At 40.7% G+C, this 115,343-nt stretch carries 122 protein-coding genes, 1 pseudogene, 1 riboswitch and 1 other annotated feature (2 of these 125 running past the window's edge); of the genes and pseudogenes, 27 read left to right on the forward strand and 96 right to left on the reverse strand.

The genetic code is table 11. The features are described 5' to 3' along the window. From hisC to R8925_RS00675, 20 genes and pseudogenes are all read right to left on the reverse strand, one after another. On the reverse strand, positions 1 to 888 hold the 5' portion of the coding sequence (gene hisC, locus R8925_RS00580) for a histidinol-phosphate transaminase (RefSeq protein ID WP_430533997.1). Its footprint begins 198 nt before the window's first position; only the first 888 of its 1,086 coding nucleotides appear in the window; the start codon lies at positions 886 to 888; its stop codon lies beyond the left edge, outside the window. A 12-nt stretch (positions 889 to 900) separates the two neighbouring features. Next, positions 901 to 1,266: a chorismate mutase gene (gene aroH, locus R8925_RS00585; protein WP_430533998.1), complete on the reverse strand. Its 366-nt coding sequence runs from the start codon at positions 1,264 to 1,266 to the stop codon at positions 901 to 903. Beyond that, positions 1,263 to 2,354, reverse strand: coding sequence for a 3-dehydroquinate synthase (gene aroB, locus R8925_RS00590; RefSeq protein ID WP_430533999.1), 1,092 nt, complete (start codon positions 2,352 to 2,354; stop codon positions 1,263 to 1,265). The genes aroH and aroB overlap by 4 nt, the downstream gene beginning before the upstream one ends. 3 nt (positions 2,355 to 2,357) lie before the next feature. Then, complete coding sequence (gene aroC / locus R8925_RS00595; protein WP_430534000.1) at positions 2,358 to 3,524, reverse strand: chorismate synthase; 1,167 nt, start codon at positions 3,522 to 3,524, stop codon at positions 2,358 to 2,360. Positions 3,525 to 3,742: 218 nt separating this feature from the next. Next, a complete protein-coding gene (ndk, locus tag R8925_RS00600) occupies positions 3,743 to 4,186 on the reverse strand; it encodes a nucleoside-diphosphate kinase (protein ID WP_430534001.1) in 444 nt (147 codons plus the stop codon). 11 nt (positions 4,187 to 4,197) lie between these two features. Then, positions 4,198 to 5,163, reverse strand: a complete 966-nt coding sequence (hepT, locus tag R8925_RS00605) for a heptaprenyl diphosphate synthase component II (protein ID WP_430534002.1) — start codon at positions 5,161 to 5,163, stop codon at positions 4,198 to 4,200. 9 nt (positions 5,164 to 5,172) lie between these two features. After that, entirely contained in the window at positions 5,173 to 5,886 is a 714-nt protein-coding gene (locus R8925_RS00610) for a demethylmenaquinone methyltransferase (RefSeq protein WP_430534003.1), read from the reverse strand. 15 nt (positions 5,887 to 5,901) lie between these two features. After that, positions 5,902 to 6,666: a heptaprenyl diphosphate synthase component 1 gene (locus R8925_RS00615; protein WP_430534004.1), complete on the reverse strand. Its 765-nt coding sequence runs from the start codon at positions 6,664 to 6,666 to the stop codon at positions 5,902 to 5,904. A 91-nt stretch (positions 6,667 to 6,757) separates the two neighbouring features. Next, on the reverse strand, positions 6,758 to 7,324 hold the full coding sequence (gene folE / locus R8925_RS00620) for a GTP cyclohydrolase I FolE (RefSeq protein ID WP_430534005.1): 567 nt from the start codon (positions 7,322 to 7,324) through the stop codon (positions 6,758 to 6,760). 271 nt (positions 7,325 to 7,595) lie between these two features. Next, on the reverse strand, positions 7,596 to 7,871 hold the full coding sequence (locus R8925_RS00625) for an HU family DNA-binding protein (protein ID WP_003720260.1): 276 nt from the start codon (positions 7,869 to 7,871) through the stop codon (positions 7,596 to 7,598). Positions 7,872 to 8,277: 406 nt separating this feature from the next. Further along, a pseudogene (locus tag R8925_RS00630) lies at positions 8,278 to 9,265 on the reverse strand (tyrosine-protein phosphatase). A gap of 84 nt (positions 9,266 to 9,349) precedes the next feature. Then, on the reverse strand, positions 9,350 to 10,369 hold the full coding sequence (locus R8925_RS00635; protein WP_430534006.1) for an NAD(P)H-dependent glycerol-3-phosphate dehydrogenase: 1,020 nt from the start codon (positions 10,367 to 10,369) through the stop codon (positions 9,350 to 9,352). A 13-nt stretch (positions 10,370 to 10,382) separates the two neighbouring features. After that, positions 10,383 to 11,693 carry a ribosome biogenesis GTPase Der gene (gene der, locus R8925_RS00640; protein WP_430534007.1) on the reverse strand — a complete coding sequence of 437 codons (1,311 nt, stop codon included), beginning with the start codon at positions 11,691 to 11,693 and terminating at the stop codon, positions 10,383 to 10,385. Positions 11,694 to 12,023: 330 nt separating this feature from the next. Further along, positions 12,024 to 13,172 (reverse strand): 30S ribosomal protein S1, encoded by a 1,149-nt coding sequence (gene rpsA / locus R8925_RS00645; protein ID WP_430534008.1) that lies wholly within the window; start codon positions 13,170 to 13,172, stop codon positions 12,024 to 12,026. A gap of 276 nt (positions 13,173 to 13,448) precedes the next feature. Continuing rightward, entirely contained in the window at positions 13,449 to 14,123 is a 675-nt protein-coding gene (gene cmk, locus R8925_RS00650) for a (d)CMP kinase (RefSeq protein ID WP_430534009.1), read from the reverse strand. Between the two features lie 21 nt (positions 14,124 to 14,144). Further along, a complete protein-coding gene (locus R8925_RS00655; RefSeq protein ID WP_430534010.1) occupies positions 14,145 to 15,107 on the reverse strand; it encodes an asparaginase in 963 nt (320 codons plus the stop codon). An 81-nt stretch (positions 15,108 to 15,188) separates the two neighbouring features. Then, positions 15,189 to 15,968, reverse strand: a complete 780-nt coding sequence (locus tag R8925_RS00660) for a LysM peptidoglycan-binding domain-containing protein (protein WP_430534011.1) — start codon at positions 15,966 to 15,968, stop codon at positions 15,189 to 15,191. Then, positions 15,961 to 16,545, reverse strand: coding sequence for a CPBP family intramembrane glutamic endopeptidase (locus R8925_RS00665; RefSeq protein WP_430534012.1), 585 nt, complete (start codon positions 16,543 to 16,545; stop codon positions 15,961 to 15,963). The genes R8925_RS00660 and R8925_RS00665 overlap by 8 nt, the downstream gene beginning before the upstream one ends. A 9-nt stretch (positions 16,546 to 16,554) precedes the next feature. After that, positions 16,555 to 17,955: a RecQ family ATP-dependent DNA helicase gene (locus tag R8925_RS00670; protein ID WP_430534013.1), complete on the reverse strand. Its 1,401-nt coding sequence runs from the start codon at positions 17,953 to 17,955 to the stop codon at positions 16,555 to 16,557. Continuing rightward, a complete protein-coding gene (locus tag R8925_RS00675; protein WP_430534014.1) occupies positions 17,946 to 18,956 on the reverse strand; it encodes a YpbB family protein in 1,011 nt (336 codons plus the stop codon). Before R8925_RS00675 ends, R8925_RS00670 begins: the two co-directional genes overlap by 10 nt. A gap of 162 nt (positions 18,957 to 19,118) precedes the next feature. Here R8925_RS00675 and R8925_RS00680 point away from each other — a divergent pair, with 162 nt between their 5' ends. Next, positions 19,119 to 19,367 carry a ferredoxin gene (locus tag R8925_RS00680; RefSeq protein ID WP_430534015.1) on the forward strand — a complete coding sequence of 83 codons (249 nt, stop codon included), beginning with the start codon at positions 19,119 to 19,121 and terminating at the stop codon, positions 19,365 to 19,367. A gap of 17 nt (positions 19,368 to 19,384) precedes the next feature. Here R8925_RS00680 and R8925_RS00685 read toward each other — a convergent pair whose 3' ends face one another. The 14 genes from R8925_RS00685 to R8925_RS00750 all read right to left on the reverse strand — a co-directional run bounded on the left by R8925_RS00685 (position 19,385) and on the right by R8925_RS00750 (position 33,384). Next, the gene (locus R8925_RS00685; RefSeq protein WP_430534016.1) at positions 19,385 to 19,993 is read right to left on the reverse strand and encodes an ECF transporter S component; all 609 of its coding nucleotides are present in this window, start codon (positions 19,991 to 19,993) and stop codon (positions 19,385 to 19,387) included. A gap of 246 nt (positions 19,994 to 20,239) precedes the next feature. Next, a riboswitch (FMN riboswitch) is annotated at positions 20,240 to 20,366 on the reverse strand. Between the two features lie 66 nt (positions 20,367 to 20,432). Continuing rightward, positions 20,433 to 20,942, reverse strand: a complete 510-nt coding sequence (locus tag R8925_RS00690; RefSeq protein WP_376700386.1) for an acyl-CoA thioesterase — start codon at positions 20,940 to 20,942, stop codon at positions 20,433 to 20,435. Positions 20,943 to 20,969: 27 nt separating this feature from the next. Then, on the reverse strand, positions 20,970 to 22,748 hold the full coding sequence (locus tag R8925_RS00695; protein ID WP_430534017.1) for an ATP-binding protein: 1,779 nt from the start codon (positions 22,746 to 22,748) through the stop codon (positions 20,970 to 20,972). Positions 22,749 to 22,866: 118 nt separating this feature from the next. Continuing rightward, a complete protein-coding gene (locus tag R8925_RS00700; RefSeq protein ID WP_430534018.1) occupies positions 22,867 to 23,586 on the reverse strand; it encodes a response regulator transcription factor in 720 nt (239 codons plus the stop codon). Between the two features lie 359 nt (positions 23,587 to 23,945). Further along, positions 23,946 to 24,677: a pseudouridine synthase gene (locus R8925_RS00705; RefSeq protein ID WP_430534019.1), complete on the reverse strand. Its 732-nt coding sequence runs from the start codon at positions 24,675 to 24,677 to the stop codon at positions 23,946 to 23,948. 42 nt (positions 24,678 to 24,719) lie between these two features. Beyond that, on the reverse strand, positions 24,720 to 25,292 hold the full coding sequence (gene scpB / locus R8925_RS00710; protein WP_430534020.1) for an SMC-Scp complex subunit ScpB: 573 nt from the start codon (positions 25,290 to 25,292) through the stop codon (positions 24,720 to 24,722). Continuing rightward, the gene (locus R8925_RS00715) at positions 25,289 to 26,032 is read right to left on the reverse strand and encodes a segregation/condensation protein A (protein WP_430534021.1); all 744 of its coding nucleotides are present in this window, start codon (positions 26,030 to 26,032) and stop codon (positions 25,289 to 25,291) included. The genes scpB and R8925_RS00715 overlap by 4 nt, the downstream gene beginning before the upstream one ends. A gap of 12 nt (positions 26,033 to 26,044) precedes the next feature. Continuing rightward, positions 26,045 to 27,355, reverse strand: a complete 1,311-nt coding sequence (gene lysA, locus R8925_RS00720) for a diaminopimelate decarboxylase (protein WP_430534022.1) — start codon at positions 27,353 to 27,355, stop codon at positions 26,045 to 26,047. Positions 27,356 to 27,641: 286 nt separating this feature from the next. Next, entirely contained in the window at positions 27,642 to 28,460 is an 819-nt protein-coding gene (locus R8925_RS00725; protein WP_430534023.1) for a purine-nucleoside phosphorylase, read from the reverse strand. A gap of 29 nt (positions 28,461 to 28,489) precedes the next feature. Beyond that, positions 28,490 to 29,383, reverse strand: a complete 894-nt coding sequence (gene xerD / locus R8925_RS00730; protein WP_430534024.1) for a site-specific tyrosine recombinase XerD — start codon at positions 29,381 to 29,383, stop codon at positions 28,490 to 28,492. Between the two features lie 280 nt (positions 29,384 to 29,663). After that, a complete protein-coding gene (gene fur / locus R8925_RS00735; RefSeq protein ID WP_430534025.1) occupies positions 29,664 to 30,119 on the reverse strand; it encodes a ferric iron uptake transcriptional regulator in 456 nt (151 codons plus the stop codon). A gap of 211 nt (positions 30,120 to 30,330) precedes the next feature. Further along, entirely contained in the window at positions 30,331 to 31,356 is a 1,026-nt protein-coding gene (locus R8925_RS00740) for a FecCD family ABC transporter permease (RefSeq protein ID WP_430534026.1), read from the reverse strand. Beyond that, on the reverse strand, positions 31,353 to 32,378 hold the full coding sequence (locus R8925_RS00745; protein ID WP_430534027.1) for a FecCD family ABC transporter permease: 1,026 nt from the start codon (positions 32,376 to 32,378) through the stop codon (positions 31,353 to 31,355). The genes R8925_RS00740 and R8925_RS00745 overlap by 4 nt, the downstream gene beginning before the upstream one ends. Before the next feature lie 73 nt (positions 32,379 to 32,451). Further along, positions 32,452 to 33,384 carry an iron-hydroxamate ABC transporter substrate-binding protein gene (locus R8925_RS00750; RefSeq protein ID WP_430539389.1) on the reverse strand — a complete coding sequence of 311 codons (933 nt, stop codon included), beginning with the start codon at positions 33,382 to 33,384 and terminating at the stop codon, positions 32,452 to 32,454. 202 nt (positions 33,385 to 33,586) lie between these two features. Here R8925_RS00750 and R8925_RS00755 point away from each other — a divergent pair, with 202 nt between their 5' ends. Beyond that, positions 33,587 to 34,432, forward strand: coding sequence for an ABC transporter ATP-binding protein (locus R8925_RS00755; RefSeq protein ID WP_430534028.1), 846 nt, complete (start codon positions 33,587 to 33,589; stop codon positions 34,430 to 34,432). Beyond that, positions 34,413 to 35,414 carry an NAD(P)/FAD-dependent oxidoreductase gene (locus R8925_RS00760; protein WP_430534029.1) on the forward strand — a complete coding sequence of 334 codons (1,002 nt, stop codon included), beginning with the start codon at positions 34,413 to 34,415 and terminating at the stop codon, positions 35,412 to 35,414. The genes R8925_RS00755 and R8925_RS00760 overlap by 20 nt, the downstream gene beginning before the upstream one ends. Positions 35,415 to 35,472: 58 nt before the next feature. Here R8925_RS00760 and R8925_RS00765 read toward each other — a convergent pair whose 3' ends face one another. From R8925_RS00765 to R8925_RS00785, 5 genes are all read right to left on the reverse strand, one after another. Beyond that, positions 35,473 to 36,003 (reverse strand): homing endonuclease associated repeat-containing protein, encoded by a 531-nt coding sequence (locus R8925_RS00765; RefSeq protein ID WP_430534030.1) that lies wholly within the window; start codon positions 36,001 to 36,003, stop codon positions 35,473 to 35,475. 142 nt (positions 36,004 to 36,145) lie between these two features. Further along, positions 36,146 to 36,751 (reverse strand): TetR/AcrR family transcriptional regulator, encoded by a 606-nt coding sequence (locus tag R8925_RS00770; RefSeq protein ID WP_430534031.1) that lies wholly within the window; start codon positions 36,749 to 36,751, stop codon positions 36,146 to 36,148. Next, positions 36,751 to 37,566, reverse strand: a complete 816-nt coding sequence (locus R8925_RS00775; protein ID WP_430534032.1) for an ABC transporter permease — start codon at positions 37,564 to 37,566, stop codon at positions 36,751 to 36,753. The genes R8925_RS00770 and R8925_RS00775 overlap by 1 nt, the downstream gene beginning before the upstream one ends. Further along, on the reverse strand, positions 37,563 to 38,453 hold the full coding sequence (locus R8925_RS00780; RefSeq protein WP_430534033.1) for an ABC transporter ATP-binding protein: 891 nt from the start codon (positions 38,451 to 38,453) through the stop codon (positions 37,563 to 37,565). The genes R8925_RS00775 and R8925_RS00780 overlap by 4 nt, the downstream gene beginning before the upstream one ends. A 315-nt stretch (positions 38,454 to 38,768) precedes the next feature. Further along, positions 38,769 to 39,317 carry an NUDIX hydrolase gene (locus tag R8925_RS00785; RefSeq protein WP_430534034.1) on the reverse strand — a complete coding sequence of 183 codons (549 nt, stop codon included), beginning with the start codon at positions 39,315 to 39,317 and terminating at the stop codon, positions 38,769 to 38,771. Positions 39,318 to 39,506: 189 nt separating this feature from the next. On the opposite strand from R8925_RS00785, the gene R8925_RS00790 reads away from it, so the two are divergent. Continuing rightward, positions 39,507 to 40,151 (forward strand): 5-bromo-4-chloroindolyl phosphate hydrolysis family protein, encoded by a 645-nt coding sequence (locus R8925_RS00790; protein WP_430534035.1) that lies wholly within the window; start codon positions 39,507 to 39,509, stop codon positions 40,149 to 40,151. Next, positions 40,148 to 41,380 (forward strand): toxic anion resistance protein, encoded by a 1,233-nt coding sequence (locus tag R8925_RS00795; protein ID WP_430534036.1) that lies wholly within the window; start codon positions 40,148 to 40,150, stop codon positions 41,378 to 41,380. The genes R8925_RS00790 and R8925_RS00795 overlap by 4 nt, the downstream gene beginning before the upstream one ends. 63 nt (positions 41,381 to 41,443) lie before the next feature. On the opposite strand, the gene R8925_RS00800 is transcribed toward R8925_RS00795, so the two are convergent. The 4 genes from R8925_RS00800 to rnz all read right to left on the reverse strand — a co-directional run bounded on the left by R8925_RS00800 (position 41,444) and on the right by rnz (position 44,973). Next, on the reverse strand, positions 41,444 to 41,980 hold the full coding sequence (locus R8925_RS00800) for a GNAT family N-acetyltransferase (RefSeq protein WP_430534037.1): 537 nt from the start codon (positions 41,978 to 41,980) through the stop codon (positions 41,444 to 41,446). A 73-nt stretch (positions 41,981 to 42,053) separates the two neighbouring features. After that, positions 42,054 to 43,124, reverse strand: coding sequence for a DNA polymerase IV (gene dinB / locus R8925_RS00805; protein WP_430534038.1), 1,071 nt, complete (start codon positions 43,122 to 43,124; stop codon positions 42,054 to 42,056). A 129-nt stretch (positions 43,125 to 43,253) separates the two neighbouring features. Continuing rightward, complete coding sequence (locus R8925_RS00810) at positions 43,254 to 44,042, reverse strand: SDR family NAD(P)-dependent oxidoreductase (RefSeq protein ID WP_430534039.1); 789 nt, start codon at positions 44,040 to 44,042, stop codon at positions 43,254 to 43,256. A 16-nt stretch (positions 44,043 to 44,058) separates the two neighbouring features. Then, entirely contained in the window at positions 44,059 to 44,973 is a 915-nt protein-coding gene (rnz, locus tag R8925_RS00815) for a ribonuclease Z (protein WP_430534040.1), read from the reverse strand. A 325-nt stretch (positions 44,974 to 45,298) separates the two neighbouring features. Between rnz and zwf the strand changes: the two genes are divergently transcribed. From zwf to R8925_RS00830, 3 genes are all read left to right on the forward strand, one after another. Then, positions 45,299 to 46,768 carry a glucose-6-phosphate dehydrogenase gene (zwf, locus tag R8925_RS00820; RefSeq protein ID WP_430534041.1) on the forward strand — a complete coding sequence of 490 codons (1,470 nt, stop codon included), beginning with the start codon at positions 45,299 to 45,301 and terminating at the stop codon, positions 46,766 to 46,768. A 515-nt stretch (positions 46,769 to 47,283) separates the two neighbouring features. Further along, complete coding sequence (locus R8925_RS00825; RefSeq protein WP_430534042.1) at positions 47,284 to 47,721, forward strand: YueI family protein; 438 nt, start codon at positions 47,284 to 47,286, stop codon at positions 47,719 to 47,721. A gap of 14 nt (positions 47,722 to 47,735) precedes the next feature. Further along, entirely contained in the window at positions 47,736 to 47,876 is a 141-nt protein-coding gene (locus R8925_RS00830) for a hypothetical protein (protein WP_166666074.1), read from the forward strand. A gap of 19 nt (positions 47,877 to 47,895) precedes the next feature. On the opposite strand, the gene R8925_RS00835 is transcribed toward R8925_RS00830, so the two are convergent. Next, entirely contained in the window at positions 47,896 to 48,345 is a 450-nt protein-coding gene (locus R8925_RS00835; protein WP_430534043.1) for a DUF6884 domain-containing protein, read from the reverse strand. Next, complete coding sequence (locus R8925_RS00840) at positions 48,342 to 48,875, reverse strand: GNAT family N-acetyltransferase (protein ID WP_430534044.1); 534 nt, start codon at positions 48,873 to 48,875, stop codon at positions 48,342 to 48,344. Before R8925_RS00840 ends, R8925_RS00835 begins: the two co-directional genes overlap by 4 nt. A gap of 642 nt (positions 48,876 to 49,517) precedes the next feature. On the opposite strand from R8925_RS00840, the gene ilvD reads away from it, so the two are divergent. From ilvD to ilvA, 9 genes are all read left to right on the forward strand, one after another. Continuing rightward, entirely contained in the window at positions 49,518 to 51,209 is a 1,692-nt protein-coding gene (gene ilvD, locus R8925_RS00845; RefSeq protein ID WP_430534045.1) for a dihydroxy-acid dehydratase, read from the forward strand. An 18-nt stretch (positions 51,210 to 51,227) separates the two neighbouring features. Continuing rightward, complete coding sequence (gene ilvB / locus R8925_RS00850) at positions 51,228 to 52,931, forward strand: biosynthetic-type acetolactate synthase large subunit (protein WP_430534046.1); 1,704 nt, start codon at positions 51,228 to 51,230, stop codon at positions 52,929 to 52,931. Then, positions 52,932 to 53,414 carry an acetolactate synthase small subunit gene (ilvN, locus tag R8925_RS00855; RefSeq protein WP_430534047.1) on the forward strand — a complete coding sequence of 161 codons (483 nt, stop codon included), beginning with the start codon at positions 52,932 to 52,934 and terminating at the stop codon, positions 53,412 to 53,414. Positions 53,415 to 53,480: 66 nt separating this feature from the next. After that, the gene (gene ilvC / locus R8925_RS00860; RefSeq protein ID WP_036072341.1) at positions 53,481 to 54,476 is read left to right on the forward strand and encodes a ketol-acid reductoisomerase; all 996 of its coding nucleotides are present in this window, start codon (positions 53,481 to 53,483) and stop codon (positions 54,474 to 54,476) included. 178 nt (positions 54,477 to 54,654) lie between these two features. Next, on the forward strand, positions 54,655 to 56,196 hold the full coding sequence (locus tag R8925_RS00865; RefSeq protein ID WP_430534048.1) for a 2-isopropylmalate synthase: 1,542 nt from the start codon (positions 54,655 to 54,657) through the stop codon (positions 56,194 to 56,196). Next, on the forward strand, positions 56,193 to 57,245 hold the full coding sequence (gene leuB / locus R8925_RS00870) for a 3-isopropylmalate dehydrogenase (RefSeq protein WP_430534049.1): 1,053 nt from the start codon (positions 56,193 to 56,195) through the stop codon (positions 57,243 to 57,245). Before R8925_RS00865 ends, leuB begins: the two co-directional genes overlap by 4 nt. 2 nt (positions 57,246 to 57,247) lie before the next feature. After that, positions 57,248 to 58,645, forward strand: coding sequence for a 3-isopropylmalate dehydratase large subunit (gene leuC / locus R8925_RS00875; protein ID WP_430534050.1), 1,398 nt, complete (start codon positions 57,248 to 57,250; stop codon positions 58,643 to 58,645). Beyond that, complete coding sequence (gene leuD, locus R8925_RS00880) at positions 58,623 to 59,204, forward strand: 3-isopropylmalate dehydratase small subunit (RefSeq protein ID WP_430534051.1); 582 nt, start codon at positions 58,623 to 58,625, stop codon at positions 59,202 to 59,204. The genes leuC and leuD overlap by 23 nt, the downstream gene beginning before the upstream one ends. Positions 59,205 to 59,225: 21 nt before the next feature. Next, the gene (gene ilvA / locus R8925_RS00885) at positions 59,226 to 60,494 is read left to right on the forward strand and encodes a threonine ammonia-lyase IlvA (RefSeq protein ID WP_430534052.1); all 1,269 of its coding nucleotides are present in this window, start codon (positions 59,226 to 59,228) and stop codon (positions 60,492 to 60,494) included. A gap of 135 nt (positions 60,495 to 60,629) precedes the next feature. On the opposite strand, the gene cspD is transcribed toward ilvA, so the two are convergent. The 20 genes from cspD to mraZ all read right to left on the reverse strand — a co-directional run bounded on the left by cspD (position 60,630) and on the right by mraZ (position 82,131). Continuing rightward, positions 60,630 to 60,830 carry a cold-shock protein CspD gene (cspD, locus tag R8925_RS00890; protein ID WP_036062500.1) on the reverse strand — a complete coding sequence of 67 codons (201 nt, stop codon included), beginning with the start codon at positions 60,828 to 60,830 and terminating at the stop codon, positions 60,630 to 60,632. A gap of 405 nt (positions 60,831 to 61,235) precedes the next feature. Next, positions 61,236 to 61,928: a phosphatase PAP2 family protein gene (locus R8925_RS00895; protein WP_430534053.1), complete on the reverse strand. Its 693-nt coding sequence runs from the start codon at positions 61,926 to 61,928 to the stop codon at positions 61,236 to 61,238. Positions 61,929 to 61,944: 16 nt separating this feature from the next. Beyond that, positions 61,945 to 62,934 (reverse strand): diaminopimelate epimerase, encoded by a 990-nt coding sequence (dapF, locus tag R8925_RS00900; RefSeq protein ID WP_430534054.1) that lies wholly within the window; start codon positions 62,932 to 62,934, stop codon positions 61,945 to 61,947. Positions 62,935 to 63,010: 76 nt separating this feature from the next. Then, the gene (gene ileS, locus R8925_RS00905; protein ID WP_430534055.1) at positions 63,011 to 65,770 is read right to left on the reverse strand and encodes an isoleucine--tRNA ligase; all 2,760 of its coding nucleotides are present in this window, start codon (positions 65,768 to 65,770) and stop codon (positions 63,011 to 63,013) included. A gap of 88 nt (positions 65,771 to 65,858) precedes the next feature. After that, positions 65,859 to 66,101 (reverse strand) — a binding site (T-box leader). Then, a complete protein-coding gene (locus tag R8925_RS00910; RefSeq protein WP_430534056.1) occupies positions 66,089 to 66,625 on the reverse strand; it encodes a DivIVA domain-containing protein in 537 nt (178 codons plus the stop codon). It overlaps the preceding feature by 13 nt. 146 nt (positions 66,626 to 66,771) lie before the next feature. Continuing rightward, the gene (locus tag R8925_RS00915) at positions 66,772 to 67,548 is read right to left on the reverse strand and encodes a YlmH family RNA-binding protein (protein WP_430534057.1); all 777 of its coding nucleotides are present in this window, start codon (positions 67,546 to 67,548) and stop codon (positions 66,772 to 66,774) included. Between the two features lie 175 nt (positions 67,549 to 67,723). Then, complete coding sequence (locus R8925_RS00920; protein ID WP_133619700.1) at positions 67,724 to 68,011, reverse strand: YggT family protein; 288 nt, start codon at positions 68,009 to 68,011, stop codon at positions 67,724 to 67,726. Between the two features lie 14 nt (positions 68,012 to 68,025). Next, positions 68,026 to 68,517, reverse strand: coding sequence for a cell division protein SepF (locus R8925_RS00925; RefSeq protein ID WP_430534058.1), 492 nt, complete (start codon positions 68,515 to 68,517; stop codon positions 68,026 to 68,028). 19 nt (positions 68,518 to 68,536) lie between these two features. Then, positions 68,537 to 69,214, reverse strand: coding sequence for a YggS family pyridoxal phosphate-dependent enzyme (locus R8925_RS00930; protein ID WP_430534059.1), 678 nt, complete (start codon positions 69,212 to 69,214; stop codon positions 68,537 to 68,539). 24 nt (positions 69,215 to 69,238) lie between these two features. Then, the gene (ftsZ, locus tag R8925_RS00935) at positions 69,239 to 70,405 is read right to left on the reverse strand and encodes a cell division protein FtsZ (RefSeq protein WP_430534060.1); all 1,167 of its coding nucleotides are present in this window, start codon (positions 70,403 to 70,405) and stop codon (positions 69,239 to 69,241) included. Positions 70,406 to 70,450: 45 nt separating this feature from the next. After that, entirely contained in the window at positions 70,451 to 71,725 is a 1,275-nt protein-coding gene (gene ftsA, locus R8925_RS00940) for a cell division protein FtsA (RefSeq protein ID WP_430534061.1), read from the reverse strand. 335 nt (positions 71,726 to 72,060) lie between these two features. Beyond that, the gene (locus R8925_RS00945; protein WP_430534062.1) at positions 72,061 to 72,849 is read right to left on the reverse strand and encodes a cell division protein FtsQ/DivIB; all 789 of its coding nucleotides are present in this window, start codon (positions 72,847 to 72,849) and stop codon (positions 72,061 to 72,063) included. Positions 72,850 to 72,872: 23 nt separating this feature from the next. Continuing rightward, positions 72,873 to 73,967, reverse strand: a complete 1,095-nt coding sequence (murG, locus tag R8925_RS00950; protein WP_430534063.1) for an undecaprenyldiphospho-muramoylpentapeptide beta-N-acetylglucosaminyltransferase — start codon at positions 73,965 to 73,967, stop codon at positions 72,873 to 72,875. Beyond that, positions 73,964 to 75,331, reverse strand: coding sequence for a UDP-N-acetylmuramoyl-L-alanine--D-glutamate ligase (gene murD, locus R8925_RS00955; RefSeq protein WP_430534064.1), 1,368 nt, complete (start codon positions 75,329 to 75,331; stop codon positions 73,964 to 73,966). The genes murG and murD overlap by 4 nt, the downstream gene beginning before the upstream one ends. Before the next feature lie 34 nt (positions 75,332 to 75,365). Next, entirely contained in the window at positions 75,366 to 76,343 is a 978-nt protein-coding gene (gene mraY, locus R8925_RS00960; RefSeq protein ID WP_430534065.1) for a phospho-N-acetylmuramoyl-pentapeptide-transferase, read from the reverse strand. A 46-nt stretch (positions 76,344 to 76,389) separates the two neighbouring features. Next, positions 76,390 to 77,877 carry a UDP-N-acetylmuramoyl-L-alanyl-D-glutamate--2,6-diaminopimelate ligase gene (locus R8925_RS00965; protein ID WP_430534066.1) on the reverse strand — a complete coding sequence of 496 codons (1,488 nt, stop codon included), beginning with the start codon at positions 77,875 to 77,877 and terminating at the stop codon, positions 76,390 to 76,392. Positions 77,878 to 78,109: 232 nt separating this feature from the next. Beyond that, positions 78,110 to 80,356, reverse strand: coding sequence for a penicillin-binding protein (locus R8925_RS00970; RefSeq protein WP_430534067.1), 2,247 nt, complete (start codon positions 80,354 to 80,356; stop codon positions 78,110 to 78,112). Next, positions 80,353 to 80,724, reverse strand: a complete 372-nt coding sequence (gene ftsL / locus R8925_RS00975) for a cell division protein FtsL (protein ID WP_430534068.1) — start codon at positions 80,722 to 80,724, stop codon at positions 80,353 to 80,355. The genes R8925_RS00970 and ftsL overlap by 4 nt, the downstream gene beginning before the upstream one ends. 20 nt (positions 80,725 to 80,744) lie before the next feature. After that, positions 80,745 to 81,680 carry a 16S rRNA (cytosine(1402)-N(4))-methyltransferase RsmH gene (rsmH, locus tag R8925_RS00980; RefSeq protein ID WP_430534069.1) on the reverse strand — a complete coding sequence of 312 codons (936 nt, stop codon included), beginning with the start codon at positions 81,678 to 81,680 and terminating at the stop codon, positions 80,745 to 80,747. A 19-nt stretch (positions 81,681 to 81,699) separates the two neighbouring features. Then, positions 81,700 to 82,131, reverse strand: coding sequence for a division/cell wall cluster transcriptional repressor MraZ (gene mraZ / locus R8925_RS00985; RefSeq protein ID WP_430534070.1), 432 nt, complete (start codon positions 82,129 to 82,131; stop codon positions 81,700 to 81,702). 268 nt (positions 82,132 to 82,399) lie between these two features. On the opposite strand from mraZ, the gene R8925_RS00990 reads away from it, so the two are divergent. After that, the gene (locus R8925_RS00990) at positions 82,400 to 83,119 is read left to right on the forward strand and encodes an ankyrin repeat domain-containing protein (RefSeq protein ID WP_430534071.1); all 720 of its coding nucleotides are present in this window, start codon (positions 82,400 to 82,402) and stop codon (positions 83,117 to 83,119) included. A 55-nt stretch (positions 83,120 to 83,174) separates the two neighbouring features. Here the strand turns inward: R8925_RS00990 and R8925_RS00995 are convergent, their stop codons facing one another. Further along, positions 83,175 to 84,422, reverse strand: a complete 1,248-nt coding sequence (locus tag R8925_RS00995; RefSeq protein WP_430534072.1) for an MDR family MFS transporter — start codon at positions 84,420 to 84,422, stop codon at positions 83,175 to 83,177. A 98-nt stretch (positions 84,423 to 84,520) separates the two neighbouring features. Here R8925_RS00995 and R8925_RS01000 point away from each other — a divergent pair, with 98 nt between their 5' ends. Beyond that, the gene (locus tag R8925_RS01000) at positions 84,521 to 86,251 is read left to right on the forward strand and encodes an ABC transporter substrate-binding protein (protein ID WP_430534073.1); all 1,731 of its coding nucleotides are present in this window, start codon (positions 84,521 to 84,523) and stop codon (positions 86,249 to 86,251) included. On the opposite strand, the gene R8925_RS01005 is transcribed toward R8925_RS01000, so the two are convergent. From R8925_RS01005 to R8925_RS01020, 4 genes are all read right to left on the reverse strand, one after another. Then, entirely contained in the window at positions 86,248 to 86,631 is a 384-nt protein-coding gene (locus tag R8925_RS01005) for a DUF3397 domain-containing protein (RefSeq protein ID WP_430534074.1), read from the reverse strand. The two genes, R8925_RS01000 and R8925_RS01005, sit on opposite strands and share 4 nt — an antisense overlap. Continuing rightward, positions 86,628 to 87,515 (reverse strand): 2-dehydropantoate 2-reductase, encoded by an 888-nt coding sequence (locus R8925_RS01010; RefSeq protein WP_430534075.1) that lies wholly within the window; start codon positions 87,513 to 87,515, stop codon positions 86,628 to 86,630. Before R8925_RS01010 ends, R8925_RS01005 begins: the two co-directional genes overlap by 4 nt. 515 nt (positions 87,516 to 88,030) lie before the next feature. Further along, positions 88,031 to 88,207 carry a 50S ribosomal protein L32 gene (gene rpmF / locus R8925_RS01015; RefSeq protein ID WP_133619708.1) on the reverse strand — a complete coding sequence of 59 codons (177 nt, stop codon included), beginning with the start codon at positions 88,205 to 88,207 and terminating at the stop codon, positions 88,031 to 88,033. 96 nt (positions 88,208 to 88,303) lie between these two features. Further along, on the reverse strand, positions 88,304 to 88,831 hold the full coding sequence (locus R8925_RS01020) for a YceD family protein (RefSeq protein ID WP_430534076.1): 528 nt from the start codon (positions 88,829 to 88,831) through the stop codon (positions 88,304 to 88,306). Positions 88,832 to 89,060: 229 nt separating this feature from the next. On the opposite strand from R8925_RS01020, the gene R8925_RS01025 reads away from it, so the two are divergent. Continuing rightward, on the forward strand, positions 89,061 to 90,239 hold the full coding sequence (locus tag R8925_RS01025) for a nucleotidyltransferase (protein ID WP_430534077.1): 1,179 nt from the start codon (positions 89,061 to 89,063) through the stop codon (positions 90,237 to 90,239). 17 nt (positions 90,240 to 90,256) lie between these two features. On the opposite strand, the gene R8925_RS01030 is transcribed toward R8925_RS01025, so the two are convergent. The 7 genes from R8925_RS01030 to cyoE all read right to left on the reverse strand — a co-directional run bounded on the left by R8925_RS01030 (position 90,257) and on the right by cyoE (position 95,396). Continuing rightward, positions 90,257 to 91,306, reverse strand: a complete 1,050-nt coding sequence (locus R8925_RS01030) for a SepM family pheromone-processing serine protease (RefSeq protein ID WP_430534141.1) — start codon at positions 91,304 to 91,306, stop codon at positions 90,257 to 90,259. After that, positions 91,302 to 91,802, reverse strand: coding sequence for a pantetheine-phosphate adenylyltransferase (gene coaD, locus R8925_RS01035; RefSeq protein WP_430534078.1), 501 nt, complete (start codon positions 91,800 to 91,802; stop codon positions 91,302 to 91,304). Before coaD ends, R8925_RS01030 begins: the two co-directional genes overlap by 5 nt. Next, positions 91,795 to 92,367: a 16S rRNA (guanine(966)-N(2))-methyltransferase RsmD gene (gene rsmD / locus R8925_RS01040; RefSeq protein ID WP_430534079.1), complete on the reverse strand. Its 573-nt coding sequence runs from the start codon at positions 92,365 to 92,367 to the stop codon at positions 91,795 to 91,797. Before rsmD ends, coaD begins: the two co-directional genes overlap by 8 nt. 131 nt (positions 92,368 to 92,498) lie before the next feature. Beyond that, positions 92,499 to 92,780, reverse strand: coding sequence for a DUF2129 domain-containing protein (locus R8925_RS01045; protein ID WP_430534080.1), 282 nt, complete (start codon positions 92,778 to 92,780; stop codon positions 92,499 to 92,501). Between the two features lie 15 nt (positions 92,781 to 92,795). Then, on the reverse strand, positions 92,796 to 93,245 hold the full coding sequence (locus R8925_RS01050) for a YlbF/YmcA family competence regulator (protein WP_430534081.1): 450 nt from the start codon (positions 93,243 to 93,245) through the stop codon (positions 92,796 to 92,798). Positions 93,246 to 93,313: 68 nt separating this feature from the next. Then, entirely contained in the window at positions 93,314 to 94,366 is a 1,053-nt protein-coding gene (locus R8925_RS01055; protein ID WP_430534082.1) for a CAP domain-containing protein, read from the reverse strand. A gap of 121 nt (positions 94,367 to 94,487) precedes the next feature. Then, complete coding sequence (gene cyoE, locus R8925_RS01060; protein ID WP_430534083.1) at positions 94,488 to 95,396, reverse strand: heme o synthase; 909 nt, start codon at positions 95,394 to 95,396, stop codon at positions 94,488 to 94,490. Between the two features lie 322 nt (positions 95,397 to 95,718). Here cyoE and R8925_RS01065 point away from each other — a divergent pair, with 322 nt between their 5' ends. Both R8925_RS01065 and R8925_RS01070 read left to right on the forward strand, forming a co-directional pair. Continuing rightward, positions 95,719 to 96,636: a COX15/CtaA family protein gene (locus R8925_RS01065; RefSeq protein WP_430534084.1), complete on the forward strand. Its 918-nt coding sequence runs from the start codon at positions 95,719 to 95,721 to the stop codon at positions 96,634 to 96,636. A 344-nt stretch (positions 96,637 to 96,980) separates the two neighbouring features. Next, positions 96,981 to 97,703, forward strand: coding sequence for a potassium channel family protein (locus tag R8925_RS01070; protein ID WP_430534085.1), 723 nt, complete (start codon positions 96,981 to 96,983; stop codon positions 97,701 to 97,703). 46 nt (positions 97,704 to 97,749) lie between these two features. Here the strand turns inward: R8925_RS01070 and R8925_RS01075 are convergent, their stop codons facing one another. The 16 genes from R8925_RS01075 to R8925_RS01150 all read right to left on the reverse strand — a co-directional run bounded on the left by R8925_RS01075 (position 97,750) and on the right by R8925_RS01150 (position 109,957). Next, complete coding sequence (locus R8925_RS01075; protein ID WP_430534086.1) at positions 97,750 to 98,163, reverse strand: VOC family protein; 414 nt, start codon at positions 98,161 to 98,163, stop codon at positions 97,750 to 97,752. Between the two features lie 82 nt (positions 98,164 to 98,245). Continuing rightward, complete coding sequence (locus R8925_RS01080; protein WP_430534087.1) at positions 98,246 to 98,908, reverse strand: MOSC domain-containing protein; 663 nt, start codon at positions 98,906 to 98,908, stop codon at positions 98,246 to 98,248. A gap of 69 nt (positions 98,909 to 98,977) precedes the next feature. Then, positions 98,978 to 99,301, reverse strand: coding sequence for a magnetosome magnetite crystal formation protein family (locus tag R8925_RS01085; RefSeq protein WP_430534088.1), 324 nt, complete (start codon positions 99,299 to 99,301; stop codon positions 98,978 to 98,980). Between the two features lie 18 nt (positions 99,302 to 99,319). Next, positions 99,320 to 99,934 (reverse strand): YcnI family copper-binding membrane protein, encoded by a 615-nt coding sequence (locus R8925_RS01090; protein ID WP_430534089.1) that lies wholly within the window; start codon positions 99,932 to 99,934, stop codon positions 99,320 to 99,322. A gap of 17 nt (positions 99,935 to 99,951) precedes the next feature. Further along, positions 99,952 to 101,550 carry a copper resistance CopC/CopD family protein gene (locus tag R8925_RS01095; RefSeq protein ID WP_430534090.1) on the reverse strand — a complete coding sequence of 533 codons (1,599 nt, stop codon included), beginning with the start codon at positions 101,548 to 101,550 and terminating at the stop codon, positions 99,952 to 99,954. A 175-nt stretch (positions 101,551 to 101,725) separates the two neighbouring features. After that, a complete protein-coding gene (locus tag R8925_RS01100; RefSeq protein ID WP_430534091.1) occupies positions 101,726 to 102,391 on the reverse strand; it encodes a WxL domain-containing protein in 666 nt (221 codons plus the stop codon). Positions 102,392 to 102,394: 3 nt separating this feature from the next. Then, complete coding sequence (locus R8925_RS01105; protein WP_430534092.1) at positions 102,395 to 102,703, reverse strand: LPXTG cell wall anchor domain-containing protein; 309 nt, start codon at positions 102,701 to 102,703, stop codon at positions 102,395 to 102,397. Continuing rightward, positions 102,700 to 102,894: a hypothetical protein gene (locus tag R8925_RS01110; protein WP_430534093.1), complete on the reverse strand. Its 195-nt coding sequence runs from the start codon at positions 102,892 to 102,894 to the stop codon at positions 102,700 to 102,702. Before R8925_RS01110 ends, R8925_RS01105 begins: the two co-directional genes overlap by 4 nt. 8 nt (positions 102,895 to 102,902) lie before the next feature. Further along, positions 102,903 to 103,115, reverse strand: coding sequence for a hypothetical protein (locus tag R8925_RS01115; RefSeq protein ID WP_430534094.1), 213 nt, complete (start codon positions 103,113 to 103,115; stop codon positions 102,903 to 102,905). Beyond that, entirely contained in the window at positions 103,105 to 104,139 is a 1,035-nt protein-coding gene (locus R8925_RS01120; protein WP_430534095.1) for a WxLIP family cell surface protein, read from the reverse strand. Before R8925_RS01120 ends, R8925_RS01115 begins: the two co-directional genes overlap by 11 nt. Before the next feature lie 18 nt (positions 104,140 to 104,157). Further along, a complete protein-coding gene (locus tag R8925_RS01125; protein WP_430534096.1) occupies positions 104,158 to 105,699 on the reverse strand; it encodes an AcpB/EbpR/MafR family transcriptional regulator in 1,542 nt (513 codons plus the stop codon). Between the two features lie 199 nt (positions 105,700 to 105,898). Further along, entirely contained in the window at positions 105,899 to 106,621 is a 723-nt protein-coding gene (locus R8925_RS01130) for a GntR family transcriptional regulator (protein WP_430534097.1), read from the reverse strand. 95 nt (positions 106,622 to 106,716) lie between these two features. Further along, the gene (locus tag R8925_RS01135; RefSeq protein ID WP_430534098.1) at positions 106,717 to 107,421 is read right to left on the reverse strand and encodes a glucosamine-6-phosphate deaminase; all 705 of its coding nucleotides are present in this window, start codon (positions 107,419 to 107,421) and stop codon (positions 106,717 to 106,719) included. 16 nt (positions 107,422 to 107,437) lie between these two features. Next, complete coding sequence (gene nagA, locus R8925_RS01140) at positions 107,438 to 108,574, reverse strand: N-acetylglucosamine-6-phosphate deacetylase (RefSeq protein ID WP_430534099.1); 1,137 nt, start codon at positions 108,572 to 108,574, stop codon at positions 107,438 to 107,440. Positions 108,575 to 108,779: 205 nt separating this feature from the next. Next, complete coding sequence (locus tag R8925_RS01145) at positions 108,780 to 109,628, reverse strand: PspA/IM30 family protein (RefSeq protein ID WP_430539387.1); 849 nt, start codon at positions 109,626 to 109,628, stop codon at positions 108,780 to 108,782. 29 nt (positions 109,629 to 109,657) lie between these two features. After that, a complete protein-coding gene (locus tag R8925_RS01150; RefSeq protein ID WP_430534100.1) occupies positions 109,658 to 109,957 on the reverse strand; it encodes a lmo0954 family membrane protein in 300 nt (99 codons plus the stop codon). Positions 109,958 to 110,381: 424 nt separating this feature from the next. On the opposite strand from R8925_RS01150, the gene R8925_RS01155 reads away from it, so the two are divergent. Beyond that, positions 110,382 to 110,627, forward strand: a complete 246-nt coding sequence (locus tag R8925_RS01155; RefSeq protein ID WP_430534101.1) for a DUF3116 family protein — start codon at positions 110,382 to 110,384, stop codon at positions 110,625 to 110,627. A 63-nt stretch (positions 110,628 to 110,690) separates the two neighbouring features. Here the strand turns inward: R8925_RS01155 and R8925_RS01160 are convergent, their stop codons facing one another. Then, complete coding sequence (locus R8925_RS01160) at positions 110,691 to 110,897, reverse strand: hypothetical protein (protein ID WP_430534102.1); 207 nt, start codon at positions 110,895 to 110,897, stop codon at positions 110,691 to 110,693. A gap of 97 nt (positions 110,898 to 110,994) precedes the next feature. After that, entirely contained in the window at positions 110,995 to 111,453 is a 459-nt protein-coding gene (locus R8925_RS01165) for a DUF4064 domain-containing protein (protein ID WP_430534103.1), read from the reverse strand. 165 nt (positions 111,454 to 111,618) lie between these two features. On the opposite strand from R8925_RS01165, the gene R8925_RS01170 reads away from it, so the two are divergent. Together R8925_RS01170 and R8925_RS01175 are read left to right on the forward strand one after the other, a co-directional pair. Next, positions 111,619 to 112,455 carry an alpha/beta hydrolase gene (locus R8925_RS01170; RefSeq protein WP_430534104.1) on the forward strand — a complete coding sequence of 279 codons (837 nt, stop codon included), beginning with the start codon at positions 111,619 to 111,621 and terminating at the stop codon, positions 112,453 to 112,455. Next, positions 112,452 to 113,333 (forward strand): alpha/beta hydrolase, encoded by an 882-nt coding sequence (locus R8925_RS01175; protein WP_430534105.1) that lies wholly within the window; start codon positions 112,452 to 112,454, stop codon positions 113,331 to 113,333. Before R8925_RS01170 ends, R8925_RS01175 begins: the two co-directional genes overlap by 4 nt. A gap of 41 nt (positions 113,334 to 113,374) precedes the next feature. Here the strand turns inward: R8925_RS01175 and R8925_RS01180 are convergent, their stop codons facing one another. After that, complete coding sequence (locus R8925_RS01180; protein ID WP_430534106.1) at positions 113,375 to 114,427, reverse strand: AI-2E family transporter; 1,053 nt, start codon at positions 114,425 to 114,427, stop codon at positions 113,375 to 113,377. Positions 114,428 to 114,608: 181 nt separating this feature from the next. Between R8925_RS01180 and R8925_RS01185 the strand changes: the two genes are divergently transcribed. Together R8925_RS01185 and R8925_RS01190 are read left to right on the forward strand one after the other, a co-directional pair. Continuing rightward, positions 114,609 to 115,289: a FadR/GntR family transcriptional regulator gene (locus tag R8925_RS01185; protein ID WP_430534107.1), complete on the forward strand. Its 681-nt coding sequence runs from the start codon at positions 114,609 to 114,611 to the stop codon at positions 115,287 to 115,289. Further along, a protein-coding gene (locus R8925_RS01190) for a CynX/NimT family MFS transporter (protein WP_430534108.1) crosses the window boundary here: on the forward strand, positions 115,279 to 115,343 show its beginning. It continues 1,153 nt past the right edge of the window; 65 of the gene's 1,218 nt are visible here — the first part of the coding sequence; it begins with the start codon at positions 115,279 to 115,281; its stop codon lies beyond the right edge, outside the window. Before R8925_RS01185 ends, R8925_RS01190 begins: the two co-directional genes overlap by 11 nt.

Here is a 115,343-nt window from a genome sequence, read left to right on the forward strand (position 1 = left end):
AAAAACCATTTCATTTTGTGCTGCAAAAAGCTCATATTGTTTGCGACCGGCCGCATTTTTCGCACGACATTGCGCAATAAAATCTTGGTCCGTCAACGCGATTTGAGCTAATTTTTGCCCCATTGTTGTAGTATTAAATGGTGGCCTCACAATATTAATTTGCCCAATAATCTTGGCATTTGCAATCCCGTAGCCAACACGAGAGCTAGCTAAACCGTAAATTTTACTAAACGTTCGCGTAATAATAAGATTCGAAAATTCATAAATCAGAGCCGTATGTGTTTCTGGTTGTGGCTCTACGTACTCTATATACGCCTCATCAAGCACAACTAAAACATCCTTTGGCACTTGGCGTAAAAAGTGAATAATCTCATCCAGCGCTATGTAATTGCCTGTCGGATTATTCGGATTACAAAGCCAAACAATGCTCGTTGTCTCATCAATCGCTGCAAGCATTTCCGGCAAGTTATGGTCGCCATTTTTCGTTAGCGCGATTTCACGAACTTCCGCTCCCTCGATACACGCATTTTGACGATATTGCGGAAATGTTGGTGTTGCCATGACTGTACTCGTATTAGGAGATAATAACGTTCGTGATAAAAGTGCAATTAATTCATCAACGCCGCTTGTGAAAACAAGTTCTTCTTCTTTTACCCCATGATATATAGCAAGCTGCGTCCGTAAGTCGGATGCCCAACCATCCGGATAGATTTCAACGTTCACATCCACATTTTTCAAATAATCCGTAACTTTTTCAGAAACGCCATGCGGATTTTCATTTGAAGACAATTTCGTAATTTCCGTCAAACCAAGCTCAGCCATCACTTGTTCTTCACGCTTTCCTGGTTTGTAAGAGTGCAAGCCATTTAACGTCGTTTTCCATTTCATTCCGATTTCCTCCTACTGCGCCAAATCTGGCCGTAAAACCTTCGCGCCTTCTAGATATACGTGCACCATATCTTTTTGTGCAACTTCACCAACCTCTGCATTAACCATCAAACGGATGCACATCGCTAGCGCCCCTTTTACCGGAATTTCCATCACACCCATCACAGGCACAAACTGAAAGCCAGCCAACTCACGAATCGGTTTTGCGGGGAACGCCGCATTTAAATCGCTCGTTACAGATGTCAAAACAGATGAAATCACATCTGGTTTCAAATTATTCTCTGTCACGATAGCTTGGAATAATGCAACCGTCGCCTCATAAATAGCTTCCGGCGTATTCTCCACCACCGTAGTTGCCCCTCTAATACCTCTGATCATTCCTGTTCCTCCTGACCCACACGTCTGAATGTTTCTTCAATCACAGCATCCGATACTTTTTGAATTTTCGGCATGCCAATTTCCTCAAGCAATATCATTGTTATCTCATTGAATGTCGTTTTCTTATCATGTTTCATATTTTCTAACAATACGGCAAAATCAAGATCAGCAGGCATCCGCACATCATACCCCAGTCCCGTAAGCCATGTAAGTAATGACTCTTTATCAAAAGAAAGACCAAGTACCTGCTCACTCATCTCCAGCGCATAAACCATTCCGAACATAATTGATTCTCCGTGAAGCCATTTGCCAAATTCACCGTAAGCCTCAATTGCATGCCCCATCGTATGACCAAAGTTCAAATACGCGCGAATCCCTTGCTCCGTCTCATCCTGTGACACAATTTCGGCCTTAATCTCGATGCCTCGTGCCAAATATTTCGTCAAATCCACAGCATACAGATCAGTTGATGTTTTGTATGTTACCATCAATTCCGCCAACAACGCCGGATCTTGAATCAACGCATGCTTCACCAATTCCGCAAAGCCAGATCGCATCTCCCGTTCCGAAAGCGTCTCGAGTAAAGATGTATCATAAATCACTGCCTCTGGTTGATAAAAATTCCCAACCATATTCTTACCTAGCGGATGATTAATCGCTACTTTTCCACCTACTGCACTATCATGCGCCAAAACTGTCGTCGGAATTTGATAAAATGCAATGCCCCGCATATAAGTTGCTGCAACAAATCCACCTAAATCACCAATCACGCCACCGCCAAAAGCAAGTAAGACTGATTTGCGATCTAATCCGATTTCAATCGCCTTTGTCATTGCATCCTCGTACACAGCAAACGTCTTCGCTCGCTCACCAGCAGGCGTCACATAATAAGTAACTTTTTCAAGCGGAGCGAGCAAGTCGTTTATTTTTGCCATATGAGCTTCGGCAACGTTCGCATCCGTCATCACAAATACGTGCGAAAAACGGCTCAGTTCGGTAACCAAGTTCTCTGCCTGCTCACGTAGCGCATTCTGACTAATATAGACCGAGTACACCTTATCCTTTGTCGTCACCCTGATTTCTGCCATTTTTTAAAACTCCCTTGTCATCGCGCGGTGCTCTTCCACATGCGCCCGTAGTACATCAAAACGATCACTATCAAATTTCTCCAAAATCGCTTGTGCTACTTCCCATGCCACAACAGCTTCCGCGACAACGCTAGCTGCAGGAACCGCACAACTATCCGAACGCTCCACACTTGCGTTAAATACTTCTTTCGAATCAATGTCCACACTTTGTAGTGGTTTGTAAAGCGTTGGAATTGGCTTCATGACACCGCGAACTACAATCGGCATACCATTCGTCATCCCGCCTTCAAAACCGCCAAGATTATTCGTGCGTCTCGTATAACCATCTTCCTCAGACCATAAAATCTCATCCATGACCTCGCTTCCTGGTTTACGCGCAGCTTCAAAGCCAACACCAAATTCTGCGCCTTTAAACGCATTAATACTCACGATAGCCTGTGCGATTTTCGCGTCCAATTTATGATCCCATTGCACATAACTACCAAGTCCAGCAGGAACCCCGCCAACGACAACTTCCACAATGCCACCAATCGTATCGCCATTTTTCTTCGCTTCATCGATTTTTTGCTTCATTTCTTCCTCTTTCGCCGTATCTAAACAACGCACAGAAGAAGCCTCTGAAATCTCTTGAATCTCCTTAATCGAATAATCACGCGTCAACTCAGCACGCACTCCACCGATTTCTAGCACATGCCCAGCCACTTCAATACCTAGCTCACGCAATAATTTCCGCGCAATCGCGCCTGCTGCAACACGTACCGTTGTCTCACGTGCCGAAGATCGCTCTAACACATTGCGCATATCTCGATGACCATACTTCATTCCACCAACCAAATCCGCATGTCCTGGACGTGGTCGAGAAACTTTACGTGACGCTTCTCTTTCCGCTGGTACCGGTTCAATACTCATCACAGTTTCCCATTTTTTCCAATCTTTATTCTCTACAAAAATGGCGACAGGAGATCCTAACGTTTTTCCATGACGAACGCCTGCTGAAATTTGCGCACGATCCGTCTCAATTCGCATCCGCGCCCCACGTCCATGCCCACCTTGACGTCTAGTTAAGTCCTTATTAATATCTTCTGCCAAAAGAGGCATACCTGCTGGCAACCCCTCAATAATCGTTGTAAGACCAGGTCCGTGCGATTCACCCGCTGTTAAATATCTCATTTTCTCTACTTCCTCTCTATTTTATATTCCTTTATTTCAAAAATAAGCAATTATTATTTTAGCGCTTTAAAGTGTATGTGTGTTATCATATCATAATTTGCCTTCTACGTAAACAGCTAATTAGACATAGGAGAAGCGCTCGCACTCAGAAGCTTTGCGAACTTCCGGTATTCCGGTCTTCACACCACACTCCAAATACAAACGCCTCCGCTTGATTTCTATAACCATACATCGATTGCTTTATCATACGAAAGCAACTCATTTGCTTCAAAAAATAACCCAATCTCACGCATGGCACTTTCTACTGAGTCTGAACCATGAATCACATTTCGATTCATATGTACTGCAAAGTCTCCACGAATAGTCCCTTGGTGAGCCTCAAGTGGATTCGTTGTTCCCATCATCAATCGAGCAATCGCAACTGCTTCATCGCCCTCCCAAACCATCGCAAAAACTGGCCCCGAAGTAATGAAGCTTAAAAGATCTGGAAAGAAAGGCTTACCGACATGTTCCGCATAATGTTTCTTCGCCAAATCCTCATCTATGCACATTAACTTTGCGCCGACCAACTTGAGACCTTTTTTCTCCAAGCGCACTACCACTTCACCAATCAAGCCACGCTGGACACCATCCGGTTTTACCATCAAATACGTTCTCTCCATCTCTATACCCCCTAATACTTTCTCTTATCTAAAAATTGCACAATTTGCTTCAACGGTTTCAATTCTTTCGAAGGCGGAAACTCTGCCAAAATAGCAATCGCCTTCTGCAAATAATTTTCAGCAATGGCCTCTGATTTTTTAATTGCCCCCGATGCTTTAATTTCCTCAATAAAGTCTCGCATCTCATCCTTCGTCGTATCTTCCGTAATTTCACGCAATTTTGCGACAAAATCCTGATCCTCCATCGCGAAAAAAACAGGTAGCGTGATATTCCCTTGCCGTAAATCCTCACCAGCCGGCTTACCAAGCGATTTCTCTGTTCCAGTAAAATCAAGAATATCATCTGTAATTTGGAACGACATCCCGACGTAATAGCCGAACAAGAACAGCTTCCTATGCCATTTTGGCTCTAACTGTGCCACAATCCCGCCAAGCTGGCAACTTGCTGCAATCAAAAGAGCAGTCTTACGTTTAATTCGACGCAAATATGTCCGCACATTTTGATTAAAATTATATTTTGCACGTAATTGCTCAATCTCACCAACAGCAAGTTCCACTGTTACATTTGAAAGGACTTGATGTGCCTCTATATTTGAAATTTTAGTCATATACTCTAGCGATTTTGCGAACAAAAAATCACCGGTATACATCGCAACGTGATTTCCCCACTTCGCCTTGATTGTTGGTCGACCACGCCTCACATCCGCATCATCCACTACATCATCATGCACAATGGATGCCATATGTATTAACTCTACTGCCACGGCCGCCTGCTCCACCTGGCTCCATTCAAACTGGCCAAGTCGCGCTGTGAGACATACGAAAATCGGTCTAATCCGCTTTCCTCCAGCGTTTAGAAGTTGTAAAGCAGCCTCCTCAATTAAAGGGGCCTGTTCAGATGCAACGGCTACGCGCAGTTCTTCTTCAATAGCCGCAACATCCGCTTGAATATTAGAATATAGAAAATTAAGTTTCATCTGCCCCACCTATTGCTCTTTCTTTTTGTACCCAAAATGTGTTGCGCTCGCTCCACCACTATGAGGAACGTAACGAACATGATCAAACCCAGCATCTTGAAACATGTTTGCTAATTTTTTCATACCTGGGAAATTTCGTGTAGACTCTTCTAACCATGCGTATTCATCATAACTTTTGGCAAATAGTTTCCCCATCAAAGGCATCATGTGACGGAAATAGAAGAAAAACAGCTTATTATAGCCAGGAATCGTTGGCGTCGATGTATCAAGGCACGTCAACAAGCCACCTGGTTTCAACACGCGATACATTTCATGTAAGACGGTCATATAATCAGGCACATTGCGAAGTCCAAAGCCAATCGTTACATAATCAAATGAATTATCTGCAAACGGCAATTCCATCGCGTTCCCATGCATCAAGGTAATATTAGAATACGGAGATGCCACCACTTTCTCTTGACCAACCGCTAGCATATTCTCACTGAAGTCCAGTCCAATAACCGAACCTTCCACACCTACAGCATCAGCCATCGCCAGCGTCCAATCCGCTGTACCACAGCAAACATCAAGTGCTGAAGAACCAGATTTCACACGCATAAATTCCATCGTTTTTTGACGCCATCTCGCGTGCAATTGAAAACTAATCAAACTATTCATTCGATCATAGCTAGGAGAAATTTTTTCAAACACATTATGCACTTTCTCTTCCTTCGTTTCTACCATATCATCATTTCTCCTCTATTGTCCGAGTAGCTCCTTCAAACGCTCTTCCATCATTTCAGAAATCGCTAACCCGCCCATATTTGCTTTGATTTCGGCCTTTACTGTTACAATCAAATCATCTAACCACACTGCAAAATCAGCCTGCACATTTAAAGCCATATACCCATGTTCGTAGGCTGCCTGAAATAATGAATGATTGCTAAACAGCCAATTTTTGCGTTCTGCTAACAGATGCGTCAACAAAATAGCATGTGCTCCAACAGATATAAACGCTTCATCACAATCAAAGTACGTCGCAAATCTTGAGAAAATCGCGGCTTTCGACATGATTAAATGCGTCAAATAATCCTCATCACCAGTAATATGCAATTGGTAAAGATTCACTTTCGCTTCATTTGTCTCCTGAACACCGCTCTGCAAAGCCGCCAGCAGGTCAATCATTCCAAGCCCAGATAATGCTCGGTAATACAAACTACTGTAAAAATCGCCAGCAAGCACTGTTAACTGCCTTTCTTGCAACGTTTTCTGTATAGCATCGCTCGGTTCGTCAATTCCATCATGCGTATCGTGAGCTAAAATCACATATAGTGTGGCACCAATCACCTGGTGGGCCACCTTATCATCTAGATTAGTTCCTTTAATCGCCTCATGTAGCCACAACATCTGATCCTTATCCATCTTCGGCCCAGCAAAATTATCACCTAAAAACCGATATGCTGTCTGATCTAAAACAAGCGCCTCCACTTGTTTTAATTGTGCTACACCACCTTGATAACTCATTTACAAAATCCCCTTCAAATCTCGTTTAGCCTGTATCATAAATTATACCATACTACCCACAAAAATCGCTATCAGCTTTGGCTAGCACGAATCAGTTCTTAATTAATGCCATGATTTCACTACGCAACTTATCATCATTTCTAAAAGCTCCACGAACCGCACTTGTCACCGTTCTAGCACCTGGTTTATTGACGCCACGAATAGTCATACACATGTGCTCTGCTTCCAATATAACCATGACTCCCAGCGGTTTTAATTTATCCATCATTATTTCTGCAACTGTTGTTGTGATACGTTCCTGCAATTGTGGACGCTTACTCACATCATCCACAACGCGCGCTAATTTACTAAGCCCAGCCACTCGACCATTCTGTGGCAAATACGCTACATGGGCGACACCAAAAAATGGCACCAAATGATGCTCACACATCGATGAAAAACGAATATCTTTTACCAAAACTAATTCTTCGTGCTGTTCTTCAAACACCGTATTAAAATGAATGGAAGGATCTTTTTTTAATCCTGAAAATACCTCTTCATACATTCTAGCAACACGCATCGGTGTATCGAGTAATCCTTCGCGTTCTGGGTTCTCCCCAACCGCTTCTAAAATCATTGTGACTGCATCTGCGATCTTTTGTTTATCTATTTGTTCCATAATAAATCCCCTTTATAAACACGTCATTATCTACCTCGTTATTTTAACATAGCAAGCAAACTAGGTAAACGTTAATCACTTATAGACTTGTGTTTAGAGCTACTAAATCGGTGACAAACTTGCGATTAAAAGATACATTCTAATACCTTAAAGACTCATTTTTAGCCATTCATAATTCAGAACTGCATTTGTGAATTATCAAACTTAATTTTAGACAACAAAAAAGGAATTCCGAGGAACTCCTTTTTTTGTGCTTAAAAAGTGTATGTAATTATTTAACAGCTTCTTTAAGCGCTTTACCTGGTTTGAATGCAGGAACTTTACTTGCAGGAATATCAATCTCTTCCTTCGTACGTGGATTGCGTCCTTTACGGGCAGCACGCTCACGAACCTCAAAGTTACCGAATCCGATTAATTGAACTTTTTCACCTTTAGATAAAGAAGTTTGGATAGTTTCAAAAACAGCTTCTACAGCTTTAGCAGCGTCTTTTTTAGAAAGATCTGCAAGTTCTGCTACGCTATTTACTAAATCAGTTTTGTTTGCCATTGTTTTTCACCTCCTTAAGAGAATAATACCAAATGAGCAGGTCTTACTTAACACTTGTATTATTCATTTTCCAAAATAAGCTAAACTTCTATGGAAATTCTAAGAAGAATTTCGGCTGGAATGGCGCTTTATCGCCGTTTCAGTGATTCTGATAAAAGATTATCACATTATCCCTATAACTGCAAGGATTTAGAAGAGAATAGCTTTCTTTTTTGCAAAAAAGGATTTCACTTACCTTCCTAGTCCTAGTTCGGAAAACGTGATTGTATCAAGCTGTTAAGCATAATACTAACGCGAGAGACCTATAATAGCAAGTAAAAACACGCTAAATAGGAAAAATAGTTCAAATTCCTTAAAAAAAGAGCTAAAATACGCGCCTTTGCCTGACAACTCTAGGTTTCAACTACTACTCTCCTTCTAACATCATAGACTGGAATTTTTCTTTTTTAGTTGCGCTAATCCCGATTCCTTTTTCTAAATAAGCGTCAACTGAACCGTATTCTTTTCGCATTTCATCAAAAGCAATTTCTAAATAACCTGGTCTCGCCTCTGCCATTGGTCGAAAGTGCTCTAGTTCGATTTTTTGCGTATTTCCTGAAAAAGCTTCAATCAACCCTCGCATCTCACCTAGAATAGCATCCGCATATTGATTTGTAAGCTCGTAATCAGCTAAAATTGTCTTTTCTGGTACATCTAGTAGTTTTAATAAAAGTGCCCCTAAAACGCCTGTCCGGTCTTTTCCAGCCGTACAGTGAAATAAGAACGGCAAATCCGCTTTATCAATAATATATTCAAGAATTTCGCGGAATCCGTCCTTTGATTGTACAAAAACGCGATAACTTTCCCCCATTAGCGGCTCATACACGCGGGGATCATCAGGAATATCCATTTTTTGTGTCTCACTAGTTTCATTTTTAGCTGTGCCAATTGGAATATGACGATTTTTGATAGTTGGAAATATTGGCGATGGCTTCGCAACAATCTCAGCAGTACTGCGTAAGTCGCAAATCCATTTTATTCCCATTGTCTCTAGCGTATCGTAATCTTTAGTTGTCAGGTTAGAAAGGAGTGAAGATCGATATAATTTGCCCCATTTCACTCTTTTCCCAGCCGTATTCACATAGCCTCCAAGATCTCGAAAATTAAAACAGCCCTCGAATGGTATTATTCGTTCACCAACAATTTCGCTGAATCCATCTGGTTTTTGAATGATGAAGAAAACTGGTAAATCTTCGGTCAAAAGTAAAAGGTGCGTTTCCTTATCTACTACTAGTAACTGTTTTTTTTGACGCGTCACCCTCTGCTGAGCGGCTTTGAAAAATTGTTGAACCAACCGGGATATCTCCTTGCGACCACGTAAGCGACAACTGATTTCCCGTTCTTTGTGTTTGAATCATATATTTATCCCTCCAAATTCATAACTACACCTCTATATTAGCACAAAACCCCTCACAAAAAATTTGTAAGAGGTTTCTTCATCAATATTCTTCTTTCTCAAGCTTACGATCACGTCCCATGAGACGGTCTACTGCAAGTTGAGGATTTTGATTTTCAAATAATACTTGGTAAATAGCCTCAGTAATCGGCATATCAATTTCCAATTTTTGCGCCCATTGATGAACTGCTTTAGCTGTGCGTACGCCTTCAACGACCATTCCCATGTTTTCAAGAACGCGTTCTAAGCTCTCGCCTTTTCCAAGCATATTCCCAGCACGCCAATTTCTCGAATGCACACTTGTACATGTTACGATTAAATCACCAATACCAGTCAAGCCATAAAACGTTTGTGGATCTGCACCAGCTGTCACACCAAGCCGTGTAATCTCAGCCATGCCACGCGTCATTAAAGCTGCCTTCGCGTTATCGCCATAACCAAGACCATCTGTAATACCAGCACCTAATGCGATAATATTTTTCAAAGCTCCACCAATTTCAGCGCCTATCACGTCTTCATTCGTATAAATTCGCAAATTATTATTTAAAAAAGCATCTTGTACAAGCTCTGCCGCAGCTAAATCTTTACAGCTCGCGCAAAGCGTTGTTGGATGATGGCGCACAACTTCTTCAGCATGGCTTGGTCCCGATAAAACAACGACTGCAGAACGTTTTTCAGAATCCACTTCCGCTTCAATCACCTGCGTCATTCGCAAATTCGTATCAGGCTCAATCCCCTTACTCACGTGCACAAGCAGTTTTGGCTCTTTTAAGGCGTTATTTAGTTGACTACAAACAATCCGCATAGCGCTTGTTGGAATCGCAATAACGACCATTTCCGCACCTTCTAATGCTTCTTCCAATACGAGAGTCGCTCGCATGTGCGGTGAAAGCGTCATATCAGGAAGATAGTGTTGATTGGTATGCTTCGTATTCAGTTCTTCAACCACTTCCGAGTGATTTCCCCAAATAACAACATCATGCCCATTCTCAATCAAAACCAGTGCCAACCCAGTACCCCAGCTTCCAGCACCAAGAACAGCAATCTTTTGTTTTTTCGTCATTAAATTCTCTCCTTTACTTTCTTTGGCGTGCTATCAAGCGTATTGGCGTGCCATCAAATGGAAAAGCTTCACGAATTCGATTTTCTAGGAATCGTTCGTAAGAGAAGTGCATCATTTCTGGTTCGTTTACAAAGACTACAAACGTTGGTGGTCGTACGGCAACCTGCGTCGTATAGTAAATTTTCAAGCGTTTACCTTTGTCCATTGGTGAAGGATTCATCGCTACAGCATCCATGATAACATCGTTCAAAAGACTTGATTGTACGCGTAAAGAATGATTATTACTGATGTCATTAATCATTGGGAATAAGTTCGTCAAGCGCTGTTTTGTAACGGCTGATACGAATACAATCGGTGCATAAGATAGAAATACGAATTGTTCGCGAATATCTTCAATAAATGCGTTCATCGTTTTCTCATCTTTTTCAATCGCATCCCATTTATTTACAACGATTAAGATGCCACGCCCTGCTTCATGTGCATAACCAGCAATTCGTTTATCTTGCTCACGAATTCCTTCTTCGGCATTTAGCACGACTAAAACTACATCGCTTCGTTCAATCGCTCGCATCGCTCGCAAAACGCTATATTTTTCTGTTGATTCATAGACTTTTCCGCGCTTTCGCATACCAGCCGTATCAATCATTACATACTCTTGTCCATCAAATTCATACGGTGTATCAATCGCATCACGTGTCGTTCCGGCAACATCAGAAACAATGACGCGCTGCTCGCCTAATAAAGCGTTCAAAATAGATGATTTACCCACATTAGGACGTCCGATAAGGGAAAATTTGATAACATTCTCATCGTACTCTTCTTCCCCGTGTTCTGGGAATTTTTTAAATACATCATCTAGTAAATCGCCAAGCCCCAAGCCATGTGATCCCGAAATTGGGAATGGTTCGCCAAACCCAAGCGAATAAAAGTCATAAATTTGGTCCCTCATTTCGGGATTATCAACTTTATTAACTGCTAAAACGATCGGTTTTTTTGATCTGTATAAAATTTTGGCCACTTGTTCATCGGCATCTGTCACACCTTCACGACCATTTGTAATAAAAATAATAACATCTGCTTCATCAATTGCAATTTCAGCCTGCGCCTTGATTTGCGCTAAAAATGGCTCATCTCCTAAATCAATTCCACCTGTATCAATAATATTAAAATCACGTCCAAGCCAGTCAGCCGAATTATAAATCCGGTCCCGCGTGACACCTGGAATATCCTCCACAATCGAAACACGTTCCCCAACGATGCGGTTGAAAATAGTGGACTTGCCGACGTTCGGACGCCCGACAATTGCTACTACTGGTTTAACCATTATTTCACCTTCTTTTTCTTTAAATTACTTCAGACTTTCTTTAGTTTAACAGTAAACAGGACTAGTATCAACTTAAATTTAACAAATAAAAAGCGGGGAGCTACATAGCACGCAAACAATACGTGATACTAGCTTCCCGCCCCCAGCGGATAAAAAACTTTCAGCGGGTCTAGGAACACCCATTTTCGTCGTTAAAAGCTCCGTTCCGATGCTCACGTACCAAAAAAGTACGCTCCGCTTCGCTACTCGCCTTTGCCTAGAAACTAGGTATTCCTAGATCCGCTGAGGTTTGATAGAAAATCATGTCAAGCAGTTTTTCTACATTATCGCTTATTTATCATCTGTTGTTTTTAAATCTTTTAGTTTATCGCCTATTAAATCACCAAGTTGGAATCCAGTGTTTTCTTCTGGCAATTCATAATCTGAAACCTCTGCAGGTGCTTCTGTCAACTCTTTAATGCTAAGTGACAAACGTTTATCTGCTTCATTTACATCCAGAACTTTCACTTCAATTTCTTGGCCCTCTTTTAACACTTCTTGAGGTGTACCAATGTGTTGATGTGAGATTTGTGAAATATGCACTAATCCTTCGACACCTGGGAAAATTTCAACAAAGGCACCAAATGTTACAAGACGCGCTACTTTTCCTTTCAAAACAGAACCTACCGGCGCTTTTTCAGAGATATCATCCCACGGGCCAGGTTGTGTTTCTTTGATAGATAAAGAAATACGCTCGTTCGCTGGATCAACACCGATAACTTTCACAGTTACAGTTTGTCCTTCTTCTAAAACATCAGATGGCGATGCGATATGTTGATAAGAAATTTGAGAAATATGCACCAAACCGTCAATGCCGTTCATATCGACGAAAGCACCAAAGCTCGTTAAGCGTTGCACTGTACCTTCGACAACATCACCTTCTTTAATTTCATTCAAGCGCTCTTGTTTTTTGCCAGATTTCTCAGCTTCGACGACAGCACGATGCGATAAAATTACACGATTGTTCTCTGGCTCAAATTCCACGACTTTAAACGTCAATGTTTGATCTTTATACGACGCGAAATCCTCTACAAAGTGATCTTCTACAAGAGATGCTGGAACGAATGCACGCACACCAAGATCGACTACTAAGCCACCTTTGACAACATCATTAACGACTGCTTCGAACACTTCACCAGATTCGAATTTTGCTTTAATATCATCGACAGATTGAAGCGCGTCTACTTTACGTTTAGATAATACCAATACATCGTCTTCTACTTTCAAAACGATTAGGTCTAACGTATCGCCAACACTCGCAACATCAGATGCTTGCTCAATATGAACATTAGATAATTCACTGATTGGGACAACACCATCTAATTTGGAATCAGGAATACCAACGTAAACCTGCTTATCCTCTACACTAGTAACAGTACCTGTGACTTTGTCGCCTTCTTCAAAATTTCTAACTTCTACATCATTTAACTCTTCAGACATGCATAGCCCTCCTCTAAAAACGTTTATCGTAAGCTAGGATTTCCCCAAGATTGACTGTTTCAAGAATAAAGTAAACGCAAAAAGCGATAAAATAAGCATGAATACGATACAATCTAACATTGGTTACAAAAATCCTGTTAACGAGATAAATTCTCTCTCTACTAACTTCCTACAAATACGTTCATTTGTCAAGTTTTTTAGGTCAATTTAACGTGATTTTCCTTACTAAAATGAAAATAATTCGTAAATCTAGACTTTCCGAAAAATTGTATAGACTTACTCCACGATTTTTCCTTCTGCTAATCGTTGGATTTCCGTTGCTACTTCTGCAATAGTCATCGACGTTGTATCGAGCTCAATCGCATCTTCTGCCTTCTGCAAGGGTGAGTGTTCTCTTGTGTAATCAAGGTAATCGCGTTCTTCTATTTCTTTTTTTAATTGTTCTAAATCACTCGGAAAGCCTTTAGCAACATTCTCTTTGTAACGACGTTCCGCACGCTCATTCACACTCGCTAGCAAAAATATTTTTAACTCCGCTTCTGGTAAAACGGCCGTACCAATATCGCGTCCGTCCATCACAATACCGCCTTCTGTCGCAAACACTTGCTGACGCTTTTGTAACTCTTCACGAACAACAGGGTGCGCCGCAACTTCCGATACATTTGCCGTTACTTCCAACGACCGAATAACTTCCGTCACATTTTCTCCATTGATAAAAACTTGCTGTACTTCTCCTGGCTCAAAACGAATGGATGTTTCCTCCAACATTTTGCCCAGCGTTGTAGCATCATGAAGCGCTATGCTTTGCGAGATAGCTGCATAAGTAACAGCACGGTACATCGCTCCTGTATCGATATAAATGTAACGTAATTCCTTAGCGACAATCTTTGCCACCGTGCTTTTCCCTGCAGCTGCTGGGCCATCTATCGCGATACAAATCTTTTTACTCATTATTATGGTTCGACTCCTTCATCATCTAAAATTGGTTTGGCAAATTTCTTCCTCTGCAGCAATTAAGACTGCCAATTTCATGCGCGCTTTTTTGCTGTCGTAATCTTTTCCGAGAATGACTCCCTTTTTATATAGATCGTACGTGCTACCTTCATAATCATAAGTCGTGTAGACATTTCCTTCTTCCGCACTCGTTGAAATGACAATTGGAATATTAGCAGCTAGAGCTCGCTCAATGGCAGGCATCATCCTAGGCGCAACTTGTCCACGCCCCACACCTTCCAAGACAATACCATTTGCCCCAGCCTCACGCGCAGCATCAATAAATAAGCCATCCGCCTCTAAATAACATTTCACGATATAAACAGAAGGCATCGCCCGCTTAATCAAGTAGGATTCGTGCTCTACTGGCTTTTGGTACAGAAAAACTTGGTCATTATCGATGATTCCTAGGTAACCAAAGCCAAATGCACCGAAGCCTTGAATATTAGAAGCATGTACTTTTTTAACATAGCGCGCCGCAAAAATACGTTCATTAAAAACGACCACTGTCCCAGTGTCACGAAGTTCTTTGACACTCGCTGTATAAATCGCGTGGCGAATATTAATATATGCATCCGACCCCGCTTCACCCGGTGCCCGTTGCGATCCAGTCACAACAACTGGCCTCATATCACTAATCGCTAAATCTAAAAAGTAAGCCGTTTCTTCCAAGGAATCAGTTCCATGCGTCACAACGACCCCATCATATGTATCATCCTCAAAAATCTGCATCACCAAATTCTTTAGCGATAGTAAATCTTGAAATGTAATATGCATCGATGGTAGCTGGAACGTTGAAAAAATATCAATCTGAATTTCTGCAGGCAATTCACAAAGCGCTGCTAATTCCTGCCCTGAGAGTTCACCTGAGGCCAAGCGTCCCGACTCTGTTTTCGTACTCGCAATCGTTCCACCAGTCGTAATTAAAGCTACTTTTGCCAACAAACACACCTTACTTTCCAGAAAAAAATCGAGAAAAACGGTTCTCTGTCATTCTCGATTTTCTTTATTTTTTTCACAAACTTATTGCGGAATCTTAAGCACTGTCCCAATTGGTACATTATCATTTGTAATACCGTTTACTTGCTTAATTTTTGCAACATTGGCAGCTACATTCGAATTGCCATAAGCTTGACGTGCAATTTTGTATAACGTATCACCGGCAACAACTGTATGTGAAGCTTTGGCTTCTGCGGCGGCCTTCGCTGCTTCATCCTCTTCTTTTTGTTTCGCTTCTGCTGCCAATCGATCTTGCTCTGCTTTTTTGGCTGCAGCCTCCGCTTCTTGTTTACGCGTCTCCTCAGCTTTTGCAGCTGCAATACGATCTTGCTCCGCTTTTTGGGCCGCGGCTTGTTGAGCTTCTTCTTCTTTTTTCTTCGCTTCTTCTGCTTGCTGCTTCTCTAAAGCAGCTTTTTTGTCAGCCTCTTCTTTTGCTTTAGCATCAGCTGCTGCTTTCTCTTTTGCTTCCTTTAGTTTCTCCTCATTACTTGCAATATTTACCTCTTTAGGCTTCGTTGTCGTCTCGGTTTGCGCATTCTCCGTTGTTACTTTATCTTCACTATTAGAGCCAAAATTAAGCACAAACAAGTACACACCTAAACACACAATTGGAATGAGCAAAAAGAAAATAATTAATAAATTCAATATTGGGTAGCGGAAAATTGCTTTCTTTGATTTATTAGCACGTCTGCTTTGGGAGCGTGATGGAATCGAATCAATATAATCATCATCGTACTCTTCACCTAATTGCTTAAACTCTTGATCGTCGTTTCTACCCATATTTTCGTCTTCTTTCTTAACCACGCGCGACCCCTCCTTCATTCTGATATCTATTTCTCATATCTAACGCACCAATAAAATTGAAAACGATGTGAAAGATTATTACAGCGATTAAATTCTGATTACTAAATTGAAATAGTCCTGCAATAATTATACTAGTTATTATAACATTGAACAACAGATATACTTTATTTAAATACCGAAAATGTACAAGCACGAATAAAATAACACTCGCCCAAAAACCAAAATAAAATTGGATTATCCCGCGGAAAACAAGCTCTTCCGCAACACCAATCAGACAACATAACAAAAATATATCCAGTAGTTTTCGATTGCGAAAGATTAACTGGTTCAAACCACCGTCATCCGTCATTCGCTCTGGCAATAAGCGATCCAGCCAAACATTCAAGCTTCCCAAACCAAGCCCTAAAATTAGCCCATAAAGAACTCCAATCCAGCCAAAGCTTAATTGTCCTAACCAATTTAAAATACCAGTACTGATAAAAATAATACCAATTCCAAGTAGAATTAACAACCCATTTTGCCATAAAAAAACACTTGTCATTTCTTTTTTTGTCATATATTTTATTTTCCCGGCCATATTTTATCCTCATTTCAATAAGTAGTCCAAATATTCCTGCCATCCTTGCTGTACTTCTATTGCCTCATTTTCACCTTCGAAATCAGAAAGATTTACACCACAGACATCACAACATTTAGACACGATATCGTCCTTTGCAACCTCCTCAAAATAGTTATGAACAAATCGGCGCCGGCACGTAATCCCTTTGATAAAATTCAAAAATGTGAACAGATTTTCACGTTTCCAACGCTTACGGAACTGAATTTTTTCCTTAATTCTTTCAGGCGTCAAACCAAGCTCACGATAAAATGCCAAGAATCGCCGTTCTGTTATCGGCAATTGTTCTGTCAATGCAGGACTAAGATATACCAATTCTTCTTCCGGTAAATCTCTATCTTGCAGTTGCAACTGAATCACCTCATCACCATCTGCGTATAGCAAAATCGCAATACTTGGCGCGCCATCTCTTCCTGCGCGCCCAATCTCTTGCAAATACGCCTCTAAATCACCTGGCATATGAAAATGAATCACAAAGCGTATATCTCCTTTATCGATACCCATCCCAAATGCACTCGTCGCACAAATAAGATGCAACTGATTTTGAATAAATTGCTGCTGAATTGTTACCCGGTCCTCTCCGCTCATATCACCGTGGTAAAAAGCCGTACGCAATCCATGATGTTCCGCAATCTCGTAAGCATATCGCTCTGCCAACTTCTTACTAGAAAAATAAATGATACCTGGACCTTTTAGAGATCCCGCTAACTTCAAAAGTTGTATTTGTTTTTCAAGCTTAGACTCCACCTTTTGCACAACCATAGCGATGTTTGGTCGGTCTACAGAATGAATCACATCGACACACGACACCAAACGTAATTGTGTTTTAATGTCTGCTCGTACTTTTTTCGTAGCCGTCGCTGTCAAAACCAGCGTCGTCGGTGAGTCAAGTTCCTCCCGAACAGCACCGAGCTCTAAATAATCGGGTCTGAAATCATGTCCCCACTGTGAAATGCAATGTGCCTCATCAACGACAAAAAGTCCAATAGTTAGACGCTTTATTGCCATCCGAATCTGTCTATTCCCCAACATTTCGGGAGATATAAAAATAAATTTGTACCTCGATAAATCAGCTAACGCATGCTGCTTCTCTTGTAAACTAAGAAAACTATTGAGTGCAATAACACGCTTTTCTCCGTTCGCCCGCATTCGCTCCACCTGATCCTGCATCAGCGACAAAAGCGGCGATACAATCAAAACTGCTCCCTCAAGTAAATATCCTGATAATTGATAACACACCGTTTTCCCAGTTCCTGTTGGCAGCATTGCAAAACAATCATTTCCGTCCAATACATGGGCTACAACTTCTCGCTGACCAACTCGAAAATCATTAAATCCTAAAAATCGTTCTAACTCCTGCTCTAACTGCATATCATGTCACTCCTTTTAGCAATCAGTGCTAATCGAATTTGAAAATAATCTAATGTTGGAAAAGCTTGTTTTATATCTTTCAATGAGTGCCACTGTCGGTCTGAAATAGCTGTAATTGTCGCACGGTCTACCCAAGAATATACGCTAAATTCAGGTATAGTCGCAGCAATTTCAACAATATGATCTTGAATCGTGCTCTCTTTCAAATTCCTCTTTGCCGCCATTTTTTCGAATGAAACGCCTTGCTTGGTAAGTTGCCATGTTTTTCGAGCCGAACTCGTCAAACCTTGCACAACATTTGGCATGAGTGTATCTAAAAGTGGAAAGTTCTGCGTCATCTTTGCAAACAAATAATGCAAACCATTTAGCCACTCAAAATAATATTCCCAAGGCGTACAGCCAAGTTCCTCTGCCACTTGAAGTGCTGTTTTGCCAATATAATTGCCACCAGAAAAACGCGGAACATAAAGCGCACCGTCCATCTCACGCAACCACTGCTCTAATTCCAAATAAAAACGACCACGCACTGCTTCTTTTGTACTTTCCGTCAAATGCTCAACCAGCCAATGTTTCACTGCCAACTGCGCTACATCATCACGCACAATTGGCAAATAATGCTTCACATCATGCTTAAAATTACTCAAAACCTGAATCACCAAAAGCAACCGTTCAAAAAAGGCGTTCGTTCGATTTTGATATGCAAAACCGTCTATGTATGGAAAGCGCGTCCTAAATGATATCTCTGCCTCCTCAAGTAGTTCAACGCCATCCTCTGTAATCGTAAGCAATCCTTTCGTTCGCAGCCGTTCTAACCTAGCATCGAAGTTTGTCTGTTTAAGCATCGGCACACAACCAAATAATGGTGTCGCATCAAATAAATGTGAATCCTGCACCGCTTGACCTGTGCGCTTCCCCGTTACCACTGCAAACAAAAAAGCCGATTTTCGCTTCAATGGAAAAGTTGCAATAACTGCCAACAAATAGTTATCTAATTCATCCATATCAATCAGCTCCTTCCTTGCATTCTTTTCACCTATTCTAACACGAAAACACCTGTTCGACACCTTATTTTACAAAAAAATTTTTTACCCCTTATTTACAGAAGTTGCAAATGGTTCTATAATATCAAAATGAGCCCAAAACTCAGGAGGTGTCAAAAACCTATGAAATATACGATCGTCGACCAATCTACATGTATCGCTTGTGGAGCCTGTTCCATTCATGCACCTTCTATTTTCGACTACAATGATGAAGGTCTAGCGTACAATACACTCGACGACAACACTGGCAATAACCCTATTCCCCCACAATTCGAAAATACGGCAATAGACGCCGAAGAGGCCTGCCCATCTCTGTCTATAAAAATAGCGGACCACCCATTTGAAGGCAATCCGCTAAAATTCGAATCTTAATTATACGTAGAAAAGCATTACACAATACCGTGATGCTTTTTATCTTTTTTTACTTTTAATTTTACAATCGTATTTTTCAAAATCCATGATTGCATTCTGCCATAAACGAGAGTAAATACTACTCCAACAACAATACCTTTTAATAAATTAAACGGCAGAATCGCAGTCGTAACAAGTGTTGCAATATTCGTTCCAGCAGGCAAACCACCAACCTTGATATAAAATGGCAGAAGGATAAAGTAATTGAACAACGACATCATCACCGTCATTGTAATCGTTCCAATTCCAGTACCTAAAATCATCGCTTTCATTGAGCGTGCATAACGGAAAACATAATAAATCGGTAACACGAAACAAATACCTGATAAGAAGTTCGCTAACTCTCCAATAGGCACTCCGACAAAGCTCCCTGTTACTAAATATTCCAACACATTCTTCACAAATTCAATCAAAATGATCGCAAGCGGCCCAAATAATAAACCACCAATAATTGCAGGAATATCACTGAAATCCAATTTCAAAAATGGTGCGCTTGGCAATAACGGAAACTGAATCAACATGATGACAAACGCCACCGCTCCCAATACTGCGATACTTACAAATGTCTTTAAAGAATACTTCTTCACCAAAATCACTTCTCCTTAGATGTTCATCCTAAGAATCTGCGGTTTCCCTTTATTTACACCGTACACTACGCGAAAAAAATCCCCCGAAAAAACATTCGAGGGATGGTATGTGAAATTCCAAACAAGATGAGCACATTCAAATAAGACTTCATAAAACCACGAAAAAACAGCATTTTAAAAATGTCCAATCCAAATGGACCATTACAAGTCAATTTTTCAAGTAGGGACGCCAAAAAACAAGCGAACCAACATCTCCTCCCATCCAGACTATACTGTCGGTTTTGGAATTGCACCAAATCAACCATCTCAAAAAAGAAACAGTTCGTGGACTTTAACCACCGGTCGGGAATTACACCCTGCCCCGAAGATGAACTATATTTTATTGTATTACTCCCGTATTGTACCACAAGCCATACCTACATGCAAAACTAGTTGCTCTTTAACCCCATGGAATTTCAGTGGATAACGACGCTGCAAGCTCACGGCTCTGTTTTAAACGCCTTTTACGAGCCAAACTTCGCTCCTCCGCGTCCCTGCTAATCATCTTCTCTTCCTCTGATTGAGGCTGAACCGTTGGGACTTCGACTGTTTTCCCATTATCATCAATAGCTACAAATGTCAAAAAAGAAGTAGCTGCTAAATAACGCTCACCATTTTTTAAGTTCTCAGCAATGACTTTCACAAAAATCTCCATCGAAGAGCGCCCTGTAGACGCCACGTAGGATTCCAGGCATACCGAATGATCGTTTTTGATTGGCTGAAGGAAATCAACAGAATCTGTGGAAGCCGTCACAATTCCGGTCCGACAATGACGCGAGGCGCTGATCGACGCAGTATCGTCAATATACGTCATCAAACGTCCACCAAAAAGCGTATTATGATTATTTGTATCCGATGGGAATACCCGGCTCGTCTTAATTACCAATGAATCTTTACAAAATTTTTGCATGCGTTCTGTCAATTTTATCAATCTCCTTTATATATCTGTTGAAAGCGGCAAGGTTACAATGAATGTTGATCCGATGCCAAGATGACTCTCTACTGTTATTTTCCCATTATGCGCCTCCACTATATTTTTCACAATCGCTAGGCCAATTCCAGTTCCTGTTTTTCCGCGTGTTCTAGCTTTATCTGCTTTATAAAAACGTTCAAACAAGAAAGGAATATCCTCTTCTGGGATACCACTTCCATTATCGATAATCTTAATCATCAGCTCATCCGCTTGGAAATCAGCTGTCTCATGCACTTCAACAACACCTTCGTAGTCTTCACGACCAGTATGACGAATCGCGTTCATAACCAAATTCACCAACACTTGCTCCATTCTATCTGGATCAAATGTGTACTCCAAATCAGGATTATCTGTTACCAAACGCAATTTCACATGATTTTCTTTAGCCAGCACTTCGAAATTGGAAACTACTTTGTCCAAAAACGGCGTCACTTGCAGGCGCTCTTTTTCCAACTGATTGAAACCAGCCTCCATTCTCGCCAAATCCAGCATATCATTCACCAAACGGCCAATGCGCAATGATTCATCATAAATAATTTGTGCAAATTCACGAACTTCTTCATCCGTTTGCGCCACACCATCAATAATCGCCTCACTGTAGCCCTGAAGCATTGAAATTGGCGTCCGCAACTCATGAGACACATTATTCACAAAATCTGCCTTCATCTTCTCTAGGCGCTTCTCCTCGGTCATATCTCGGATTACCGTAACGATACTTCGAATATCATCACCATTATAGAGCAACGTCAAAATGGCAACATACGTCTGATCACCAAACACGATTTCTCCAACTTGCTCCTCACGCGATTCCAAAATATTCGTCAACATTTGATCCAAATTTGGCGGGATAAGCACCTTGTCCTCATTTTCGGTTGAAAAGAACCAGTCGTGCAAGAACTGTTCTGCTGGTGGGTTACTCAAAATAATCGTCTTATCAATATTAAACTTAATAACACCGTCTGCCATCCCTACTAGAATATTTGACAATTGCTCTTTCTCTTGCCTCAACGCACTAATATTATATTTCAATTGTTGTGCCATTTTGTTAAAGGCAATCCCTAAGTCCCCAACCTCATCATGTGTATAAGTCGGAACTCGATTATCAAAGTTACCTTTTGAAACAGCAATCGCAACTTTCTTCATCTCTCGAAGTGGGTAAGCCATTCGCGATGATAAGATAAAAGATAAAATAGAAGTTGCTAAAATCGCTACAATTCCTGATATAATAAGGGTTTTTGTCACTTGTCCTGTTACTTTCAATATATCTTCATAGGATCTGTAAACATAAACCGTACTAATACCGCCATCTAGCGTCTTAAAGTGCTGTGCACCCATATGTACCTTTTCATTATCAGTGCCGTAGAAATTATACATTTCACTAATATATTTCCCCTTTGCCAAATGATCATTCATTTTTTCATCACTGAATAAGTGATCATATGCTTCTTCATTTAAGTACATCGATGTTTGCTTAGACGCAACAGACTCACCATTTTTCTCTACAATAACACCCATAGGCTGGTCCAACAGATTAATAGCCGCGGAAATCGTATCGAAATCAGTTCCCCCTTCAATTAGATGACCAATGTTTTCCGTAGTCGTCTTGATTTTATTCGTTATCTGCTCTGTATTTTTATCTTCATAAACAATGCCAATGAAAAATCCAGTTGCTACTAGAACACCTGTTAACAAAAGTATGATCGTTCCCCAAATCTTCCCTACGATACTATGCCAAAACCTCATTGTCACCAGCCCTTTAATCTGAATTTCCAATACCTTGTTGCTTGCGCCATTTCAAAAAACCTTGATATCAAGAAATAGATAGGCACAGTTAAACCTATCTATCTTCTATCCAAGATATTTATTCTATTTCTGTCACTTCAAACTTATAGCCTAAGCCCCAGACGGTCACAATCATTTTAGCTGCGTCCTCCGAAACATCGTATAATTTCTCACGAAGACGCTTCACATGTGTATCAATCGTACGCAAATCTCCGAAAAATTCATAGCGCCAAACTTCTTTTAGAAGCGATTCCCGGTCAAAAACCTTATCCGGTGATTTCGCTAAATAGTAAAGTAAGTCATATTCTTTAGGTGTCAAATTGATTTCTTGGCCTTCTACAATAACTCGATGCGCCTCATTATCAATTTTTAAATGTGGGAAAGTAATGATATCACCCGGCACGCTCGTTGCAACAGGTTGACTATGCTGTTGCGCGCGTCTTAAAACAGCTTTGACACGCAAAACAACTTCACGAGGGCTGAACGGCTTCACAATATAATCATCAGCACCAACCTCAAACCCTTGGACGCGATTTGCTTCCTCCCCTTTAGCTGTCAACATAACAACCGGTGTTGCTTTATATTCACGTAATTCACGACAAACCTCGATGCCATCTTTTCCAGGCATCATCAAATCAAGCAAAATGACATCATAACTATTATCAATTGCGAGCTGTAACGCTTGATCTCCATCACTAGCTTCTTCAATTTTATAATTTTCACGTTCAAGATACATCTTAAGTAAACGCCTAATCCGGTCTTCGTCATCCACAACGAGAATTTTAACTTGCTCACTCATAGGTAATCATCCCCTTACTCGTTTCTCTAAAAAGGAAACTTATTTCGGTATGTAATCATATTCCCTAGTCTTTTGTACCTTTTTATTGTCATTTTGTTCACAACTTTACTATAGCATAGAACAACCCCTAATAAAAAAGAAAGCCACTATTCTTGAACAAATTATACATGCTTTTTTTTATTTTAGCTATTTTTACGCCTTAAATTGTGAAACATGGCAAAAATTTTACATAAAACGGCAACAAAAAACTAGGGATAAAGACACAAACTCCCCTAGATTTCCATTGAAAAAGTAATATGATCTGCTCTTTTCTGTTGAAGTCTTATTCCCCTGAATTCTAAGTTATTCATTTCAAAAACTTATTTCTTATCCCCAAATTGCGTTAACGACTTCAATTTCTTTACTTCATGATGCGTCAACTCTCGTCGTTCACCAGCATTCAGCCCTTTTAAATCAAGAAACGCGTAGGCTTCTCGTGATAGCTTCTGAACAGGGTGCCCAATACTGTCGAACATTTTACGAACTTGGCGATTGCGTCCTTCATGGATAATAATCTCGACAATCGCTTTTTCTTTCTTCTTATCAAATGTTTGCAAACGGACTTTTGCCTTTGCAGTTTTTCGGCCTTCAATCATGACGCCATTTTCTAGTTTGCGCAATGCCTCTTTTGACGGAATGCCTTTGACACGTGCAATATATTTCTTCTCAACCTCATATTTTGGGTGCATCAATTGATTGGCAAAGTCACCATCATTTGTCATCAGTAGCAGACCAGAAGTATCGTAATCAAGGCGACCAACTGGGTACAAGCGCTCCGGAATATCAATGAAAAAATCTGATACAACGCGCCTTTTTTTGTCATCTGATACCGCAGACATGACGCTACGTGGTTTGTACAGCAGAAAATAGCGTTTCACTTCTTGCGTTAACTCAATACCGTTGACTTCGATTTTATCCGAACCGCCAACTTTAAGCCCCAATTCTCGAACTACCTTACCATTGACTTTCACTTTTCCTTCTTCAATCATTACTTCTGCTTTTCTACGTGATGTAATTCCTGCATTCGCAATTACTTTTTGCAACCGTTCCATCTTGCACCTCTTTTTAGCTATTCACTAATTATTATTCTAGCACTATTTCCCGCCAAACCGATCAAAAAATAAGTCCATCTCATCTTGAATCATTTCTTCTGAATCTATGTTATCCATCGATGGCAAATCTTCTAACTTATTCAAACCGAAGCAATCCAAAAATTCGGAAGTCGTTACATACAGCTTAGCACGGCCAGCACCTTCTACGCGACCTTTATCCATTATTAACCCTTTTGCAATTAACGTATGAATAGGGCCATCCGTCTTGACACCACGAATATCATCAATCTCCATCCGCGTAATTGGCTGGCGGTAGGCTACAATAGCAAGCGTCTCAAGAGATGCCTGAGAAAGCGTAGTATTACCAGGTACTTCGACTAGTTTTCGCAAATAGGCCGCATGTTCTTTTTTTGTTGCTAGTTGAAACGTCCCTGCGAGCTCTAGCAGAACAATACCACGTTCTGCTGATTTTTCATAGCTATCACTAAGCATTTCCAACAAATTTAGCGCCTCAATATGGCTAATTTCCATGACTTCCGTTAGTTGTTTCGTGCTCAGCCCTTGATCCCCTGCTGCAAAAAGCAAGCTTTCAAGAATTCCTAATTTTTTACTCACAGCTCTTCTTCACCTCTACTAAAAACATATAGCTTCGCAAAGCTAGTTGCCTGCTCCACACCAATTTGACGGCGCTTCATCAATTCCAACACAGCCAAAAATGTTACGATTAAATCATCTTTTGTCGTCATGGCAAACAAATCTTCAAATACGACACTCCCACGGACCAACTCAATCCGGTCCATCACTTCATTCATCCGCTGATCAATCGATATTTCTTGTTTCGTAATACGCGTGTGGAGTGGCTGACTAAGTTTTTTACGCCGGAGCATCTTATGAAAAGCCCCCAACATATCATTGAGCGAAACGTCCAAATTTGCCTGTTTTCCAGATGTATCGTATTCTCCCAAATCCATCGGTGCCTTGCCAAAATAAAAATTCCGCTCCGATTCCTTCTCTTTTAGTTGTTTTGCAGCCTCTTTAAAACGCTTGTATTCCATTAATTTTTCAACTAGTTCATCACGAGGATCGACGGAATCATCAAATTCAAAATCTACCTCGAGCTCTTGTTTTGGCAACAACATTTTGCTTTTTATCGCCAAAAGTGTCGCTGCCATTACTAAATATTCGCTGGCCACATCGAGTTCCAGCTCCTTCATCAAATGAATATACTCCAAATATTGATCTGTGATATCCGCCATTGGAATATCATAAATATCAATTTCCAGTTGCTGAATCAGTTGAAGTAGCAAATCAAGTGGTCCCTCGAACGCTTCTACCTTAAAATTAATTCCAGTCATTGAAAAGCCACCTTAATGAAGCGATAAATCCAGCTGCACTAGATTCTCATAAGTTTCACGCGCAACAACCAGCTTATCTTCCCCATTTTCCACGAAAACAACTGCCGCACGAGGAATTCTATTGTAATTGTTCGCCATCGAGTAACCGTAAGCCCCTGTGCAAAATACTGCCAAAACCTCTCCTGCATCTGATTTTGGAAGCGGCAAATCCCAAATCAACATATCACCAGATTCACAGCATTTTCCAGCAATAGATACCGTTTCTTCTGCCACTTCTAATGGTCGCTCCGCAATGACAGCATCATATTTCGCCTCATACAAAGACGGTCTAATATTATCCGACATCCCGCCATCGACCGCAACATAACTACGAATTTCAGGCACTTCTTTACGCGATCCAATCGTATACAGCGTCGTGCCTGCTTCACCTACAAGTGAACGGCCTGGCTCGATCCAAATCTCTGGCATATCCAAACTATTCGCCGTTGCAACTTCGCGCACATCCGCAATAATTTCGCGCACATATTGTGATGGCGGTAACGGTTGATCATCCGCGGTATACCGCACCCCAAAACCACCGCCAAGATTTAGCACCTCGGCATGAAAACCAAGTTCATTTCGCCAAATAACCAATTGTTCCATAATACGGTGTGCTGCCAATTTAAAACCAGTCGTTTCAAAAATTTGCGACCCAATATGGCAATGCAATCCAATCAATCGGAAAACTTCAATTGCCAACACTTGCTTAATTGCTTCCTCCGCCTGGCCATTCGTCAGACCAAAGCCAAATTTGGAATCATCCTGCCCTGTCAAAATATAATCATGCGTATGCGCCTCAATACCAGGTGTCACACGAATCAAAACGGATACAGAAGCATTCTTTTCACGTAAAACTTCCGCAAGCATTTCAATCTCATAAAAATTGTCAATAACGATACAACCAATACCATAATCAACCGCCATTTCTAATTCTTGTCTCGTTTTATTATTGCCATGAAAGTGAATTCGCTCCGCTGGGAATCCAGCTTGCATCGCCGTATATAGCTCACCACCAGAAACAACATCTAGCGATAGCCCTTCTTCGTGCATCAATTGGTAAATTGCAATCGCTGAAAAAGCTTTACTAGCGTAAGCAACTTGCGCCTTCACTCCAAGCTCCTCAAACGTTTTCTTAAAACCACGAGCCCTTTCTTTAATCAACGCAACGTCATATACATAAAGCGGTGTCCCGTATTTTTGCGCCAGCTTCAAAGTGTCCACCCCTCCAATTTCTAGATGCCCCACTTCATTCACTTGCATAGTCCCAAATGATTCAAACGTCACGTCAATCCCACCTTTACTTGTTTAGTCACCAACACTCGCCTATCAACAAAATGCTCAAGCCCCCACCCCCCCCCCGCAAAAAGCACTTAAAGGACGAAATTGAGCGTTTATCATTAGCTACGAAGTGAAGATACAAAAGTTCTTTTATATAGTAGCACACAAGCACGCTTCTGAACAATAGGGAACATGCAGATTTCACCTTTTTTTAATATCTAGAGGATTCTATGTAGTCACAAAAAGAGCCTGATGCCTACTTCAAAGTGTTGCACCAGACTCAAATCTCATTTTATTTCACATTTCCGACTAGCGCTTTAACATAGGTCAAGAAAGTTTCTTTCACATGTTCCGTCGTTTCGATAACCTCTTCGTGACTTAGCGGTTGGTCTAAAATGCCAGCAGCCATGTTTGTAATACATGAAATTCCTAAACAACGCAATCCACAATGATTAGCGACAATGACCTCAGAAACGGTTGACATACCGACTGCATCCGCTCCCAATGTTCGCATCATCCGAATTTCTGCCGGCGTTTCATATGTCGGGCCAGTAAATCCAGCATAAACCCCTTCACGAATTTCTATTTCCAAATCCTGAGCCAAAAGACGCGCTTGTTCCCGTAAATCCAAGCGATACGCATCTGACATATCTGGAAAACGCGGACCAAAATGATCGTCATTTTGGCCAATAAGCGGGCTCGTTCCTGTAAAATTAATATGATCCGAAATTAGCATCAAATCACCAGCATTAAATAGCTCATTTACCCCACCAGCCGCGTTTGTTACAATCAAAATTTCAACGCCAAGCTCCTTCATCACACGAACAGGAAACGTCACATCTTGCATCGAATATCCTTCGTAGAAATGGAACCTACCTTGCATTGCAACGACTTCTTGATTCTCTAGCTTCCCGAAGACGAACTGACCCGCGTGACCTTCTACCGTTGAAACTGGGAAATAAGGAACATCATTATATTTAATAACCGTTGGCGCCACGATTTCGTCTGCCAAAACACCAAGTCCTGAACCTAAAATAAGTCCAATTCTCGGCTTCTCACTATATGTTTCTTTAATTTTTTTTACCGCTTCCATCACTTTTGTATAATTCATTTATCCAATCACTCCTTTTATAATCAACCTTAAGCACGCGGATGGTATTGCTTATAAACATCTTTCAACCGCGCTTTCGTAACATGTGTATAAATCTGCGTCGTAGAAATATCCGCATGACCTAACAGCTCCTGCACAGAACGTAAATCCGCCCCATTTTCTAAAAGATGTGTTGCAAACGAATGCCGTAATGTATGTGGCGTAATCGGCTTATCAATCCCTGCCTTAGATGCAATTTGTTTCAAGTTTTTCCAAAATCCTTGTCGAGTCATTCCACGCCCATGATGGTTCAAAAAAACAACATCATTCCGCTCCGAAGTACGTCGCAATCTCGGACGACCAAATTCTAAATAACGCTCTAAGACCGTTGTTGCCGTTTTACCAAGTGGGATAATGCGCTCCTTATCACCTTTTCCGATAGTCTGAATAAAACCCATCTCCAAATGCAAATCATCTAATTGTAGCCGTACTAACTCTGTCACCCGAAGCCCTGTCGCATACAAAACCTCAAGCATCGCCCGATCTCGCATTCCAAGTGGATTAGATGCGTTAGGCGCCTCCAGTAATTTCTCAACATCATCCAGATTCAAAATTTTTGGCAATGTCTGCGCCTGCTTCGGTGTCTCAATTTGAATCATCGGATCTCGGTTCGCTATCTTTTCATGCAACAAAAAATGAAAAAAAGAACGCAATGAGGCCATATAGCGCGCAATCGTTCTCGGTGATTTCTTCTCTAATTTAGCATAAGCCATAAAACTCACAATATGTATACGCTCTACATCGCGAATATTCATCGCTTCTTGCTCTTCCTCCAGGTAATGCACAAAATAGCGCAAATCTCGTTCGTAAGCAACCAATGTATTCGTCGATAAACCTTTCTCAACCTGCAAAAAATGCAAAAAATCGAGTATTAAATCATCCATAAGCAATCTCCTCAATAAGCATTTTCCTGACTATCGAACTCGCATGCACTTCCTTGATAGCTTCTAAAAGACTGCCAATAAACTTCAAAAACAATCCCACCACACCAGTATATCAAAAAGCCTAACGTTGCGGAAGCGAAAAAAAATATAAATGAAAGTAAAAAGGAGTTCTAGGCAAAAGTTTCATGAAAGACTTTTGCCTTACTTCGCACCGTTTTATATTAAAACCCTCACTCACCATCAAAAGCAATTTTTAGCGATAGTCGACCTATTAGATGATTTATTCAGCTTTTTTCATGCTTGCTTTACACACCGTACAGATACCTTGAAATGTCAGGCGGTGATCTTTCACAAGAAAATCCCATTTCTGCTCAACAATTTTTTCAACATCATCAAGTAAATCTTCTTGAATCTCCTCTACAGAACCGCATTCCAGGCATACCAAATGATGATGGAAATGCTTTGCGCCTTCTTTTCGTAAGTCGTAACGTGCCACGCCATCCCCAAAATTAATCTTATCTACAACACGTAATTCTGTTAAAAGTTCCAAAGTACGATAAACTGTTGCTAATCCAATATCTGGTGAAATATTTTTAACACGTAGATAAACATCTTCCGCACTTAAATGATCTTTTTCATTTTCCAATAAAATTCGAACTGTTGCTTCACGTTGTGGCGTTAGTTTATAACTTGCTTCATGCAATTGTGATTTAATACGTTGAATACGGCCTTCCATTTTATGCCTCCCTCAGAAACAAACAATCATTCTCAATTAGTAGTTTATAATAATTCTAAATAAAAATCAAGCCTGTTTAATCTTCTACTAATATAGCAAAACAATTGGAATAAGTGGTTTTTATATCTATTTAAAGATAGCATAAAAGACTACAAAAGTCTATTCAGATTATCAATTACATGAGAGAGTTATAATCTATTTATAATTATTATCATTTAACTTTAGCAAGTAAATACAAGAAATATGGTGCTCCAATAACCGCTACAACAATACCTGCAAAAATTTCTGAAGGTTGTAATATTATTCGACCAATCGTATCCGCGACAAGGAGCAATAGTGCACCTACGAGCGCTGAAATCGGCAATACCCATTTGTGCCCACTACCAACTAGCCGCCTTGCGATATGCGGCCCGATTAAACCAATAAAAGCGATACCTCCACTGACTGAGACACAAGCAGCAGCTAATGCTACGGCAACGATGATCAGGATAGCTTTCTCTTTTTCCGTTTTAACACCTAGTCCAGTTGCTACTTGATCTCCAAAACCAAGGATATCTAACGTTTTAATTTTAAATATCGCCACCGTTACTAAAATAAGGAGCCATGGAAGTAGCGCAAAAACATATTGCCAATTACTAGCCCAAATATTCCCCGCAAGCCATTCCGCGACGATTTGATAATTCTCTGGATCAAGGCGAATCGTTAATAGCGTCATTAAGGCTGCAACTGCCGCCGATACCGCAACCCCTGTTAAAACGAGACGATTTGGTAATAGTCCTTCTTGTTTACTATAAGAAAGGCCATATACGATAAATGCTGTGAGAATAGCACCTACGAAGCCAACTAAAGGCATAAACATAACAGGAACATCAAGGGTGGATGGAAAATAGGAAATGTAGAGCATAACTGCCAGCCCTGCACCATTATTAATCCCAAGTATACCAGGATCGGCCAAACTATTTTGCGAAACAGCCTGTAATAGCGCACCTGAAACAGCAAGTCCCGCACCTACTAAAACCGCCACAACAATACGCGGTAGGCGAAACTGCGAAATAATCAATGTATCTTGTGGTGAACCTTGCCCAAATAGCGTTTTGATAACATCTACGAATGGGATTTTCGAAAAACCCGCATTGACGCTGTATACGAACATACCTATAAGTAATATAACGAGCGAAATCAAAATCAACCAACGTTTTCGTGTAACTTTTTGTTCCATTGCTGTTCTCATCATCACAGACTCCTCCTTTCCTTACGAGCCACATAAAGGAAGAAAGGAACACCAATAAGGGCGAAAATAACACTAATTGGCGTCTCGTATGGCGGATTAACCATTCGTGCACCGATATCCGCATAAAGCGTTAAAAGTGCACCAATAACCGCTGAACACGGGATAATCCAGCGATAGTCCACACCCACCATATAACGAACAAGGTGCGGTACAATTAGCCCGATGAACCCAACAGGACCAACGACTGAGACTGCCATTCCCGCCAAAATTAACACAATCAACATCGAAAGTAATTTAGTTCTTGTTGTGTTTTGTCCTAAGAAAATCGCGATATCATCACCAAGACTTAAAATTGTAACAGATTTGCTCAATAATATCGCCGCGATTAAAGCACCTAAGAGCCACGGCCACACCACGGCAATTTGCGACCACTTCACACCTGCTACACCACCTGCAAACCAAAAAGCTAAATCTTGGCCCAACTTAAAATAAATCGCAATCCCCTCACTTAGCGCTGTTAATAAAGAGGCCACAGCTGCCCCAGCTAAAACGAGCCGCGTCGGTGATAAACCGCCTTTTACAAGTGCACTAACACCAAAAACAAGGATACAACCTATCGCTGCTCCTAGGAATGAAAAAAAAATCAGGTAATTGTAGCTAAGCCCTGGCAAGAAAGCAAAACATACAGCAATCATAAAAGCTGATCCTGCATTGAGACCCAGTAAACCACTATCCGCGAGTGGGTTTCGCGTCATTCCTTGCATCACAGCCCCAGCAACTGCGAACGCAGCGCCGACCATCATATCTGCCAAAACACGCGGAATACGCAATTCCCAAATAATTTGATGTGTCGTTAAAGCTTTGTTGTAATGAAATAATGCATCCCAAACGGTAGCTAAATCAATGTCTGCCGCACCAACAGCAATGCCAATAAAAGCAGAGATGACAAGAACCGCGACACCCACCGTCAATATCACGGTAGCCATTACTGGGCGTGTTTTTAATTGGGAAAGTTCCTTCGTTTTCATCGTACCCAGATCCCCTCACTATGTATCGAATTCGCGCTAGAAACTTAATAGTTCCGGCGCAAATCCCCATTTCTTATTTGCTATCTAAAATTTTATTTACAATTAAATCCATTTGTCCTTCTACCGCAATCGGATCATAATTATACATCTCATCAAAATCCATCGTGAAAATATGATTCGCTCTATAAGCCGGTAAGTCTTTCCAGATGCTCGAAGCTTCTATACCGTCAAGTGCGCCATTCCTAGTGTCCCCGTGCTTAAAACGCGTCACAAACATATAGTCCGCCGCAAAATCAGGCAGCACTTCTAGCGAAATTTGCTTGTAGCCATCTCCATCAATAACTTCATCTTGAATTTTCTTAGGCGCCTTTAATTGTAATGCGTTATAGAGGACTTGTCCACCCCGACCCCAATTATCCCCAAAAACATAGAAATTTTTATCATCGCCTTCATACAATCCAACTGTTGCATTTGGCGCAATAACACCTTTAATTTTCTCTCTTGCCTGCACCGCTTTCTTATCAAAGTCCGCTAGCCATGACTTCGCTTCATCTGGTTTGCCAACGATTTCTGCAATAGCGGTTAGTTCATCTTGCACGCTCTTGTATGTATTGTAAGGTATTAAAATAGTTGGCGCAATTTTCTTCATTTGGTTGTACTGATCCTCTCCGGACACAATGATTAAATCTGGTTGCAATTCAGCTACTTTTTCGACTGATGCTGGGTCACCAATATCTTCTACGCCTTTTTTATATGCATCCAAATAAGGGTTTTCCAAAACAAAAGATGTCGCACCAATTGGTTGCACACCGAGAGCTACGAGCGATCCCATATATTCCGTTACAACGATTTTCTTCGGATTATTCGGTATCTTTACTGTTTTACCATTCAACATTTTATATGCATGCGTCTCTGATTTCCCCTCCGCGGATTGGTCACTCCCACATGCCACTAAAATAACCGCCATAACAGCAGTTATCACTAAAAATAAAATTTTTTTCAAAATTTACTCCTCCTTTTTAATTGATAATGATTATCAATATCATTAGGAATTATAGCAACTTACTTTTCAAAAAGCAAGAGTCACACAGTCTATGCTACGAAAAATAAGAATAATAAATGGTTAGCTATTGCAACTTTCGCCAAAAAATTCTATACTAGTCTATGAGAATGATTATCAATCGCGAAAATTAAGGAGCGATGCATAGATGAATAATTTAAAAACAGAAGGCTTACAAATTTCGTACGACAAGCGTGTTATTGTGGACGCTTTAAATATTGAAATACCAAAAGGCAAAATTACAGCACTAGTTGGCGCCAATGGTTCGGGTAAATCGACTATTTTAAAAACCATGTCCCGCCTGATGAAGCCATCTAAAGGTAACGTTTTTTTAGATGGAAAAGCAATTCATCGTCAATCCACAAAAGAAATTGCCAAACAGCTAGCTATTCTGCCACAAAACCCCACCGCGCCGGATGGTCTTACTGTAACAGAACTTGTTTCCTACGGTCGTTCTCCCCACCAAAGTGGCTTAAAGTCAATGTCTGCCAAAGACCGCGATATGATTCAATGGGCAATTCGCGTCACTAGCATGACTGATTTTGCAGACCGTTCCATTGATAGTTTATCCGGAGGACAACGACAACGCGCTTGGATTGCGATGGCCTTGGCACAGGAAACTAGTATTTTATTTTTAGATGAACCAACAACATTTTTAGACATGACTCATCAGCTAGAAGTCTTAATGTTGCTAAAACAGCTAAACCTACAAGAAGATCGTACAATCGTTATGGTTGTGCATGATTTAAACCACGCCTCTCGTTTTGCTGATCATATGATTGCTATTCGCTCTGGTCAGGTAATCGCAGAAGGTTCACCAGTAAACGTGATGACTGAACAAACATTAGAAGATGTATTTGGCATCAAAGCAGATATTATGCTCGATCCACGTACCGGCGTCCCACTATGCTTACCATACGAAACGTGCCAAGCCTGTGAAATAAGACAAGTCGCAACTAAGTTAGCAGGTGAAGTTGTTGTCAAACTTGTATGATGTAACAATTATCGGTGCTGGACCAGTTGGCTTATTCACTGCCTTTTACAGCGGTCTTCGCTCTTTAAAAACAAAAGTAATCGATGCCGAGCCAGCTGTCGGTGGCAAAATTCGATACTTCTATCCCGAAAAGATTATCCGCGACATTGGTGGCATACCTGCAATTGAAGGACAACAACTTGTGAAAAACTTACATGAACAAGCCCAAACTTTTCATCCTACTATTATATGCGGAGAACAAATTACAAAACTCATGAAGCAAGCAGATGGAACCTTCTTAATTAAAGCAGAAAACGGAAATCACCACTATAGTAAAACCGTAATCATCGCAGCTGGGAGTGGCACATATGAAGTCAATCCATTAGAAGTATCTGGTAGCGAAAACTATACAACCAGCCTATTCTATGACATTAAAGACGTCGCAAGTTTTCAAGATAAAACTATCGTGGTTTCCGGTGGTGGCAATGCAGCAATTGACTGGGCGCAAGCGCTAGAGCCGATTGCAAAAGAAGTCCACCTCGTTTATCGTGGTGAGAATTTCAAAGGCCATGAAGAACGCGTCAAAGAAATGCATGATTCCACCATCTGCGTTCATGTAAACCATGAAATTACAGCCCTACAAGGCAATTCAACAAATTTAAAAAGCTGCATCATTCACTGTAACAGAAATGGAAACACAACTAAAATCGATACAGATGCTATCGTCGTAAACCACGGTGTAAAAGTCAATCTCGGCTCCATGCTTGATTGGGGCTTTGATACTTCTGAGTACGGTATTCTTGTCAATCATGAGATGGAAACTAGTGTACCTGGTATTTATGCATGTGGTGACATCTGCACTTACCCACGTAAGATGCGTATCATTGCGGCTGGCATACATGAAGGTCCAATCGCCATCAACAGTGCAAAAAATTTCTTAGATCCTGAAGCTGATGATGTCGCTATGGTCAGCACACACCATGAAAGTTTTAGCGAAGTATAAAACAATAAAGCCAGCACCTCATATATTACAAGAGTTGCTGGCTTTATTTTATCTATTTTCAAGAAATTTCCTGTTTCTTTTCTTGACAAGCTGACTTGAAGTTTTTCCAACTACCGAAATAATAACGTACCAATCGATAATCCTCAAACTCGCTCATTGTAGGAAACCTCCGCATAATCCGTTCCATTTCCAAAATATCAAGAATTAGTCGGTCCTTTATTTCTTTGCCTTCCTCTTCACCTGCGAACTTTGTTAAGCCTGCCTGCTCAAGAAAAGCCTCCCAAGAATCATAGTGCTCCATAACAGACATATAAAGCGGGAATTCATGAGGTCCACTAATCGGTGGACGCCCCAACTGCTCCGAGATTCGCTTCACCTCTGCAATCAAATAATCTTCTTTATAAAAGCGTTTCTGCTCATTTTCCAAACCTGCTGCCCTCAGTGCGTCTGGCCATGAACCAAATAATTGTCGTGCCTTTTCAAAATGATTGTACATGCTACGCCTTGGCACACGTCCCTGTTCCTGTGCCAATTGTTGCAATTCTGCAATAATCTGTTCTTTCGTCACAACAGCTCTATCGTCCATCATCTTTCCCCTTCTCCTGTGTAATAACTATATTTTGCATTATAATTATGTTGTATCATAAAAAAGAAATTGAAACAACTGAAAAATTTGCCAATTAACAAAAAACAAACCTATTTCATAAAATTTAGGTTTGTTTTCCCATAATTCACGTTTTTCGCATCATCCCATACTCTACAATCGCCATCATATTCATAAACTTGTCTACTAAAGGTTGCATTTCATCCATTGTTGCTTCGGGATTATCTCTAATAAAATCCGTCGCCATCATAATGGTGTAATCAAACAAGGCACGAACGACATCATGTGCGTCCTCATATGCTACACCTTCTTGTAGCTGCACTTTCTCCAAAACCCGATTAACATAAGTTTCTTGCACTTGGAGCATTTCCGTGTAATACGCATGTAACCGTTTCGCGAGTGATGCCGGAGGATTTGCATAAGATTGCATAATCAACTTGAAAACAGCAGGATATTTTCTGCTAAAATTCAATTTCTGCTTCGTTGACCAAATCGCACCTTGAATAAAATCCTCCGTTGGCATTTCCGCTACCGGTACTTCCTGCATTGCTAAATCCACCGAATATTCTACTGCTGTTGTATATAATTTTTCCTTCGAGTCAAAATAGTGAAAAATAAGCCCTTTCGAAACACCAGCAACCTCAGAAATCCGGTTTGTACTAGCTGCCTTATACCCATGATCTGCAAATTCGCCTACTGCCACTTTTAAAATTTTGTTCTTTTTATCTTCCATCAAACCCTCAAATCCTTTTTCCGGTAAAGCACAAATGTCAGCATAACCAACACTATCATCGAAATCACAGTGATCCAAACATTGACGCCCTCCATTGAAGCTTTAATCATATCGGACGGAATAGCAAAGTTGATTGGAGAAAAATATTTAAAGAAATCTACGTTATCATTTATACCAGCAAGAATCCCTAGAATATACGTTAAGAAAACCAATCCTAACGCTACAGGGGTCGCCTGTTTGGACGAATGTACAATCGCTGAAAAACAAAAACCAGCACTCATAAATAGCAGAGCCACCAGTAGCTCATTTGAGAATACCCGGACGAGTGACTGTACTAAATCACCCACATTGGCTCCATCTTGTTTCAAGAAAACAACTAGGACAGTTGAAACGATAAACGTAATCGCCCAAAACGCAATGAATGAAATCGCATTACCAGCCATTTTCCATGCCACTAACTCTGAACGCGTAATCGGCTGCGCATACAAGAACTCAATTGTCCCATCCGTCTCCTCTTTCACCAACGCCTGAGCCCCAATCATTGCTGCATACACACATGCTGCAATAAAAATATACTGAAACACGTACGCAAAATAAGCATCAATTTTCGTCAAATCCGCCATCGAACTGATGTGCAAAACGTTCATCATTTCTTTCGGTAAAGCGTTCATTTTTGTGTTCACTAAATCTTGCATTCCACTCGATTGCATACTAGGGAAAAACGCCATGAACATTCCGAGAACTAACGCCACAACACCCGACCAAACGAGCAAACTTTTAAAATGTGTTTTCCATTCAATCTTTAAAATGTTCATTTTGTCTTTCCTCCTTCATAAAGCGTCATAAATTTATCTTCCAATTCTTGATTCGTAATTGACAAATCTTTAATCCCCTCTGCCGCAAGAATTGGCAACACCGACTGCACATTTCCATCGAAGGTCAATCTAGCGCTCTTTTCTGTTGTCTCAATAACTTTAGCACCTGCATTAACAAGCTCGGTTACTGGCAACATATCACCTTTTAGCACAATCACTTTTCCAGACATTTCTTGATCTGCAATGTTTTCAAGCGCTACAATCTCGCCCTCACGTATAAAAGCTGCTCGTGTACTATATTCCTGAATTTCGCGCAAATTATGACTGGATAAAAAGATTGTCATCCCATCTTCCTGATTTTGATGCGTCATTTCTTTGAACAAATGATGTTGCATCAAAGGGTCCAAACCACTCGTTGGTTCATCTAAAATAAGCAACTTCGGTTTCGTAATAAGACCTGCCACTATTGCTACTTTTTTCTTATTACCAAGTGACATATCACCAAATCGCTTATGAGGATCAATGTCAAACATTTCGTAATAACGCTTCATTTGAATTTGAGCCTGTTCAACATGATGAAATTTCGCAGCAAAACCAATAATATCGTTTGCCGTCATTTGTGGATAATAGCGCACCTCACTTGGTACGTAACCAACCATCCGCTTAATCTCAGCCGAACTTTTTACAATATCTTTACCAAAAATCGTTGCCTGCCCCTTGGAAGCATAAATAAAATTCAGTAACAGTTTGATGGTCGTTGATTTACCAGCCCCATTTGGCCCAATAAATCCAAATAACTCCCCCTCTTCCACTGACAAATTCACACTCTCAATCGCTCGTTTTTTATGATAGAATTTCGTCAAATCATTCGTCTCTATCGCTTTCATTTTCTATCCCTCCAATTCACAATTGACCATCTAGTCAATGTCATTGTACACCTACTTGACCACCTAGTCAACAAAAAGCAATGCAACATAGGCATGCCTAAGACTGAACTCATTTTCACATAAAAAAAGCAAGGTATCACAAATCCTTTTTTCCTAGTAGGACGTGAATCTTGCTTGATACAACTCGAGCGAAGGCGCTTGTATTTAGATGATCTCCTATCTGAAAGACTGCCTACTCGTAGTGTTTATAGGCATATTGGGGTTGTAACTCATTTTATTCGAACAGTCTCTGGTGGATTATGACCAGAATCCTTCTTATTTCATTGCTTCAAGTAGTTGCCAATATTGCACAGCATACACCGTTTTTGCATCACAAATAACTTTTTCTTCTATTAACTGTAAAGCTTCGTCTAGACTCACCTCAATAATGTTTACAAATTCATCTTCATCTGCCTGCAGTGGATTAACTTGTTTCTCCAAATCGCCTGCCAGATAAATATGTAGCAATTCATCCGCAAAACCCGGTGATGTATAAAAAGATACAAGGTGTTTTAAACAATTTGTTTTGTAGCCTGTTTCCTCCTCCAACTCACGTCCGGCCGTCCATTCTGGCGCCTCGTCTAGTTCAATTTTCCCAGCCGGAATTTCCACAATTGCTTTTTCTAATGGTTTACGATATTGCTCCACCATCACCATTTTATTCGCCGGTGTAATCGCAACTACTGCAACGGCACCTGGGTGTTTCACAATTTCGCGTTTACTCATTGCCCCATTTGGCAAAATAACATCATCCACCACTACTTTAATAATTTTCCCATCAAAAATTATCTCACTTTTTACCGTTTTTTCCTCTAACGAATCCATTGTGAACACTCCATTTCTAAGACTTTTCTATCATTATACCATAATCAAGTCTGAGTGGAATTTACATCGCACGACTGATAACATCTTTTCTGCCAATATGGTATGATATACTCAAATCAGTTAGCCTTTTCAAATGATTTTCTAACAACCAATACTTAAAAAATAAGGAAGCCTAAGGAGAAGATAGATATGGTAGTTTTTAAAAAATTTATGGCCTTTACCGGCTCAATCGTATTAACCCTCATTTTGTTCGGCATTCTGGCGAACATCTTTGTAAACAACTGGTTACTTATTAGTGTAGTAACACTTGCCGTCGCGGCCTTCTTGTTCTTCTTTTCTGCAAAAGCAGGAGACAAGGCACATGCGATACAAACTGGGCTGACAAAAAAAGAATACAAATACATCCGCACAAACTTAGAAGAATCCCGGGCTAAAATACTACGCCTACAAAAAATTACAGCCGCCCATCGTACATTATTTACATTCCAAGAACGCGACAAAACACTCCTACTTACAAAACGTATCTACGGTATCGTGAAAGAAGAGCCGAAACGATTTTATGACGCTGAGGATTTCTTCTTCTCACACTTGGATTCTTTAGTAGAGCTAACAGAAAAATACGCTTTCCTAAACAGCCAGCCTGTAAAAGATAAGAAGATTTACCAAACGCTTTCTGATACACGTGCGCTTTTGAACGATTTAGGTCGCGTTATCGAGAAGGATCTCTTCGCACTGCTTAATAAGGATGTATCAAGCCTTGATTTCGAACTAGAAGTAGCAAAAAATTCAATCTCCAAACAGAAAAAGAAATTTGAAAGGAGTACACCCAAATGACCGAGAACCAAAAACCAAACGAACCTGAATTAGAAGTAAAGGAAACACCAACATATGAACAGCCAAAAGCCGAGGTTATAGATGCCAATTTCAACAAAACATTAGATGACTTGCTCGCTGATCCATTCGGCACAAACAGCACACAAACAGTGCAAGAAATCGTCAACAACGAATCTGACAAGGCGCCACGGTTAGTGGACATGCTACCAGAGTCGAATCGTCGTCAAGCCGTCGAACTTGCAAAACAAATAGAGCCAGGAAACCAAGCTGCAATTCTTGGATATGGTGCGCCAGCACAAGCAAAGCTGCATGATTTCTCTCACTCGATGCTCAATCAAGTTCAAAAACAAGACGTCGGACCGATTGGCGAAATCATTAGCGACTTGATGTTCCGCCTGCAAGAAGCAGATCCAGATGAGCTCGCAGCACGCAACAAGAACGTTTTCACAAAAATGTTCTCACGTGTGAAGCAATCTATCAACGAAATCACATCAAAGTATCAAAAAATGGGCACACAAATTGATCGAATTGCCCTGAAATTAGAACATGCAAAAAAACGTTTAATGGAAGATAACTCTTTCTTAGAGCAACTTTATGACAAGAATAAAGACTATTTCCAAGCACTAAACATCTATATCGCAGCTGGTGAACTAAAACAAGAAGAAATAAACACGAAATTACTTCCAGAGTTGCGTAAAAAAGCAGAACAATCTGGTGACCAGATGGATTTCCAAGATGTAAATGATTTAACCCAATTTGCAGATCGCCTTGAAAAACGTGTCCATGATCTTAAACTTAGCCGTCAAATTACCATTCAGCAAGCACCCCAAATTCGTCTTATCCAAAACACAAATCAAGTACTCGCTGAAAAGATTCAGTCATCCATCATGACTGCTATCCCATTATGGAAAAACCAAGTGGCTATTGCACTTACCCTTCTACGTCAGCAACAAGCAGCCGAAGCGCAGCGACAAGTTTCTGAAACAACAAACGAACTTTTAAAACGTAACGCTGATATGCTAAAAACCAACGCTATCGAAACAGCTCGCGAAAACGAAAGAGGCATTGTCGATATCGAAACGTTGAAAGAAACACAATCAAGCCTCATCGAAACATTACAAGAAACATTAAAAATTCAACAAGAAGGGCGTGCTAAACGCGCTGTAGCAGAAAAAGAGCTTGTATCCATGGAACAAGAATTAAAAAATCGTCTGCTAGAAATGAAATAACTTTACGAAAGAAAGTGCGGTATCTACTGAATTAAATCAGCGGGATATCGCACTTTTTTATATCTATTTTCCACCACAAATTTCTTTAAACTCAGTTGCCAGCATACTAAAAACAACTAAATCATGATAAGCATCATGGAAAAATTCATGGTCTCGTAACACGCCATCTCTATGAAAACCTAATGAATCCATCATGTTTAGTGACCTCTGGTTAAACGCATAGACCTCACAATAAACTTTATGTAAGTGCAACTCATTAAATGCTACACCTAGTAGCTCTATAATTGCTTCTTTCCCGTAGCCTTTTCCCCAGCTGGATTGCTCACCAATGACAATCCCAAAGGCCGCATTTCCATTTTCTCGATCGATTAAACCTAGCTCTGCTCGACCAATGACACGCTCATCTAAAATAATACTGTATAGTAGCAGTGATTGGTTCACCTTCAAAAAATATTTCTCATACATCGTTTGAAAGACTTCCAAAGACCGTGGTTTCGTTATACCGCTAGTCATAGCAATATCCTTATCAAGCTCCCACGCATGCATTCCTTGCACATCCGCACGTCTAATTGGTCTAATTCTCCTTAACTCCCTTTTCATCAACTGACAACTCCCAATAATTAGTATCGAGACAAGTATAACAGTGATACAGCAAACTAAACAAGCGAATTCCCTAAAATCCCTCTAACTTCAAATTTTCGAAGTGCAACGGCTTTAGGTTCGTTACGGTCAGACCAACTAATCGAACGCTTTCCTCTCCATTGTAGACATCGCGCAATAAACTAACGCCTGCATCATAAATAACATGTGCATCCCGTGTATATTCCAGTAATGATATTCTTCTAGTGATGGTACTAAAATCACTATATCGCAACTTCAATACCACTGTTCTACCATGTTTGCCAATCTGTTCGAGGGAACTTTCTATCTTCTGTGAAAAAAGAAACAACATATCTTGCATCTCTCGCTCATCGAAAATATTGTTTGCAAATGTTGTCTCTTTACCAACAGACTTGCGCTCGCGATGAGGATTTACCTTAGAGTCTGACAAACCTCTCACTGCGCGGTACAAACGATACCCTTGCTTGTTCAACTCTCGAATGAGATCCCATTCATTCCATGCTTTCAAATCTGCACCTGAATGAATACCTAATCTGTGCAGCTTCTCTGCGGTCACCTTGCCTACCCCATGAAATTTCGTAACCGGTAGCCCTTCTAAGAAAATTTCTGCATCTTCTGGTAGCACGACAGTCATGCCAGCTGGCTTTTTGAAATCAGAAGCTATTTTAGCGATAAATTTATTGTAAGAAACCCCAGCAGAAGCAGTCAAGCCTAATTCATGATAAATCGCATGCTGAATTTCTAAAGCTATTTTCATTGCGGATTTAATACCTTTCTTATTCTCTGTCACGTCTAAATAAGCCTCATCCAAGGACATTGGCTCTACTAAATCTGTATAGCGATAAAATATTTCACGAATTTGACGCGATACTTCTCGGTAATGCTCCATGTCCCCGTGTATGAAAATACCGTGTGGACATAGCTTGTATGCTTGTTTTGTAGGCATCGCTGAATGAACGCCGAATTTTCTTGCTTCATATGAGCACGTAGAGACAACCCCTCGTTTGTTCGGATCTCCACCAATAATAAGCGCCTTGCCACGATATTCTGGATGATCTCGCTCCTCCACCGAAGCATAAAACGCATCCATGTCAATATGAATAATTTTACGGGTCTTATCCACTGTATTCATCGCCTTTCAACACAATTAACGAACGTTTGTTCCACCCCTTGATTATATACGCTTATTTAGCACATTGCAAGCTAAAAACATAAAAAAAGAGCCACTGCATGAGTAACTCCTTTGCTTCTTTCATTTCTTCTCAAATGCACCTTTTCCGAAAAATTCAATTACGCGCGGCATAACTTGGTACATCCGCGAAATAACGTTCATTAGGAAGGGGAGATTTATTTCACGCTTTGGTTTGCCCATAATTCCCACAATTTTCGCCGCTACTTTTTCAGGTTTCAAAACGAGAAAACCGACATTATCAAGATAGTCCCCTGATTTATCTGCAATGTCGAAAAAGCTAGTTGCAATAGGGCCTGGATTGACTGTAGTCACATGAATACCTACTGGATTCACTTCCATTCGCAAAGCATTGGAATATCCTAGAACAGCAAATTTAGTCGCTGAATATGCAGATGATTTTGGGGTCGCAATTTTTCCAGCTTGGGAAGCAATATTGATAATATGACCAGATTTACGTTCTAGCATGCTTGGTAAAACAAGTTGTGTCAAGCGCATTAAACCGAGCACATTTGTGTCAAACATCCGCTCTACTGTATCAAAATCTGTGGTTACAGCTTCTTCAAAAATCCCAAAACCAGCACAGTTCACTAAAACATCAATTTTCGTATCACCAATTTTTTGAACCACATCTTGAACCTCTATAAAATTGGTCATATCCATCTTATAGTAAGCGCTAACGACCCCATAATCGGCTTGAATTCGTGTTGATAACTCCGCTAATTTGTCTGTACGACGCGCTGTCAAAATTGTGTGCGCTCCTTGTGCAGCAACTTGGCGTGCCATCTCTGCGCCAAGACCATTCGATGCCCCAGTAATCATCACCGTTTTTCCTTTTAAAAAATCATTCATCCTTTTTTAAACCCCTTTATAGTTCAAATATGGCCAAATCTGTTGCTATTTCTGTATTAGGAAAAATTTCACGACACTCTGATACAAGTTCACTGTTATCCTCGCGACTATATCTCGAACTAATATGCGTAATAATCAACCGTTTTGCTTCTGCTTTTTTAGCCAGAGTTGCTGCCTCTACTGTTGTGGAGTGCATATATTCACCTGCCATGTCGCCCATTTCCAAGCCAAAGGTCGCTTCATGAACGATAACATCCGCTTGCTTGGCAATTACGAACTCACTCTCCGTTGCTCTTGTATCACCAAAAATAGCAATAATCCGCCCTTTTTTTGCCGGTCCGATAAACTGGCTACCATCCACAACGTTACCATTCTCCAACGTTATCGTCTTGCCTTCCTTCAATTCTTTAAAAATCGGCCCAGGCTTCACACCTAGCGCAGAAAGTCCAGCAGCATCAAGCGACCCCGTTTTGTCCGCCTCCTCAATCCGGTAGCCGTAACTTAAAATACCATGATCGAGCTCTCGACAAATAACCTTAAAATCTGCATCTTCAAACACAATCTCACCATCAATTTCCACGATTTCAAGCGGATATTTCAAATGTGTACCGCTCACAGCTAAGCTCGTCCGAATATAATTCGCAATCCCCAAAGGTCCATAAACCGTAAGCACTGTATCCCCACCTTGAAAAGAACGGCTACTAAGAAGTCCCGGCAAGCCAAAAATATGATCCCCATGTAGATGTGTAATAAATATTTTTTCTAATTTACTCAATTTAATCGAACTTCGCAAAATTTGATGTTGTGTCGCTTCCCCACAATCAAACAGCCAAATACTATTTCGTTCATTTAGCATCGTGAGCGCAATTGCCGTTACATTACGGCCTTTGGAAGGTACACCTGCTCCTGTTCCAAGAAAAATCAGTTCCATTTTGACCCACAATCCTTTCACTCATTCGCTACTAATCATACCATATTTATCTCTTTCATTGCACGCCTACCCCAAATCTTTTTCCGAATTTTTCGGTTCAATCAGTTGCACATTAGAAATCAAACCGCTAAAATAGTAAAGAATAATGAGGGCGACTTTGATTATATCTTCATTGTCTCATTTCCAGAACAAGCTTTGAAACTTCCTGCCTTTTTTATTTGGTTAGGATGTCCATCTAGCTTTACTAAAATCGAGCGAAGGCGAATGCTTGTCGCCGATTTATCTGGAGTATGCTACACACAATAATGAAAGAGGGTAAGTACGTATGACAGAAGTGAAAGAACAAGTAGCTTTAATTACTATTTTTGGCGGTACGGGAGATTTGGCAAATCGCAAACTTTACCCTTCGCTATATCATCTCTTCACGAAAGGCTTTTTAAAAGAGAATTTCGCAGTGATTGGTACAGCTCGTCGTCCATGGACCAATGATTTCTTTCGAGAAAAAGTGGTTGAATCATTGAAAGGCATCGAAAAAGAAGGCTTTGAACCAGAAGAATTTGCATCACATTTCTATTATCAATCGCATGATGTAACTAATCGTGAATCATACGTTGAGCTTAAAAATTTGTCTGACGAGCTCGATAAAAAATATGCACTCCAAGGAAACCGCCTATTCTACCTTGCGATGGCACCTAATTTCTTTGGAACAATCGCAAGTCGCTTAAAGTCAGAAGGTTTTGTCGATAATGCTGGATTCAGTCGCTTAATTATCGAAAAACCATTTGGTCGTGATTTGGCAAGTGCAGAAGAACTAAATGAGTCGCTTCGTCAAGCGTTTGATGAGAATGAGATTTACCGCATCGACCATTATTTGGGCAAAGAAATGATTCAAAATATCTCTGTGATTCGTTTTGCGAACTCTATTATTGAGTCGCTTTGGAATAATCGCTACATTGATAATGTCCAAGTAACATTGAGTGAAACGCTTGGTGTCGAGGATCGTGGTCGCTATTATGAGGAAAGTGGTGCGCTTCGTGATATGGTTCAAAATCATATTCTGCAAATCGTATCCTTGCTAGCGATGGAACCACCAATTAAATTAACAACGCAGGAAATTCGCCATGAAAAAGTGCGCGCACTCCGTTCATTGCGTGTAATTGAAGGCGATGATGTGTATAAATATTTTGTACGCGGACAATATGGTCCTGGAACAGTAGATGGCAAAGAGTTACTCGGTTACCGTCAAGCTGATAACGTTGATCCTGATTCTAATACCGAAACCTTTGTTGCGGCAAAGCTCATGATTGATAATTTCCGCTGGAGCGGCGTTCCATTTTATATTAGAACTGGTAAACGTCTCGCCAAGAAAGCAACGCAAATCGCGATTCAATTCAAAAACGTGCCAATGAATCTATTTGGTTCAAATCATTCGCTTGGTGGAAACGTACTGGTGATACACATTCAACCAGACGAAGGAATCACGCTACACATGAACGTTAAAAAGCCAGGTCAAGGAATGTTGACAATGCCAGTTAATCTCAACTACGCTCACTCCTCACCAGATGGTATGAACACACCTGAGGCCTATGAAAAACTGATTCAAGACTGCCTAAATGGCGATGCAACTTACTTTTCGCATTGGGATGAAGTTTCCTTATCGTGGAATTTCATTGACAAAGTAGCAGCAGCTTGGTCGAATACGAAAGAGCATTTCCCGAACTACACATCCGGCACAATGGGACCGAAAGAAGCGGATAAATTAGTGTCACAGGATGGATTTAAGTGGTTTGATTGATGAGATGAGGATAGGATAAAACTCATTTTCACACAAAATAAGCAAGATATCACAAATCGAGCGAAAGCGTTTGTATTCAGGGGATTTGGTGGAAGCCGGAGAGCTGCGTGTACGACTATACATGATGACTGAAAGTAGGGAGGGAGTCGTACCCCCGACCATGCGAGAAGTTAAGCGAAACTGTTCTTGTGTAGCAGAACCGGTGAAAGGATTAACCGTTCTCTGCGTTCACGCTTATATTGGAACTGTAACTCATTTCATATCGAACAGTCCCAACAATGCGAGCGCTTGTCGCCGATTTATTTGGGTTATGTCTCAGACCCGAGCACATGAAATGTTTGTAGGATTAGAAGCTTAACCGGTTCTACCTAGCAAAAAACCTATCTTACCTACTTCGCATATTACAGAAGTAAGTAAGATAGGTTTTTTTGCAGTCTAGCGCCCCCTACCGTTGTTCCCTTTTTCACAATTACATGTTACAATGAAGGAGAATACAGAGTAAAAGGAGAATCAATATGCCAGAAAGCATTGACGATTATATCGATCGCGGTATCCATGGCGCAAAAGAAATTAATCCAGCCGAACGCAAAAAATACCTCGGTACTTTTCGAGAGAGAATCGAAATTCAGATGAGCAAACAAGAAGTTTTTCAGAAGTTTTGCACTAAAGAGTTAGAACAAGAAATGAAATATCACCCAAAGGCAAAACTCCTTTTAAACGGTTCTATCTCATATGAAATATTACGCGCTTATATTATGTTAGCAGAAAAACATAGAATTCCTTTTTCAATTGTGGCACGTGAAGATGATGATACGCCTATTGGGCTTGTTCTGGCAGAAGATCATGAGATAAATCGTGAAGATACGCACCTCCATGAAACGCCCATTATAACAGAAGACACAACAGGAAAAGTCACATTACTCGATAAAATCAAAGCTATTTTTCAAGATTAAAGGAAGTGACATAAATGCTCCATACGATTGTATTGGCACTAGCGATTCTTGTCTTATTACAAACAGTCTATTTTTTCATACGCAAAAATACCGATATGGGTGTTATGTTCTTGCTTATCGGTATCGCCTTACTTATTATTTCTACAATTGGTTAGAGGACGTTTCAAAACAAGATTAGCCTAGAGGTTCGCCGGTGTCTATTGCTGTGCGCAACCTCTTTTGCATGTCTCCGATTCCTCTTGTTCCATGGAGTGGAAATATAAATTGATTGTTTCTACCCGACACAGTCTCAAGTAGTGGGCGAAATTTTGCTCCACCTAGCATCACGATCGTTTCCTGCTTCATGTTTAGCGCCTGCCACTGCTCTGTTAACTCTTCTATTGAAATCGTGTTTGCCGTTACGCCTCGTGCTGTAAACCTCATATCATACGTTCCTGGCACAATTGAATCAGGGGCTAAAAATCCGTACTTAGGTGACAAAATCAAATACTCTCCGTCAAATTTTTCAGCATACCCTCTGCATAACCGGTGGAAGGTTCCTGTATAAGCCTCTTTTGCGAAAACTGGTCCTGCATCCTCATGCCGATCCCAAATTTTTGGCTTGCCTGATGGTATAATGATCATGACTTTCCCCTATTTATTGGATATTCCCATAAAACAATCTTGCCACGGCTCTCTATTTTATCCTGATCAGGCTGATAAATAAAACCTGATTTACGCAACGCTTGAATCGAATAGGGATTATTCTCAAAGCTCCGCGCAAATATCCGCTTAATTTCAGGTTGCGCTTTTAGCCATATTATTAGTTCTGCTAACGCTTCCGTTATATAACCATTATTTTGGTAAGCTGGCACGATACTGTATCCGAGCTCAATTTCTCCTGTTTCTTCTGGCTTGCCTTGTCCGCCTATTTCTCCAATGACCTTGTTCTCCTCTTTCAACACAATTAAATGCGTCCATTTTGTCATTTCTGGCTCTTTTTTCACATTTTCTAATATATACGGTAGGTAAAAAAAGAAATCGATTCCAGGCCATTCTCTGGACACAGCATAGCCCGATACCCGCTCCAGTTCATCTATGCCTGCAATCGTCGCTTTAATCCATTCTAAATTGTATTCTAATAACAACAATCGTTCCGTTTCTATTTTTCCCATGTCAATACCTGACTTTCCGTTTCAATATATCTTCCTTCTAAAATTATCAAATTCCCCCTCATTACGCAAATTTTTTGCAATGTACTACCTGTTATTATCACCATGTACTAATTTTTTGAAAACTTTTTTCATTTTAATTGTATGCGCTTACATCATTATCCATCAATCCATTTGCCATTGTATTTCCCCTTTTCAATGAAATCCAAAAGCAACAAATTTTCAAATAACGGTTGACATTTCCCCGTCAAAAGCTATAATTAATTATAATATTACATTGATTGATACTTACTTGGATTCAAAAGGCTACATACGAATTTGTAAAAGTATCTCATGATGATAAATTTGATTTTAGAGGAGTTAATGACTTATGAAAACACTAAACCGAAATTATGTCATTACAATTTTATTACTCTAGCAAGGGTCTGGAACACTGTTTAAAACAAGCAGTCGTTTAGATCCTGTTTATCATTAAATGGGATACTTATCTAGGCATCCCATTTTTTAACTCAAAAATGGGATGCTTTTTTGTTGCCAATTTACCTTATCAATGTCATTTTTCATTCCAAAAGGTCATGCTAATTGATATATTCTAAAAATTCAGCTTCGACCAACAATTATAATAAAGAAACGGGGAATATGCTCATGCGTAGTGATAAAATCAAAAAAGGTGTTGAACAAGCTCCAGCTAGGAGTCTTCTACACGCAACCGGCCAAATCAAAAGTCCAGGTGATATGGATAAGCCATTTATAGCCATTTGTAATTCTTATATCGATATCGTCCCAGGTCATGTGCATTTGCGTGAGCTTGCGGATATTGCAAAAGAAGCCATTCGTGAAGCTGGCGGTATCCCATTTGAATTTAATACGATTGGTGTAGATGATGGCATTGCAATGGGTCATATCGGGATGCGTTATTCGCTTCCAAGTCGTGAAGTTATTGCAGATGCTGCGGAAACGGTAATCAACGCTCACTGGTTTGATGGTGTTATGTACATTCCAAACTGTGACAAAATTACGCCTGGCATGTTGCTTGCCTCTGTACGTACAAACGTGCCAGCTATCTTCTGCTCCGGTGGTCCAATGAAGGCCGGTCTTTCTGCAACTGGAAAGGCGCTAACGCTTTCTTCGGTTTTCGAAGCTGTCGGCGCTTTTAAAGAAGGTAGCATGAGCCAAGAAGAATTTTTAGATATGGAAGCTAATGCTTGTCCAACATGTGGCTCATGTGCTGGTATGTTTACAGCAAACTCGATGAACTGCTTGATGGAAGTGCTCGGTATGGCGGTTCCGTTTAACGGGACAACGCTTGCTGTATCAGACGCTCGCCGCGAATTGATTCGTGAATCAGCGTTCCACTTAATGGATCTTGTTAAAAAAGATATCCGTCCACGCGATATTATTACGCGTGATGCGATTGATGATGCTTTTGCTCTAGATATGGCGATGGGTGGTTCGACAAATACCGTCCTTCATGTGTTAGCTTTAGCAAATGAAGCAGAAATTGATTATGATTTGGAGCGCATTAATGAAATCGCTAGTCGTGTTCCTTACCTTTCCAAAATTGCACCATCTTCTGCTTATTCCATGCATGATGTCCACGAAGCCGGTGGTGTACCTGCAATTATGAAAGAGCTTGTGGACTTGGAAAACGCGATTCATCCCGACCGGATTACCGTTACTGGTAAAACGATTCGTGAAAATGTAGAAAATGCCAAAATTAACAATACAGACGTAATTCATCCTAAAGAAGACCCGTATACGAAAACAGGTGGCCTCTCTATCCTCTTCGGAAATATTGCGCCAAAAGGTTCTGCAATCAAGGTCGGTGGCGTAGATCCATCAGTATCTGTATTTACCGGCAAAGCCATTTGTTTTGATTCACATGATGCAGCTGTGGAAGCAATTGACAATCATACAGTTCGCGAAGGTCATGTAGTCGTGATTCGTTATGAAGGACCTCGTGGTGGCCCAGGAATGCCGGAAATGCTGGCTCCAACATCTTCTATTGTTGGACGCGGGCTTGGAAAAGATGTCGCACTCATTACAGACGGACGCTTCTCTGGTGCGACTCGCGGAATTGCGATTGGCCATATTTCTCCGGAAGCAGCTTCTGGTGGTCCCATTGCACTCATTGAAGATGGCGATACGATTGTAATTGATTTGCCGAATCGGACATTAAATGTTGATGTTTCGTCAGAAGTTTTAGAGAAACGACGCGCTGGTATTCCTAAATTTGTCCCTAAAATTAAAAAAGGCTATCTGGCTCGCTATGCTGCACTCGTGACTTCTGCTCACACTGGTGGCGTATTACAACTTCCAGATGATTTCTTAGAGTGATAAGGAGAGGTGATAAAAATGATCAAAGTAGAGAAAGAGACGACAACAAAAAGTGGTGCCGAGCTTTTAATTGATGCTTTGAATGAGCAGGATGTCGAGATAATTTTTGGCTATCCTGGTGGTGCTGTTTTGCCACTTTATGATGCGTTTTATGACTGCGATATTCCTCATATTTTAACGCGTCATGAACAAGGTGCGGTGCATGCTGCAGAAGGTTATGCACGCGTGACTGGTAAAGCTGGTGTGGTCGTTGTAACAAGTGGACCTGGCGCAACAAATGCTTTAACGGGAATTGCGGATGCGATGAGCGACTCGATTCCAATGGTTGTTTTTACTGGCCAAGTTGCTACGCCCGGTATTGGAAAAGATGCATTTCAAGAGGCGGATATGATTGGCTTAACAATTCCGATTACGAAATATAATTATCAAGTGCGGGATGTTAAAGATATTCCAAAAATCATTAAAGAAGCTTTCCATATTGCCACAACAGGACGTCAAGGACCCGTCGTGATTGATTTGCCAAAAGATATGTCGATTGCGACAACGGATAAAGTTAATGACGACACAATCCATTTACCTGGATATCAGCCAACTGTAAAGCCGAATGGGATGCAACTGGAAAAATTGATGCAAGCTTTGGCCGTATCTAGCAAACCAGTTATTCTAGCTGGTGCTGGTGTGAATCATTCACGTGCAACAGCTGAACTCCTCGATTTTGCGGAGCGTTACCAAATCCCTGTTGTAAATACGTTGCTAGGACTTGGTAGCTTCCCGCAAGATCATCCTCTGTTTCTTGGAATGGGCGGGATGCATGGTTCTTACGCAGCCAATATGGCGCTGACAGATCCTGATTTACTTATTAATTTTGGATCACGTTTTGATGATCGAATGGTTGGATCTCCAAAAGAATTCGCAAAGCATGCTGTCATTGCGCATATCGATATCGATCCAGCAGAAATTGGAAAAGTTTTAACAACAAAAATTCCGATTGTTGCGGATATTAAAGAGACGCTGACACAATTGCTCGAGATGAGCATAACCGAAGAAGCTGACAAAACGCATTGGTATAAGCTGAATATGACACGCAAAGAACGCCATCCTTTCACGTATAATCGAGATTCAAAAGCGGAAATCAAGCCACAAAAAGTCATCGAGATTATCGGTGAAATTACAGAAGGGAAAGCACTTGTTTCAACAGATGTTGGGCAACACCAAATGTGGGTCGCACAATTTTATCCATTTAGTCATGATCACCAAATTATAACTAGCGGTGGACTTGGCACGATGGGCTTTGGTTTCCCAGCAGCCATTGGTGCACAACTCGCCTACCCTGAACAAACAGTTGTTGCTTTTGTTGGTGACGGCGGCTTCCAAATGACAAATCAGGAGCTTGCTATTTTGAATGATTACAGTATTAATTTGAAAACAGTTATTCTCAATAACGGGTCGCTTGGAATGGTTCGTCAGTGGCAAGAGAAATTTCATAATGAACGCTTTTCCCACTCGATTTTCCAAAGTCAGCCTGATTTCGTAAAACTTTCGGAAGCTTATGGCGTGAAAGCTGTTCGTTTGGAAGATCCGCTAACGTTGGCTGAGGATTTAAAAACAGCATTTGCCTATCCTGGTCCAATTGTTATCGAATGTGTCGTATCACCAAATGAGCTAGTATTACCAATGATTCCACCGGGCAAAGCGAATCATCAAATGGAAGGAGTGGAATAAATGCGACGTATCATTACAGCAACTGTTAATAACTCAAGTGGTGTGCTTAATCGGATTACAGGTGTTATTTCTCGCCGTCAATACAACATTGATAGTATCTCTGTTGGTTGGACGGAAACACCGAATATTTCCCGCATTACCATCGTCGTTCATGTTGATTCACTCTATGAAATTGAACAAGTGACGAAACAGTTAAACAAACAAATCGATGTGTTAAAAGTGAGTGATATTACTGATGATCCGCATATGGAGCGTGAGCTAGCTTTAATTAAAGTCAACGCCCCCGCTACGACTCGTGCTGAGATTAATTCAATTATTGAACCATTTCGGGCAACGATTATCGATGTAGGTAAAACGAGTCTTGTTGTGCAGGTCGCAGGAACGAGTGAGAAAGTCAATGCCTTTGTTGACAGCATTCGTCCATACGGCATTCAGCAAATGGCTCGAACCGGCGTTACTGGCTTCACTCGTAGCGCTAAATAATCATTTTGAATCCCAGAAAACCTTTTTCTGAGAAATATATAAAGATAATTTATGGAGGTTAGGAAAATGACAAAAGTTTATTATGAAGATGCAGTACAAGAAAGCGCGTTACAAGGTAAGAAAGTTGCAGTAATCGGCTATGGTTCTCAAGGCCATGCCCACTCGCAAAACTTACGTGATAACGGGAATAATGTCATTATTGGGATTCGTGAAGGCAAATCAGCGGAAGCAGCTCGCAATGACGGATTTGAAGTTTTATCAGTAGCTGATGCAACAAAAGCTGCTGATGTAGTGATGATTCTTTTACCAGATGAAACGCAAGGAGATACTTATGAAGCTGAAATCAAGCCAAATTTAGAAGCTGGTAATGCTTTAGCTTTTGCGCATGGTTTTAACATTCATTTTGACGTAATTAAACCACCTGCTGACGTGGACGTGTTCTTAGTAGCACCAAAAGGTCCAGGACATTTAGTTCGTCGTACATTCGTGGAAGGTGGCGCGGTTCCGGGATTATTCGCGGTTTATCAAGACGCTACTGGAAAAGCAACAGATGTCGCTCTATCTTATGCAAAAGGAATTGGCGCGACTCGTGCTGGTGTCATCGAAACAACATTTAAAGAAGAAACAGAAACTGACTTATTCGGTGAGCAAGCAGTCCTATGTGGTGGTACAACACATTTAGTACAAGCTGGTTTCGAGACGTTAGTCGAAGCTGGATACCAACCAGAACTTGCTTATTTCGAAGTCTTACATGAGTTGAAACTGATTGTTGACTTGATGTATGAAGGTGGCATGGAGAAAATGCGTGATTCCATCTCAAATACAGCCGAATATGGCGACTATGTTTCAGGCCCGCGCGTTGTAACGAGCGACACGAAAAAAGCAATGAAGGAAGTCTTGACGGACATTCAAAATGGTAACTTTGCCAAGGCATTTATTGATGATAATAAAAATGGTTTCAAGGAATTCCATCGTTTGCGTGCAGAGCAAAAAGGACACCAAATCGAAAAAGTTGGTGCGAGCTTGCGCGAAATGATGCCTTTCGTCAAACCACAAAAATAATTAGGAAGAGAATTGGGTGATTAGGAACTTTGCAGCGTTTCGACAAATGCTTAGATTCTAGGCAAAGTCGAGTACTGGAGCGGAATGCACGACTTGTACATGAGCACCAGCGCGCAGACTTTAACGACGAAGATGAGTGTTTATCGAAACGCTGCCCCTTTTCTTATGAGGTGAAAATATGGCTTATATTCAATTTTTCGATACGACGCTACGTGACGGTGAACAAACGCCGGGCGTCAATTTTAACCAGCAAGAGAAAATTCAAATTGCACGCCAGCTTGAGACTTATGGAATTGATGTAATTGAAGCTGGGTTTCCGATTGCTTCTGATGGTGATTTTCATTCCGTAAAAGAAATTGCAAACGTGATTAAAACAGCTACTGTCTGTGGTTTGGCGCGCTCTGTAGAACGTGATATCGATCGTGCGTACGAAGCGCTACGCAATGCAGCAAATGCTCAAGTTCACGTTTTCCTTGCTACAAGTGATGTACATATGAAGCATAAATTAAACATGAGCAGGTCTGAGGTTTTGGCATCAATTAAGCACCATGTTGCGCATGCTCGCAAACTTTTCCCAATCGTGCAGTTCTCTCCTGAGGATGCCACACGAACAGATCCAGCTTTTCTGGTTAAGGCTGTTCAAACCGCTATTGATGCTGGAGCTACAGTGATTAATATTCCCGATACAGTGGGCTTTACAAACCCGACGGAATTTGGCGCTCTCTTTCGCTACTTGCGTGAAAATATTCCCCGTTTTGATGAGGTGATTTTTTCTACACACTGTCATGATGATCTTGGAATGTCTGTTGCGAACGCACTTGCTGCAATTGAGAACGGCGCGCGACGGGTCGAAGGAACAATAAATGGGATTGGCGAACGTGCTGGTAATACGGCGCTCGAGGAAGTTGCTGTGGCACTTCATATTCGCAATGATTACTACAAATCGGAATCTGGGATTATTTTAAATCAAACGAAAAAAACGAGTGATTTGATCAGTCGCCTCTCTGGTATGCCTGTTCCGCGTAATAAAGCTATTATCGGTGGTAATGCTTACGCGCATGAATCTGGTATTCACCAAGATGGCGTTTTGAAAGAGCCAACAACATATGAGATCATCACGCCTGCCTTGGTTGGAGTTGAGAAAAATTCGCTACCACTCGGCAAACTATCTGGTCGCCATGCTTTTGTAACGCGTATGGAAGAGCTTGGCTATACGATGACCGATGAAGAGAAAAACGATGCTTTCAAACGGTTCAAACATTTAGCGGACGTGAAAAAAGATGTAACGGAAGATGATTTGCATGCATTAATTCTTGGCCAAGCATCCGAAAAAGCAGATGACTATGAATTAAATCATCTACAAGTACAATATGTGACGGGTGGCGTACAAGGCGCAATTGTTCGAATCCATGCAGAAGATGGATCTGTTTTAGAAGATGCCGCAACTGGCGCTGGTAGTATTGAAGCAATTTATAATACGATCAACCGCTTGATGGAGCAAGATGTCGAGCTCACAGATTACCGTATCCAAGCCATTACTGCAGGACACGATGCACAAGCTGAGGTTCATGTTATCGTCAAGGATAAAGATGGCACTACGTATCATGGGATTGGCATTGACAACGATGTTCTCACCGCCTCCGCCAAATCTTACCTTCATGCCAGCGCTAAAGCAGCAGAGGTAAAACAACAAACAAATGAGGAGGTTCCAGTCAAGTGACCTATTCTATTACGGCCCTTCCTGGCGACGGGATTGGACCAGAAATCATGGCGAGCGGTTTAGAAATTCTAGCAACTCTCGCCGAAAAATTCCAACTAGATTTTAACATTGAAACACATCCGTTTGGCGGTGCTGGTATTGATGCTGTATCCGATCCACTTCCGGACTCCACACTCGTTGCTTGTCAAAAGGCGGATGCTATTTTGCTCGGCGCGATTGGTGGACCTAAATGGGATAACGCGCCAAAGCGCCCGGAGCAAGGTTTGCTAGCACTGCGTAAAGCGCTTGGATTGTTCGCCAATATTCGTCCGATTCAAGTTCCAAGCACGATTGCACACCTCTCCCCTTTAAAAAAGGAAATCGTAGAAGGTACAGACTTTATCGTGGTGCGCGAACTGACTGGTGGCATCTATTTTGGCGAACCAAAACACTGGGATGAAAACAGTGCGGTAGACACGCTAACCTATACCGCTCCAGAAATAGAACGTATCGCAGTACAAGCTTTTGAGCTCGCAAAAACACGCCGTAACAAGGTCACATCCGTAGATAAAGCCAATGTTTTAGCATCGAGTAAACTATGGCGCCAAGTCGTAGAGCGTGTAGCAACGCGCTATCCAGAAGTTACATTAGAACATCTTTATGTAGATGCAGCAGCTATGATTCTCATCCAACGCCCTACTACTTTTGATGTCATCGTAACAGAAAATATGTTTGGTGATATTTTGAGCGACGAAGCATCTGTTATTACAGGTTCACTCGGCATGTTACCATCAGCGAGCCACCCAGAGACAGGTCCATCACTCTATGAACCGATTCATGGTTCCGCACCAGACATTGCAGGTCAAAACATCGCAAATCCAATGTCAATGATTTCATCTGTGTCCATGATGCTACGCCAGTCTTTCCAGCTTTTCGAAGCCGCGGATTATTTAGACAAAGCTGCTGCAGCAACTATGGAAGCTGGTTTCTTAACGAGAGACCTGGGCGGAAGTACATCGACTACTGAATTCACAAATGAAGTAAAAAAACGAGTTAAAGGAGGAGAATAACAATGGCTAAAACAATGTTCGATAAGTTGTGGGATCGTCACGTCATATTTGGAAAAGAAGGTGAGCCGCAACTATTATACATCGATTTGCATTTGGTTCATGAAGTTACCTCTCCTCAAGCTTTTGAAGGATTGCGAATGGAAGGAAGACCGGTTCGTCGCACGGATCGCACGTTTGCTACGATGGATCACAATGTCCCAACCGAAGATATTTTCAACATCCACGACGTCGTGGCAAAAAAACAAATTGATGCGCTTCGCAAAAACTGTGAAGAGTTTGGCGTCACACTTGCCGATGTTGGCAGTGAACGTCAAGGAATCGTGCACATGGTTGGCCCTGAAACTGGGCTAACACAACCCGGTAAGACAATTGTATGTGGTGATTCGCATACCGCAACACATGGTGCTTTCGGAGCAATGGCTTTTGGTATCGGCTCAAGTGAAGTGGAACATGTCCTTGCTACGCAGTCTATCTGGCAGCAAAAACCAAAATCAATGGGTGTCAAAATCAACGGCACCCTTCCAAAAGGCGTGTATGCAAAAGATGTTATTCTTCACCTGATTGCAACATACGGCGTTGCGTTCGGCAGTGGGTATGCTGTTGAATATTACGGAGAAGCTGTTCGAAACATGACCATGGAAGAGCGTATGACAATTTGCAACATGTCGATTGAAGGCGGCGCAAAAATGGGTATGATGGCTCCTGATGAAACTACATTCGCCTATATTAAAGGACGTGAATACGCACCGACAAATTGGGAAGAAGCAATTGCAGATTGGGCAACATTACCGAGCGATCCAGATGCAACTTATGACCGCGACATTGAAATCGATGTAACAGACCTTGCACCGTATATCACATGGGGTACAAATCCTGGTATGGGCGTTCCAATTACCGAAGCATTCCCGGCTACCCAAAACGCCGATGATGAGCGTGCTTATCAATACATGGGACTCAAACCAGGTCAAACAGCCTCAGAAATTGATCTCGGCTACGTATTCATTGGCTCTTGCACCAACGCACGACTTTCCGATCTTGAAGAGGCTGCCCAAATCGTTAAAGGCCAACAAGTCGCATCGGGAATTCGAGCAATGGTCGTTCCTGGTTCTCGCCAAGTCCGTCTTGCCGCTGAGCGTATTGGTCTTGATCAAGTCTTCATCAACGCAGGTTTTGAATGGCGTGAACCTGGTTGTTCCATGTGCCTCGGCATGAATCCTGACCAAGTACCAGAAGGAATTCACTGCGCATCGACATCTAATCGTAATTTTGAAGGTCGTCAAGGAAAAGGCGCAAGAACCCACTTGGTGAGCCCAGCAATGGCAGCTGCAGCAGCGATTCACGGTCGCTTTATCGATATTCGCAAAGGAGTGTGGCAAAATGGAAGCAATGGTGTTGCATAAAGGAAAAACCGTAGCCCTGATGAACGATAACATTGATACCGATCAAATTATCCCGAAACAATTTCTAAAACGCATCGAACGAACTGGTTTCGGCGAGTTTCTTTTTGATGAATGGCGCTATCTTCCAGATCGTTCCTTGAATCCTGATTTCCCTCTAAATGATTCTGATCGCCAAGAAGCAACTATCCTTGTAACTGGTGAGAATTTTGGCTGTGGCTCTAGTCGTGAACACGCTCCCTGGGCTCTACTCGACTATCGTTTCCGCGTCATTATTGCTGGCGGATATAGCGATATTTTCTACATGAACTGCACGAAAAACGGGATTTTACCAATTAGTTTGCCAAAAGAAGCACGCGCGAAACTAGCAGCAATACCAGCAGGCGAAAAGATTACGATTGATTTACCGAAGCAACAAGTAATCAGCTCAACCGGAACGTACGATTTTGAAATCGATGCTACATGGAAAGAAAAATTCATCAAAGGGCTCGATGATATCGCCCAAACGATGGAGCATGAATCCCTAATTACTGAATACGAAAACAAGGCACGCGCCTACTAAAAATGAGGATGTGAGGATGTTATGGAAATGGTTGATGTCGATGCTTTAGTTAGCAAACAAGATGTGCTTGATGCTTACGATACATTAAAATCTATCGTTAAGCACACACCACTCGAAAAAGACTATTACTTATCGCAAAAATATGACTGCAACGTCTACTTAAAACGGGAAGATTTACAATGGGTCCGTTCGTTCAAATTACGTGGTGCCTATTACGCCATCGCCCAGCTAACCGAAGAACAATTAAAAAATGGCGTCACGTGTGCCAGCGCTGGAAATCACGCTCAAGGTGTTGCCTTCACCTGCCAGAAACTTGGCGTACCCGCAACAATCTTCATGCCAACGACAACGCCACAACAAAAAGTAGCACAAGTTCGTTTTTTCGGTGGGGATTTTGTCGAAGTTCGACTGACTGGTGATACGTTTGATGCTTCTGCCTACTCTGCTAAGAAATACAGCGCTGAGCATAACAAAGCTTTTATTGCACCGTTTGATGACGCTGATATTATTGCCGGTCAAGGAACAGTTGCTGTTGAGATGCTAGACGATTTAGGTTCTGAGAATTGTGATTTTGTGTTTGCAGCGATTGGAGGCGGTGGCTTAGTTTCAGGCGTAGCATCTTATGTAAAAGCAGTCCGTCCTGACACAACAATCATTGGAGTAGAACCAAGCGGCGCCCCATCAATGGCCAAAGCGTTATTAGCTGGAAAAGTAGTCAATCTGCCAAAAATCGATAAGTTTGTAGATGGTGCGGCAGTAAAACAAGTAGGTGAACTTACGTATAAACATTGCGAGAAATTCGTCGATGAAGTCACAGAAGTCGATGAAGGAGAAGTTTGTTCAACGATTCTTGATATGTATACAAAACAAGCTATCGTTGCAGAGCCTGCTGGTGCCCTTTCTGTTGCAGCACTCAACCATTTCCGTCCACAAATCAAAGGCAAAAACGTTGTCTGCATCGTGAGCGGTGGAAATAATGATATTAACCGGATGCAAGAAATTGAAGAGCGTTCCCTCGTTTTCGAAGGGCTAAAACACTACTTCATCGTCAATTTCCCACAACGACCTGGTGCCCTGCGTGAATTTGTAAATGACGTCCTTGGCCCCTATGATGATATTACTAAATTTGAATATACAAAAAAAGTGAACCGCAATCAGGGACCTGTCATTATTGGTGTCCTTTTGCAAAATCCAAATGATTATGAAAAATTATTAGAGCGCATTGCTATTTTTGATCCAAGTTTCATGCCAATTAATGATAATCAAATGCTCTATACATTACTCGTTTAATTAAAAAGTACAGTATATAGGTCCCTCCATTTTCGCATGGGACTTACATACTGTACTTTTTTGAAATAAAAAAGATTGAGTAACAACCTCATTGCGGGCCATCACTCAATCTCTATTCACGTTCTCGCGCTAGAATTAAAGTTTTGTTACTTTATCAGCTTGAGGTCCGCGTTGTCCTTCTACGATTTCAAATTCTACTTTTTGACCTTCGTCAAGCGTTTTAAAACCGTCTCCTTCGATTGCGCTGAAATGTACGAATACATCGTCGCCGCCTTCAACTTCGATAAATCCAAAACCTTTTTCGCCATTGAACCATTTCACTGTACCTTCTTGCATGTGTCAAAAACCTCCAAAAATTTTTTCTTAATATGTTCCTTTTACAAATAAAAAACTTACTGGGAAACTGCTAAGCAACAAGCTCACCTTGGTTTTCATATAAAAATTCACATATTATAAAAGATACTCATGTATAAGGATCAGTATCCTTTATAACACGTGAATAATCTCTTGCCAAGCTCCTACAGCATCCCAACAATCCTTTTGTAAGGAGATATTATTATTATCGATACAAATATTGTAACGCTTCCATTCTAAAAATGCAAGGAATATTTACCTAGTGCGCCATTATTTCGACAATTCAATGAAAAGTAGCATTCTATCCCGAATAAATCCTCAGTATAGCTTCTTGGGGCCTGCTTCTCATAAATGATTGCAAGCCTCCAAAAAGCGTACGGTTAACCTTTACTTAATGACACTACGATCTTTGATACGCCACTTCACAAGCAGGTTGTGTAATGGCTCGCGGACTAAGAAGTATACGCCTAACGAAATGAAGATAGAGGCAATTCCGAATAAAAAACCAGCCAGTACATCAGTTGGATAATGAACACCCAAATAGACGCGTGAACACATAATGAAAATAATCCAGCTTAGTCCAGCGACACCGATAACAATTTTAACCCACATTTGTTTGACGGTAAAGATTAAAAACATCGCTGCTAAACCGTAAAAAATTGTGGAGCCAGTCGCGTGTCCACTTGGAAAACTGTAGCCAGTTTCTGCAATTAGGCGGTTGAAGTTTGGGCGTGGACGTTGAAAGATATCTTTTAAAATAGTGTTTAGTAGAACGGCACATACGAGTACGGTTCCACCAAACCATAGCCCTACGACAAACTTACGTAGGATAAATAGAATAATAACAATAATTACTGTCAATACAATGGCTGTTTCTGCGCTTCCAATCATCGTTAATGTTTCGAGTAAGCTTGTTTTAGAGGCTGAGATGTTTGTTTGAATGCGACTAATCCAGCTTAAATCAAATTTGGCAACCCACCTTGGTTCAGAATTTACTGCCAATGCTACGATAACGAATAGTAGCAAGGCAAATCCGCCAATAGTGAATAACGGGATTGCTTTCTTTTTGTTTGTGTTCATTGGTTTACTCCTAACTTCACTTGTTTTTTTGTAGGAAGGTTTGCACTTCTTCCACCATAGCTTGATAATTCGCTTGTTCATCGGTATCTCTTTTTTCGATTAAATTGATTGTTGTATCCGTTACGGCTAGCACTCCGTCATATACGAATGTAGCATTACCAATCAATTGCAAATGTAGCTCGCCTGCTTGATCTTTACTTGCTGTAACTTTGACACGCCCTCCGTTATTATACACGTGGACAGGTGTTTCCAGCTTATCATTGTGAAGCAGTTTCTTCATCAGGCTAGAGGCTGACATCGCCGTTCCACAGGCATTCGTAAAACCAACGCCACGCTCAAAAGTTCGGACATAAATCGTATCTTCTGCCAGCTCTTTAACAAAGCTTACATTGACTCCATCTGTGAAGTAAGGATTTTCTCCATTTAGATAGGTCGAAAGCTTGACTTGCTTGTCTGAATCAAGCACCTTCTGGTCAACAAAAGTTATCAAATGCGGATTAGGCACGGCGACTGCTGAAAAATGCAAATCAGCATCAAAATCCGGTACTACTTCGTCCACCATTTGCGCTGCGTCCCAATTTAACGGTAGCGTTTCTGGTGCGAATAAAACGGGGGAAATTTCGACTTGATATGTTGGAATACCAACGCCAATTTCCTCTGCTTTAGAAACTTGAAGCACGGCTTTCATTGTTTCAATCGTCGCTTCCTGTAAGCCATGTTCTTCTAAGAGGTAACGCGCCACTGTACGCAGTCCATTCCCGCACATCGATGCTTCTGAGCCATCTGCATTAAAAACGCGCATACGACCGATAGAGGCGCTATTTGAGCTTGGAGAAACGAATAAGATACCATCTGCACCACCAAGCGCATCTTCACGATTACAAATTCGACGAGCAAGTTTGGAACGAGCCGTATCTTGCCAGCCAGTTAAATTGTTTTTGGCTTCATCGATTAGGAAAAAATCATTTTGTGAGCCGTGTACTTTGATGAAGTTAATATGTGTCATCCGGGTTCCTCCGTTTCTATTAGCTTGAGGTCCTTCGTAAGCAATCTTAGCTTTTCAAAGGACCTCAAAATATTATTTAATAGTTTGCCACCACAATATCCGCACATCGCTTACACAACGTTGCATGATTATGATCTGCACCCACATCTTTTTTCACAACACGGCAACGCTCACAAGTTTCGCCTTCTGCTACAGTAATGGCTACTGCTACATGTTGGTCTTTCACCGCATTAGCTGGCGCACCACTAAGCCCTTCTATTAATTCAAAATCAGACACGATGAGCAGTTGCGCAAAGTCACCTTCTAAAGAATCAAACAGTTGCTTCGCTTCATCATCAACAAACAATGTCACTTTTGCCAACATCGACTTACCGATAATTTTCTCATTACGCGCTTCTTCCAATGCTTTTTGGACAACATCGCGAATTTGCATGAAACGATCCCATTTATCCGTAATTGCCTCAGATGCAGCATAATCCTTCACTTCTGGCATCTCTGTCAAGTGAATGCTCAATGCTTCTTGATCTGTTAAGTGCGACCAAACCTCGTCCGTTGTATGTGGCAAGATTGGCGCCAATAATTTCGTCAAAACGACAACTGTTTCGTAAAATACGGTTTGCATCGCGCGACGATCTTTGCTATCTGCGGCTTCGATATATACGACATCTTTCGCAAAATCCATATAAAATTGGCTAAGTTCTACTGTACAGAAATTATTGATTTGGTGATAAATCGTTGAAAACTCATATTTATCATAGCTCGCGCGAACATTTTTAACGAGCTCATCTAATTTAATGAGTAGATATTGATCGACCTCACGTAAATCTTCATATGCAATGGCATCTGATGTTGCTGTGAAATCCGAAATATTTCCAAGCAAGAAACGCATCGTGTTACGAATTTTGCGATAAACTTCGGAAACTTGTTTTAGAATATTATCACTGATACGCACATCGGCCTGGTAATCGACAGACGCGACCCATAGGCGCACGATATCCGCACCAAGTTGATTGATAACTTTTCCTGGAAGCATCGTGTTCCCAAGTGATTTACTCATTTTACGACCATCACCGTCTAAAGCAAAACCGTGACTTAAAACGTTGCGATATGGTGCCTCACCGCTAATAGCAACACTAGTAGTCAATGAAGAGTTGAACCAACCGCGATATTGGTCAGATCCTTCCATATAAAGATCTGCTGGACGATTCAAATAAGGACGTGCTTCAAGAACTGCTTGGTGACTTGATCCTGAATCGAACCATACATCCATAATATCATTTTCTTTCGTAAATTCGCCGTTTGGACTACCTTCATGCGTAAATCCAGCTGGTAATAAGTCTTTTGCCTCGCGCTCAAACCAAATATCTGATCCATGCTCACGGAACAATTCTGAAATGTGATTAATTGTCTCATCTGTAATGATTGGTTCTCCATTCTCTGCATAGAAAATCGGCAGCGGTACACCCCAAACACGTTGGCGGGAAATAACCCAATCTCCGCGATCACGAACCATATTAAATAAACGTGTTTCGCCCCACGAAGGAGTCCAAGTAACACCTTGCACAGCGTCTAACAATTCTTGACGAAACTTGTTAATCGATGCAAACCATTGCGGTGTTGCACGGAAAATAACTGGTTTCTTCGTACGCCAATCATGTGGATACGAGTGCGTAATGAATTCCATTTTTAACAACGCGCCAACTTCTTCTAGCTTCTCCGTCACCATTTTATTCGCCGTATCATAAAATACACCTTCAAAACCAGGCGCTTCATCTGTAAACACACCACGATCATCAAGTGGTGCCAATGTCTCTAACTCATATTTTTGACCAATGATAAAGTCGTCTTCCCCGTGTCCAGGCGCCGTATGAACCGCACCGGTACCAGCTTCCGCCGTCGCATGTGCGCCGTTCATCACAAGCGAATCACGGTCATAGAATGGATGTTTCGTGATAACGCGATCTAACTCAGAACCACGCACTGTTTTTACAATTTCTGCGTTTTCCCAACCTAATGTTTCGCGAAGACTTGAGAAAAGCGCTTCTGCAACAACATATTTTTCACCATTAACAGTTGCTACAACGTATTCCAAATCTGGATTCACGGTAATTCCCATATTTGCAGGAATAGTCCACGGTGTCGTTGTCCAAATAACAATATTCGTACCGACATCCAATACACCTTTACCGTCTGTCACTTTGAACGCCACAAAAATGGAGGCAGACTTCTTATCTTGATATTCAATTTCAGCTTCAGCTAAGGCCGATTCACTAGACGGGGACCAATACACTGGTTTCTTCCCTTTATAGATATAACCTTTTTTCGCCATTTCGCCAAAAACTTTTACTTGTTCCGCTTCATATTCCGGTTGCAACGTGATGTAAGGATTAGCCCACTCGCCAGTCACGCCAAGACGTTTAAAACCAGCTCGTTGAATATCCACTTGTTTATACGCATATTCGGCGCAGAGCTTACGAAATTCAGCAACAGTCATCTCTTTACGTTTCACACCTTTATTCGCCAATGCTTGTTCGATTGGCAAGCCGTGTGTGTCCCAGCCAGGAACGTATGGTGAACGAAAGCCACTCATTGATTTTTGACGAACAATCATGTCCTTAATAACTTTATTCATCGCATGTCCCATGTGCAACTCGCCATTCGCGTACGGCGGTCCATCATGCAAAATAAACATTGGCTTATCCGCATTTTTTCGTTGAATTTCGTCGTATAAATCCATCTCTTCCCATTTTGCTTGCCATTCCGGCTCCTTATTCGGCAAATTTCCTCGCATTGGGAATTCTGTTTTCGGCATTAATAACGTATCTTTGTATTCCATCAGTTATTCTCCTTTATATAAAATAATTTCTCCGCCTTACTTCCAGTGCACTCAAACCTAGATAAAACGCAAAATAGACCCTCCCCTAAAAAGGGACGAGTCTATTAGTCGCGGTACCACCCTTGTTGACATCGACCTTGCATCTTTGCCCACTTCGTTCCATCGTTAACGCCGATATACGCTTCTTCCTAATCAGCACATAGCCTTTCAAAATCAGAGCTCCTGAGTGATTTCCACTTTCTGTCCTAATTACTGGTCTCTCACCATCACCAGCTCGCTTTAAAATAGAATCTATTTAGAAGAGTGTACTTATCTCAATTATAGCTTTTCTGCTTCATTTTCTTCTACGAATTCCTCTGGTTCAGCTGATTTCAATTCCGTTGCATCTACTTCATATTCCATCAGCTGCTTCCAATCATCACTCTTAATCAAATCCATTTGCGTCTCTACAAGTAAGCGCAGTCGTTCACGGAAGACCTTAGACTGACGTTTTAAATCCTCAATTTCAATCGCAACTTTACGAGCTTTTGATAGTGAATCACTCAAAATACGATCTGCATCTTTCTCCGCTTCACGCACAATTAACTTCGCTTCTTTATCCGCGTTATCAATCACTTGGTTTGCAGCTTCTTGCGCCACAATTAAGGATTTGTTCAGCGTCTCTTCGATATTGGTGAAATGCCCTAAGCGGTCATCTCTTGAAGATAGTGTCTCTTCTAAGCGTTTCTTTTCTTTAATCAGTTGTTCATAATCTTTAATAATTTGGTCGAGGAACTCGTTCACCTCATCCTCTTCATAACCTCTAAAACCACGGCTAAACTCTTTATTATGTATATCCAGCGGTGATAATGGCATGCTCAACACCTCCATATGGTCAAAACCTAACAAATTCTAGGCTAGCCCTTCTATTATACCATAAAACTTCATTCCTTATATACCTGTTCTTACTATAATAAAATTCTAACATTCTCGCAAGTATTATCTTCTCAAAAGCCAAAATTTTAACGTAAATAACCAATTTCTATCCGCATCTTATCTTTCTTCGTATGTCCATTTATTTCACCCAGCTTCACACGACCGTAACCGCGCGCTGAAATAATATCTAATTCTTCACATTCAAAATCTGGGTTCTCTACGGTTTTCCAATTTACTTTCACTAGCTTCCCTTGAACTAGTTGCTTCGCTTTTTGGCGAGAAATATTGTGCGCGGTTGCCACCACCAAATCCAGGCGTAAACTTGTAATCGTTGTCCCAATGTAATCCCAATCAAGACGCACTGGCAAAGCTTGGTCAAGATTCAGCTCTTCCAACATGATATTGACTTTCCCTATTTTATCAAGTTGCAAACCAATATAATCTTTCATCTCGCTCATCACAAAAAACTGCCAAAGCTCATTTTCTGTTAAGATATCACCAAAAATATCGCGTTTCATACCAAGTGACATTACTGTTCCAAGAATTTTCTGATGCGTTAGTTCCGTAAACTTAACTGGGTACCTAATATCGTACAACGTAATCTGAAAATCAGCATCTGTTGGCTCATAATAATCTGGATAAATAAGTGCACGGCGACGTTCTGCGTGTGCAACCCCACCCCAAAATTTCACCTTCACATGTTCATAACCACCAACAACCGATTCTAAAATAAGACGTTGACGCGGATCAAGAAAATCTGTTAATCGCGGTGTATATTGATCCTCAACCTGTACAATCCATTCTAAGGCCAAATCGATAAAACTATGTTCTTCCGCTCTAAAATGTTGATAAATCCCTTCCATGCTCCCCTTACTCCCTTTAGCAGCAAAATACTTATTCGAAAAGCATTTCGCAATTTAGTCGTACTCCGATAATTCCGTTATAGCAAGCTTCTACGCTTTTCACAGCAATAAATTCCAAAAAATACCGAATAGAGCGCTTCTGGTTCTCAGTCAGCTTCCATTTCGGTATCATCATTTAGATAAATAGTGGCAAGATATAATTATATACTAAGTATTGCAAACCATACGTTGCCATTCTTATCGCAAAAAAGGCGATGATTGGTGACAAATCAAGCACCCCACCAATTGGCGGAATGATTTTCCGGAAAGGTGCCAAAACAGGTTCACAAATTTTCGCTAAAAAGCGACCAAATGTTGTTTCATAGGCTCCCGGGAACCAAGACATTAAAATATAAACAAACAGTACGTACGGGAAATAATCCAGTACTAAAAAAACATAATGTGCAATCTGATATGCTAAAATGTGTTACACCTCATTTACATAAAATCTTGTTCTTCTAACATCTCAGAAATAGCGCCATCTACCTCGACGTTTTCTGGTGTGCAGAGGAAAATATTGTTGCCAATACGTTGAATATCTCCACCTAAAGCATACACAGTTCCACTTAAAAAGTCCACAATTCGGATTGCTTGGTCATGGCTAATACGTTGTAAGTTCACGACCACCGTTTTGTATTCCTTCAAGTAATCCGATAACTCTTGTGCTTCTGCATAAACTCGCGGCTCAACAAGTACCATTTGGCTTGAAAATTGCGCTCCGTTCATACTTACAACCTTATGATCATCGGCCGGTGCTACTTCATTTTGGTTCGTAAAATAGTTCTTCCCAGTTGGTTTTTTCATTTTTTTCTCAGTTGGAACCTCACGAAGTGGCTGTGGTTTTGCCGCAACTGGCTGCTCTTCATAGTACTCTTCGCCTTCTTCCTCATCTAAGAAAAAATATGATTTAAATTTATTCTTTAATCCCATCTGATTTACACCTCCACATTTAGTTTTCCTCTACTAAAGCTCTTCCTACTCTGATAAACGTTGCGCCTTCCTCGATTGCAATCTCAAAATCATTTGTCATTCCCATCGATAATTCGTGACACGGAACATTCGGGATTTTAAGTTTCTCTATCTCTAGTTGCACTGCTTTTAATCCTTGAAAAACGTGATGTAAAGTATGCTCATCATCGGTGTTTGGAGCCATAGTCATCAATCCAACAATTTCAATATGCTGATAATCTTGCTCTTTCACAAATGCAACTGCTTCATCGGCATTAAAACCGTGTTTGCTGTCTTCCTCAGAAATATTGACTTGTAAAAAACAAGCAACCTTCTGTGTCGCACGTTTTTCAATTTCATCTGCCAATGACTTGCGGTCTAATGAATGTAAAAAATGCGTATATGGTAGGATGGCCCTTACTTTTCGTGTTTGTAAAGATCCGATAAAATGCCAAACGATGTCGGGCTTACCCGCAAACGCTTCTACTTTTTCTGTAAAAACATCCGCTCTATTTTCGCCAAAATGACGAATGCCCAAATCGTATAACTTCTCCATTGCAACAACATCCACGGTCTTCGTTACAGCAACCAAATGTATATCTGCTGCATCACGACCTCTTTTTTGCGCCGCTTTAGAAATTCTATCTTCTATTGCTTGTAAGTTTTCATTGTAGCTCATCACATATCACCTGTTTTTCCTACTTTATTGATTTCGACGGTTTCTATTGCGAATAAATGCTGGCACTTCTACATCAAGATTTTGGCGTTGTTCTTCTACTTGAGGCTGCGCTTGTTGTTCTTCTGGTTTTTGCTGTTGCGGAGCGTTTGTATCTTCTTTTACCGCATATCCTGGGCGATTGACTTGAATCGCTGCATTGGGACGACTTTGTGCTTGGGCTTGTTGTTTCGCTTGCGCCGCCTCATCAAAGCCAGTTGCGATGACCGTTACAATAAGCTCTTCTTGCAAATCATCATTGATAACTGAACCAAAAATCATATTTACATCCTCATCAGATGCTGAGGATACAATCTCGGCTGCCTCTTGTACTTCATATAAGCTCAAGTTTGAGCCACCAGTGATATTCATTAGTACACCTTTCGCTCCATCAATAGATGTTTCCAGCAAAGGAGATGAGATTGCTTTTTTTGCAGCATCGGCAGCGCGGTTTTCACCGGTTCCAATCCCGATTCCCATCAATGCCGAACCACGATTTGTCATAATTGTTTTCACATCAGCAAAATCCAAGTTGATTAATCCTGGAACAGCAATTAAGTCAGATATACCCTGAACACCTTGACGTAAAACATTATCAGCTTCACGGAACGCTTCTAACATCGGTGTATTTTTATCAACAATTTGCAATAACCGATCATTTGGAATAACGATAAGCGTGTCTACTGCTTCTTTCATTGCTTCGGTTCCAAGTGCTGCTTGCTTCGTACGTTTTGGACCCTCAAAGCCAAATGGACGTGTAACAACACCTACTGTTAAAGCTCCCATTTCTTTGGCAATCGTTGCGATAACTGGTGCTGCACCAGTTCCAGTTCCACCACCCATACCTGCTGTTACGAAAACCATATCCGCACCTTTTAGCGCTTCTTCAATCATTTCACGACTTTCTTCCGCAGCTTTCTTACCAATTTCAGGAACAGCTCCTGCTCCTAATCCGCGTGTTAATTTCGTACCAATTTGTAAGTGAACCTCTGCTTTGGAAAGATTCAAAGCTTGTGCATCCGTATTTGCTGCGACAAAATCGACACCTTGGACACCATGTTCAATCATTCGGTTGACAGCATTGTTTCCGCCGCCACCGATTCCGATTACTTTAATTGTTGCTAAGCTTTCTGCACTCGTGTCAAAATCTAACATACTATTTGCCTCCTAATTTTACCTTTTTAACGAAAACACTTGCTTCTAATCGAAAAATGCACCAAAAAAATTCTTCATCTTAGTAGAAACTTTCTCTTCTTCTGTTTTCTTTGGCTTTTGTTTTGGTTGAGAATATTGTTCTTCATTTCCCTCTATCACTTCAGGTGGCTCCGTATTTAGGATCCGTCCCTCTTTTTCAGCCATTTGATAGGCATATTTTATCAATCCAACTGCGGTGGTAAAACTTGGTTCACGAACACCAATATAATCTGGAATAGCTAATCTCACATGCGCCTGAAATACTTTTCCAGCAAGGTCGATTGCGCCCGGAATAGCCATCGTGCCACCCGTTAATACATAACCGCCTGGCAAATGAGCTTTACCAACACGTGCGAGCTCTTCCAATGTCAATGTGTAGATTTCTTCCATACGCGCCTCAATAATATCCGCCACTTCTAATTGCGTGAAATGTTGTTGCTGATCACTACCGATAACATCAATGCCAAATGCAATATCAGCAGAAGCATCGTCGTAAAAAGCGTACCCTTGTTCTAACTTCACTTTTTCGGCGTTTGCTGTAGACGTATTTAAACCAAGAGATAAATCTTTCGTCACATGATCTCCACCAACCGGTAAAACGGTCGTATACGTTAATTTCCCATGTTCAAAAACGCTAATCGTTGTTGTTCCAGCACCAATATTAATAAGTGCCGTACCAAATTCTTTATCATCATCTGTTAAAGAAACCGAGCCTTCTGCAAGAGGTTGAAGCACAATATCTGTAATTTCTAGACCTGCACGTTCTACGCAACGTAGCGTATTATGTAGAATCGCTTTTGAGCCTGTAACCAAAGTTCCTTCCATTTCCAAACGAACGCCAATCATTCCTCTTGGGTTAACACCTTCAAAACCATCGACCACATATTGGTCTGGAATCACATTAATAATTTCTCTATTTGGTGCCACGGAAACAACTTGCGCTGAATCAATAACATTCCATACATCATCATCCGTAATTTCACGATTTTCACCGTTGATAGCAACAACACCGCGACATGGTTCTAATCTCACTTGGTTAGAAACAATCCCAACAATAACTTGCGAAATATGCACACCTACCATACGTTCTGCTTGTTCAATGGCTTTTTTTATGGATTCAACGGTTTTATCAATATCAACAATAACGCCTTTTTTTACACCTTGCGACGCGACATTGCCCACACCGATAATATTGAGTCTGTCATTGGCCATTTCCGCAATAATAACTTTTATAGCTGATGTTCCAATGTCTAAGCTTACGTAAATTTCGTTTTCTCCCACTTATCGGCACCTCCTTCAGTTCATAGTCTGTCTTGCTTCTATTTGTCTACTTGCAAAATTCAGTAGTAAGTTTTATTTAGATAGTCATTTTTAATGGTTGGTGTTTGCCTTTTAAGATTTCCCTTTTTAACAAACATTATAGTATTGATACAAGATACACTATTCATACAACACATATCTACAGTCTACACCAAGAAGCATAGTAATAAAAGCACAAAGAATATTTTTTAACAGTTTTTTAGCTTTTTTTTCAATTCGGTGCTAAAAGCGGAACATGCATTCTCATAGCATGTCCGAATTGTGTAGTAAATCATACGCTTTTGTTAGTCGGACAATCAATTTTTCTTTTGTAATGCAGCGTTCTCTTCTTTGTCTTTTAAGTACGTTCGAAAATAAGAACCTATTTCTAAATCAATGATTCCCTTTTGATTATCTTTTAGCTGGGCAACGATAGATGGATAGTGGATCATTTTTTCGGCAAAAGTTGAAATGGTGGCAGAGACTTCATTACCATCGTTCATATATAGCCTAATATGCTCGTCATCGCTTTTTGTTGGCGCAGAATGAACCTCTGAGATGGATAATAGGACACCTTCTGGGAGTTGATTTAACTGTGCCACCATATCTTTTAAAACTTGTCCATTTTTGAACCCGCTAAAAATAGGGTTATTACCAATTGGGAACTGCTTCGGTTGTGTCGTCAGTAGTTTACCGGTTTCTAGAATATCAAAGTACTGACCGTTCTTCTCTTGATATCCAATTGTTTTATTTTCTGTGATATGGACGCGCAATGAGTTGAGTCCTTGTAGTTCAATCGTTGCTTTTTTAATTAGCGGATTTTTTTCTAGTAACTTACTGCTTTTTGACTTATTAATACCAAAAACAAAATCATCTAAATTCAAATTCCCCTCGTTCAAAATCGTTTGTTCATCTACTTGATGGTTACCATCGACATAAATACGCTGGACTTTACTGAGTGGTGACAGAAAGTAAAGCGTAATTAAAATGAGAAGAAGGAAGATACTAATCAGGATTGACATATGGCGAATTAGTTTCTTTTTACGGTATTTTTTTAGCTCTGGAATTCTGCTTTCGATAGAAACAATTTTTCTATTATTCGCCATGAGCTCGTCCTCCTTGTCTGTTTTTAGTTCTGGATAATGTCATAAATAGCATCCACAAGCTTATCTGCTGCATCAGGGACACCGAGTTGCTTGGCCTCGTATTGCATTTTTGCCAGTTTTTCAGGACTTTCCATGATGTTATCGATTTCGTCAAGCAAACGTCCTGGTGTTAGATCAGCCTCTGTGATAACAGATGCCGCCGCTTTATTCGCTAATGATTCAGCGTTTTTAGCTTGGTGGTTTGCCGTAACGTATGGACTTGGAATTAAGATACTAGGTACCCCGAGCGCTGTCAATTCTGCAAGTGATGTCGCACCGGCTCTTGATACGACTAAGGTACTGGCGTTAAGTACTTTTGGCATGTCGTAGATGAATGGTTGTACGCTAATATTTTTATTTAATTCCATACTCGTTAGCTTGGCTTTGATTTTTTCAAAATGGGCATCACCTGTGACGTACAGCAACTGATAACTCCGCTTACCAATTTTGGCTAGGCTTGCTTCAACAGCTTCATTAATCCCTCTTGCGCCACGACTTCCACCGAAAACAAGAACAGTTGGCTGATTTTCTTCCAAGCCGTACTCGTTCAAAACAGCTCCCGATTCGATTTCCACTACTTCTGATGCTCGCGGATTTCCTGTAAAAACTACTTTCTCAGCGGCAAAGGAGTCACTTACTTCCTCGAAACAAATCGCTACACGATCGGCATAACGGCTTAGAAATTTGTTCGTTAGACCGGCTACACTATTTTGTTCATGGATAAGCGTTGGGATTTTAAGTTTTGCTGCTGCATAGACAACAGGACCGCAAACATATCCACCTGTTCCGATGACCGCATCTGGTTTGAAATCACGAATTAGAGCTTTGCTCCGCGCCACTCCTTTGAAGAAACGCGTTACAGTCTTGACATTTTCAAAAGAGAGTGCGCGTTTAAAGCCGGTGATTTCGATAGCTTCAAACGCAATCCCTTCACGCCTTACAATAGTTGATTCTAAGCCCTTTTCCGTTCCAATGTAGAGGAATTCTGCATTTGGATTTCGTTTTTTTATTGCTCGGATTAGCGCGAGAGCTGGATAAATATGGCCGCCTGTTCCGCCACCACTTATAACAAATCTCATTTTTCCACCTCATCTGGTAATTCTTCGATTGCATCCATAAAAGCACGCCCACGAACTTCAAATGTCCGATATTGATCCCAGCTCGCGCATGCTGGTGATAGTAAAATGACATCGCCAGGACTCGATAATTCGTAAGCAAGTGGCACGGCAGCAGTGACATCATGGACCTGATGCACATCAACACCAGCTTCTTTACCAACACGTCCAACTTTTTCAGCGGTTTCACCAAATACAATTAATGTCTTTACGTTTTTGAAAAATGGCTTTAATTCATCAAACTCGATACCACGATCCAAACCGCCTGCTAGAAGTACAACTGGCTGATTAAAACCACTCAGTGCGCTTTGTGTAGCCAAGATATTCGTTGCTTTCGAATCATTGTAGAATTTGCGACTATTTAACTCCTTAACAAATTGTGTCCGGTGCTCTACACCCTTGAACGTTTCTAGAACGTGCATAATTTGCTCGTTGCTGACATCACAGATTTTTGCAACAGCGATGGAAGCTAGAATGTTTTCAAGGTTATGCTCGCCTGGAAGCAGGATGTCATCACGCTTACCAATTAGTTCATCGTAAAACATGATATTGCCATCTTTGATATATGCGCCTTCACCTAATTTTTGTGTCGGTGAGAATGGGATGACTTTTGCTTTCGTGCGCTTCGTCATGTTGCGTAATTCATCTTGATCCCAGTTGATCACTAAAAATTCGTTTTTCGTTTGATTTTCTTGAATGCGCCACTTGGCTTTTACGTATTCTTCCCGAGTTTTATGGTAATCGATATGTGCCTCATAAATGTTCGTAATCACCGCAATTCTAGGACAGAAAGTGCGAATTCCCATCAGTTGGAACGAAGAAAGCTCCATAGCAATGTATTGATCCGCTGTCGCTTTTTCAGCAACCTCTGAGCCTGGAAAGCCGATATTCCCTGCTAATAATGATTGATTCGGTGTCATTTCATTTAGCATATGATGGACGATAGTTGTCGTTGTTGTTTTTCCGTTTGTTCCTGTAATACCAATGATTGGTGCATCTGATATTTGATAAGCTAACTCGACCTCGGTAATAATCGGAATCATTAAATCCTGCGCTTTTTTAATCATTGGATTGTCATATGGAATTCCTGGATTTTTGACAACAAGCTCGAACCCTTCATCCAAAAGTTCCACTGGATGCGAACCACAAATAACTTTAATGCCTTGTTCGAGCAAACCTTGCGCTTCTGGATTCTCACTAAACGGTTTTTGATCATTCACCGTTACAAAGGCGCCAAGTTTATGAAGAAGAGATGCCGCACTAACACCACTTCTTGCTAAGCCCAGTACAAGTACTTTGCGATGCTTATATTGAATAATGTTTTTCATAATTTACTCCCCCATTTTCAGCTCTTTCCCATTTTTAAAGGACGATGAACAGTGCAATAATTGCACAAATCAGCCCCGCACCCCAGAAAGTGAAAACGATACGCCATTCTGACCAGCCGATATCGACATGTTCAAAGTGATGGTGAATCGGACTCATTTTGAATAACCGTTTTCCGTTTGTTACTTTAAAGTAGAAGACTTGGATGATTACAGATGACGTTTCAATAACGAAAACTAACCCGATTAAAAGTAGCATCCACTCTTGCTCTAGCAAAATCGAAATCGCGGCAATCGCGCCACCGAGTGCTAATGAACCTGTATCTCCCATAAAAATTTTTGCTGGATTTTTGTTGAAAAGTAAGAATCCTAGCATCGCTCCAACAATTGCAAAACAAAACATCGCGATAATGCCCTCGTTTTGGAAAATCGCAATAATCCCAAATGCTCCGAATGCAATAACAGAAAGTCCAGAAACCAAACCATCTAAGCCATCCGTCAAGTTCACCGCATTGGAAAAGCCAACAAGCCAGAAAATAATAAAAATCAGGAAAAACCAGCCTAAGTTGACTTCTATTGATGTGAAAGGAATCGTTAATGTGTCAGGATATCCGTTCCAGTGATAAATGCAGTAAAACAAGATAGAAATAGCAACTTGTCCCAAAAACTTTTGTTTCGAACGTAATCCTAAGTTCTGTTTTTTTACTACTTTTATGTAGTCATCCAAAAACCCTAAGGCACCGAATAGAACGAGTGGAATAAGTAACAGCAAAGTTTCTACTCCAAACCAACCACCAATCAGCGTCATAATGACAAAACTGATAATCATTGCAGGGAGGAATACGAGACCTCCCATCGTCGGTGTTCCTGATTTCTTTTGATGGCTTTGCGGACCTTCCTCACGAATACTTTGACCAAATTTTAACTTTTGTAGAAACGGGATAAATAGTGGTACCCCGATGACGGTAATAATGAAAGCCATCGCAAATGTTGTAACAATCCAGTATAATGACACGCTTTTTCGCTCCAATCTATTTTGTATCTTTCGCTATCGTAAAATTCTATAATATTTTTGCTAAAATGGCTTCGCGTGCTTCTTTGCGATCATCAAAATCATGCACTACATCACCAATAATTTGGTAAGTTTCATGCCCTTTACCAGCAATTAAAATAACATCTTCTGGGTTCGCGTGTTGTACTGCAAAACGAATCGCATCATGCCGCTGTTCTTTCACCGTGTATGTTGCATTTGGCACGCCAGCTAGCATGTCTTCAATAATCTGCATCGGCACTTCCGTTCGCGGATTATCTGATGTAAAAATCGGATCAGTCGCGTACTTCACAGCAATCTGCGCCATTTGCGGACGTTTACCTTTATCCCGATCCCCGCCACAGCCAACAACAACAAAAATGCGCCCTGTAGCAAACTCAGCTACCGTTTTCAGTACATTTTCCAATCCGTCCGGTGTATGTGCGTAATCGACAATGACTGGGAATTGTTGTCCTGCGTCTACCAGCTCAAAGCGCCCCGCTACACCTTCGACTTTTTCGAGGGAAGAAATAATCTCGGGAATCATAGCTGGTGCTTCATCCGTTGCATACACCGTGGCAATTGCTGCGAGCGCATTGTATACATTAAATTTCCCAATCAATTTCAACTGGACATCAAAAACCTCATCTTGAAAATGCAGTTCAAATCTTGTCCCCTTACTACTAATCCGAATATCACTTGCTTGAAAAGTCGCAACTTCGTCAATACCATAGGTCAACAAACTGGCACCTGTTGCCTCGATCATCATTTTTGCATGCGGGTCATCTCCATTGATAACAGCCGTTTTCGCAGTCTCACCATAACCATTACCAAGTTGAGCAAACAACAAACTTTTCGCATGCGCATATTCTGCCATCGTCTTATGATAGTCCAAATGGTCTTGTGATAAATTAGTGAATACCGCCACATCATACTCTGAACCATAAGCCCGACCTTGCACAAGCGCATGTGAAGATACTTCCATGATCGCTGTCGTCACTTTCTTATCACGCATTTGTCGGAACGTCTTTTGCAAAGTTAAACTATCCGGTGTAGTATTCTTCGTTTCCATAATTTCCGAACCAATTTTGCGATACATTGTACCAATCAAGCCCGTCGTTACCGCATGATCTGCCAATATGAATTCTACTAAATGGCTCACTGTTGTTTTTCCATTTGTTCCTGTTATTCCAATTAAATTCATTTCTGTAGTGGGATAGCCATAAAAAGCCGCAGCAAGCATCGCCATCGCCCGTTTTCCGTCCTGCACCAAAATTATTGGAATTGTAACATCCTCTAGCATGCGCTCTGCTACAATCGCTACCGCGCCAAGCTCTTGTGCCTTTTTTGCATACGTATGCCCGTCTACAACTTCCCCGTCGATACAAACAAACAATGTCCCCACCGTCACTTGCCTGCTATCCTGATCGATGCTTTTCACTTCTGTATGTAGCGTATCTTCCTGGCTCTGTACCAACCTGCTATAAGGAATTGCCTGTATCAACTTCTCTAATTCCATTTCGAACTTCCCTTCCATCTCACCATTTCCAAAACCAACGCAAAAAATGATATCGCGACCTCTAAAAAAACGAGTGCATATCAGCGCGCATAACGATGACAAATCTTCTACTCTATATTAGCAAAAACAGCGGTGAAATACTAGTCTTTTAAAAATGTTCTCCTTGCTATCAAAAGGCAGACACACGACGCTTACCGTTAACAAACAAGTGTGCACCTACCTCCTTATTTTACTAATTTAATAAAGCATTTAGTCCGGCCGCTTCCTGCACTGTTGTATCCGCCGAATCTTCTTTATCACTTTCCACTTTCGGTACCTTATTGAAATTCGGAATCTTATCAGGCGTTGTAAGATTAATCATCACTTTCGACTTGTCATTAATGACCGAGCCGGCAGAAAGACTCTGCTTCAACACATAGCCATTTCCCGTTACCGTAAAAGGAATGCCTGTAATTTCCGAAACTTTGAGCACATCATTCTTCGCCCAATCTCTCATATCCGGAATCGTCATATCGCCTTCTGTCATCAAAATAACACGTTGCCCTTCTAAAATTTTCTCCCCTGTTTGTGGCAGCTGCTGTACAATTTTCTTACCGTTCCCAATCACAACCGGAATCAATTTCTGTGCTTCCAACTCTTTTTTCGCAACATCTGGTGTTTTACCAGTCATAGAAGGCATCGAAATAGCTTTTAATTCCGATGTATCTGCTGACTTAATGTTCAAATACTGCAAGCTATTTTTCATTACTGGATTAAAAATTTCTGATACCGCTTTGCCACCCGTCTCTGTACCCGTTAGTTGTGGCTGTTGCATCGTCACGTACATCACAAGCTCTGGATCTTTTGCCGGCGCCATACCCATGAAAGAGAAAATATAATTGTCATTCCCAGTCATATAACCGCCGCCATTCGGGTTTGGAATTTGTGATGTCCCTGTTTTCCCAGCAATATCATACCCATCAATCGCATACAATTTCCCAGTACCAACTTTACCAGTTATAACATTCCGTAATTCTTCGCGCGTCTGTTTCGCCGTCTCTGCGCTAATCGGTTTCCCGGTCGTTACTGTCTTTGTTTCCGTTACTTTCCCAGTATTCGGATCTACAACCTTTGACACAACATACGGTTGCTTCATCGTACCATCACTTGCAATCGCCGTCGCTCCTTGAAGCATTTGCATCATCGTCACTGTTGTCCCCTGACCAAAAACAGTCGTCACCTGCTCGATTCTCCGATCAAACAAAATTTTCCCAGTTGCTTCATTCGGAAGGTCGATTCCAGTTTTTGCACCAAAGCCAAAGTTTTGCAAGTATGTTTTAAATTTATCCGGTCCCATACCAGCAAGCAGTTTTGCAAATGCAACGTTACTCGATCGCTCCACACCTTCACGATACGTAATAGAACCCCAACCAGCACCACCATTATGATCATGAATCGGGATGTTACCAACGTTATACGTCCCCGATTGGTAGTACGCATTCGGATGATACACGCCCATATCAATTGCTGAGGCAAGCGAGAATACCTTCATAACCGAACCCGGCTCATACGTAATCTCTACCGGTAAATTGGCCCATTGATTCGTTAGACCCTCCTTAGTCGTCGGATTAAACGTGTCTCGCTGACTCATCGCCAAAATTTCACCTGTTTTAGGATTCATCACAACCGCCATCATATTTTTCGGATTATATTTTGCATCCACCGTATTTAACGTGTCCTCTAAAAACGTTTGAATCTTCTTATCCAACGTCAAGTAAATGTCTTTCCCATCTTGCGCTTCTTTTACCGTGCTTTTCGCATTTGGCAAAATGTAACCGTACTTATCTGTATCATAGTTAATCGAGCCGTTTTTTCCGGTCAAAATATCATTATACGCCTTCTCAATCCCCATCTTACCAATTAATTTAGAAATGCCATCTTTACCAGTTTCCTGTTGCGCATAGCCAATCAAATGGGACGCAAAGACACCATTTGGATAAAACCGCTCCGCCTGCTTCGTAAATACTAAACCAGGTAATTTTGCAGCTTCAATCTTGTCCTTTACTTCCGCCGACAGATTTTTACCTGCTTTTCCAAACTCGACTTGGAAGACATCTTTCTTTTTCAATTTCTTCAAAATATCGGCTTCTTTTAATGGTAGATACTTCGCCAAGAGCTTAGCCGTTTCTTCTTTTTCCACCACGTGATGCGGATTTTTCGGATCTACCGTTTGCTTCGGATCAAGTACTGCCGCCAATGTATAAGAAGCAGTGTCCTTCGCAATCACTTCGCCCTTTTGATCTAAAATAGAGCCGCGATTTGCTTCAATGACACTGCTTCGTAAATGCTGTTTAGCTGCTTTGGCCGCAAGCGGAACTCCGTTAACCTCGCCAACGACTTGCATGTAGAAGAAGCGTCCGATAACCGACAGAAAAATAAGTCCAAAGATGATAAAAAGAACCAGAGCGCCTCTTCGCATATTTCCTACTCGCTTTTTCATTTACCTTCCACTACCTTCACATTATCTGGATCTAGTTTCAATCCCAATTCTTTCGCTTTTTGCCAAACACGTTCATAACGACTAAGATCCGCCACTTCTGCCGACAAATCCTCATTCGCCTTCACCTGCTTATCCACTTCTGCCTGTTTTTCTTGAATACCTTGGTTCACACTATAGACTTGCGCTTGTACGTGAATAATCTTAAACGCAAATACTGCAATAACGATAATAAAAACAGACGCAATCAACTTTTCGCCCAATGTTATTTTTCCACGCTTTAAAATTTGTTTTTTAGGCTGTGGTTGCGGTGTCTCTCTATGTACACGTTTCGGTTCCACATTCGTTTTGTAGGCTACATTATTACTCAATCTACTTCAACTCCTACTTCCTAAATATTCCGTTCTACCACTCTCAGTTTTGCTGATCGTGCACGATTATTTTCTGCTAGTTCTTCCTCAGATGGGAGAATCGGTTTTTTCGTCACTACTTTCATTTTCGGTTTATACTCATCTGGAATAATCGGTAACCCCGGTGGCAGCTCTGGACCTTTCGATTCCTCTGCAAAAATTTGTTTTGTAATTCTATCTTCTAATGAATGGAATGTAATGACACTGATTCGTCCGCTAGGTTTCAGCAAGTCCATCGCCTCTTTCAGCGAGTCCTCAACCGCGCCTAGCTCATCATTCACCGCAATGCGAATCGCTTGGAAAATCCGCTTTGCCGGATGTCCACCTTTTCGCCTCGCCGGTGCTGGAATCGCCGCTTTAATCGCATCCACTAGTTCTCCAGTCGTGTCAATCGGTGCTATTTCACGCCGACGCTCAATCTCACGCGCCACTTGCTTCGAAAATTTTTCCTCGCCATAACGGAAAAAAATACGCACAAGATCTTCGTAGCGCCATTCATTTACAACGTCATGTGCCGTAAGTTCTGCCTCCTGATCCATTCGCATATCTAGTGGTGCATCTTGATGATAACTAAAGCCACGTTCTCGTTCATCTAGTTGTGGTGACGAAACACCTAAATCATACAAAATTCCATCCACTTCTGTAATTCCTACTTCTAACAATGCTTCCTTAATATATCTAAAGTTGCTTTTAATAAATGTTACTCTTCCCGCGTAATCCTGCAACCGCTCTTTGGCGTGAGCCAGCGCTTTGTTATCTTGATCAAATGCGAATAAATGCCCTTCTTCTGAGAGCTGACTCAACAAATATTCACTGTGCCCTGCACCGCCAAGTGTACAATCTACATACACTCCATCCGGCTTTATATTCAAGCTATCAACTGTTTCCTTCAACAATACCGTCTCATGTTGGAACATCTTTATGCCCCTCCTCTTTTTAAATATCAAAGCCAATCATATTTTCGGCAATATCTGAGAATGATTCTTGCGCCTCATCAAAGAAGTTATCCCATTCCGATTTGCTCCAAATTTCAATACGACTTGCGACCCCGACAATCACCGTCTCCTTCTCAAGTTCAGCGTAGCTCGTCAAGTTGGATGGAATATTAATCCGTCCTTGCTTATCAAGCTCACATTCTGAAGCCCCGGAAAAGAAAAAACGGGTAAAAGAACGAGCATCTTTTTTAGTCAGTGGGAGTGTCTGAATCTTCTCTTCTACTTTCGTCCACTCATCAATCGAATAAACAAAGAGACATTTATCAAGCCCTCGAGTAATGACAAAATGATCCCCTAATTGTTCACGGAATTTAGATGGCACGATTAAGCGGCCCTTTATATCAATGTTATGTTGATATTCGCCCATGAACATAGTCCATCCCCACTTTCTTATACACAACTTTACCACAACTCCCCACTTCGTACCACCAAAAACTGAAAAAAAGCAAAAAAAAGAAGCCAGTAATAAAATCCAGCTCCTCTCAGCGCTTTTATAGAGCCAATTTCCTAATACAAAAATTTGTGGGGCTTAGTGGAGCAAGCTGTAATAAATGCTACAATTGAAAATAATCCTTTTTTAAGTGTTAGTTAATATCCAGTTTATGTTTATCTGGCATTATAAGTGAGAAGGAGGTTTTCTGATGACTAAGTTGCTTATTATCTTAATCACATCCCTACTCACTGCCTGTTTGAATGCAAGCGAAAACAGGACAAACCATTCAGAAATACCAGTAAAAAAAGAAAAGGAGGAGAAAAATGTGACACAGTTAAACCAATCCTTACTCCAAGCTATCGATTCCAATAACCTGCAACAAATCGAATCACTTCTACAACGAGGTGCACAGGTAGATACAGTGAACCAGCTCGGTGAGAGCGGACTCCTCGTGGCCACACATCAAAACAACATTCCAATGGCTAAATTATTCCTCAAGCATAACGCCAATGTTAATTTACAGGATAAAATAGAGGACAGCCCCTTTTTATACGCTGGCGCAGAAGGACAGACCGAGATTTTAAAAGCAATGATTTCGCATCATCCAGACTACAAACTAACCAATCGCTTCGGCGGAACAGCCTTGATTCCTGCAGCTGAAAAAGGACATTTAGCAAACGTTCGACTTCTTTTAGCTAAAACAAATATCGATGTAAATCATATAAATAATCCTGGTTGGACAGCACTCTTAGAAGCAATCGTTCTCTCCACCGGTAACAAGACGCAACAACAAATCGTTCTAGCACTACTTGAAAATGGCGCTGATCCAAACATTGCAGATTCAAACGGCGTTACCCCTCTATCACACGCAAAGCAAAAAGGATATGACACAATCGCGAATTTACTTATAACTCATGGTGCACAATAGCAAAAAAAGAAGAGACACGACCGAAAACGCATATTCGGTCGTGTCTCTTCTTTTGCTATTCTTGTTTTACTGTTCTCGTCGTCGGTTTCAATGCCCAAAACGTCATCATAACGCCGAAGAAACCGCAAGAAACAATAAACAACGCCATACCATATTTCCCGATATACGGCGAAAACATCAGACTTCCCGCACCAATTAATTTTCCGATTTGAAAAACAAAACCGTTAAATGCCATGTAAGTCCCACGCATCGTTTCATCCACAATATCCGCCAAAATCGTTTGCCGCGTTGGCACATAAAGCAATTCACCCACAGATAAAATGATGGTTGCCCCTAGCAAAGCCCAAATATTATTCGCCAAGGCACATAACGCAAATCCGAACGTAAAAACCATAAACCCGACATACATCCATTTTTGCAAATTCCGATCTCGCACCCATTTTGCAATCGGCGCCGTAAAAAGCACAATCATCAGTGTGTTAACGAGTGTCAAAGCACTCACCAACTTCACGCCATCAAACGACGTACTTCCAAGCCATCCAAAATCGTATATCATCGGTGGAAATATATCTGCTAATCGAACCGAAATAAAATTGTTACGCTGAAATTCAATTGATAATACCGCAATACCACCTGCTGTGAACCATAGAAAACGCGCATCATACAAAATCTTCTGATAACTACAAAACAAACTTTTAATTCCAGCATCGCTCACTTCTTTGTTTCTGTCTTGCTCCAGCGTCTCAGAAATCAACACAATCGTGAGCCATGTCGTAACAAACGACATCACGAGAAGAGCAGTCAACAACTCAAATAAGTAGCTCTGGAAAAACCAACCACCAATCACGATACCAATCATGACAGATAAGTTATTCGCCCAATAATTAATTGAATACATGTATGCTCGTTCATTTTGCGTACTCACATCAATCAACATTGCATCACTTGCAGGAACCGTTAGTCCTTGCGACACAGCGATCAAAAGCAACGCGACAAACGTCAACCACGGAGAAACAAGCCAAGGAGAATTCACAGTTAACATCAACGCAAAGGCGCCAACCTTTACCCATTCTCCCCATACCATCAATTTCCGCCGCCCAAGATGATCCGCCAAATGCCCGCCATAAATACTTGCGATAAACTGCACGGCAATATTGATCATCAATAACACACCAGCGACGCCAACATTGATCTCTTTTGCAAAATAAATCGCCATGAACGGAAACACCATCGAACCAATCATTTTACTTAAAAACGAAATCGCAATACGCGCCTTGATGTTTGGATGTAGCGCTTTAAACATTGACTTCACCTCCTAAACATAGTATAACTAGTTTTAAAAAGTAGAAAAAGGGATAATATTAAATTTTTTTGTCCCCTTTTTCACGAGGAGGTTTTCTCATGCGCGACCTTGCTTATTACGAGATGCGTGCTTTTTTGTTGGAACGGCAGATTGGCAATACCGCTGCTTTTCGCTTGAACGAATTGGCTGAGAAATGGGCGTGTAGTGATAAAAGCGCCAAGCGAAAACTAAAAAGATATCAAGCCCTTGATTATTGCATGTACCAACCCGGGCAGGGTCGAGGAAACCCGTCAAAACTAATATTCCTTCTCACTTTCCAAGCAGAGATTGACCTGTTCATTCGAGAAGCCTTAGAGCAAGAAAGCCTAGACAAACTGCTCACCTTACTTCAATTGAATATCCCACGCGAATGGTTTAGCTCTGTCTCATACGAAATGAATGATCTATTTGGACTCCATACCGAAAAAGGCGACCAAGACATACTCCGCCTTATTATTGCCCGTCCATTCAGCATTCTTGATCCCCTTCATACATCGATTAATATGGAAAGCTCCTTACTCCTACAACTCGGCGATCCACTCGTCCGCTTCGATACAGTAACAAACACCGTGATGCCTTGCATCGCGCATCATTGGAAATCCGAGAATAACAGTACTACTTGGACTTTTTATATTAGAAAGGGAATTCGATTTCATCATGGTAGAACTCTAACAACGACTGATATCCTCCACACTTTTGAAAAAGCGATGCAAAAAGGCACCGTCACGCATTGGTATTTGAAGGATATTGCCAAAATCACACTTCTGTCCGATCACAAAATCATGATTCAACTAAATAACTCGAACCCCTTTTTCACTCGCTACCTTTGCTTAGGAAACCTCGTTATCTTGCCACACGATATTCCCTTTGATGAACGGAAATGGATAAGTACCGGTGCGTTCAAGATAGCGCAACGAACAAAGAAAAAGCTGGTTTTAGAGGCCTATGATGCTCATTTCCTAGAACGCCCATTTCTTGATCGAATTGAATTTTGGCTTGTGAAAAATCAAAGAAATCCCGTTGTCACAGTAACCGATATGGGAAATGAGTCAAATAATGATTACACGGATTACGCTACAAAAAATTATGGCGTCAATATCTTCACTTTTAATTTTCATTATTGTTCATTCGCGCACCATCCAGCGTTCCGCGAAGCTTTCTATCACCTTCTGGACACACCTCTCATGTTAGACGAATTAAACAACCAAGAAGAAACAGAGGCCTCAAGCTACTTTTTTCATAAATCTAGTGCAAAACGACGAGATGCTAACAAAATTGCCAATCTGCTAAAGACCGCGAATTACAACGGAGAACCGTTAAAATTTGCTATCCTTTCACACGCCAAAACGATTCGCCAAGGCCAGTGGATTGTCAATCGAGCCGCTACATTTGGTATTCCTATCGAATTACGAGTCATCGACATCAGCTCCGAATTTTACCAAGGCAGCCAGTGGGAAGCTATCGACTTCAGTATGGGGGGCGATGTCCCAAGCACTGATATTGAGATTGCCTTTATGGATTTCTACGGTAATCCCAATTTGGCTCCACAGCGTTTTCTCGCAAAAAAAGAGCTCCAACAAATAGAGGAGCTACTACATCGAGCACGCCAATGTCAGGATTTGAATGAACGCGAGCCTTTTTACGACCAGATAGAGCAATTTGTGCGGGACAATCATTTATTCCTATTTTTAGAACATTTGACCAAACACCAATTCATCCACACAACAATCAAAACCGAAGAAACGCACCTATACGGCCATTTAAATTTAAAAAAACTATGGATTGACTAAAAAACGAGCAAAAGGCTCTTCACAATACCAAATACGAACAGCAACAAATAAAGAATCGCGAAAGCAAAGAAGCAAATCCGCCAATAACCGCGAATCACTTTTTGGAAATTGATAACTCCTTGTGATTTGGCATATAGCGCGACAAACAAAATACCAATCAAGAATAAAAATAGAAAAATATATAATAAAAAAGATTGATCAAACAATACAATCATAAAGAAATGAACCGCTAAAATCAGGAAAAACGTCGTAACATCGGCGCTTTGCTTCACTGCTTTTGGCGTTCTTTTCGTTATGTTTTGCGCCACAATAAATGTGACCGTAAAAATAAGAACCGGAGCCACAATTACAAGCGCCGTTATATTCGTTAACCAATTCACCGTAAATACTCTCCTTCCAGCCCTTTCACTAAGCCGTATAATGTTTCAGAAATTAGAGCCTCTTTCCCCTGCGTCTGAGCAAGCCTCACAATCGCCCCAGAAATACTCTCTATCTCTGTTCGCCGCTTTTCTCGCACATCCATTGCCATCGAAGAAAAATTAGCCGCTGTCGCCTCGCATATTGCCGTCACTTTTTGTAGCGAATTTTCTCTATTTAGCACACCCGCTACTTCACGCGTCAGGTCTACCAATACTTTATAAAAACTTTCATTATGTAATAACGCCCCATTCGGCACCCCAAGAATCGCCGTCAATGGATTAATCACCGCATTCGCCAATAATTTATTATAAACCATTTCTTCAAAATCCGCCTGCTCGAAAAACGGAAAATCAGAATTAGCCTTTAATATCTGCGCTAGCTCTTCATGCATCTTCCCACGATAAACAGCCCAATTCGTTCGTCCGACTCCGCGCCACGCAACGGTTGTAGCATCTAGCTTCCCTGCACCGTGTTCACAAGTTCCGAGAAGAATCGTTTTGTGCGATAGATTGGGTAACAAACCTAAATGCCCAATGCCATTTTGCAAAAATAGAAGTGGCGTGTTTTCAGGAATTTGCGCAAGCTTTTCGACCAATTCTTCTAATTGGTAGGATTTCACGGTTATGATAACAAAATCGATGGTTGTGAAATCAGCATGAGTGAGAGGTGTTGCGTGAGCTTTGTATTTTGTTCCTACTTTGCCAGCCATAACTGTTATCCCATTGTTTTCAATGTTGTCAGCTTGTTCGTTGGAGCGTGTGAATAGCGTCACGTCTGCTTGGAGCACCCCTGCGTATAGTAGGCCTAGAGATCCTGCGCCAATAATGCCGATTTGATATGTCATGTTATCCCTCCTTTTTTTGCACCTTGGTTTTTATTTTAGCAAAGGTAGTGAGATTTTGCATGGATTTAGTAGGTTTGGCGTCTTGGTGTATCGTTTCAATTTTGGCCTAGTAGTGGTTTTCAACTTAGCGTCCTAAAGCACTGGTGGATTACCTACTCACTGCGTTCGCATGCATATTGAGGCTCTTCTTGTTTTATGGACTTCTCGTTCATTTCTAAATTTTCCTAGTTTAGCGCATAAGAACCACTGAGGGATTACCTGCTCGCTTTGCTCGCATGCATATTGAGGCTCTTCTTGTTTTATGGACTTCTCGTTCATTTCTAAATTTTCCTAGTTTAGCGCATAAGAACCACTGAGGGATTACCTGCTCGCTTTGCTCGCATGCATATTGAGGCTCTAATTCAGCATAGTATGCTTCATAAGAGCCACAACAAACAAAAAACCCAGAAGATCCATGGCGTCTTCTGGGTTTTTTATTTGACAAGCGTACGTATCGCTTGCTTTGTTCACGCAAATTAGTTGCTTTCTACTACTTCTTTGCCGTTGTATTGACCACACTCAGGACAAATACGGTGAGAAAGTTTGTACTCGCCACAATTAGGGCACTCAACCATACCAGGCACTTGTAATTTGAAGTGCGTACGACGCTTGCGTTTTTTTGTTTTAGATGTTCTTCTAAAAGGTACTGCCATTTCCATACACCTCCTTCGCGACTTCCAGATATCTCCTTCATCGCAATCCATCTAAGAAAAATTTCTTTCTCTTAAAATATATTCCAGCTCTTAGAATTAGTTTTCTTCCTTATCAAAGAAATCGGCTAATCCTGCAAGACGAGGATCCACTCTTGTTTCTGCTTGCTTTGCTTGTTGTTCCAGCTCTTCTTCCGTTATAACATTCCAATCGTTTCCTTCTGATAACGCATTTTCTACATTATCACTATAAACTTGCATCGGAATCTCAAGTAAAAGTAATTCTTCAATTACTGGTAACGCATCAATTTTGTCGCCATCCATCAAATGATGTGTTTCGTCTAGCACCTTCTCCTCTTTGTCTACATACGTTTCAATAGATTCGATGTGGTACGTATAAATAACATCTTCAAATGTTCTGGCACATGGCAAGACAATTGTTCCCTCTAAAACAAGATTGATTGAAACCGAATCTTGGCGTACAGCCATGTTTCCCGAAACATTCACCAGACTCGCTGAACGAACATCGTGATTATGTTCTTTCAAATATTCCGTTACGTCAATTTCTTGTTCAATCGGTACTTTCTTACCACGGTATTTCTGTAGTTGAATTAATGACCATTTCATCGTTTATCACTCCAAGCGCAACAAAAAATATTATAGACTTTTCTAAGCCTTTTGTCAATCCCTATTTCCTAACCGAACCATGTTCCCCAGCCCTTTTTTGTGGTATTCTGGAAGTAATCAAAAGGCGAACCTGTAAAAAGCTCTTTTTAAGCCTAACACAATCGAAGCACCAAATCCAAGTAGATTGATTTACGATTACTTGGCACTTTCAAAACATGGAGTTGATAAAATGAAAGCAACTGGCATTATCGTAGAATATAATCCTTTTCACAATGGACATTTATTGCATTTACAAGAAGCACGAAAACGAACGCAGGCGGACGTTATTATCGCTGTCATGAGTGGCTCTTTTCTACAGCGCGGCGAACCAGCGCTTCTACCAAAATGGGAACGAGCGCAGATGGCAATCGATGCTGGTGTTGATCTCATTGTAGAACTCCCCTTTTCATTTGCCACACAACAAGCTGCTATTTTTGCCAATGGAGCGGTTGAAATATTAGATGCGCTAGGCATTCAATCCGTCTTTTTTGGTAGCGAGAATGGTGATGCACAAACCTTTAGTAAAGTAGCAAAATTAATAACGGAACAGAGCGTCCAGTTTAAAGCGATTATAAGGCGTTTTTTAGACAATAAAACGAATAGTTACGCAACAGCTTGGCATGCCGCTATAAACGAACTAGCGCCCGATTTGACGCTTGATTTAGCACAACCAAATAATATTTTAGGATTTCATTACACATTGGCTATTATTGAACAAAAAAAACAGATAGAAATCGCCACAATGCCTCGTCAAAGTGCAGCATATCATGAACAAACACCGACGCACCACTCGATTGCAAGCGCGACCTCCATCCGATCAATGTTACTGGCAAACGATTGGAAATCTGTTCGGCAATATGTTCCTGATACAACACTAACTATTTTGCAAAAATATCGTGAAACACACTCCTTTATAACTTGGCAGGATTTTTGGCCACTTCTTAAATATCAGCTTGTTATTACGCCTGCCAAACAGCTTCAACATATACGCGGCGTCTCAGAAGGAATCGAGAATCGGTTGCAACAAGCAGGACTTCACGCCACTAATTTTGACGAATTTTTAAAAAATGCCACAACAAAACGTTACAGTGACTCTCGCATTAAACGCACTTCTTTGCAGGTTTTAGCAAAACAGACATCCCCTACAGAAAACTATATACGACTATTAGGAATGTCTAAAGCAGGTCAGCAATACCTTCGCCAAATAAAAAAAGATATTACATTACCACTTATCAGCACTGCCTCAAAAGCAAATCCAGCATTGATTGATAACGACATTCGTGCAGCGAAATTATATTCTCTAGCACCAACGTTAGAAAATCAATTTTTGCGAGATTTTCATACACCGCCGTATAGAAAAAAGCCTTAATCAACGCGATTAAGGCTTCATTTGTTTTCTTTCAATGTTTTCAAGTAATCCAACGCGTCTTGGAACGTCTTGACAGGAACTACTTTCATCTTAGAATCGATCGCTTTCGCCGTTTTAATTGCATCTTCATAGTTACTAACAGCATTCGGTTGTGCTTTTTTCATCTCTGGTGTTATCGTATCGTCTGGTGCAAAGAAAATCTCGACATCATCACGATCTGCGGCTACAATCTTCTGAACAATACCACCGATTCGGCCGACATTGCCGTCAATATCAATCGTTCCTGTTCCTGCAATATTATGCCCTTTCGTCCAATCTGTTTTCCCAAAATGATTGTAGATTTCTAGCGTGAACATAAGTCCAGCAGATGGTCCACCAATTTTCTCAGAGTCAATTGTTATTTTCGGGTCCGTGACTAATTTTTGGTCATCCACCAGTGAAATCCCGATTCCAGGCGTTCCCTTTTGATCAATATCAATAAGTTCCACTGATGCTTTTTCAGATTTATCTTGGTGTTTATAGCTAACTTCGACCTTGTCCCCCACTTTTTTACTGCGTACATACTGGATAAATTCCGCACTCGATTCAAACGATTTCCCATCAATTGCTGTAATCAAATCGCCTGCTTCAAGCACCTTTGCTGCCGGTGCATCAGGCATCACGCTGAGCACATATACACCGCGATATTCAATTTTCACTGATTGTCCTGCCGCTTTATACGCAACTTGGATAGCATTATTTTTGGATTGATTCATAAGTGACAACTGACGCACATTATACTCTTCATCCGTTTCATTTTCCCCGCGCACATCTGATTCTTTCTCAATTTCCTGATACGGCAACACTTTTGCTGCTAAATACGAATAAATATTAGCTTGCCCCATTGCAATCGTTACTAACCGAAAAACACCTTCACTATTACTTGGATGTCCTTCAACCGTCACCAGCGTGCTAAGCTTATCTGCGCTTCCTGGTCGTGTCACATAATACGGTAGTGGTACAAAAAATGCCACAACCAAAGCCAAAACAACCAGACCAGCTAAAAGTTTTTTCCAATTCTTTTTAATCATCTTGTTTCTCCTGTACCTCTAATTTATTTAGCAACGCTTGATGCACAATCGGCGGCACCAATTCAGCAATATTGCCATTATACCGTGCAACTTCTTTCACAATACTTGAGCTCAAAAATGAATACTGCGAACTTGTCATAATAAAGAAGGTCTCAATATGGTCATCTAACACCCGGTTCATCGACGTAATTTGCATCTCGTATTCAAAGTCACTAACTGCTCGTAGTCCACGCACAATAACGCTGGCCTCTTTCTCTTTTGCATAGTCCACAAGCAAGCCTGAAGCACTTTCTATATGTACATTCGGCAAATGCTTCGTCACCTGCTCCATCAGAAAGATTCGTTCTGCTACATCGAACAATGACTTCTTTGACGAATTATTCAAAATAGCTACATACAGTACATCGAAAACCTTTGCCGCTCGTGTAATAATATCCAGATGACCGTTCGTAATTGGATCAAAACTGCCCGGGCACACCGCTACTTTACTCATTTTCTGCCACTTCCTTTTCATATTCGAAAATCGAGAGCACTGTAATACCGTAGCGCTCTTCCCGAATTTTTGTAAACTCAGCAACAACATCGGGTAACACAGCATCTGCATCGTGCTCACAAATCACAAGGGCGCCATCTGCCACCAACTTATGCTCAGACAACGACATCATTAATTGCTCCAACTGTTGTTTCTTATAAGGTGGGTCCAAAAATATCAAATCAAAAAACCATTCATTCTTAGCCAAAACTTTCAACGCACGTTTCGCTTCGTTTCTAAAAATATGCGCTTGCTTCTCCAAGTGACAGGCCGACACATTCAAATGCACCGTCTTAATAGCAGCCTGCGCCTGATCAATAAACACACACTCACTCGCTCCACGGCTAAGCGCTTCGATGCCAAGTCCACCACTACCTGCAAACAAATCTAAGACCTTTTCTCCATCAAAAAAAGGCCCAATAATCGAAAACAACGACTCTTTAATTTTGTCCGTCGTCGGTCTCGTATTCGTCCCCGGAACCGCCTTCAAATGATGACCTTTACGTTCTCCTGCAATAACCCTCATATGTACCTCCAAAAATAGAAAGCGACATAACTCAATCTCTAAAACCTGAGAAATCGAATCATGCCACTAAATTTAAATATCATCTAAACAATTCGAGCACTTTCGCCGATTTATCTTGTCTAAAATCTAGCTTAAATACTGATTTGCACATCATCCATACGGTCACGAAACTTCATATCTTTCTTTGATTCATATTCGGTGTTTAAAAACGGCCGATACGAAATTTCGATACGCTTCACATAATGGAAACGCGATAACTTAGCCGAAATTTCTTCCACATCTACCATATCGCAATATAACACCGCATACTTTAGTTTTCTAGAAACGTAATGCACATTTCCAAAACGCTTTAAAGAACGTACTTGCTTCAAATGATTCATCCAAATAATAATGGATTGACGTTCATTCTCCATTGCCTTCCCCCCTCTTTAAGCTGAGCAGCCACAACCGCCGCCTGATCCACACCCTCCTGTAGAACAAGAAGATTTCGTTTCAAAAAACGGATTTCCAGTTGGGACTTTAATATTTTCTGAGACAGCATCTGCCAAAATCAAACTTATTTCGTCAAGCAAGCTCTGTAAATCCATCTCCGCTTGCCGGAATGCCGCAACATGTTCATCCATATCGACATCACGTTTATACTGACGAGCCAAACGATTCACTTCTTTATAATCTGGATGATAGCGACCAAAACGTTGCACTTCATCGTATTGTTCCTTTATCTTTGCCAAGCGCTTAATACGCTGTTGTGTTGGTAAACTTGTCTCCATTTGGTGTGCACATTCACGATAACGATCTGCTTCTGCTGACACCAAAACCATCGATGCAAGGTCATCTGACATATCTAGCAATGCCAGAGTTTCCATTGTAGCAAGCATGTTGCCACCCTCTTTCCATCGTAAATCAATTACAAGCTTCATTATAACACGATTCGTCAGAAAACGCCTTACTTTTGCAAGAAGTTCTGCGTATAAAATTTCCGATAAGTTCCAGCTCCTATATCCGTAAAGCTGTTATCAAATAGATTTTTGCGGTGCCCTGCTGAATTCAACCAGCCCTCTACAGCTGCAGGCCCATCCAAATAATTAGAAGCAATATTTTCCGCCGCCTTCATGTAATCAATATTCGCTCGGTTCATTCGATCAGCAAGCGTCCCATATGTTGGCGAGTCATGATCGAAATATTTATTCTCATACATATCCACACTGTGGCCATATGCTACTTGCGCCACGTCTTCGTTCCAATTTAGTTTTCCTTTGCCGTACCGTTCACGGAAAATATTTGAAATATCAAAAACCTGCTGGTCAGAAGCTTTATCCACCTTATCCCATTGCGCATCCGTCACTGTATCCTTAAAAATATCGCCTTGATACGTCATCTCATACGGATGCATTTTTATGAGCGATAGCTTATTAAAATATCGAACACTGATTACCTTGGACTCAAACTTATCAAAATTAACCTGCGCATAAACACCATTCCCCAAACTTATAAGCGGTCGGATATTCAACTCATCCTCAGACAATTCAAATCGATAATAATTATCTTCATAATTAAATGTTATCTCTGACTGTAATTTCATATTCAAAAAAACTTTCTCCGTGGGCATATCAATCTCAAACGGCTTCAGTGGCAACTTGTCTCCTAGTGCATAAATCGTCTGCACCTTCTTATTCATCACGCCGACTTGCATATATTGACTATCCGTTTGATGAAAAATATAGTTCTGATAACTGTAAAGTGAAGTATCCACTCGTTTAGGATCTCCATATTCTTTAATAAGTAAATCCACATCTTTATTGATATAAGCCGCAAGACTCGCCTGCGTTTCTGCTTTTGGGCCACTCTCATTCGTTTTGTTCTTATCTACATTTCCTTGTTGCACTGCCTTATCATCGACAGAATTCACGTCTGTAGGCGTTTCAAAAAATAAATCCGTATAGTACCCCACAAAGAGGCACACTACTACTACACATATTGTTCTTAAAATAAATCGCATAAACTTCTGCACTCCTCCATGCTACTGCCTCTATTGTATCGGCTTTTCCTCAAAATTACTAGTAAGAAAATCTATATTTTTTCATAAATAAAGCCTGACTTTGCAGCCAGGCTTCTCTTTTTTATAAAAATACACCGATAACAACCATCGATACGAACAGAATTGTCATGTAATTAATCGAGTACACAAAGCTAATGCGCGCCCACTTCATGCTATCTTCCATTTTAAAACCGTATAGGCACAATGCCAACCAAATAACATTCAAAACAGTTGCTAAAATCACATAAACGATTCCTAACTCCCACATAAAGAATGGCAAAATAGTCAGTAATACGACCCAGAAAAGCGTACTCCATTTCGTCCGCTCAATCCCTTTAACAACTGGTAACATAGGAATTCCAGCAGCTGCATACTCCTCTTTCCGCTTAATCGCAATCGCATAAAAATGCGGAGGCTGCCAACAAAACATCACTAGGAATAGCATAATTGGCACGGCACTAAAAGTTGGCTCCACTGCAAACCATCCAATAAGTGGAGGCACAGCACCAGAAAAACTCCCGATTACCGTATTGCTAACTAGCTTCCGTTTCGCCCACATGGAATATACAACCACATACAAGAAAATACCAATTAACCCGATAACTCCCGCTTGCCATGTTGTCATAAACAGCAACGCTTCACCGATAACGCCAAGCAACGCGGCAACAAGAAGCGCACGTTTCCCAGAAATTTTGCCCGTCATTGTTGGACGGTTTTTCGTCCGTTCCATAATCCCATCGATATCGCGATCAATGACATTATTAAAAGCCCCAGACGCAGCAACAACCATTCCTGACCCCAAAATAGTAAAAATAAGAATATCGAGATTCTGTATGAAAGAAACCCCTGTTAACTGAAATGCCAGCCACATACCTGTAAAAGCCGTAATCGTGTTGGAATTAACAATCCCAATCTTAACCAATTCCGTAAAATCTTTTACAGTGAACTTCGTAGCAGCATCGATTTTTGCCGTCTTCTCCATTTGATTCACTTTTTTTCCCCCTTAACTTCTGTTGCGCTTTACACATTTTTCACATAGGTAATCCTAGTTACTTTGCTTGTTTGTTCACAATATCATTATGAACCTCATCCTAATCATTATCGGAAATAATCACCCTTTTTGTCAAGCCTTTGGACTTCATTTGAGCAAGAAGAACTGCATCTATATCTTTTGGTTCTCCTCAACATTTCACAAGCCGTGCTCTTTACTTACCATAAAAAACAAGTTAGAATGGAATAGTATATAGCGTGCAAGTAAGTTTTTGTATGCTCACTTTTGAATTAATACATATTGAGAGGGGAAACCATAAAAAATGAAAACTTTTCTAAAAGTCTGGTCCGTCCTAACAATTCTTTGCATGACTTTTGTTGTGTTTGGCGGTGCGTTAGTAACGAAGACCGGTTCGGCAGACGGTTGCGGGAACACTTGGCCACTCTGTAACGGGCAATTCGTTCGCCTGACTGACATCACACCCGAAAAAATCATCGAAGTTATGCATCGACTCACAACAGGGATTAGCTCAATTTTTGTCATTGTTCTTGCCATTTTAGCATGGATTTATATTAAAGATCGTCGTGAAACGAAACCACTAGCTATTATTGCTGTTGCTTTCCTAATTCTGCAAGCTTTCATGGGTGCCGCCGCCGTTATTTGGGGACAAAACCCCTACATCATGGCGTTACACTTTGGTATTTCAATCATCTGTTACGCTGCTATCGTCCTGCTTTGCTTGCTCATTTTTGAAGTAGATAACAAGTTCGATGCCCGCAATATGGTTATTGGTACAAAGCTGAAAGTAAATATATACCTGTTAACTATTTACACATACATCTCGGTCTATACGGGAGCGCTCGTTCGCCATGAAAAAGCAAGTCTCGCCGTTCCAGCTTGGCCATTTGAAAACGGGAAGTTTGTTATGCCGGATAGCGTACAAGATTACGTTCAATATTTGCATCGTCTAGCAGCCCTTATTCTTGTCGTTTGGATTCTCTACGTTACTTGGATTGTTTTCCGCGAATACAGTCATTATCGCGTTTTAAAATACGCGATGGTTCTGGAAATCATATTCGTCGTAGCCCAAGCATTCACTGGAATTATGTCTGTTGTAACAAATGTGAACCTCTATGTCGCGTTAGCACACAGCTTGATTATCACGATGATGTTCGCCCTAATGACTTATCTGTGCCTACTTGCAAGCCGCAGTAAACAAAATCGATTACGTATTAGGTAACATGAAAAACGAGGTCATGACAAAACTCATTTTCATGCACAATAAGCAAGATTCAATCCTTGTTTTCGAGTAGGATTGAATCTTGCTTGACACAAATCGAGCGAAAGCGTTTGTATTCAGAGGATTTGGTGGAAGCCTGAGAGCTGCGTGTACGACTGTACATGATGACTGAAAGCAGGGAGAGGGTATTTTCCTCGACCATGCAAGAAGTTAAGCGTAGCAGTATCGGAAGTCCGCCAAATCCCCTGAATGCGAGCGCTTGTCGCCGATTTATTTGGGTTATGCCCCAGACCCGTTTTATGGTAAAATGGGGGTAATATATCGTTCAGAAAGTAGGAAACCGGTTGAAAATCCCGCGCCGCACGCTTTATTATGAATTGTTCATGCTCTTTTTAGTCCTGCTCTCCGTCCTAACCATTCCAATACATACGCAAGCTGTTACCATTCTTAACACCATCATTTGGGTGGTTTTTACAGTCGATTATTTCGCGCGATTGATTCAAGCAGAGGATAAGAAAACATACATCAAGACACATTTCTTCCAACTCATTGCAATTATACCGCTGTACAATTTATTCCGTCTTGCTCGTCTCGTTAGCCTATTTCGCATACTCCAACTTACCGCTATCGGTAGACGCTATCTTGTTCCGCTGTATAGTTTCTTACGTACCAATGGTTTCAACAGGGTGATTAATACGTTTGTCATTCTCGTTATTGTGATCCCAATTCCCCTGATTTGGGCAGAACCGAGCATCAAAAATTATCCTGACGCCATTTGGTTCTCTATCGTTACTACAACAACAGTAGGTTATGGAGACATCGTTCCAGTAACAGGAGTCGGCCGTTTTCTGGCCATCCTGCTTATGCTATTTGGAATTGGCTTTATCGGAGCATTGACCTCCACCATTCGCAGTTTTATTACAAACAATCGAAAAAAGCTCAGTAGCTCCGAAAAAATCACAAAAATTACGCGAAGTATCGAACAAGTAGGAACTTTATCGGAAGCAGAAATCAACATAATCCAAACCTTTCTGAACAGCAAAAAAAACGAGGAAAAGGTTCCATAAAAAAAGTGTTTGCGCCTCATTCGAAAGATGAAACGCAAACACTTTTTTATGCAGATAAGTTAAACGACCAGCCAACACCATATTTATCTGTTAACTGACCAAATTTCTCAGACCAAAATGTTTTTTGAAGTGGCATAATCTTCGTTGCACCATCAGATAGAGCCTCGAAATAACGTGTTAATTTCTCCGCATCATTCGTATCCAAAACAAGTGTCACATTATTTCCAGGAATAAACTCCATAAAATCGGGCGTATCCGAGAACATAACCGTGTCGCCTTCAATTTGAATACTTGCATTCATTACTAATCCTTTTGTTTTCTCATCCATTTCAGGTCCATCTTCCTCATGAATTGAACCGTATGTCATTAAATCTGTACAAGTCGAGCCAAATATTTCCCCATAGAAATCTAACGCCTCACGTACCTGATCCTTCATATTAATATAAATACCCAATGTCATTTTTGTTCCTACTTTCTTTTTTAGTTTATAACGCTTTCATTCAAGGCAATTGTACCACGCCATTAAATAAAAGAGTACTCATTCATTTTTCGCTTATCGTTGCCAAGTTGATTAAACGCGTCTCCACATCGAAGCGATAGCGTTCTGCAAGAGCTTCTACTTCTAAAATACGAATCATTTCCTCTTGCGTCCCTAAGCCGTGAAGAATGTTTTCATGACAAAATGCCACCGTTACTAAATCATCCGGTCGTTCGATGCATTCAACCTGATCCCCAAGGCAAATTTCACCGACCTCAATCGTACGGCATAAATATCCAGTATAGCCAGTATTTCTAACCTCTTTGAATAATTCAGACAAATCATTTCGCTTCCCGATAGTAGCACATGGATTACGAGCTTCCGTCACTTGGATAATGGCCTGGCCGATTCTAAACACATCGCCAATGCACACATCTTTTTCTAACATTCCTGTTACTGTCAAGTTTTCACCAAACGCAGCCGGTGGTAGCTCGATTCCAAACTGCTCATTCCATCGTTCATAATGTTCAGCAGGATAAATACAAACCGTCCGATCTACTCCCCCATGATGTTTCAAGTCATATTGCCCATCATTTTCAAAGCCATACTGCGTTAACATTGCTTTTTCTACTGGTTGCTTTACAATCCCCGTCATCATCGACCTTTTACGACCAACTGCCATCTCTTTCGGCTTGCCAATTGCAAGTCCCACAATTTTCCCGTTCATGCATTCACCCCTCTGATGCTTTCAATTTAACAAAAAAACGCCGAACTTTCAAGCTCTGGCGTCCTTTTTTTATATTTTATTCATAGCAACCTTCACAATTCTGACAACTATCCAAATAAAGATAATAACATTCACAACCACAATAACAAATATCATGAACAAGGCGATGAATGTAGTTCCCGAGTCATCTCCCGTTGAAAAACCATATAATCCAATAATTATTAGGAATAAAACGTTCAGCACAGTGGGAACTAAATCCACCAATAAAACTGTTTTTGCATGTTTTTTTACATACTCTGATTTCACGAAAATCCATACTATTGCCGGGAAAATGATTGGCAAAAAGAAATGGCTAGCGTAGGAAAGTATCACTAAAATTTTATCATTTTTCAAACACATCAAGTCCTTTCATTATTTCCTGCGTTTCATGGCGAACGTCCAGATAGCTATAATAAGTGCCAAAACAGCTATACTTAGCGAAACCCATTGCATCACTGATGGGCTGTTATTATTCTCACTACCTTGGCTTTTTTCCGTCGTTGCTTTTTTCCCATGTGAATCAGTAGCGCTATCTGATACAGCCTTTGAAATTGTTGTCGTCGCATGTGGATAATCCGCGTCTTCGTTGCCAGTCCATTCTACTATCGATCCGTCTTGGTAGTATTGATATGCATTCCACTCTATCTCTCCAGCTTTTTCAGGGTTTTGTGCAACAAAGCTAAACCGTTGAAACTGGCCCTTCTGAATACCACCATTTGTCGCCGTCCAAGTCACTGTACTATCTGTTTTATTCACCACAACATTCCAACCAGGAACAGGCTCATAAGATTGAAAATCAACACCCGTGGGCACTTTTACAACAACCTTTACCGTTGCACTTTCTTTTTCCACTGGTACTTTCACCGTATAAGTCTCCCAAGCTCCCGTCGTCGATTCTGTAGGCGCAACTGTTACGTGCGCACTAGCCAGCACAGGCGAAACGGCCAATATCACTCCTGCTAGTAACAAAGACACCATTTTCTTCATTCTATTTCCCAACTCCTTCATTGTTTTAATTGCATTGTAAAGGCTTTATCAATCTCTGAAAAATCCTTCGTAAGCGCGTGAACCTTTATTTCCCAGCGCCCAGTCGCGTTCAAATACAAACCATTGGCTACATACTCATTTTGCTCATTTTTCAGCGCCTCAAATTCAGCCGCCTTTCCCCCACCAGATGGAGCTACCGTTAATGTTACCTTCTGAAAATCCGTCCGAACCTGGCCATCCTGATCCGTAAACACAACAAGAAAAGTATTATCTCCAACGACCGCTGGGGCAATTTTCAGAGAAACAAACCCTGATTCCGTCACAACTCTTTTCGAGAAAGATTCTGGTGGCGCTGGCGGCGGTGTCTGCACATTCGTCAAAAATGCCGCAACCCCAAGAATAATCAGACCAATTCCAAATTCGGCTACAATTGTTTTAGCCGATATCATTTTACCAGTTTGTCGCATGTACAAATAATGAATGAAGCCAAGTGCCCCCATCACTAGAAACAGCGCAATTTTCACCAAAATAAGCTTCCCATATAACGTCGTAAATAGTTTTGCCATCGAACCTAGATTCATTACACTCATGAGCAATCCGCTCACGATAATCAGTCCCACAAAACTCGCCGCCAATGGGCTAAACCGGTTCCAGACAGCCGCTACACCCGGTTGTTTTGACATAAGTATAAATAGTACCACGATGCCGCCAACCCAAGCCGAGGCACTCACAAGGTGTAAAAAATCCATTGGAATCGCAACTGCCTTATCAGGACTTCCCGCAGCATGCCCTTGTGATGCCTTCGCAAATAATAATACCATAAAAAAGACAAGCGGTACTAACCACAACCAGATTTTATCCATCCTATTTTTCCGGAAAATAAAAAGTAAACTAATCATCAAAATGAATAAACTCACCACTTGAATCAGCCATAGGTGACCAATTCCAGAAGTTCGAACCAACTGACCCATCGTTGCAAAATCCCAACCGCTCCCACCTGTATAAATATGCACTTGTAGTGGTAAAAATAATAACAGGCCCAAAACGAGTAATCCTAGTCCAACTCGCAATATACGAATCGTTCTTTGACGCAATACGGCGCTAATCTCCATTCTATTCAACGCCAAGAAAAATAATAAGATACCTGCTACTAAACTGAAGCCTATGTACAAAATAACTTTTACAATCGTGCTTGGCCATGACGATATTGTATTTGTAGTAACCTTTGTAAAGCTTTTATTCGTATCACCAACCTTAAATGAAATAACACCAGAAACAGGATGCCCATCAGCCGATACAACTCTCCATTCCGCACTATACACATCATCAGGTAAATTTTTTAACAAACCAATTTCAACCACATGGTCATTCTCCGGATTAAGAGATGCTGACCCTTTCTCGACACGCTTTCCTTCCGAATTTCTAACAATCACAGAAGGATATTCATTTTGAATCATCTCCGTAAATGTTAGCACCACTTTTTCCGGTGCCTTAGTAACCGTCGATTGATCCTCGGGCGTCGAACTTTGCAAATAAGCGTGCGCCTCAGCAACTGTAGTTGGCATTAAAAATAAACACATCGCAATAACCAAGCCAATGCACCAAAATCGCTTCATCCTTTCATACACCTTCCTTTCACCATCTATTCTCTACGATACCATGCGATTCACCTTTACGACATTAATTTGCTTCATAAAAAATGGAGAGCCTCATCTGAGACTCCCACTAAACTTCTCCACTCCAAAATTCGTGTGTACGCGGCACGAATTTAGATTTATTGAAGTTACCTATTTAATTAGATGGATCGGCAACAATATTCCAATTAAGGGATGCTTTATATTCTCCTGCCCTTGCATCAATTGGAATCACTAGCGCAACACCTTCTGTCCCGCCAAGCAAAATAGAGTTTGAACCCATGCCACCTTCTTCATCAGCCTTTGCAATATCAATTTCATCTCCATCACCATGAAGACTTCCACCAGCTGTTTTAATTTTCTCGTCTGCTCCATTATATACAGGCTTAAACTGTAATTCAGCACCTTCTACTAACTCGCCAGTTTGCGATACTTTAAGTGTCCAGCCTTCACCAGTTCCACGTAAATCAGCTACGTTAATAAAAGCGGGTATCTCAGTATCACCAATAGCATCCGCTTTCGAAAAAATCTTCTCTTCCCTACCTGTTAGCGTATGATTATCAAACTTCAAGTCCGATACATAGTTGATACGTAGCGGGCCTTCAATCGGATTTGTGGGTACCTCCGGAATCTCTGGCAATTCCGGATCAACCGGATTAACAATTGGCGGATCTACAATTCCAGTCCCAGGCAATACATTCACCGTAGCCTCACTTGTTGCATTGTCTGCTCCGTCAAATTCTGCGGCACCAACACCCGCCGTGTACGCGCTAATCGTAACTCCAAAAGTCGCTAACCCAACCATCATCTTGTTTTGCTTCATTATCTAATTAACCTCTTTCATTCTTTTATTTCCTATTTTCACCAAAGATATAAAACTGAATAAAATTAATATTCCGCCTATAATATATGAAAAAACAGAATTATTTGTATCTCCAGTTACAGGTAGTCGTATATCGTTCCTTGGAATTTCTCTTGGCTTCTTTATCTCTTGTTTTGGCTGTTCCAAAATACGTATATTAACATCCGATTTACCTGCGCTTGCTTCTACATATTGATGACCTAAAATTCCGAGTGAAACCATAATCACAAACAGCATACCTATGCAAATACTCGAAATTCTTCGTCTAATCAAAAGCTCACCTCCCTTCCTGCTAATTGTTCAGCAATATAAGAGCCCTGTTCCGTAAATCCTTTAAAAACCACATACTCATCGTGAAACTCCGCCTCAATTAAACCGATAAAATCTAAACAAACCATCTGATCATACACCTCGCCTCTGAATGTCTGCTCTTGCTTATCATGTAAAAATAAGAATCCATTCATCGTTGCACCTACTCCGGTCTCAAATATAGTCCAACATCCCATTCATCAATGTTCCTGACCTTCACCGCATCAAAATGCTGAAACTTCTTTTCTAAAATTTGTCGCGGGTTCAAATCTCCATGATCGTGCACAGCAATCCAACGATTATGACACTGATTCCGCCAATCTGTAAATTCTACCTGAAAAATAGCAATATCATCAAAATGGTTGTCAACTCTCATTTTCTTCACTCCTCGATTTTATTTCTAACTTTTTCTTCGTCACGCGTTGTCTCCAAAACATGAAAATGACAAGTCCTAATAAAATGACAATCGCTACAATAAAGCCCACCGTTGACCAGCCGCCCTTGTCTAAATCCAAAGCCGTATCATTTAAGTCATTTGCCGTTTCCTTATCTATTTTAAAATCCCGTTCCCAAGACCACGTATCTTTTCCAGACGTAGCTGTCATTTTCAAGGTATAATTGCCAGGCTTTAACGGCTGATTTCGTGTGTGGATCGCATAGTCAAAATTCGAGTTGGGGGCCATTCTCAGTTTTTCTGACTTCTGCTCAAATAATATTTTACTACCATTTTCGCGGTAAACCTCGGATTTAATCGCTAAATCTCGCAAAATCATCGCCTGATCATTTTGCAAATTTGCCATAATTTTATTGCGATAATTTTGTTGACCTGCCTTGATTTCACCTAAGTTTAAATTCGATTTGACCAGCGTATCGTTTTGCGAAAGCACAGCTCCAATCGTATATGAAAAGCGATTCTGCAATTTTCCAGTAGCATTAGCATTTTCCTCTGACTCCTTTTCCGAAAAAACGAGTCCACCTAAAATCACGCCATCCATTTTTTCATTCGGCATTTTCACATTTATTTTAGCCAAGGCTTTCGATTTTGCCTTCACCGTTATTTCCTTCGTCAAAACTTCTGAAATCCTCCCAAAACCATGTTGCAATGATTTATCAGCTGGCTTATCCGTAGCATTATAATCTACAATACCGTTGCCGTTCGTGAAGGCCGAATTCGCTGCCACTACAATCGTTATATCCTTTCCCGTCGCATTATGAAGCGCCACTTCCAACACTTGTTGCTGGCCTTGCTTCATTTTCAAATCAAAATAACTCGTCGCCTTACCCTGCTGATTTTTTGGTAAAACTGCCTTTACAGAAAAAGCTGGCTCCTCAGCCAAAGCCGGAATCTTCATCACGTTAATACCTATAATACATAATAATACTATTACCAATTTTTTCATTTATATTCCTCCATCATTTTATCCTGTTATCAAATTCTCGCTGTAGGCATCGTATGTCATATGCATAATATCAGAAGGCATATCCACAATCAGCTTATTAATGAATTCAAGCTCCCGAACTGTTGGAAATGGGGAAATGCGTAATGATAGACAATTATTCAGATTTTCCTCAATATCATAATTATGCAAAAATATATCCACACCTCGCTCCTGAATCGCCTCTTCCGTAATCTCTTCATTAAAAAGAAAATCATACTTCACACCGTGCGGTATATGCTGCCTCACTCGCGTCATTAAGTAGTTCATATAGGTTGACTCTCCCGAAAATGAAAACAAAATCTTCTTATTTCGATAATTCTCTTCCCCACGATACGCACAAGTTAACATTGTTAGACTCACCGCCACATCTTCCCGATACGCAATTGGCAAGCCCTTCACATGTTTATTTTGCGTCAGTTGATTTAGCCAATAGCGATACGTATATGGATATTCTGATTTCGTATACACATTTAGCTCATACGAATTTTTTTGAAAAACAGCTGTTATTTGCGTTAAAAGAGCAAGGTTTTCTGTAAAAGCGATAAAGCTCGTATGTGCATGTTCCAATTTTCGATCTGGTATGCCTAAATGCTTCAAGTGTTTTCCGTCAAACAAGTCCTCATATATTTTCACACAAGAATTCTCCCGACGCATCCGAAAATGTTTGCCATCATTCAATTTATAAACAACGCTATCCAAACAAATAATGTATGCATACACCATTTCATCATCTGGAATATTGCCAAATTCAAAATTCGTCATCAATTCACTCTCATACAGCTGCTGAAAAACCTGAAAGCTCTTTTTATTTAAAACTTCCTCTTTTAACTTTGCATTTAGCTTAATATAATTCCTGTTTTCTATTCGCTGTGTAATAACTCCCAACCAAGAAACAACACGGTGATAATCCAAGTGCAAAACTCGATTTAGGCGATCTTCCGCTTTTTCTAACATCTTCTTATAAAATACCGAAATTGCCTTCTTATCCTCAGCTCTTGCTGACATCACATCGGTTTGTTTCCGCTGATTCAAATAATTAAAATAAAAACAACGAATATCGCTTTCCTTCCCGCCAAGCTGAAGCGGGGCCGTCTCCAAATGTAACTTGTACGGCTTAATAATATTCACAAGTGTATTCGTATATCGGCGTAAAGTCATTTCAGAAATCCACAACTTCTCACTCCACTGCGCCACTGAAAAATGCTCTCCACGAAACATCGCATCCAAAATTTGAAACAACGGACTGTTGCCGATAAAACTTTGGATAAAGTCGCTGATAGAGAAAGTCGCCTTCCATTCTAATAAAATACTCTTATTACCAATATTGGCAAGCCACACACCGTCTGGGAATACATCTTCTAGAATTTCTAAGTCTTTCTTCAATGTTTTTATACTGACATTAACAACATCTGCTAGTTCCTCGATTGTGCTTGGATGGCGAGACTTTACAAGATAGTCTAACAAAATAACTAATCGCTTATTCTTTTTATCTGTCAGCAAATCTAAATATAATTTGTTCATTTTTTTCTCCTCCTCGCAAGAACCTTATTATTTCATTTTTTAGGTATGTTTTTCAATAACTTTTTTTTCTTCATTTTGGAATAAAGCTATGCTTGTGCTCATCATCACTTACCATCATTTGTTCTTTATACCATAAAACTGGACAAAATAAAACTGGAACAGCGAGGACATACATGCATATCCTAACCATTCCAGTCTTTTATTGTTTCACTCGCGCTACAAATTGAAAACGATTTCCAACATATTGCGAACGTGTAAATTCAAACGGACTACCGTCTTGTAAAAAGGTAATTTGACGTAATTTCATCACCGGTGAGCCAAGCTTTACATCCAAATATGGCGCCACTTTTTCAGAGACAAGACCAGCTTCCATAATTTGTTCTGCCTCTCCGATATTCTGACCCAATTTTGATAAAATGGCCTCATAAAGCGAATCCATAATATCCTCTTTGTTCAGTAAAGAAGCAATGTTTTCAGGCACAACAACGACTTCAAACAAAATCGGTATTTTATCGCCGTAACGTATTCGCTCAATCCGCATCACATTACTATTCTCGGACAACTGCAACGCCTCACGTTCTTGTGTACTGGCAGGCCTAATACCATAAGACACAATCCGCGACGATGGCGTCTTCCCCTCATGAATCATCAAATTCGTGAAACTCGTAACCGCTTCTAAATGCTCTGTCATTTTTTTCTCGGCAATGTATGTCCCAGCTCCCACACGGCGCTGCAAAATTGTATCATCTACAAGCCCTTGAATCGCTTGGCGCACTGTCATTCGGCTTACATGAAACATCTCGGCTAACTGTCGCTCAGCTGGAATTGCCTTACCTACTTGCCACGTACCATCTTCAATTTTCTGCTTAATTTCACCCTGGATTTGAATATAAATCGGTATCCCAGAAGACTTATCTATCATTTTATTTACACCTTCTTTTTTGTAGAAGTGAAGTATAACATAAAACCCCAAGCTACGCCATTCTGTGAACGATTTAGCTTGGGGTCATCATTACTTTATAGAAGAGATGCCGCTGCTTTATCGACTACAATCGTCACATCTGGATGGTTTTGCAAAACAGATGCCGGAATGCTTTCATCAACTTTACCTTCTACTGTATCTTTAATCGCCTGCGCCTTATTTTCTCCAAACGCTAGCAAAATAATTTTCTTAGCACCCATAATCGACTTAATTCCCATCGAATACGCATGTGTTGGCACATCCTCTTCACGCTCAAAATAGATTTTGTTCGATTCACGCGTTGACTCTGTTAACAAAACTTTATGTGTTGGCGTTTCAAAAGGCGTACCCGGCTCATTAAAGCCAATATGTGCGTTCGTACCAATTCCTAAAACTTGAATATCAATTGGATGATCCGCTAAAACCTGCTCATAACGCGCACATTCCGCATCTGCATCCGATGCCAAACCGTCTGGTAAATAACTTTCTTTAAACGGTTTTTTCGAGAACAAAACATCATTCATATAAAAATGGTAACTATTTGGATCTTCTGCTGAAAGACCAACGTACTCATCCAAATTAATAGAAACTAATGTCGACGTATCAACATCACTATTCACAAACTCTTTATATAAATCTGTCGGTGTATTTCCAGTTGCAAGGCCTAATGTTTTTGCCTCACCAGCTTTAATTGCTTTTTCGATTAGTGCAAATGCTTCTTTTGATGCCTCTGCTTTCGTATCTTTTACAATAATATTCATGATTTATTTCCTCCTATTATTTACTATGCTTTTTCCCGAATGAATAGGTAGCCTGTATTTCGAGCGCATCATTCAATAGATTAAAATCAGCATCTTTACCTACCGTAATGCCACCTTTTGAATCTAATTTAAACTCTTCGGCTTGGTTAACCGAGGACATCAATACTGCATCCTCAATCGAGCAGCCAGTGAACTTCACCATATTGCGGAAAGCATCATCATATGTTAGTACACTTCCTGCAAGTGTTCCATCTTCTAAACGAGCTTGACCGTCCTTCACAAATACTTTTTGACCACCTAATTCATAGTCACCATCTGGCATTCCTTTTGCTCGCATCGCATCTGTAATGATACTAATACGTTTCGGTCCTTTTACATTATAAGCCAACTTAATCATGTCCGGATGTACATGAATACCATCAACAATTAATTCTGCATGGATGCTAGGCTCTAACATAACGTGTCCGACAACGCCTGGCTCACGGTGATGTAGTGGACGACAAGCATTATACATATGAGTCGCGTGGCTCGCCTTACTATGCACCAACTCTGCACGAACAGCATTGGAATGTCCAACAGACGGGATAACCCCAAGCTCTATACATAAATTCTCAAAAGCAGGTGATGTGCTATGCTCAGGGGCATACGTCACTAACTTAATGCGTTCCCCACTTACCTTAAACCATTTTTTAAAAAGTTCTAAGTCAGGCGCTGTAATGTATTCTTCCGGTTGTGCTCCTTTAAATACTGGCGACACAAAAGGACCTTCCAAATGAATCCCGCCGATTAAAGGCTCGTCTTTTGCTACCTCATCAATAACTTTTAACGCATTCTCAATATTTTCACTGGACTGCGTCATTGTTGTTGGAAAATAGGTTGTTATTCCTTCATTTAGCATTCCTTGTACTTGTTTTTTTAATTTCACAGGATCCGCATCCATCGCATCGAAACCAAAGCCTCCATGTGAATGAACATCGATAAATCCTGGTACTAATTTCTGACCTTTGGCGTCCACTATTTCTTCGCCTACTACTTCTTGATAGCTTGTCATCGGACCAACTTCACGCACAGTGTCGTCGAATCTCACAAAACCATCCTCGATAACAGAATCGCCTGTGTACACCACTGCATTCTTGATTACTTTTGAAGTCATTAAAAATCATCCCTTCCATAAATGGTCTATACCAATTATTATACAACTTATTAAAAAAAATGCAACCACTTTACGTACTCTATTTACCCTTGATTCTAATAAGTAAGCGCGCTTAACTAGTGAAAATAAAAGCGAATACTGCTAATCCTCACAAAAAAATACAGTGCCCCTCTATACTGAGAAGCTACTGTATCTTCATAATTATCTATTCTTGATCTTTTTTATTATCTTCATCTTTCTTTTCAAGTTCAGGAATTAAAACTTCTTTTTCTTCCTTTGTTTGTTTCTTGGCGTCACGCTCTAAGTCTTCTAACATTTCTTCCATAGAAGCCTTGTCTTTTTTCTTGAAATTTTGTTTTTCACGTTCGATAATTTCATCTACCATTTGTGTGAAGTCTTGAGTCTTACCTTTGATTGCCTCTTTACCCTTTGCGGTTTTCTTCTCTAATTCTGCCATTAATTCATCAAATGTTTGAGAAAGCTCGCTTGTCATATCCGCTTGCTTCTTAGCTGTGTCAGCAAGATCGCGCTGTTTTTGTGCTTCATGATAATCTGTCACACTACCCCAGCTCATATCATGAATTACTTTATCCATTTTTTCAGCTGTTTCGGCTGCATTTTTTTCGGCCGTTTCTGCCAAATGTTGTGTTTTTAGATTTTTCCATTTCAAACGCATCTCGTGCATCCGCAATTCTAGTTTGTCTAATTGTTCTGTTGCTGTATCATAATGCGCTTGCGTTGTTGCTAACTGTTCTTTGTATTGTGCTACTTCTTCTTTTGCAAAGTTGGCTAGTTTTGTTTCACCGGCTTCTTCAGCGATTTCAGCTTGATACTCACGTTTTTCGATATATTTCTCAATTTCCGTGCATTCTTTATAGAATAGTGATTTCAGCTCGCGTTGTTTATCAACAGCACGTTCAATATCTTTCATCTCTTTTTTCGTTTGATCCATGTAATACGATACGGAATTACGTTTCTTTTCTTCTCGTTTTTCTTTCATTGCATCCCAATCATTGTTCAGTGCTTGTTTAAATTTATTGAAAAAGTTTGTCATTGTTTTTTCCTCCAATTGTTTAATATCTATTAATAATCAAATGTATTCGTTTTTGTAGTATTACGCTTGTTCTTCGTTAAAAAATAAATCAATGCTACAACAATCGCAACTGTTAAAACGCCGTGCAGGTTAGATAAAATGATCAATCCGCCAACACCAATAAGTACACCATACAGAATCTTTTCGCCTGTACTATTTGCTATCATCAATTGTCTTAGAGCCCAATAACCAAGTGCAGCTCCGAGCGCCGCCATAATCGCTGGCCAAAGGAAAACTATGATTGCAATAATAAGTGCTACAGCTAGTACTCCTACTATAATTCCTCTCATGATTATGTCCTCCTTGCTTTACTATACAACTATCATAAAATAGATTCCTCATTTCAGTAAGCTACTAGGGTTGGAACTTTAACTACAACCAGAGTCCTACAAATCTATCTTCCAAGCAAACACTATGTATACGCTATCTCACTTCTACTATATCAAATCCTACTACAACTTACTAGCCGTTATTGCAAAACCATTTCCAATTTAAGTCTATTTTGATTTATTCGATACAATTTCTATCGATTCTGATTTTTATTTTTTCTTTACAAAGGTTATACTCAAAATGGGGGGTGATAAATCAACGAACTTATTGATTCTCTAAGCATTGGGGGTGATTGTTAGTTTTATTACAGCAAGGTCTTTTTCAACGCATAGATACAAGGGACACCGTACTAGTGGGATGAACAGAAATAGAGGTGAAGGGGAAATGAAAAGAGATATAAATAAGCATCTGACTACCATTTTGAAGCATCTAGATGACGGTGGTCTGTCATTAACAAACTTCAACAAAGCAAGTTCACAAATAGAGAGAAAAACAAACCTGAGTAAAGATATAATTTTAGTTGTCCTCTATACGTTGGAAAGTTATGGGTATGTGTTTCGAGTGTATCATTTAGATGACATAACCTATCAAATTACGCCAAAAGGGAAGAGGCTCATAGAAAAAAATTAGTTATTCTGAGATGAAAAAGCCTACCGCCGAGTGGAGATGCTCAGGCGGTAGGTAGTAATCCCACTATTTTTTTAATGCTTGCCTTCTATTTTCATATGTTATGCTTGTCATCGCGCCCTCTGAAATCATATTGTTTTCTTCCAAATCAAGCGTTTCTTTTTCCGCTTCAAAAGACTCTACTTTTTTCTGATGTAACAAAATATATGTGATAATCCCGCTAATTACACCAATCGTTGTTCCCATTAACACCCAACATCTCTTGTCGCTCACTGTATCCCTCACCTTTCTAAGCGCTATTCTTCTTCCTTTTCCCACTATATATGAAAATAAACCGTGTCCCACTAAAAGGCACGGTCTAATCTTATTTCTAAGCGATGAATGGATCTTTCGGCTTGCGGACGAAACTTAAAATTGCTGCAATAACGAGAAGTAACCCTGGTATAAAGCCTGCAACGACAAAGCCACCAATTGTTACGATAATTCCTCCAATTAAGAACATGAAGCCGGCAAGAACAGGCTTTTTATTTCCCGTAATGCCAATTAAACCGATAACTAGTATAACGATAAAAACAAGCGTTGCGATTAAAGCTAGAATGGCATATGTATGTACCATATCTAATATTTGATTTGCGCTTGGCACATCCGCCACTGCAAGTCCTGCTTCCTCCACGCTTTGATAGTAATTTCTTGTGAAAGCATCTATTCCATCTGTAGTATTGGCTGCACTATCTAAAATAAAGCCTATCGCTGTGAAACCAACTAAAGTTACTAGTCCGAAAAGCATACCAATAACAGCTAAAACAACCTCTGCTGTACGTTTAATCATATTATTCAATTCCCTCATTTCCTACACATTTGTTTTTAGTATACTATAAAACAAGGCAACTGTAAAAATAAAGATGTAAGTTTTGCGGTATAGCAGATGCGTTTTTTCGAAAAAACTTGTATACTTTATAAAGATATTGTTATTTTAGAAAAGAGGATTTGCTCTATGTGGAAAAAAAGTTTATGGATGGGACTACTATCAGCGATTTTCGTTGTAGCTGCGATACTGTTATTGATTCAATTGAATGGGGCGCATCGCGAGGTGAGTCAAAGCGCAACACCTACCATATTTATTCATGGTTATCGCGGAACAGATAGGTCGCTTCATGGTATGATTCGCCGTTTTGATCAACAATACGACTGGGCAACGGATGCTTTAACTGTTAAGGTTAGTCCAACTGGTGATATTTCTGTGAAAGGCTCATATGACGAGAAACGAGCTGATAATCCACTGATTAATGTTGTTTTTGCTGATAACCGCGCTACTGTGACACAGCAATCTTTATGGACAAAAAAAGTGATGCGTTATTTGCAAGACCATTATAATGTGACAAAATTTAATGCGGTGGGGCATTCGATGGGTGGCGGTGCTTGGGTTTCTTATCTAGCTTCCTATGCCAATAAACCAGACTATCCAGAGGTGCAGAAGATTGTCTTTTTAGCGGTTCCTTTTTATCCGGAAGAGTACGTGAATGGTGATCAAGAAGTTGATTTGATTAATGCAAATGCTATCCATACTAAATTCGCGAAACAAATGGAACAGAGGTTAAAGAGTACAACAGAAATTATGATTATTGGTGGGAATTTGGAAGATGGCTCAAATAGCGATGGCGAAGTTAAGATTGATAGTGTCATGTACGGCAAAGAGTTATTTAAGAACCAATATGTTGAAGCTCATACGCTGACAGGGCCCACCGCAAAACATAGTAATATGCATGAATTACCCGTAGTTGATCAATATGTTGCAAAATTTTTATGGGGTTTTAAGGAGTCGACAATATGAAAAGAATTTTAATAGCCTTTAGTATCTTAGCAGTCTTCGCGATTGGTTTTGGCTTTATTTTTGCCACGCATGATGCGACGGAAAAAGAAACTACTACAACGAGTGAGATTAAGAAAACAACAACGGAAGGTACAGCTACCAAAGTGAAGAGTATTGATACACCAACGCTATTTTTGCATGGTTATGCTGGAACGAAAAATTCGCTTGGTCATATGATGGATCGTCTTTCTAGAAACGGCGATGCTACTCGGTCCCTTGTTCTATCAGTCTCTCCAGAAGGAAATGTGAAAGCTTCTGGGGATTGGGATAAATTCGCCACGAAACCGCTAATTCAAATCCTTTTTGAAGATAATAAAAGTTCATTGACCAATCAAACGATTTGGTTGCAAAATGTAATGCGTACACTTAAAAGTGAGTATCATATTCCTACGGTGAACGTTGTTGGGCATTCCATGGGTGGTGTCGACTGGGCGAGCTATTTAGAAGAAGCTAGCGATAAAACTGATTTTCCAACTGTGACAAAATTAGTTACAATCGGCGCTCCTTTTAACGGCTTGACTATTGGTGAAGATGGTACAACAGCTTACGATTTGACTGAAAATGGGCCTAAAACGAACACCGAACGCTATCAGAATTTTATTACAAACAAAAAAGCCATCCCTGCCACCCTACAAGTTCTAAATATTGCTGGGGATGTTGAAGATGGTACAAAAAGTGATACGAGTGTTTCCCTAGCGAGCGCTTTGTCTGGAAAATTTATTTTTGATCAAGTTGCTAGCTATAAAGAAATGGTTTTTACGGGAGCAAAGGCACAGCATAGCAAGCTCCACGAAAATAAAGATGTCGATGCTGCTGTAAAAGAATTTCTTTGGTCATAAAAATAGGCGCCCTATCCATTAACAGGATGAGGCGCCTATTTTTATTTTGTTTTTTTCTTAAAGCCCCAGAAACTTCGGCTTTTTATTTCGGCCTGATCTCCTTTTACGCCTAATACATCGAATAGGAATACAACAATTGGAATACCAACGATTAAGCCCCAGACACCAAAGAAATGCTCAGAAAAAATCAGGATGATAAACGTATAGAAAACTGGTAAATCCGTTTTTGATGACATCAGCTTCGGGTTTAAGATATAGGTTTCAATCGAATGCACGATGACGATAGTGATTAATATGATAAATACATCGGTAATACCACCTACAGAATACGCAATAATTGAAAGCGGGATACATGAAATAATCACGCCTGCGACAGGGATAAGTCCGAGCAAGAATACCATAATGGACAAAGTTAATACTTGCGGGAATCCCATCGCAATTAAAGCAATCGTTGTAAGTACAGTATTTACGATTGCAATCAAGAACTGAGCTTCTAAAACAACACCGAATGTCCCAACAAATTTCTTACCAAAATAAGCAATTTCGCGAAATACTGCTCCCAACTTACTCGTTAAGAACTTGCTAGAAAAATGAACGACGCGCTCTTGTTCTAGAGAAAAGAACAAGCTCAGTATTAGCGACATAAAGAAAGCAATACCTATGCTTCCAATTCCACTTAACGATCCAATGACGAATTTCAGACCTGAATTAATGTATGCTTTGACGTTTGAATCATTAAATAGGTGCATAACATACTTGATGAAATCATTGTTTCCTGGGTTATTGTAGAATTTCATCACACCGTTGAAGGTAGATACAATTTGCTGAATGATAATCGGCAAATAGTGAGTAAATGCGATATACAAGAAAATGACAATCAATATGTACAGCACAATAACAATGAATTTCCTAGGAATTCGCACCCAGCGTAAAATCACTTTTTCGAGGCGCGTAATTAAAAAGGTGAAAATAAAAGTCAGTAAAATCAAGTTTATCATGCTTCTCACTAAATAGAGCACAAAAATGAGGAGCGCAAAAATAAGAACTCGTTGTAATCCTGTGTTTAATTTAAATTTCTCCCATAGTTCTTCCATCGAACTCACTCCAATCGTTTCTTATTCTTAATTCTAGCATATTTTTAAATGTTACGAAAAATTTAATCATACTTTCTATAAAAAAATCGAAAAAAACTGCTTTGAGGGTTTACTTTTGTCTAAAAAAGTTGTAATATACCCTATGAACCAATCATCCTACCTTTGAAGGAGTGTGTTATTGATGATACAAAAATTACAAAAGAAATCATTAGTAGAACAAGTTGCTAACCAGATTCAAGAGATGATTCAAGAAGGCGTTTGGCAAATTGGTGGTCGCTTACCTAATGAGGCAGATTTAATGGAGCAGTTTGGCGTCAGTCGAAATACGTTACGAGAAGCAATTCGCGCTCTAGTACATGTCGGGTTACTCGAAGTAAAGCAAGGTGACGGAACATTCGTAATAGCTACGAGTGAACTGAATGCGGTGTTACAGAATAGAATTCAAAAAGCAACCGTACTTGAAATCTTAGAAATGCGACATGCACTCGATCGTGAGGCAGTTTCTCTTGCTTGTTTAAGAAGAACAGAGAATGACTTGAAGCGAATGGTAGAATATCGTAATCAGTGCTTGCAATTCACAGCGGAGAATAATTTGGAGAAGTTTGTGGAAGCAGATTGGCAACTACATCAGGCAATTGCAGCTGCTTCTTACAACCCACTTTTGATTGATATGTATGCGCATTTGTTTGAAGAAATTCAGATGTCAATTACGAGTACTACGGAGATGAATGATGCGAATGGGGCTGGCCATAAAGATTTGATTCTAGCCATTCAAAATCAGGATGCAGCCTCTGCTGTTCATTGTGTAGATATGTATATTTCGCACTTTAAACAGATTATTCTTCCAAAGAATGGAGAGTGAAATAATGGACAAAGAAAAAAAACTAGCTAGGAATCGAATCGTATTAGTCATTGG

The sequence above is a fragment of the Listeria rocourtiae subsp. hofi genome (genome assembly GCF_963575615.1).
In the GTDB taxonomy this organism is placed as follows: Bacteria; Bacillota; Bacilli; order Lactobacillales; family Listeriaceae; genus Listeria_A; species Listeria_A hofi.

Bases quoted from the DNA above. Each gene is read 5' to 3' on its own strand.
- aroH (WP_430533998.1), bottom strand. From the start codon at position 1,266: ATGATCAGAGGTATTAGAGGGGCAACTACGGTGGTGGAGAATACGCCG.
- R8925_RS01120 (WP_430534095.1), bottom strand. From the start codon at position 104,139: ATGAAAAAATTGGTAATAGTATTATTATGTATTATAGGTATTAACGTG.
- ilvC (WP_036072341.1), top strand. From the start codon at position 53,481: ATGACAAAAGTTTATTATGAAGATGCAGTACAAGAAAGCGCGTTACAA.
- R8925_RS00810 (WP_430534039.1), bottom strand. From the start codon at position 44,042: ATGAATGATTTTTTAAAAGGAAAAACGGTGATGATTACTGGGGCATCG.
- ilvB (WP_430534046.1), top strand. From the start codon at position 51,228: ATGATCAAAGTAGAGAAAGAGACGACAACAAAAAGTGGTGCCGAGCTT.
- coaD (WP_430534078.1), bottom strand. From the start codon at position 91,802: ATGAGTAAAGTAGCGGTGTGCCCGGGCAGTTTTGATCCAATTACGAAC.
- R8925_RS00625 (WP_003720260.1), bottom strand. From the start codon at position 7,871: ATGGCAAACAAAACTGATTTAGTAAATAGCGTAGCAGAACTTGCAGAT.
- ileS (WP_430534055.1), bottom strand. From the start codon at position 65,770: ATGGAATACAAAGATACGTTATTAATGCCGAAAACAGAATTCCCAATG.
- R8925_RS00695 (WP_430534017.1), bottom strand. From the start codon at position 22,748: ATGAGGTTTTGGCATAGTATCGTAGGGAAGATTTGGGGAACGATCATA.
- R8925_RS00865 (WP_430534048.1), top strand. From the start codon at position 54,655: ATGGCTTATATTCAATTTTTCGATACGACGCTACGTGACGGTGAACAA.
- der (WP_430534007.1), bottom strand. From the start codon at position 11,693: ATGGTTAAACCAGTAGTAGCAATTGTCGGGCGTCCGAACGTCGGCAAG.
- ilvN (WP_430534047.1), top strand. From the start codon at position 52,932: ATGCGACGTATCATTACAGCAACTGTTAATAACTCAAGTGGTGTGCTT.
- xerD (WP_430534024.1), bottom strand. From the start codon at position 29,383: ATGGATGATTTAATACTCGATTTTTTGCATTTTTTGCAGGTTGAGAAA.
- cspD (WP_036062500.1), bottom strand. From the start codon at position 60,830: ATGCAAGAAGGTACAGTGAAATGGTTCAATGGCGAAAAAGGTTTTGGA.
- nagA (WP_430534099.1), bottom strand. From the start codon at position 108,574: ATGACTTCAAAAGTAATCAAGAATGCAGTGGTGTACACAGGCGATTCT.
- rpsA (WP_430534008.1), bottom strand. From the start codon at position 13,172: ATGTCTGAAGAGTTAAATGATGTAGAAGTTAGAAATTTTGAAGAAGGC.
- R8925_RS00675 (WP_430534014.1), bottom strand. From the start codon at position 18,956: ATGGATGAATTAGATAACTATTTGTTGGCAGTTATTGCAACTTTTCCA.
- R8925_RS01075 (WP_430534086.1), bottom strand. From the start codon at position 98,163: ATGACATTGGGTATTTATATTAATATGAAGGATCAGGTACGTGAGGCG.
- R8925_RS00690 (WP_376700386.1), bottom strand. From the start codon at position 20,942: ATGCAAAAATTTTGTAAAGATTCATTGGTAATTAAGACGAGCCGGGTA.
- R8925_RS00790 (WP_430534035.1), top strand. From the start codon at position 39,507: ATGGTAGTTTTTAAAAAATTTATGGCCTTTACCGGCTCAATCGTATTA.
- rpmF (WP_133619708.1), bottom strand. From the start codon at position 88,207: ATGGCAGTACCTTTTAGAAGAACATCTAAAACAAAAAAACGCAAGCGT.
- R8925_RS01115 (WP_430534094.1), bottom strand. From the start codon at position 103,115: ATGAGAGTTGACAACCATTTTGATGATATTGCTATTTTTCAGGTAGAA.
- R8925_RS00635 (WP_430534006.1), bottom strand. From the start codon at position 10,369: ATGACGAAAAAACAAAAGATTGCTGTTCTTGGTGCTGGAAGCTGGGGT.
- R8925_RS00680 (WP_430534015.1), top strand. From the start codon at position 19,119: ATGAAATATACGATCGTCGACCAATCTACATGTATCGCTTGTGGAGCC.
- R8925_RS00895 (WP_430534053.1), bottom strand. From the start codon at position 61,928: ATGAACACAAACAAAAAGAAAGCAATCCCGTTATTCACTATTGGCGGA.
- ilvD (WP_430534045.1), top strand. From the start codon at position 49,518: ATGCGTAGTGATAAAATCAAAAAAGGTGTTGAACAAGCTCCAGCTAGG.
- R8925_RS00775 (WP_430534032.1), bottom strand. From the start codon at position 37,566: ATGAACATTTTAAAGATTGAATGGAAAACACATTTTAAAAGTTTGCTC.
- R8925_RS00970 (WP_430534067.1), bottom strand. From the start codon at position 80,356: ATGAAAAAGCGAGTAGGAAATATGCGAAGAGGCGCTCTGGTTCTTTTT.
- cmk (WP_430534009.1), bottom strand. From the start codon at position 14,123: ATGAGTAAAAAGATTTGTATCGCGATAGATGGCCCAGCAGCTGCAGGG.
- R8925_RS01170 (WP_430534104.1), top strand. From the start codon at position 111,619: ATGTGGAAAAAAAGTTTATGGATGGGACTACTATCAGCGATTTTCGTT.
- R8925_RS01065 (WP_430534084.1), top strand. From the start codon at position 95,719: ATGAAAACTTTTCTAAAAGTCTGGTCCGTCCTAACAATTCTTTGCATG.
- rsmD (WP_430534079.1), bottom strand. From the start codon at position 92,367: ATGAGGGTTATTGCAGGAGAACGTAAAGGTCATCATTTGAAGGCGGTT.
- R8925_RS00945 (WP_430534062.1), bottom strand. From the start codon at position 72,849: ATGGCGAATAATAGAAAAATTGTTTCTATCGAAAGCAGAATTCCAGAG.
- R8925_RS01165 (WP_430534103.1), bottom strand. From the start codon at position 111,453: ATGATTAAACGTACAGCAGAGGTTGTTTTAGCTGTTATTGGTATGCTT.
- R8925_RS01150 (WP_430534100.1), bottom strand. From the start codon at position 109,957: ATGAGAGGAATTATAGTAGGAGTACTAGCTGTAGCACTTATTATTGCA.
- mraZ (WP_430534070.1), bottom strand. From the start codon at position 82,131: ATGTTCATGGGCGAATATCAACATAACATTGATATAAAGGGCCGCTTA.
- R8925_RS00930 (WP_430534059.1), bottom strand. From the start codon at position 69,214: ATGAGCTACAATGAAAACTTACAAGCAATAGAAGATAGAATTTCTAAA.
- R8925_RS00825 (WP_430534042.1), top strand. From the start codon at position 47,284: ATGCCAGAAAGCATTGACGATTATATCGATCGCGGTATCCATGGCGCA.
- R8925_RS00990 (WP_430534071.1), top strand. From the start codon at position 82,400: ATGACTAAGTTGCTTATTATCTTAATCACATCCCTACTCACTGCCTGT.
- R8925_RS01010 (WP_430534075.1), bottom strand. From the start codon at position 87,515: ATGACATATCAAATCGGCATTATTGGCGCAGGATCTCTAGGCCTACTA.
- R8925_RS00670 (WP_430534013.1), bottom strand. From the start codon at position 17,955: ATGCAGTTAGAGCAGGAGTTAGAACGATTTTTAGGATTTAATGATTTT.
- leuD (WP_430534051.1), top strand. From the start codon at position 58,623: ATGGAAGCAATGGTGTTGCATAAAGGAAAAACCGTAGCCCTGATGAAC.
- R8925_RS01055 (WP_430534082.1), bottom strand. From the start codon at position 94,366: ATGCGATTTATTTTAAGAACAATATGTGTAGTAGTAGTGTGCCTCTTT.
- murG (WP_430534063.1), bottom strand. From the start codon at position 73,967: ATGAGATTTGTTATAAGTGGTGGCGGAACAGGCGGCCATATTTATCCA.
- R8925_RS00840 (WP_430534044.1), bottom strand. From the start codon at position 48,875: ATGGGAAAAATAGAAACGGAACGATTGTTGTTATTAGAATACAATTTA.
- R8925_RS01145 (WP_430539387.1), bottom strand. From the start codon at position 109,628: ATGACAAACTTTTTCAATAAATTTAAACAAGCACTGAACAATGATTGG.
- ftsZ (WP_430534060.1), bottom strand. From the start codon at position 70,405: ATGTTAGATTTTGACACGAGTGCAGAAAGCTTAGCAACAATTAAAGTA.
- R8925_RS00610 (WP_430534003.1), bottom strand. From the start codon at position 5,886: ATGGTAGAAACGAAGGAAGAGAAAGTGCATAATGTGTTTGAAAAAATT.
- rsmH (WP_430534069.1), bottom strand. From the start codon at position 81,680: ATGTTCCAACATGAGACGGTATTGTTGAAGGAAACAGTTGATAGCTTG.
- R8925_RS00745 (WP_430534027.1), bottom strand. From the start codon at position 32,378: ATGAAAACGAAGGAACTTTCCCAATTAAAAACACGCCCAGTAATGGCT.
- R8925_RS00915 (WP_430534057.1), bottom strand. From the start codon at position 67,548: ATGGAAGGGATTTATCAACATTTTAGAGCGGAAGAACATAGTTTTATC.
- R8925_RS01050 (WP_430534081.1), bottom strand. From the start codon at position 93,245: ATGCTTGCTACAATGGAAACTCTGGCATTGCTAGATATGTCAGATGAC.
- R8925_RS01185 (WP_430534107.1), top strand. From the start codon at position 114,609: ATGATACAAAAATTACAAAAGAAATCATTAGTAGAACAAGTTGCTAAC.
- R8925_RS01180 (WP_430534106.1), bottom strand. From the start codon at position 114,427: ATGGAAGAACTATGGGAGAAATTTAAATTAAACACAGGATTACAACGA.
- R8925_RS01000 (WP_430534073.1), top strand. From the start codon at position 84,521: ATGCGCGACCTTGCTTATTACGAGATGCGTGCTTTTTTGTTGGAACGG.
- R8925_RS00965 (WP_430534066.1), bottom strand. From the start codon at position 77,877: ATGGAATTAGAGAAGTTGATACAGGCAATTCCTTATAGCAGGTTGGTA.
- R8925_RS01135 (WP_430534098.1), bottom strand. From the start codon at position 107,421: ATGAATATTATTGTAAAAGATACGAAAGCAGAGGCATCAAAAGAAGCA.
- zwf (WP_430534041.1), top strand. From the start codon at position 45,299: ATGACAGAAGTGAAAGAACAAGTAGCTTTAATTACTATTTTTGGCGGT.
- R8925_RS00780 (WP_430534033.1), bottom strand. From the start codon at position 38,453: ATGAAAGCGATAGAGACGAATGATTTGACGAAATTCTATCATAAAAAA.
- R8925_RS00830 (WP_166666074.1), top strand. From the start codon at position 47,736: ATGCTCCATACGATTGTATTGGCACTAGCGATTCTTGTCTTATTACAA.
- fur (WP_430534025.1), bottom strand. From the start codon at position 30,119: ATGGAAGGCCGTATTCAACGTATTAAATCACAATTGCATGAAGCAAGT.
- R8925_RS01130 (WP_430534097.1), bottom strand. From the start codon at position 106,621: ATGATAGATAAGTCTTCTGGGATACCGATTTATATTCAAATCCAGGGT.
- R8925_RS00770 (WP_430534031.1), bottom strand. From the start codon at position 36,751: ATGGAAGATAAAAAGAACAAAATTTTAAAAGTGGCAGTAGGCGAATTT.
- R8925_RS01125 (WP_430534096.1), bottom strand. From the start codon at position 105,699: ATGAACAAATTATATTTAGATTTGCTGACAGATAAAAAGAATAAGCGA.
- R8925_RS01025 (WP_430534077.1), top strand. From the start codon at position 89,061: ATGAAAGCAACTGGCATTATCGTAGAATATAATCCTTTTCACAATGGA.
- R8925_RS01100 (WP_430534091.1), bottom strand. From the start codon at position 102,391: ATGAAGCAAAACAAGATGATGGTTGGGTTAGCGACTTTTGGAGTTACG.
- R8925_RS00705 (WP_430534019.1), bottom strand. From the start codon at position 24,677: ATGGAACGGTTGCAAAAAGTAATTGCGAATGCAGGAATTACATCACGT.
- R8925_RS01045 (WP_430534080.1), bottom strand. From the start codon at position 92,780: ATGGAGAATGAACGTCAATCCATTATTATTTGGATGAATCATTTGAAG.
- leuC (WP_430534050.1), top strand. From the start codon at position 57,248: ATGGCTAAAACAATGTTCGATAAGTTGTGGGATCGTCACGTCATATTT.
- R8925_RS00800 (WP_430534037.1), bottom strand. From the start codon at position 41,980: ATGAAAAGGGAGTTAAGGAGAATTAGACCAATTAGACGTGCGGATGTG.
- R8925_RS00995 (WP_430534072.1), bottom strand. From the start codon at position 84,422: ATGTTTAAAGCGCTACATCCAAACATCAAGGCGCGTATTGCGATTTCG.
- R8925_RS01095 (WP_430534090.1), bottom strand. From the start codon at position 101,550: ATGAAGCGATTTTGGTGCATTGGCTTGGTTATTGCGATGTGTTTATTT.
- R8925_RS00925 (WP_430534058.1), bottom strand. From the start codon at position 68,517: ATGGGATTAAAGAATAAATTTAAATCATATTTTTTCTTAGATGAGGAA.
- R8925_RS01110 (WP_430534093.1), bottom strand. From the start codon at position 102,894: ATGAATGGATTCTTATTTTTACATGATAAGCAAGAGCAGACATTCAGA.
- R8925_RS00765 (WP_430534030.1), bottom strand. From the start codon at position 36,003: ATGATGGACGATAGAGCTGTTGTGACGAAAGAACAGATTATTGCAGAA.
- folE (WP_430534005.1), bottom strand. From the start codon at position 7,324: ATGGAACAAATAGATAAACAAAAGATCGCAGATGCAGTCACAATGATT.
- R8925_RS01020 (WP_430534076.1), bottom strand. From the start codon at position 88,831: ATGAAATGGTCATTAATTCAACTACAGAAATACCGTGGTAAGAAAGTA.
- R8925_RS01155 (WP_430534101.1), top strand. From the start codon at position 110,382: ATGAAAAGAGATATAAATAAGCATCTGACTACCATTTTGAAGCATCTA.
- rnz (WP_430534040.1), bottom strand. From the start codon at position 44,973: ATGGAACTGATTTTTCTTGGAACAGGAGCAGGTGTACCTTCCAAAGGC.
- ilvA (WP_430534052.1), top strand. From the start codon at position 59,226: ATGGAAATGGTTGATGTCGATGCTTTAGTTAGCAAACAAGATGTGCTT.
- R8925_RS00725 (WP_430534023.1), bottom strand. From the start codon at position 28,460: ATGAATTATACAAAAGTGATGGAAGCGGTAAAAAAAATTAAAGAAACA.
- R8925_RS00700 (WP_430534018.1), bottom strand. From the start codon at position 23,586: ATGAGTGAGCAAGTTAAAATTCTCGTTGTGGATGACGAAGACCGGATT.
- R8925_RS00795 (WP_430534036.1), top strand. From the start codon at position 40,148: ATGACCGAGAACCAAAAACCAAACGAACCTGAATTAGAAGTAAAGGAA.
- aroB (WP_430533999.1), bottom strand. From the start codon at position 2,354: ATGGCAGAAATCAGGGTGACGACAAAGGATAAGGTGTACTCGGTCTAT.
- R8925_RS01175 (WP_430534105.1), top strand. From the start codon at position 112,452: ATGAAAAGAATTTTAATAGCCTTTAGTATCTTAGCAGTCTTCGCGATT.
- aroC (WP_430534000.1), bottom strand. From the start codon at position 3,524: ATGAGATATTTAACAGCGGGTGAATCGCACGGACCTGGTCTTACAACG.
- R8925_RS00755 (WP_430534028.1), top strand. From the start codon at position 33,587: ATGAATAATTTAAAAACAGAAGGCTTACAAATTTCGTACGACAAGCGT.
- murD (WP_430534064.1), bottom strand. From the start codon at position 75,331: ATGAAAAACATTATTCAATATAAGCATCGCAAAGTACTTGTACTGGGC.
- R8925_RS00715 (WP_430534021.1), bottom strand. From the start codon at position 26,032: ATGACTGGAATTAATTTTAAGGTAGAAGCGTTCGAGGGACCACTTGAT.
- R8925_RS00785 (WP_430534034.1), bottom strand. From the start codon at position 39,317: ATGGATTCGTTAGAGGAAAAAACGGTAAAAAGTGAGATAATTTTTGAT.
- ndk (WP_430534001.1), bottom strand. From the start codon at position 4,186: ATGGAGAGAACGTATTTGATGGTAAAACCGGATGGTGTCCAGCGTGGC.
- hepT (WP_430534002.1), bottom strand. From the start codon at position 5,163: ATGAAACTTAATTTTCTATATTCTAATATTCAAGCGGATGTTGCGGCT.
- dapF (WP_430534054.1), bottom strand. From the start codon at position 62,934: ATGACACATATTAACTTCATCAAAGTACACGGCTCACAAAATGATTTT.
- R8925_RS00615 (WP_430534004.1), bottom strand. From the start codon at position 6,666: ATGAGTTATCAAGGTGGTGTAGCACAATTAAAACAAGTGGAGGCGCTT.
- R8925_RS00910 (WP_430534056.1), bottom strand. From the start codon at position 66,625: ATGCCATTATCACCGCTGGATATACATAATAAAGAGTTTAGCCGTGGT.
- R8925_RS01080 (WP_430534087.1), bottom strand. From the start codon at position 98,908: ATGAACGGGAAAATTGTGGGACTTGCAATTGGCAAGCCGAAAGAGATG.
- R8925_RS00835 (WP_430534043.1), bottom strand. From the start codon at position 48,345: ATGATCATTATACCATCAGGCAAGCCAAAAATTTGGGATCGGCATGAG.
- R8925_RS01090 (WP_430534089.1), bottom strand. From the start codon at position 99,934: ATGAAGAAAATGGTGTCTTTGTTACTAGCAGGAGTGATATTGGCCGTT.
- R8925_RS00665 (WP_430534012.1), bottom strand. From the start codon at position 16,545: ATGGCCGGGAAAATAAAATATATGACAAAAAAAGAAATGACAAGTGTT.